At 70.4% G+C, this 115,343-nt stretch carries 94 protein-coding genes and 10 pseudogenes (1 of these 104 running past the window's edge); 55 read left to right on the top strand and 49 right to left on the bottom strand.

What is annotated here, in order from left to right; genetic code table 11:
• Positions 1 to 746: the 5' portion of an NAD-dependent epimerase/dehydratase family protein gene (locus tag ACZ4SW_RS29430; RefSeq protein ID WP_468251671.1), read on the bottom strand. Its footprint begins 184 nt before the window's first position; 746 of the gene's 930 nt are visible here — the first part of the coding sequence; the start codon lies at positions 744 to 746; the stop codon falls past the left edge of the window.
• Positions 747 to 859: 113 nt separating this feature from the next.
• Here ACZ4SW_RS29430 and ACZ4SW_RS29425 point away from each other — a divergent pair, with 113 nt between their 5' ends.
• Both ACZ4SW_RS29425 and ACZ4SW_RS29420 read left to right on the top strand, forming a co-directional pair.
• Positions 860 to 1,843, top strand: a complete 984-nt coding sequence (locus tag ACZ4SW_RS29425) for a GlxA family transcriptional regulator (protein ID WP_468251669.1) — start codon at positions 860 to 862, stop codon at positions 1,841 to 1,843.
• A 122-nt stretch (positions 1,844 to 1,965) separates the two neighbouring features.
• Positions 1,966 to 2,160, top strand: a complete 195-nt coding sequence (locus ACZ4SW_RS29420) for a recombinase family protein (protein WP_468251668.1) — start codon at positions 1,966 to 1,968, stop codon at positions 2,158 to 2,160.
• On the opposite strand, the gene ACZ4SW_RS29415 is transcribed toward ACZ4SW_RS29420, so the two are convergent.
• The gene (locus ACZ4SW_RS29415) at positions 2,144 to 3,394 is read right to left on the bottom strand and encodes an MFS transporter (protein WP_468251666.1); all 1,251 of its coding nucleotides are present in this window, start codon (positions 3,392 to 3,394) and stop codon (positions 2,144 to 2,146) included. The genes ACZ4SW_RS29420 and ACZ4SW_RS29415 overlap by 17 nt on opposite strands.
• A 117-nt stretch (positions 3,395 to 3,511) precedes the next feature.
• Between ACZ4SW_RS29415 and ACZ4SW_RS29410 the strand changes: the two genes are divergently transcribed.
• From ACZ4SW_RS29410 to ACZ4SW_RS29395, 4 genes are all read left to right on the top strand, one after another.
• The gene (locus ACZ4SW_RS29410; protein ID WP_468251665.1) at positions 3,512 to 4,063 is read left to right on the top strand and encodes a CGNR zinc finger domain-containing protein; all 552 of its coding nucleotides are present in this window, start codon (positions 3,512 to 3,514) and stop codon (positions 4,061 to 4,063) included.
• Between the two features lie 523 nt (positions 4,064 to 4,586).
• Positions 4,587 to 5,078, top strand: coding sequence for a hemerythrin domain-containing protein (locus tag ACZ4SW_RS29405; RefSeq protein WP_468251663.1), 492 nt, complete (start codon positions 4,587 to 4,589; stop codon positions 5,076 to 5,078).
• Positions 5,079 to 5,228: 150 nt separating this feature from the next.
• Positions 5,229 to 5,459, top strand: a complete 231-nt coding sequence (locus tag ACZ4SW_RS29400; RefSeq protein ID WP_468251662.1) for a helix-turn-helix domain-containing protein — start codon at positions 5,229 to 5,231, stop codon at positions 5,457 to 5,459.
• 208 nt (positions 5,460 to 5,667) lie between these two features.
• The gene (locus ACZ4SW_RS29395; protein WP_200423651.1) at positions 5,668 to 5,913 is read left to right on the top strand and encodes a DUF5133 domain-containing protein; all 246 of its coding nucleotides are present in this window, start codon (positions 5,668 to 5,670) and stop codon (positions 5,911 to 5,913) included.
• Here ACZ4SW_RS29395 and ACZ4SW_RS29390 read toward each other — a convergent pair.
• From ACZ4SW_RS29390 to ACZ4SW_RS29380, 3 genes and pseudogenes are all read right to left on the bottom strand, one after another.
• Positions 5,889 to 6,369: pseudogene (locus ACZ4SW_RS29390) on the bottom strand (hypothetical protein); the annotation flags it as partial. The gene ACZ4SW_RS29395 and the pseudogene ACZ4SW_RS29390 sit on opposite strands and share 25 nt — an antisense overlap.
• Positions 6,370 to 6,475: 106 nt before the next feature.
• Complete coding sequence (locus ACZ4SW_RS29385) at positions 6,476 to 8,404, bottom strand: B12-binding domain-containing radical SAM protein (protein WP_468251660.1); 1,929 nt, start codon at positions 8,402 to 8,404, stop codon at positions 6,476 to 6,478.
• Between the two features lie 199 nt (positions 8,405 to 8,603).
• Positions 8,604 to 9,803, bottom strand: a complete 1,200-nt coding sequence (locus tag ACZ4SW_RS29380) for a MalY/PatB family protein (RefSeq protein WP_468251659.1) — start codon at positions 9,801 to 9,803, stop codon at positions 8,604 to 8,606.
• A 250-nt stretch (positions 9,804 to 10,053) separates the two neighbouring features.
• Here ACZ4SW_RS29380 and ACZ4SW_RS29375 point away from each other — a divergent pair, with 250 nt between their 5' ends.
• A complete protein-coding gene (locus ACZ4SW_RS29375) occupies positions 10,054 to 12,543 on the top strand; it encodes a non-ribosomal peptide synthetase (protein ID WP_468251657.1) in 2,490 nt (829 codons plus the stop codon).
• A gap of 53 nt (positions 12,544 to 12,596) precedes the next feature.
• Here the strand turns inward: ACZ4SW_RS29375 and ACZ4SW_RS29370 are convergent, their stop codons facing one another.
• From ACZ4SW_RS29370 to ACZ4SW_RS29355, 4 genes are read right to left on the bottom strand one after another with little or no spacing between them, the layout of a single operon-like run.
• A complete protein-coding gene (locus ACZ4SW_RS29370; RefSeq protein WP_468251656.1) occupies positions 12,597 to 13,829 on the bottom strand; it encodes a cytochrome P450 in 1,233 nt (410 codons plus the stop codon).
• Positions 13,819 to 14,028, bottom strand: a complete 210-nt coding sequence (locus ACZ4SW_RS29365; RefSeq protein ID WP_468251654.1) for an MbtH family protein — start codon at positions 14,026 to 14,028, stop codon at positions 13,819 to 13,821. The genes ACZ4SW_RS29370 and ACZ4SW_RS29365 overlap by 11 nt, the downstream gene beginning before the upstream one ends.
• Before the next feature lie 42 nt (positions 14,029 to 14,070).
• Positions 14,071 to 21,087 carry an amino acid adenylation domain-containing protein gene (locus ACZ4SW_RS29360; protein WP_468251653.1) on the bottom strand — a complete coding sequence of 2,339 codons (7,017 nt, stop codon included), beginning with the start codon at positions 21,085 to 21,087 and terminating at the stop codon, positions 14,071 to 14,073.
• Positions 21,088 to 21,107: 20 nt separating this feature from the next.
• Positions 21,108 to 24,311, bottom strand: coding sequence for a non-ribosomal peptide synthetase (locus tag ACZ4SW_RS29355; RefSeq protein ID WP_468251651.1), 3,204 nt, complete (start codon positions 24,309 to 24,311; stop codon positions 21,108 to 21,110).
• A 305-nt stretch (positions 24,312 to 24,616) separates the two neighbouring features.
• On the opposite strand from ACZ4SW_RS29355, the gene ACZ4SW_RS29350 reads away from it, so the two are divergent.
• From ACZ4SW_RS29350 to ACZ4SW_RS29305, 10 genes are all read left to right on the top strand, one after another.
• A complete protein-coding gene (locus tag ACZ4SW_RS29350; RefSeq protein WP_468251650.1) occupies positions 24,617 to 24,922 on the top strand; it encodes a phosphopantetheine-binding protein in 306 nt (101 codons plus the stop codon).
• A 3-nt stretch (positions 24,923 to 24,925) separates the two neighbouring features.
• Complete coding sequence (locus ACZ4SW_RS29345; protein WP_468251649.1) at positions 24,926 to 28,003, top strand: non-ribosomal peptide synthetase; 3,078 nt, start codon at positions 24,926 to 24,928, stop codon at positions 28,001 to 28,003.
• Positions 28,004 to 28,090: 87 nt separating this feature from the next.
• Positions 28,091 to 31,123 (top strand): type I polyketide synthase, encoded by a 3,033-nt coding sequence (locus ACZ4SW_RS29340; RefSeq protein ID WP_468251647.1) that lies wholly within the window; start codon positions 28,091 to 28,093, stop codon positions 31,121 to 31,123.
• Positions 31,120 to 32,241 (top strand): MupA/Atu3671 family FMN-dependent luciferase-like monooxygenase, encoded by a 1,122-nt coding sequence (locus ACZ4SW_RS29335; protein WP_468251646.1) that lies wholly within the window; start codon positions 31,120 to 31,122, stop codon positions 32,239 to 32,241. The genes ACZ4SW_RS29340 and ACZ4SW_RS29335 overlap by 4 nt, the downstream gene beginning before the upstream one ends.
• Positions 32,238 to 34,049, top strand: a complete 1,812-nt coding sequence (locus ACZ4SW_RS29330; protein WP_468251644.1) for a condensation domain-containing protein — start codon at positions 32,238 to 32,240, stop codon at positions 34,047 to 34,049. The genes ACZ4SW_RS29335 and ACZ4SW_RS29330 overlap by 4 nt, the downstream gene beginning before the upstream one ends.
• Entirely contained in the window at positions 34,046 to 35,341 is a 1,296-nt protein-coding gene (locus tag ACZ4SW_RS29325) for an MFS transporter (protein WP_468251643.1), read from the top strand. The genes ACZ4SW_RS29330 and ACZ4SW_RS29325 overlap by 4 nt, the downstream gene beginning before the upstream one ends.
• Positions 35,334 to 36,632 carry a condensation domain-containing protein gene (locus ACZ4SW_RS29320; protein ID WP_468251642.1) on the top strand — a complete coding sequence of 433 codons (1,299 nt, stop codon included), beginning with the start codon at positions 35,334 to 35,336 and terminating at the stop codon, positions 36,630 to 36,632. Before ACZ4SW_RS29325 ends, ACZ4SW_RS29320 begins: the two co-directional genes overlap by 8 nt.
• On the top strand, positions 36,629 to 37,318 hold the full coding sequence (locus ACZ4SW_RS29315) for a thioesterase II family protein (RefSeq protein ID WP_468251640.1): 690 nt from the start codon (positions 36,629 to 36,631) through the stop codon (positions 37,316 to 37,318). The genes ACZ4SW_RS29320 and ACZ4SW_RS29315 overlap by 4 nt, the downstream gene beginning before the upstream one ends.
• A 188-nt stretch (positions 37,319 to 37,506) precedes the next feature.
• Positions 37,507 to 39,111 carry an amino acid adenylation domain-containing protein gene (locus tag ACZ4SW_RS29310; RefSeq protein ID WP_468251639.1) on the top strand — a complete coding sequence of 535 codons (1,605 nt, stop codon included), beginning with the start codon at positions 37,507 to 37,509 and terminating at the stop codon, positions 39,109 to 39,111.
• Between the two features lie 25 nt (positions 39,112 to 39,136).
• Entirely contained in the window at positions 39,137 to 40,927 is a 1,791-nt protein-coding gene (locus ACZ4SW_RS29305; protein ID WP_468251638.1) for a 2-isopropylmalate synthase, read from the top strand.
• A gap of 612 nt (positions 40,928 to 41,539) precedes the next feature.
• Here the strand turns inward: ACZ4SW_RS29305 and ACZ4SW_RS29300 are convergent.
• The gene (locus ACZ4SW_RS29300) at positions 41,540 to 42,385 is read right to left on the bottom strand and encodes a methyltransferase domain-containing protein (protein WP_468251694.1); all 846 of its coding nucleotides are present in this window, start codon (positions 42,383 to 42,385) and stop codon (positions 41,540 to 41,542) included.
• Positions 42,386 to 43,062: 677 nt separating this feature from the next.
• Between ACZ4SW_RS29300 and ACZ4SW_RS29295 the strand changes: the two are divergent.
• Positions 43,063 to 43,502: pseudogene (locus tag ACZ4SW_RS29295) on the top strand (VOC family protein).
• Between the two features lie 363 nt (positions 43,503 to 43,865).
• On the opposite strand, the gene ACZ4SW_RS29290 reads toward ACZ4SW_RS29295, so the two are convergent.
• Positions 43,866 to 45,200, bottom strand: coding sequence for an alpha/beta fold hydrolase (locus ACZ4SW_RS29290; RefSeq protein WP_468251636.1), 1,335 nt, complete (start codon positions 45,198 to 45,200; stop codon positions 43,866 to 43,868).
• Between the two features lie 68 nt (positions 45,201 to 45,268).
• On the opposite strand from ACZ4SW_RS29290, the gene ACZ4SW_RS29285 reads away from it, so the two are divergent.
• Entirely contained in the window at positions 45,269 to 45,886 is a 618-nt protein-coding gene (locus tag ACZ4SW_RS29285; protein WP_468251635.1) for a TetR/AcrR family transcriptional regulator, read from the top strand.
• Between the two features lie 58 nt (positions 45,887 to 45,944).
• Here the strand turns inward: ACZ4SW_RS29285 and ACZ4SW_RS29280 are convergent, their stop codons facing one another.
• From ACZ4SW_RS29280 to ACZ4SW_RS29265, 4 genes are all read right to left on the bottom strand, one after another.
• Positions 45,945 to 46,838: a hypothetical protein gene (locus tag ACZ4SW_RS29280; RefSeq protein ID WP_468251633.1), complete on the bottom strand. Its 894-nt coding sequence runs from the start codon at positions 46,836 to 46,838 to the stop codon at positions 45,945 to 45,947.
• A 24-nt stretch (positions 46,839 to 46,862) separates the two neighbouring features.
• Positions 46,863 to 47,429, bottom strand: coding sequence for an ester cyclase (locus tag ACZ4SW_RS29275; RefSeq protein WP_468251632.1), 567 nt, complete (start codon positions 47,427 to 47,429; stop codon positions 46,863 to 46,865).
• A gap of 83 nt (positions 47,430 to 47,512) precedes the next feature.
• Entirely contained in the window at positions 47,513 to 48,661 is a 1,149-nt protein-coding gene (locus tag ACZ4SW_RS29270) for an alpha/beta fold hydrolase (protein WP_468251630.1), read from the bottom strand.
• Between the two features lie 107 nt (positions 48,662 to 48,768).
• Entirely contained in the window at positions 48,769 to 49,800 is a 1,032-nt protein-coding gene (locus tag ACZ4SW_RS29265) for a medium chain dehydrogenase/reductase family protein (RefSeq protein ID WP_468251628.1), read from the bottom strand.
• Positions 49,801 to 49,975: 175 nt separating this feature from the next.
• Here ACZ4SW_RS29265 and ACZ4SW_RS29260 point away from each other — a divergent pair, with 175 nt between their 5' ends.
• On the top strand, positions 49,976 to 50,641 hold the full coding sequence (locus tag ACZ4SW_RS29260; protein ID WP_468251626.1) for a TetR/AcrR family transcriptional regulator: 666 nt from the start codon (positions 49,976 to 49,978) through the stop codon (positions 50,639 to 50,641).
• Between the two features lie 330 nt (positions 50,642 to 50,971).
• Here the strand turns inward: ACZ4SW_RS29260 and ACZ4SW_RS29255 are convergent, their stop codons facing one another.
• Positions 50,972 to 51,370 (bottom strand): DUF4238 domain-containing protein, encoded by a 399-nt coding sequence (locus ACZ4SW_RS29255; protein ID WP_468251693.1) that lies wholly within the window; start codon positions 51,368 to 51,370, stop codon positions 50,972 to 50,974.
• Here ACZ4SW_RS29255 and ACZ4SW_RS29250 point away from each other — a divergent pair.
• Positions 51,341 to 51,406, top strand: coding sequence for a hypothetical protein (locus ACZ4SW_RS29250; RefSeq protein ID WP_468251691.1), 66 nt, complete (start codon positions 51,341 to 51,343; stop codon positions 51,404 to 51,406). The genes ACZ4SW_RS29255 and ACZ4SW_RS29250 overlap by 30 nt on opposite strands.
• Positions 51,407 to 51,801: 395 nt before the next feature.
• Positions 51,802 to 52,282: pseudogene (locus ACZ4SW_RS29245) on the top strand (ATP-binding protein); the annotation flags it as partial.
• A 280-nt stretch (positions 52,283 to 52,562) separates the two neighbouring features.
• On the opposite strand, the gene ACZ4SW_RS29240 reads toward ACZ4SW_RS29245, so the two are convergent.
• Both ACZ4SW_RS29240 and ACZ4SW_RS29235 read right to left on the bottom strand, forming a co-directional pair.
• A complete protein-coding gene (locus ACZ4SW_RS29240) occupies positions 52,563 to 53,486 on the bottom strand; it encodes an NADP-dependent oxidoreductase (protein WP_468251624.1) in 924 nt (307 codons plus the stop codon).
• A 106-nt stretch (positions 53,487 to 53,592) separates the two neighbouring features.
• Positions 53,593 to 53,988: a MerR family transcriptional regulator gene (locus ACZ4SW_RS29235; RefSeq protein ID WP_468251621.1), complete on the bottom strand. Its 396-nt coding sequence runs from the start codon at positions 53,986 to 53,988 to the stop codon at positions 53,593 to 53,595.
• A gap of 289 nt (positions 53,989 to 54,277) precedes the next feature.
• On the opposite strand from ACZ4SW_RS29235, the gene ACZ4SW_RS29230 reads away from it, so the two are divergent.
• A complete protein-coding gene (locus ACZ4SW_RS29230; protein ID WP_468251619.1) occupies positions 54,278 to 54,547 on the top strand; it encodes a hypothetical protein in 270 nt (89 codons plus the stop codon).
• A gap of 573 nt (positions 54,548 to 55,120) precedes the next feature.
• Here the strand turns inward: ACZ4SW_RS29230 and ACZ4SW_RS29225 are convergent.
• Entirely contained in the window at positions 55,121 to 56,320 is a 1,200-nt protein-coding gene (locus ACZ4SW_RS29225) for an NAD(P)/FAD-dependent oxidoreductase (protein WP_468251617.1), read from the bottom strand.
• A 193-nt stretch (positions 56,321 to 56,513) separates the two neighbouring features.
• Between ACZ4SW_RS29225 and ACZ4SW_RS29220 the strand changes: the two are divergent.
• A pseudogene (locus tag ACZ4SW_RS29220) lies at positions 56,514 to 56,761 on the top strand (IS110 family transposase); the annotation flags it as partial.
• A 202-nt stretch (positions 56,762 to 56,963) separates the two neighbouring features.
• On the opposite strand, the gene ACZ4SW_RS29215 reads toward ACZ4SW_RS29220, so the two are convergent.
• Positions 56,964 to 57,782, bottom strand: a complete 819-nt coding sequence (locus ACZ4SW_RS29215) for a dienelactone hydrolase family protein (RefSeq protein ID WP_468251615.1) — start codon at positions 57,780 to 57,782, stop codon at positions 56,964 to 56,966.
• A 94-nt stretch (positions 57,783 to 57,876) separates the two neighbouring features.
• Here ACZ4SW_RS29215 and ACZ4SW_RS29210 point away from each other — a divergent pair, with 94 nt between their 5' ends.
• The gene (locus ACZ4SW_RS29210) at positions 57,877 to 58,887 is read left to right on the top strand and encodes a GlxA family transcriptional regulator (protein WP_468251613.1); all 1,011 of its coding nucleotides are present in this window, start codon (positions 57,877 to 57,879) and stop codon (positions 58,885 to 58,887) included.
• Positions 58,888 to 59,021: 134 nt separating this feature from the next.
• Here the strand turns inward: ACZ4SW_RS29210 and ACZ4SW_RS29205 are convergent, their stop codons facing one another.
• The 7 genes and pseudogenes from ACZ4SW_RS29205 to ACZ4SW_RS29175 all read right to left on the bottom strand — a co-directional run.
• On the bottom strand, positions 59,022 to 59,351 hold the full coding sequence (locus tag ACZ4SW_RS29205) for a DHCW motif cupin fold protein (protein ID WP_468251612.1): 330 nt from the start codon (positions 59,349 to 59,351) through the stop codon (positions 59,022 to 59,024).
• Positions 59,351 to 59,953: a DUF2867 domain-containing protein gene (locus tag ACZ4SW_RS29200; protein WP_468251610.1), complete on the bottom strand. Its 603-nt coding sequence runs from the start codon at positions 59,951 to 59,953 to the stop codon at positions 59,351 to 59,353. The genes ACZ4SW_RS29205 and ACZ4SW_RS29200 overlap by 1 nt, the downstream gene beginning before the upstream one ends.
• A 54-nt stretch (positions 59,954 to 60,007) precedes the next feature.
• Positions 60,008 to 60,457: a GNAT family N-acetyltransferase gene (locus tag ACZ4SW_RS29195; RefSeq protein WP_468251608.1), complete on the bottom strand. Its 450-nt coding sequence runs from the start codon at positions 60,455 to 60,457 to the stop codon at positions 60,008 to 60,010.
• Between the two features lie 111 nt (positions 60,458 to 60,568).
• Positions 60,569 to 61,543 (bottom strand): NAD(P)-dependent alcohol dehydrogenase, encoded by a 975-nt coding sequence (locus ACZ4SW_RS29190; RefSeq protein ID WP_468251606.1) that lies wholly within the window; start codon positions 61,541 to 61,543, stop codon positions 60,569 to 60,571.
• Complete coding sequence (locus tag ACZ4SW_RS29185) at positions 61,540 to 61,791, bottom strand: helix-turn-helix transcriptional regulator (RefSeq protein WP_468251604.1); 252 nt, start codon at positions 61,789 to 61,791, stop codon at positions 61,540 to 61,542. Before ACZ4SW_RS29185 ends, ACZ4SW_RS29190 begins: the two co-directional genes overlap by 4 nt.
• Positions 61,785 to 62,216, bottom strand: coding sequence for a hypothetical protein (locus ACZ4SW_RS29180; protein WP_468251602.1), 432 nt, complete (start codon positions 62,214 to 62,216; stop codon positions 61,785 to 61,787). The genes ACZ4SW_RS29185 and ACZ4SW_RS29180 overlap by 7 nt, the downstream gene beginning before the upstream one ends.
• Positions 62,217 to 62,489: 273 nt before the next feature.
• Positions 62,490 to 62,645: pseudogene (locus ACZ4SW_RS29175) on the bottom strand (IS1380 family transposase); the annotation flags it as partial.
• 323 nt (positions 62,646 to 62,968) lie between these two features.
• Between ACZ4SW_RS29175 and ACZ4SW_RS29170 the strand changes: the two are divergent.
• From ACZ4SW_RS29170 to ACZ4SW_RS29155, 4 genes are all read left to right on the top strand, one after another.
• The gene (locus ACZ4SW_RS29170) at positions 62,969 to 64,690 is read left to right on the top strand and encodes a sialidase family protein (protein ID WP_468251600.1); all 1,722 of its coding nucleotides are present in this window, start codon (positions 62,969 to 62,971) and stop codon (positions 64,688 to 64,690) included.
• Positions 64,687 to 65,154, top strand: a complete 468-nt coding sequence (locus tag ACZ4SW_RS29165; RefSeq protein ID WP_468251598.1) for a hypothetical protein — start codon at positions 64,687 to 64,689, stop codon at positions 65,152 to 65,154. Before ACZ4SW_RS29170 ends, ACZ4SW_RS29165 begins: the two co-directional genes overlap by 4 nt.
• A 187-nt stretch (positions 65,155 to 65,341) precedes the next feature.
• Positions 65,342 to 66,139, top strand: coding sequence for an 8-oxoguanine DNA glycosylase OGG fold protein (locus ACZ4SW_RS29160; RefSeq protein ID WP_468251596.1), 798 nt, complete (start codon positions 65,342 to 65,344; stop codon positions 66,137 to 66,139).
• Between the two features lie 242 nt (positions 66,140 to 66,381).
• On the top strand, positions 66,382 to 66,813 hold the full coding sequence (locus ACZ4SW_RS29155) for a hypothetical protein (RefSeq protein WP_468251594.1): 432 nt from the start codon (positions 66,382 to 66,384) through the stop codon (positions 66,811 to 66,813).
• Between the two features lie 382 nt (positions 66,814 to 67,195).
• On the opposite strand, the gene ACZ4SW_RS29150 is transcribed toward ACZ4SW_RS29155, so the two are convergent.
• Positions 67,196 to 67,765, bottom strand: coding sequence for a TetR/AcrR family transcriptional regulator (locus tag ACZ4SW_RS29150; RefSeq protein WP_468251592.1), 570 nt, complete (start codon positions 67,763 to 67,765; stop codon positions 67,196 to 67,198).
• A 291-nt stretch (positions 67,766 to 68,056) separates the two neighbouring features.
• On the opposite strand from ACZ4SW_RS29150, the gene ACZ4SW_RS29145 reads away from it, so the two are divergent.
• The 6 genes and pseudogenes from ACZ4SW_RS29145 (at position 68,057) to ACZ4SW_RS29120 (ending at position 72,864) form a co-directional block, all read left to right on the top strand.
• On the top strand, positions 68,057 to 69,433 hold the full coding sequence (locus ACZ4SW_RS29145; RefSeq protein ID WP_468251590.1) for a carboxypeptidase regulatory-like domain-containing protein: 1,377 nt from the start codon (positions 68,057 to 68,059) through the stop codon (positions 69,431 to 69,433).
• A gap of 224 nt (positions 69,434 to 69,657) precedes the next feature.
• Positions 69,658 to 70,569, top strand: a complete 912-nt coding sequence (locus ACZ4SW_RS29140) for an NAD(P)H-binding protein (protein WP_468251588.1) — start codon at positions 69,658 to 69,660, stop codon at positions 70,567 to 70,569.
• Between the two features lie 49 nt (positions 70,570 to 70,618).
• Positions 70,619 to 70,711, top strand: a pseudogene (locus ACZ4SW_RS29135) (IS5/IS1182 family transposase); the annotation flags it as partial.
• Between the two features lie 619 nt (positions 70,712 to 71,330).
• Positions 71,331 to 71,459 carry a hypothetical protein gene (locus ACZ4SW_RS29130; protein ID WP_468251586.1) on the top strand — a complete coding sequence of 43 codons (129 nt, stop codon included), beginning with the start codon at positions 71,331 to 71,333 and terminating at the stop codon, positions 71,457 to 71,459.
• Complete coding sequence (locus ACZ4SW_RS29125; RefSeq protein WP_468251584.1) at positions 71,456 to 72,211, top strand: SDR family NAD(P)-dependent oxidoreductase; 756 nt, start codon at positions 71,456 to 71,458, stop codon at positions 72,209 to 72,211. Before ACZ4SW_RS29130 ends, ACZ4SW_RS29125 begins: the two co-directional genes overlap by 4 nt.
• Positions 72,212 to 72,252: 41 nt before the next feature.
• Positions 72,253 to 72,864 carry an ABC transporter substrate-binding protein gene (locus tag ACZ4SW_RS29120; protein WP_468251690.1) on the top strand — a complete coding sequence of 204 codons (612 nt, stop codon included), beginning with the start codon at positions 72,253 to 72,255 and terminating at the stop codon, positions 72,862 to 72,864.
• 649 nt (positions 72,865 to 73,513) lie between these two features.
• On the opposite strand, the gene ACZ4SW_RS29115 is transcribed toward ACZ4SW_RS29120, so the two are convergent.
• Both ACZ4SW_RS29115 and ACZ4SW_RS29110 read right to left on the bottom strand, forming a co-directional pair.
• Positions 73,514 to 75,259, bottom strand: a complete 1,746-nt coding sequence (locus tag ACZ4SW_RS29115) for an MOSC domain-containing protein (protein ID WP_468251582.1) — start codon at positions 75,257 to 75,259, stop codon at positions 73,514 to 73,516.
• A 557-nt stretch (positions 75,260 to 75,816) separates the two neighbouring features.
• On the bottom strand, positions 75,817 to 76,233 hold the full coding sequence (locus tag ACZ4SW_RS29110; protein ID WP_468251580.1) for a MarR family winged helix-turn-helix transcriptional regulator: 417 nt from the start codon (positions 76,231 to 76,233) through the stop codon (positions 75,817 to 75,819).
• Between the two features lie 379 nt (positions 76,234 to 76,612).
• On the opposite strand from ACZ4SW_RS29110, the gene ACZ4SW_RS29105 reads away from it, so the two are divergent.
• From ACZ4SW_RS29105 to ACZ4SW_RS29090, 4 genes are all read left to right on the top strand, one after another.
• Positions 76,613 to 79,357, top strand: a complete 2,745-nt coding sequence (locus ACZ4SW_RS29105) for a multifunctional oxoglutarate decarboxylase/oxoglutarate dehydrogenase thiamine pyrophosphate-binding subunit/dihydrolipoyllysine-residue succinyltransferase subunit (protein WP_468251578.1) — start codon at positions 76,613 to 76,615, stop codon at positions 79,355 to 79,357.
• Positions 79,261 to 79,935, top strand: a complete 675-nt coding sequence (locus tag ACZ4SW_RS29100) for a transketolase C-terminal domain-containing protein (protein WP_468251576.1) — start codon at positions 79,261 to 79,263, stop codon at positions 79,933 to 79,935. The genes ACZ4SW_RS29105 and ACZ4SW_RS29100 overlap by 97 nt, the downstream gene beginning before the upstream one ends.
• 156 nt (positions 79,936 to 80,091) lie before the next feature.
• Complete coding sequence (locus tag ACZ4SW_RS29095) at positions 80,092 to 80,331, top strand: hypothetical protein (RefSeq protein WP_468251574.1); 240 nt, start codon at positions 80,092 to 80,094, stop codon at positions 80,329 to 80,331.
• A 130-nt stretch (positions 80,332 to 80,461) separates the two neighbouring features.
• Positions 80,462 to 81,013, top strand: coding sequence for an SLAC1 family transporter (locus ACZ4SW_RS29090; protein WP_468251572.1), 552 nt, complete (start codon positions 80,462 to 80,464; stop codon positions 81,011 to 81,013).
• 97 nt (positions 81,014 to 81,110) lie between these two features.
• Here the strand turns inward: ACZ4SW_RS29090 and ACZ4SW_RS29085 are convergent, their stop codons facing one another.
• The gene (locus ACZ4SW_RS29085; protein ID WP_468251570.1) at positions 81,111 to 82,190 is read right to left on the bottom strand and encodes a TDT family transporter; all 1,080 of its coding nucleotides are present in this window, start codon (positions 82,188 to 82,190) and stop codon (positions 81,111 to 81,113) included.
• A 567-nt stretch (positions 82,191 to 82,757) separates the two neighbouring features.
• Between ACZ4SW_RS29085 and ACZ4SW_RS29080 the strand changes: the two genes are divergently transcribed.
• Complete coding sequence (locus ACZ4SW_RS29080; protein WP_468251568.1) at positions 82,758 to 83,762, top strand: GlxA family transcriptional regulator; 1,005 nt, start codon at positions 82,758 to 82,760, stop codon at positions 83,760 to 83,762.
• Positions 83,763 to 83,952: 190 nt separating this feature from the next.
• Here the strand turns inward: ACZ4SW_RS29080 and ACZ4SW_RS29075 are convergent, their stop codons facing one another.
• The 4 genes and pseudogenes from ACZ4SW_RS29075 to ACZ4SW_RS29060 all read right to left on the bottom strand — a co-directional run bounded on the left by ACZ4SW_RS29075 (position 83,953) and on the right by ACZ4SW_RS29060 (position 87,150).
• Positions 83,953 to 84,612, bottom strand: coding sequence for an MSMEG_1061 family FMN-dependent PPOX-type flavoprotein (locus ACZ4SW_RS29075; RefSeq protein ID WP_468251566.1), 660 nt, complete (start codon positions 84,610 to 84,612; stop codon positions 83,953 to 83,955).
• Positions 84,613 to 84,804: 192 nt separating this feature from the next.
• Complete coding sequence (locus ACZ4SW_RS29070) at positions 84,805 to 85,470, bottom strand: nitroreductase (protein WP_468251564.1); 666 nt, start codon at positions 85,468 to 85,470, stop codon at positions 84,805 to 84,807.
• Between the two features lie 122 nt (positions 85,471 to 85,592).
• Positions 85,593 to 86,133, bottom strand: a pseudogene (locus tag ACZ4SW_RS29065) (IS5 family transposase); the annotation flags it as partial.
• A 273-nt stretch (positions 86,134 to 86,406) separates the two neighbouring features.
• Positions 86,407 to 87,150 (bottom strand): SDR family oxidoreductase, encoded by a 744-nt coding sequence (locus tag ACZ4SW_RS29060; protein ID WP_468251562.1) that lies wholly within the window; start codon positions 87,148 to 87,150, stop codon positions 86,407 to 86,409.
• Positions 87,151 to 87,254: 104 nt separating this feature from the next.
• On the opposite strand from ACZ4SW_RS29060, the gene ACZ4SW_RS29055 reads away from it, so the two are divergent.
• Positions 87,255 to 88,103, top strand: a complete 849-nt coding sequence (locus ACZ4SW_RS29055; RefSeq protein ID WP_468251560.1) for a LysR family transcriptional regulator — start codon at positions 87,255 to 87,257, stop codon at positions 88,101 to 88,103.
• A gap of 490 nt (positions 88,104 to 88,593) precedes the next feature.
• The gene (locus ACZ4SW_RS29050; RefSeq protein ID WP_468251558.1) at positions 88,594 to 88,947 is read left to right on the top strand and encodes a hypothetical protein; all 354 of its coding nucleotides are present in this window, start codon (positions 88,594 to 88,596) and stop codon (positions 88,945 to 88,947) included.
• Between the two features lie 300 nt (positions 88,948 to 89,247).
• Here ACZ4SW_RS29050 and ACZ4SW_RS29045 read toward each other — a convergent pair whose 3' ends face one another.
• From ACZ4SW_RS29045 to ACZ4SW_RS29030, 4 genes are all read right to left on the bottom strand, one after another.
• A complete protein-coding gene (locus ACZ4SW_RS29045; protein WP_468251556.1) occupies positions 89,248 to 89,382 on the bottom strand; it encodes a hypothetical protein in 135 nt (44 codons plus the stop codon).
• Between the two features lie 239 nt (positions 89,383 to 89,621).
• Positions 89,622 to 90,095, bottom strand: a complete 474-nt coding sequence (locus ACZ4SW_RS29040; protein ID WP_468251554.1) for a hypothetical protein — start codon at positions 90,093 to 90,095, stop codon at positions 89,622 to 89,624.
• A 63-nt stretch (positions 90,096 to 90,158) separates the two neighbouring features.
• Positions 90,159 to 90,371: a DUF4287 domain-containing protein gene (locus ACZ4SW_RS29035; protein ID WP_468251553.1), complete on the bottom strand. Its 213-nt coding sequence runs from the start codon at positions 90,369 to 90,371 to the stop codon at positions 90,159 to 90,161.
• Between the two features lie 69 nt (positions 90,372 to 90,440).
• The gene (locus ACZ4SW_RS29030; protein ID WP_468251551.1) at positions 90,441 to 91,112 is read right to left on the bottom strand and encodes a DUF998 domain-containing protein; all 672 of its coding nucleotides are present in this window, start codon (positions 91,110 to 91,112) and stop codon (positions 90,441 to 90,443) included.
• Between the two features lie 123 nt (positions 91,113 to 91,235).
• Here ACZ4SW_RS29030 and ACZ4SW_RS29025 point away from each other — a divergent pair, with 123 nt between their 5' ends.
• From ACZ4SW_RS29025 to ACZ4SW_RS29005, 5 genes are all read left to right on the top strand, one after another.
• On the top strand, positions 91,236 to 91,859 hold the full coding sequence (locus ACZ4SW_RS29025; RefSeq protein ID WP_468251549.1) for a TetR/AcrR family transcriptional regulator: 624 nt from the start codon (positions 91,236 to 91,238) through the stop codon (positions 91,857 to 91,859).
• A 29-nt stretch (positions 91,860 to 91,888) separates the two neighbouring features.
• On the top strand, positions 91,889 to 92,713 hold the full coding sequence (locus ACZ4SW_RS29020) for an alpha/beta fold hydrolase (RefSeq protein WP_468251547.1): 825 nt from the start codon (positions 91,889 to 91,891) through the stop codon (positions 92,711 to 92,713).
• A gap of 398 nt (positions 92,714 to 93,111) precedes the next feature.
• Positions 93,112 to 93,450, top strand: coding sequence for a putative quinol monooxygenase (locus ACZ4SW_RS29015; RefSeq protein ID WP_468251545.1), 339 nt, complete (start codon positions 93,112 to 93,114; stop codon positions 93,448 to 93,450).
• Complete coding sequence (locus ACZ4SW_RS29010; RefSeq protein ID WP_468251543.1) at positions 93,447 to 93,902, top strand: group II truncated hemoglobin; 456 nt, start codon at positions 93,447 to 93,449, stop codon at positions 93,900 to 93,902. Before ACZ4SW_RS29015 ends, ACZ4SW_RS29010 begins: the two co-directional genes overlap by 4 nt.
• Complete coding sequence (locus ACZ4SW_RS29005; protein WP_468251541.1) at positions 93,899 to 94,528, top strand: TMEM175 family protein; 630 nt, start codon at positions 93,899 to 93,901, stop codon at positions 94,526 to 94,528. Before ACZ4SW_RS29010 ends, ACZ4SW_RS29005 begins: the two co-directional genes overlap by 4 nt.
• 9 nt (positions 94,529 to 94,537) lie before the next feature.
• Here ACZ4SW_RS29005 and ACZ4SW_RS29000 read toward each other — a convergent pair whose 3' ends face one another.
• From ACZ4SW_RS29000 to ACZ4SW_RS28990, 3 genes are read right to left on the bottom strand one after another with little or no spacing between them, the layout of a single operon-like run.
• Positions 94,538 to 96,316, bottom strand: a complete 1,779-nt coding sequence (locus tag ACZ4SW_RS29000; RefSeq protein WP_468251539.1) for an ABC transporter ATP-binding protein — start codon at positions 96,314 to 96,316, stop codon at positions 94,538 to 94,540.
• The gene (locus ACZ4SW_RS28995) at positions 96,313 to 97,488 is read right to left on the bottom strand and encodes a hypothetical protein (RefSeq protein ID WP_468251537.1); all 1,176 of its coding nucleotides are present in this window, start codon (positions 97,486 to 97,488) and stop codon (positions 96,313 to 96,315) included. Before ACZ4SW_RS28995 ends, ACZ4SW_RS29000 begins: the two co-directional genes overlap by 4 nt.
• Positions 97,485 to 98,516 carry an HAD family hydrolase gene (locus tag ACZ4SW_RS28990; RefSeq protein ID WP_468251535.1) on the bottom strand — a complete coding sequence of 344 codons (1,032 nt, stop codon included), beginning with the start codon at positions 98,514 to 98,516 and terminating at the stop codon, positions 97,485 to 97,487. Before ACZ4SW_RS28990 ends, ACZ4SW_RS28995 begins: the two co-directional genes overlap by 4 nt.
• Positions 98,517 to 100,582: 2,066 nt before the next feature.
• On the opposite strand from ACZ4SW_RS28990, the gene ACZ4SW_RS28985 reads away from it, so the two are divergent.
• A complete protein-coding gene (locus ACZ4SW_RS28985; RefSeq protein WP_468251533.1) occupies positions 100,583 to 100,966 on the top strand; it encodes a hypothetical protein in 384 nt (127 codons plus the stop codon).
• A 212-nt stretch (positions 100,967 to 101,178) separates the two neighbouring features.
• On the opposite strand, the gene ACZ4SW_RS28980 is transcribed toward ACZ4SW_RS28985, so the two are convergent.
• Positions 101,179 to 102,042: a hypothetical protein gene (locus ACZ4SW_RS28980; RefSeq protein WP_468251531.1), complete on the bottom strand. Its 864-nt coding sequence runs from the start codon at positions 102,040 to 102,042 to the stop codon at positions 101,179 to 101,181.
• A gap of 192 nt (positions 102,043 to 102,234) precedes the next feature.
• On the opposite strand from ACZ4SW_RS28980, the gene ACZ4SW_RS28975 reads away from it, so the two are divergent.
• Positions 102,235 to 103,140 (top strand): oxidoreductase, encoded by a 906-nt coding sequence (locus ACZ4SW_RS28975; protein WP_468251529.1) that lies wholly within the window; start codon positions 102,235 to 102,237, stop codon positions 103,138 to 103,140.
• Between the two features lie 173 nt (positions 103,141 to 103,313).
• Here ACZ4SW_RS28975 and ACZ4SW_RS28970 read toward each other — a convergent pair whose 3' ends face one another.
• The 3 genes and pseudogenes from ACZ4SW_RS28970 to ACZ4SW_RS28960 form a co-directional block, all read right to left on the bottom strand.
• Complete coding sequence (locus ACZ4SW_RS28970) at positions 103,314 to 104,222, bottom strand: Vgb family protein (RefSeq protein WP_468251527.1); 909 nt, start codon at positions 104,220 to 104,222, stop codon at positions 103,314 to 103,316.
• Positions 104,219 to 104,877 (bottom strand): annotated as a pseudogene (locus ACZ4SW_RS28965) (CatB-related O-acetyltransferase). Before ACZ4SW_RS28965 ends, ACZ4SW_RS28970 begins: the two are co-directional and overlap by 4 nt.
• Positions 104,878 to 105,141: 264 nt before the next feature.
• On the bottom strand, positions 105,142 to 106,611 hold the full coding sequence (locus ACZ4SW_RS28960; RefSeq protein WP_468251525.1) for an MFS transporter: 1,470 nt from the start codon (positions 106,609 to 106,611) through the stop codon (positions 105,142 to 105,144).
• 151 nt (positions 106,612 to 106,762) lie between these two features.
• Between ACZ4SW_RS28960 and ACZ4SW_RS28955 the strand changes: the two genes are divergently transcribed.
• The 3 genes and pseudogenes from ACZ4SW_RS28955 to ACZ4SW_RS28945 all read left to right on the top strand — a co-directional run bounded on the left by ACZ4SW_RS28955 (position 106,763) and on the right by ACZ4SW_RS28945 (position 108,498).
• Positions 106,763 to 107,329, top strand: coding sequence for a TetR/AcrR family transcriptional regulator (locus ACZ4SW_RS28955; RefSeq protein ID WP_468251523.1), 567 nt, complete (start codon positions 106,763 to 106,765; stop codon positions 107,327 to 107,329).
• Positions 107,330 to 107,484: 155 nt separating this feature from the next.
• Positions 107,485 to 107,871, top strand: a pseudogene (locus ACZ4SW_RS28950) (transposase); the annotation flags it as partial.
• Between the two features lie 120 nt (positions 107,872 to 107,991).
• Positions 107,992 to 108,498: a DUF6624 domain-containing protein gene (locus tag ACZ4SW_RS28945; RefSeq protein WP_468251521.1), complete on the top strand. Its 507-nt coding sequence runs from the start codon at positions 107,992 to 107,994 to the stop codon at positions 108,496 to 108,498.
• Positions 108,499 to 108,526: 28 nt separating this feature from the next.
• Here ACZ4SW_RS28945 and ACZ4SW_RS28940 read toward each other — a convergent pair whose 3' ends face one another.
• Both ACZ4SW_RS28940 and ACZ4SW_RS28935 read right to left on the bottom strand, forming a co-directional pair.
• Positions 108,527 to 109,012 (bottom strand): GNAT family N-acetyltransferase, encoded by a 486-nt coding sequence (locus ACZ4SW_RS28940; RefSeq protein WP_468251519.1) that lies wholly within the window; start codon positions 109,010 to 109,012, stop codon positions 108,527 to 108,529.
• Between the two features lie 407 nt (positions 109,013 to 109,419).
• Complete coding sequence (locus ACZ4SW_RS28935; protein WP_468251517.1) at positions 109,420 to 110,013, bottom strand: hypothetical protein; 594 nt, start codon at positions 110,011 to 110,013, stop codon at positions 109,420 to 109,422.
• Between the two features lie 406 nt (positions 110,014 to 110,419).
• On the opposite strand from ACZ4SW_RS28935, the gene ACZ4SW_RS28930 reads away from it, so the two are divergent.
• Together ACZ4SW_RS28930 and ACZ4SW_RS28925 are read left to right on the top strand one after the other, a co-directional pair.
• Positions 110,420 to 111,295, top strand: coding sequence for an MBL fold metallo-hydrolase (locus ACZ4SW_RS28930; protein ID WP_468251515.1), 876 nt, complete (start codon positions 110,420 to 110,422; stop codon positions 111,293 to 111,295).
• Positions 111,296 to 111,527: 232 nt separating this feature from the next.
• Positions 111,528 to 111,863, top strand: a pseudogene (locus ACZ4SW_RS28925) (isocitrate/isopropylmalate family dehydrogenase); the annotation flags it as partial.
• A 191-nt stretch (positions 111,864 to 112,054) separates the two neighbouring features.
• Here the strand turns inward: ACZ4SW_RS28925 and ACZ4SW_RS28920 are convergent.
• Complete coding sequence (locus tag ACZ4SW_RS28920; protein WP_468251513.1) at positions 112,055 to 113,161, bottom strand: ricin-type beta-trefoil lectin domain protein; 1,107 nt, start codon at positions 113,159 to 113,161, stop codon at positions 112,055 to 112,057.
• Between the two features lie 1,134 nt (positions 113,162 to 114,295).
• Here ACZ4SW_RS28920 and ACZ4SW_RS28915 point away from each other — a divergent pair.
• A complete protein-coding gene (locus tag ACZ4SW_RS28915) occupies positions 114,296 to 115,213 on the top strand; it encodes an NADP-dependent oxidoreductase (protein ID WP_468251511.1) in 918 nt (305 codons plus the stop codon).
• Positions 115,214 to 115,343: the final 130 nt, after the last annotated feature.

The following is a 115,343-nucleotide window of genomic DNA, read 5'->3' as shown; positions in this document are numbered from 1 at the left end:
GCCCTGGTCATGTGTGCCAGCTCGGGGCCGGGTACGGCGGCTGCCAGTGCCAGGCGGGCGGCCAGCTCGCGGACCGGGGCTTGAGAGGTGGACGGCACGTGCCAGCCTCGACCCCAGGACTTCTCGTCCCGGGCGGCGGCGATCAGTGTCCGGGCCGCATCACCGGTATAGGTCCAGCTGTGTGGGGCGTCGAGATCTCCCGGGTAGGAGACGGGCGAGCCGGCCAGCACCTGTGCCCCCACCATGAGCGTGAACGGCGAGTAGGCGCCCACACCGAGGTAGTCGCTGGCCCGGACCTCGGTCACCCGCACCCGACCCGCCTCGTAGGCGGCGAGTGCGTCGTGCCACATCTGAGCCCGGACACGGCCCTTGACACTGGTGGGCGCCATGGGAAGGTCCTCGGTGACGGGTCCGTCCACGGGTCCGTAGCCGTAGGTGTTTCCGAGCATGACGTAGTCCGCTCCACTGCTTTCCGCCGCGGCTAGCAACGAGGCGGCCAGCGGCGGGAATTCGGTCGGCCAACGGTCGTAAGCGGGCATGGCGCAGTTGAAGAGCGCCGCTGCCCCGCGGGTCGCCTCGGTCAGCCGCGCGGTATCGGTGGCGTCGACGGCCACCCGCTCGATCCGATTGTGCGCCGGCCCGCCGCCACGGCGGGTAAGGAGCCGGACCTGCTCACCGGCGTCCGCCAACAGCCGTGCGGCGGCCGATCCCGTGGCTCCGGCTCCGACGATGACGTACAAGGACACGCGTGCACTCCCTGGTCGAAGAGCTGGGACCGTCCGCCCCAACGGCTCTACCCTCCGCCCCGGGTGATCCCTAAGGTAGTGGCCCGAATGCCAAACATCCGGAGGTTCGGGCCATGCGGGCCATTCATCGGGTTGCCGTCGTCGCCGTTCCCCCCGCCACCACCTTCGACCTCTCCATCCCGGAGCTCGTCCTCGGCGAGATGACCGTCAACGGCCGCCCCGGCTACCAGGTACGCATCTGCACCGCCCGCCCCGGACCCATCGCCACCAGCAGCAGCCTGGAGGTCGCCGTCCCCCACGGGCTGGAGGCCGTCGACGACGCCGACACCGTCATCGTGACCGGCACCGGTGCCCGCGACGACATCGAACCAAGCGTCCTGGCCGCACTGCGCCGCGCCTCAGCCGCGGGCAAGCGCGTCGCCTCGATCTGCACCGGCGCGTTCGTCCTCGCCCGGGCGGGACTGCTCGACGGCCGCAGCGCCACCACCTACTGGGCCAAGTCCGAGGAGTTCTCCGCCCGCTATCCCGAAGTCCTGCTGCGGCCTGACGTGCTGTACGTCGAGGACGGCAACGTCCTGACCTCTGCCGGGCTGTCCGCCGGCATCGACCTGTGCCTGCACCTGGTCCGTTCCGACTACGGCGCCGCGACGGCCAACGCCGTCGCCAGGCTGGTGGTGGCGGCACCGGTGCGACCCGGTGGGCAGGCACAGTTCATCGCGACGCCGCTGCCGCCCGAGACGGGCACCTCGCTGGCCGCGACCCGGGCATGGGCGCTCGATCGACTGCATGAACCGCTCACCCGTGTCGCCCTCGCTGCTCACGCGGCGACCAGCGTCCGCACGCTGACTCGCAGGTTCCACGACGAAACAGGCCTGAGCCCGCTGCAGTGGCTCCTCCACCAGCGCGTGATCCGGGCACAGGAGCTCCTGGAGACAACGGACCTGCCGATGGACCAGGTGGCCCGGCTCAGCGGCCTCGCCACCACGGACTCCCTGCGCCAGCACCTGTCGAGAAGGACCGGGCTCACTCCCAGCGCGTACCGCGCCGCGTTCACCCAGCACCCAGGATCAATAGGCCGAGGCACCACCACGGCTTGAGTGTCGGCAAACGATCGTCTGCCGACACTCAGGTTGGCAATCACGAACCCGCAGGTGAGCAGTGTCGGCAACTCGCGTCGGGAATCAACGTCGGAGAATGGTCCTTCGGGTAGTTTCCGACAATGCTCATCGGCTGCTGCCGCACCTCGACGGCCGACCAGAACCCCGATCATCGGATTGACGCCCTACTCCGCCACGGCGTCGACCGCGACAACATCCACGTCGATGTCGCCAGCGGCGCGAAGGCGTCCCGACCCAAGCTCGATCTCGTCAACTGCCGGTCGTCACGCGGAAAAGGACTCAGCGCTTCCCGTTAGTTCTGCGCGCTGGGCGGACGGTCCTGGTCCGGTGCCCGTTCATCAGCAGAACGCCTAGCGCGGCCGCCACGGCTTGGCATCCGGCTGCCGCAAGGATGAGGCCTCCGGGTCCGGCAGCCTGCCAGGCACCCGCGAGGGCGGCCCCGCCTGCGGCACATGTGCTCTTGATGCTTGCTCCCAGGGTGAACACCTGCGTGCGGGCACCGTCGGGCGCGTAGCGGTCGCGGCCGGACAGCAGCGCGGCGAAGAGCGGGCCGGTGCAGCACCCAGCCAGGAGAAAGCAGCCGGCTGCCGCGGTGGCGCTCTCCATCCAGGGCACAGCGGCCAGCGGCATTCCGCTCGCCAACAGCATGGTGACGACGGTCCGTTCGGGGCGCCGGATGCCCCACGGCCGCCAGGCGTACGCCAGGGAGCCGATCAGCGAGCCGAGCGCCATGGCGGTCATCAGGCCGCCCGCGGCCCAGGGCGCCCGGTAGCGGGCGGCGAGCAGCACGCAGATTACGGGCAGGCCGCCGATCCCGAGCTGGCCCACTGCGCTGGCCCACGTGAGCGAGCGTAGCGGCGGGTCGCGGACCAGCAGCACGGCGGCGGTGACCAGATCGGCGGGGCGCGGTGCGGGGTCCTGTCCGGGGCGGGGCCGCAGTGGCAGGGCGGAGACGAGAAGACCGCCTGCCGCGGCCCCGGCGCCCAGTGCCATGAGGGCGGGGGCGGGGCCGGTCTCCGCCGCGAGGACGGAGGCGAGGGCCGGTCCGGCGATCCCCGCCAGGTTATAGGAGACAGCGTCCAGGCTGAAGGCACGGCCCAGTGCCGCGGGCGGTAACAGGTCGCTCAGCAGGCTGGTCAGACCGCCGGTCAGCAGGGGCGTGCAGCAACCCGCCGCGCCCGCCACGGCCAGGACGACCGGAGCGGGTGCCCGTCCGGTCAGCCCCGCGACAGCGGTCAACACCGTCCCGTAGAACACCAGGCAGCCGCCGTGGAGCAGCCGACGGCGCCGGACCCGGTCTGCGAGGGCACCGGCGAGCGGGGCGGCGACCACGCCGGGCACCAGCAGAACCGCGACGAGGGCGCCCCCGAAGCCGGCGCTTCCAGTGCGGTCCACAGCGAGTACCACCAAGCCGACCCGTGCCCCTTCCGAGGCGAGGCGGACGAGCAGTGCCACCTGCATGTAACGGAAGAGCACCCACCTGTGCGTGGCCGAGCGCATTCCCGGTTCCACGGGCGTCCGCGTACGCATGGCGTGCCTCCAGACCGGGATTCCGCGGTTCGGCCGCCCCACACGGCCCTCCCTCCGTCATACCCTGAAGGTGTGACGTCATGTGCATCCCATGCCGGTGCTGCCCATACTCGGAGTGTGAGCTTCACCTACGTCAGTGATCACCTGGCCCTCGACTTCGCCGCGACCGTGGCCTGGCGCGACACCCGGCCCAAGGAACTTCTGGCCCAACCCGGGGACTTCGCCCGGTGGGCCGCCGGAGCAGGGGTGGTCGACCGGTTGGACGCGGTGAGCCAGACAGACCTGGACAGGGCCCGCACTTTGCGCGAGGCGATCTACCGGCTGGCACTCGCCGCAGTTCAGGGACACGCGGCCGACCCGCAGGACGTCGCCGAGATTCGACAGGCCGCCGCACACCCACCGGTCAGCCCCGCGCTGCAGGCCCTGGGCCGGGTGGAACGGCGCGGCGGGGTCCCCGAGGTGCTGGCCACGATCGCAGCGACCGCAAGCGATCTGCTCGGCGGCCCCGACCGCCTGCTCGTCCGGCGCTGCGCGGGCCGGCCGTGCACCCGTCTCTTCCTCGACCGCTCCCGGGCAGGCACCCGGCGCTGGTGCTCGAAACAGAGCTGTGGCAGCAGGATCAACGCCGCCGCCTACCGCCGCCGGACCCGCCGGGGCGAGCAGGCCTGACCCGCGCAGCGCTCGCCATCACCAGCGAGGACGCCCGTGTACAGCGGCCCTCCGTACCCGCACCGCCGTTGCGAGCAACCGGCGTACGCCCTCCTACGCGACGTTGAACAACTGCGAAGGCGCCGAATTCCGCCGGGGCACCCGGCTCCGACTCCTCTGTTCATCGGTCCCGGCGCCTGCCGGGGCGAGGTCGCCGCAGCACTGTCTCCCTGAGGACCGGCCATCGGCTCGGGCGACTCCGGGGATGCCGCCGTCGGCGGCCTGGCGACGGCCGAGGGCATCGGACTGATGGGCCGGGTACGCGGACTGACCATCGACCGCGTCACGGCGGTCGAGATGGTCGCCGCCGACGGCAACGCCCCAGAACGTTGGCACTCAGCCTCCGCGCGAGGACGATATGCAGCGAGGCCGGACGGGGGCACCGGAGGCGCGTCCTGGCCACGGCGCCGGGAAGTCATCAATGCAGGGCACGAGGGTAAGTGGTAGTGACCCCAACCGTTCGCAACGAAAGTGGAGCCCTGCCATGGCCGAGACACACGACGTCGTCGAGCTCATCCTTCAGGACCACCGGCGCATGGAGGACCTGTTCCGCCTGATGCGCAGCGTCGAAGCCGACCGGTCCGCCGCGCTGCAGGAGTTCGCGGACCTGCTGATCGCCCACGCGCTGGCCGAGGAGGCCAAGGTCTATCCCGCCTTGAAAAGGTACAAGCGCATCGACGACGAAGAGGTCGAGCACGGCGAGCACGAGCACGAGGAAGGCAACAAGGCCCTCCTCGACCTTCTGGAGGTGGAGGAGGTGGGCTCGGAGGAGTGGGACTCCAAGCTGGAGGAACTGGTGGAGGCCGTCACCCACCACGCCGACGAGGAGGAGCGCACCATCCTCAACGGCGCGCGCGAGAACGTGGCGATGGAGCGGCGTGCGGAACTGGGCGCGGCGTTCCTGGAGGAGCGCGAGCGTCAGCTGAAGGCCGGCTGCGGCTCGGTCGACAACGTGCGCCGCATCGTCAACTCCTGACCGTGCGCATTGCGGGCGTCCCACGCCGGTCAGGGCCCCGGCCGCGGGTCCTGCACCGTCCGGCCCCAGGGCGCTGCGCCCCAGGTGAGCAGCAGGTGCACATGGGTCGCGGCGTCACGGGCAATCGGTGATCAGTCACGACGCCTGGAGATGCGAGAGGAGATTTTCGTGCACAAGAGGAAGTGGATCACCGGTGGCGCGCGTGATGAGCTGGCCGAGGTCCTGGCCAGGGAGTACGGGGAAGGGCGGTCGATCCGGGCCATAGCCGAGGCCCACGGCCGGTCGTACGGCTTCGTGCATCGTGTGCTCACCGAAGCGGGCGTACCGCTGCGGTCCCGGGGAGGCGACGTGCGCCCCGGCACCACCCGCCCAGTGGGGTAGCAGCCCCCGGGCCTCCAGGGCAGCCGGCTCCGGGGCGGTGTCGTCTGCCGGGCGGGGCGGAAACTGTGCATGCGGTGATCTTGTGGGGGCACACGACGTACCCAAGGTGTCTTCTGCCGTCGAGTGCGGCGCCGTCTGGCGAGTGCCCCCCTTTCTGCGGGTGCTCGGGTCCGGCGTGACGGCCCGCCTTTTGAGAGAGGTTGTCCACGTGTTGCTCCCTGCTGAGAAGGAACTGCGCGCGCTGCTGGCCCGCTTCGCCGAGGCTCGGTTCCGTCACGACCTGCAGCCCACCGGCCGTTCGAGCCGGGAGTTGGAAGACACCTCGTACACCCTCTGTGTGATGACCGGCACCCGGTCGGTGAACGACGCCCTCGCTGCCGCCGACGCCCTCCTCGAACAGCTCCGGGCGGGCGGCTGTGAGACCGCCGAGGTGAGCCAGACCCTGGCTGCCTGAGCTGCCGTCCGGCTGTGGTCGGCGTCTGCGCGGCCTTGGTTGATGTACGTGTGCAGGAGGTTGAGGCAGTCCGTGAAGCCGAGAGCTTTGATCTCTTCGAAGAGGTGCTTGACGGGGACGGCGGGGTCTTCGGCCCCGCGTTCACGCGGGTGCTCGCGGTAGGGGTCGACGAGGGCGGCACGGTAACGCGTGCGTCCGGCCGGTGGGCAGGGCCGTGTGGCGAGACAGGCCCCCGGCGGATATTGCCGACAAACGTGATCCCGCGCGGCCCGCCAACCCCTTGACCACGACCTTGCCTTTCCTGGTCGGACGGGCCGTGCGTCGCTGGCGGCGGTGGGGCACCCCGGGCATCTGCTCACGGAAGGTCTGCTGGCAGCCGGGCGTGGGACACACCGGGCGCCGCACTCGCACGCGGACCGCCACCCGCCGTCCGTCGACCGGACGCCCGCGTACCGTGCCGATCTCTGGCAATATCAATCCGGTTCACGGCGACGACGGCGAGAAGACACGGGCGGTGCCCAGGGCCGTCCAAGGAGTCGATGTTGTACAGCAGGCTCAGGGATCACGGGACCGCCGCGGTCGGAGACGATCCGTTGCGGACGGTGCCCCAGTGGATGCGTGTCTCGTTGTGGATGTGCCAGATGTCGTCCTCTGAGAGAAGGACCGATACCACCCCGGGGAAGGCCTCCTCGAAGTAGATGTAGGGCTTCCGGTTGTCGATACGGGGCGAGTGGTAGTCGAGCCGGTCCTGCATGCCGTGCCGGGCGGTGACCGGCGTCGCGGGATGGTAGGTGAGGATGTTGGGGCTGGCGAGATCGATCAAACCGTCGTCGATCAGCCGCCCCACCTCGTGGATGGTCTCGTCGATACTGGCGCGCGTCTCTCCGTCGAGGCCGAAGAGCACCGAGGTGCCCAGTTGCAGCCCCTGTTCCTTCACCAGCCAGGCCGCTTCCCTGACCTTCGCCTTCCAGGGGCGCGTCTCGTCCCGGCGGAGGTTCTTGTGGATGTGGTCCATGACCTGCGTCGACATGCTCTCGATGCCCATGTAGACATAGGTGCACCCGGCGGCCTTCATCTTCCGCAGGATCTCGGCGGACTGCTCGGGCGAGTGCAGGGCCACGAGCGTGTCCACGGTGAGCTGGGCGCCCCACTGGAGCCGGCGCAGCCGTTCGAGGTCGTCGGGATCGCCGAGGCGCGCCCGGAAGCGGGCAGGGATCCGCTCGCCGTCCGCCGCCCGCAGTTCGGCCAGTGCGTCGCAGAACTCCGCGATGTCCCGGTAACGTCCGCTCCAGAACACCGAGTCGTCGAAGAAGAGCGACTCGGCGCCGTAGTGGACGTACTCGCAGACCCGCTCGGCCGCCGTGCCGACCGGGTCGTGTTTGAAGCGCTTCAGGGTGCCCGCCACCTGCACCGACTCCGAGCAGAAGTTGCAGCGGTACGGGCAGGCGTTGGACACCATGAAGTGGGCGGTGCGCAGGACCACGCCGGTGCCGGGTGCGGTGAAGATCGGGAAGTGCGAGCGGATCGCGAACGCCTCGTAGGGCGAGGGAAGTTCGGCGAGGTCGAGGGTGCGACCGCGCAGCGGTACGGCGTCGAAGCCGTCGTCCGCGGCGAGGACGGCCAGGGCCTGGCCCGGGCCGGGACCCTCCTCGGCGAGCAGTCCCTGGAGGAGTCCGAGGACGCGATCGCGGTCCACCCACTGCCGGTCGAGGTCGACGGCGAGGGCCACGGCTCGCATCAGCAGGTCCACCGCGTGATGGGCCTCGCCGGTCACGACGGCGTCGATGACCCGGGGTGCCCTGCCCTCCTGGATGACGGACAGGGGGCTGCTGGGCTTCAGGAGAAGCCTCAGGCCGTCCGGCGTACAGGTGATGGTCTCGTCCGCGTGCCGGCCGCCGAGGATGACGAAGGCCTCCGGGAGCTCGCTCTTGACGAGGGAGGCGATCTCCAGCGCGTAGCGGTGTGCGGGGGAGACCGCACTGATCAGAACCACCCGGGGGCGCACGTCGCGCAGCAGCCGGATCCAGCGCACTCTGGCCGCGTCGTCCCAGACCCGCGGGTCGAACACCGTCTGGTCGGTGTTGGGGTCGCTGCCGTACGGCCGGTAGCCGTCCGCCCCGGCGGCAAGCCGGTACTCCTTGGACGGTAACCGGGTCCACTCGGGGGCGAAGTCGGTGTAGTGCGTGGCCTCTGTGAGTGGGCCCGCGTCATCGACGGCGCGGTGCACGGCCACGGAGAGCGCCGTGTAGAGGCACATCGGATCACCGGGGTAGGTGATCTCCCCCTCGGCCTGGGTCATGACGGGTGCCAGGACCGACAGCACCGGGAAGTAGCGGCGTGCCGTGCGTCCCTGTGCCAGGTCGTCGAGCAGTCTCTCCCGGCGTATGCGGCGCAGTTGCCGGAAGGAAGCGAGGTCCGCCGCGTCTCCCGGCCGATGTACGCGTACATTTCCGCCGGTGAATTGCACGCTTTCGACAGTGTGAATGGTCATCAGCCCTCCGGATCGCTAGACGGAACTGATTGAGTTGGCCGTCTGATCCCGGTTGTGCGGGTCCGACACGGAGCGCCTGATAAATCGGTTCGACTGGCATGGTTTGTCGACCGTATGTGTAATCAAGAAAGCCCCCGTGATCTTTGTCGTCACCTTACTAGGCGGCGCCCGGTGCGAGTCAACAGGACAAAGAAGACAGTCACTTCGACAGACGCCGGACAGCGGTGTCCATACGGTCCAGTGTTTCGTCCAGCACCTTGAGGGAGGTGCCGAAATTGAGGCGCACGAATCCGTTTCCCGCCGCGCCGAAGGACGGTCCGGAGAACAGCAGGACCTTGGCCTCGTCGCGGAAGAAGGCCATGGGATCGTCGGCCACGTCCAGGCGGCGGCAGTCCAGCCAGGCGAGGAATCCGGCCTCGGGAACCCGGTAGGACAGTCCCGCGGGGAGCCGCTCGGCCACCCGATGGCGGTTGCGGTCGAGCAGTCCCATGACCTCCTCCAGCCAGGAATCGCCCGATGTCCAGGCGGCCTTGAGCGCCTCCACGGCGAGCACGCCCACCTGACCGAAGAGGAGGCCCCGCCGGGCGTCGACGGCCTCGCGCACGGCCTTGGGGCCCACATGGGCGACCGCGCAGCGGATCCCGGCCAGGTTGAACGCCTTGCTGCCCGAGGTCAGGGTGACGGTGCGGGCCGCCACCTCGGGGCCCAGTGAGGCGAACGGGACGTGCCGGTGCGGGGCGTGGGTCAGATCCGCGTGCACCTCGTCCGAGACGACCAGCAGGTCGTGGCGGAGCGCCAGCTCTGCGAGCGCCTCGAGCTCGTCACGCCTGAACACCCTGCCCGTGGGGTTGTGCGGATTCACCAGGAACAGGGCGCGGCAGCGCCCGGGTCCCGCACCCGCCACGGCGCGTTCCATCCGGTCCGGATCGAACCTCCAGCCCGTGCCGTCGTCCTCGATCGGCACTGTCAGCGGCCGGCGGCCGATCCGCTCGATGACCTCGACGAACGGGGGGCAGGCCGGGGTGTGCACCAGCACCGCCTCGCCGGGGGCGGTGGCCAGCTGGAGGATGGCCAGCATCGCCTGGTTGACGTCGGTGAACAGCCGCACGTGGGTGGGGTCCGGGAGGTGTCCGTAACGGCGCCGGGTGCGCTCGGCGAACACCTCGCCGAGCGGACCGCCCTCCGACTCGTCGAACCACGTCGGATAGCCGAGGTCCCCTGCGGCCCGGCGCGCCACCGCCTCACGGATCGCGGGTGCCGTGGGAAAGTCCATGTCCGCGACCCAGGAAGCCAGCACGTCCGCTCCGGCGTGCGCCCATTTCTCCCCGTCCCGGCTTGACAACTCGCCAATGTCGAGAGAATCCAGTGCCGACTGCGCGGCCAAGGCGGAGGAGTTCATGGTGCGACCTCCCGGCCGGTCGGGAAAATCCCGCTACGGAGCCGATACCCCGAAAGGCATTGCATCAGGTTGCGCTCCCAGTTCTCGAAGAAATACTGTGACGCTCGTCACCTTGTGACGGCCGAAGGTGATCGATAATCTGGCCAACCAGTCGTTGTGGCAATGTATTTGTCAATATGTCAGTCAGGGAACGGTTGCCTGCCGAATACGTGCATGCGCCGCCCGGAACTCCGAGACGGAAGGCGGGGAATTGACTTCCTATGCCGTTCAGCTCCCAGGCGACCGGACGAGCGGTGGTTCCCAGCCGCGCTGCGCAGGAACGGCGCGCCGGAATGTCCCCGCGATCCACGACGCCGCCCTCGGGACGCTGGCGAAGACCTGTGGCACCACCCGGGAACGGGTGGCCGTCGCCGCGTTCGCCGCCCTGCTGTACCGGTACACCGGCCGGAACCACGTCGAACTCGGGCTGAGCCGGGACCGCTCCGACGACACCGCCGTCCGTCTGACGGTCACCGGGGAGGCCACCTTCCGCGCGCTGGTGAAGGACGCCGGAGCGGCACAGGAGCACCCGGCGGGGAGCCGCGTCCCCACGGTCGTCGGCATCGGAGCGACGGTGCCGGCCGGCCTCCCGTACGAGGCACGGCTCGTACTGCCCGCCGTCGGCGAAGGTCCGCTGCCGGTCGAACTGCGCTACGACCAGTCGGTCTGCGACGCCGCCACGGCCGAGCGACTGCTCGCCCATTTCCACGCCCTGCTGGCCGAGGGGCTCGCCCGCCCGGACCTGCCCCTGGCGGAGCTGGAGTTCCTCGGTGAGAGCGAACTGCACCGGATCCTCGTCGAGTGGAACGCCACCGCGGCGGAACTGCCGCACCAGCGGTCGTGTCTGCACGAGGCGTTCGAGGCTCAGGCCGCGCGCGCCCCGGACGCCGTCGTCGTGGCCCAGGGCGACGAGCTGCTGACATTCCGCCAGGTCAACACGGCCGCCAACCGGCTGGCCCACCGGCTGCGGAGACTCGACGTCGGCCCGGACCGGCGTGTGGGCCTGTACCTCGACCAGTCGCCCGATCTCCTGGTCGCCATCCTCGGCGTGCTCAAGGCGGGCGGCGCCTACGTACCGCTCGACCCCGGCTACCCGAGCGCGCGCGTGGCCGCCATGATCACAGGCGTCTCCTGCGTGGCCGTGATCAGCCGAAGCGACCTCGCCGACGGGCTCCCGCAGGCCGAGGGGCCCGGAGCCCATCTGATCGTCCTCGACCGTGCGGCCGACGAGCTGGCCGCCGAGCCCGACCACGATCCGCATCCTCTGGCCGGTCCGGACAACCTCTGCTACGTCATGCACACGTCCGGCTCCACCGGCACGCCCAAGCCCATCGCCCTGTGCCATCGCGGTGTGATGAACAACATCGCGGACCTCAACACCCGCTTCGACGTGGGACCGGGCGACAGGGTCCTGGGCCTGTCGTCGCCGAGCTTCGACATGTCGGTGTACGAATTCCTCGGCGTGCCCGTCGGCGGAGGCACCCTGGTGCTGCCCTCGCCCGGCCGCACCAGGGACCCCGGGCACTGGGCCGAGCTGTCGGCCCGGCACCGGGTCACCCTCTGGAACACCGCGCCGGCGCTGCTGGAACTGGTCCTGGAACACCTCGACCATGCCGAGCGGTCTGCACCCGACGAGCAGTGCGCCGACCCGCAGCCGGCCGGCCGGGCGCTGCCCCTGCGCGACCTGCGGCTGGTGATGCTCGCCGGTGACTGGATCCCACTGCGGATGCCGGACCGGATCCGGTCCCGCGCACCCGAGTGCCGTTTCATCTCCCTCGGCGGCGCGACGGAGGCGTCCATCTACTCGACCCTCTTCGAGGTCGAGGCCACCGACCCGGCCTGGACGAGCATCCCGTACGGGCGCCCGATGGCCAACCAGCGGGTGTACATCCTCGACGACGCCCTGCGGCCCGTACCGCCCGGTGTCACGGGCGAGTTGTACCTGGCCGGCACCGGGCTCGCCCGCGGGTACCTGGGTCAGCCCGAGCGGACCGCGGAACGCTTCCTGTCGTGGTCGTACGGACCTGTGAGCGAGCGCCTCTACCGCACCGGAGACCTGGCCCGGTTCGACGCCGACGGACTGATCGAGCTGATCGGCCGGGTCGACCTGCAGGTGAAGATCCATGGCCTGCGCGTCGAACTCACCGAGGTCGAGGCGGCGTTGCGCGACCATCCGGCGGTCAAGGAGGCCGTGGTGACGGCACAGACCGATGCCGCCGGCGCCCCGGTCCTGGTCGGCTACGCCGTGCCGCACGAGAGCGTCGGCTTCCGGGCCGACGACGTACGGGAGCACCTGGCGTCCCGGCTCCCGCCGCACATGGTCCCCGGTGCCCTGCTCACGCTGCCGGCGCTGCCCCTCAGCCCCAACGGCAAAATCGACCGCAAGGCCCTTCCCGCCGCGTTCGCGCCCGGACCGGCCCGACCGGACCCCGCGGTGCCCGCCGAGGACCGGCCGCAGGGCCCCTGGGAGGCACGGCTCGGCACGGTCTGGCAGGAGGTCCTGGGCGTCGCGTCGGTGCGCCGGGACGACGACTTCTTCATGCTCGGCGGCGACTCGATGAAGGCCATGCGCACCATGGCGCTGATACCGGGCTTCACCCTGGCGGACCTGTACCGGCATCCGACCCTGCGGGAGCTCGCCGGGCATCTGGAGAACACCGCGGGCGACCCGGACGCCGAGCCGCCCGGCGACGTGGCCTGACCGGCCGGCCACACCGGCGGGCGGCACCGTGGCGTGCCGCCCGCCCCGGCCCGTCACGAACCCGCCGAACATCGCACCGGGAGCCGGCTGACGCCCGTCAGAAAGCTGGAGGCCATCCGCTCGACCGGCCCGGCCGGCTCCAGTTCACCGACCTGACGGCGCAACTCCTCCAGCATGACGCGCAGTTCCACCCGGGCCAGCGGTCCCCCCAGACAGAAGTGCGGGCCGTGACCCAGGGTCAGGTGCCTGTTAGGGGTGCGGGAGATGTCGAAGCGGTAGGGATCCTCGAAGATCTCCGCGTCTCGGTTCGCCGAGATGTTCCACAGCGTGACGATGCTGCCGGCGGTGATCCGCCGGTCCCTCAACTCGATGTCAGCCGTGGCGGTACGGCCGATGTGCGTCACCGGAGTCGTCCAGCGCAGCACCTCCTCCACCGCGGGATCGAGCAGCCCCTCGTCCTGGCGCATCCGCTCCCACTGCTCCGGGTGGTCCATCAGTGCCAGCGCCGCGCCCGCGGACGACAGCCGTGTCGTCTCGTCGCCGCCGATGATGATGTTGTAGCAGTTCAGCAGCACCTCGGCGTCGCTGAGCCGGGCACCGTCGGCCTCCTCGGTGGCCAGCAGGCTCACGATGTCCTCCCCGGGCGCCTTGCGGCGGCCGGGAAGCAGTCCGGCGTAGTAGAGCAGGATCTCCTGCTGGGCCTGCGCGGCCTCTTCCCGGGACTCCTGCGAACCGTCCGCGCCCAGCGCTGCCATGGTCATCTCCAGCATCGCGGCGCGGTCCGAGGGCGGCACGGCGAGCAGCTCGCAGATCGCGACGAGCGGGATCTGCGCCGCGACATCGGCGACGAAGTCGCCCCCGCCCGCCGCCACTAGGGCCGCCACCAGGCTGCGGGTAGCGGCCCTCACGCCGTCCACGACCGGGGCCATGGCCCGGGCCGAGAACGCGCCGCTCAGCATGCGGCGCACGGCGGTGTGCCGGGGCGGATCGGTGACGACCAGCATCTGGCCGCCCGCGGAGTCCCCGCCGGTGAGCAGGGTGCCGAGCATGTTGCCCTGCTCCGAACTGAGCCGCGCGGTGTCCCGGTAGACCGCGGCGATGTCACGGTAGCGCGTGACCGCCCAGAACCCCGGGCCGCCGTTGCCGGTCTCGCACCGGACGACCGGGTGATTCTCCCGCAGTTCGCGCCAGGTGTCGCAGGTGTCCGGGTCCGGATGCACGGCCGGGTCGATCATGTTGAAGGGAATCGTGGGCCCGCCGACGGTGCCGGTGAGGTCAGCGGTCATGCGACGCCCCGATGAGGTCGTCCGCCCAGGATCGTTCGATCAGCTCCAGGCAGTCCGCCCGGGCGGCCGGACCGTACGCGACCGACCAACCTGCCGGAACGTCCGCCGCCGCGGGCCACAGCGAGTACTCGTGCCGGTCGTTGACCAGAGCGAGGAAGCGGCCCACGGTGTCGGCCGGGGCGTCGAAGGGACTTCTCACAGGTGTCTCCTGACAGGTAGGGCAGGGTGCCGACGGGATCGCTCACGCGGTGTGGTCCGGGCCGTCCAGGCGCCGGGCGAGCACGGCGGCGATGTCGGCCAGGGGGCCGGGGGCGAGCATGTCACCGTGCCGGCAGGCGATCGGATGACTCTCGATCCGTCCGCTCGTGTACGGCGCCCAGTCGCCCGGCCCCTCGGGATCCGGCGCCTTGTCCCCCATCGCCTCGAAGAACAGCACGTCCACGTCGACGGGCCGGGAGTCGTGCCGCCGCTGTGCGTTGATGTTGTTGGTGAACACCTCGGCCACCGAGGCCAGCTGATCGCTCGACAGCGTGCCGAGCGGGCTGCCGTGCTCCGTCAGGACGCGCAGGGCCGCCGCCGGGTCGAGCGGCGGTGCGCCGTCCGGGTGCCGGATCCCGAGCGAGTGCAGCACCTCCGCGAGGGCCTCGGGCTGGTCGTAGTCGACCGGGCGGGCGTCCGGGCGCCGGGGATAGGAGTCGAGCAGCGCCAGCAGCGCGACCTCCTCGCCCTCGGTGCGCAGCAGCCGGGCCGCCTCGTGGGCGAGGATGCCGCCCATGGACCAGCCCAACAGGTGGTAGGGACCGTGGGGTTGGACGGAGCGCAGCTGTGCCACATGGTCCCTGGCCATCGCGGCCAGGTCCGGGATCAGGGCGGCGGGGTCGTCCAGGCCGCGGGACTGGAGGCCGTAGACCGGGCGCTCGGCGTCCAGGTGGCGCAGCAGCCCCGAGTACACCCAGCCGAGCCCGACGCCGGGGTGGAAGCAGAACAGCGGCTCCCGGCCGCCATGCGGCCGCAGTGGGATCAGCACGTCCAGCGCACCGTCCGGGTCGACCTGCGGCGCCGGACCGTCGAGGAGGGCGGCCAGACCGGCGACGGTCGGGATGCGGAACAGCGTGTCGATGCCGAACCGGGCCCCGAAACGGGAGCGCAGCAGCCCCAGCAACCGGAAGGCGAGGAGCGAGTGACCGCCGAGGTCGAAGAAGCTGTCGTGCGCACCGGGCCGGCCGGCCGGCCCCTCCGTGCCCAGGACCTCGCCGAAGAGGGCGGCCAGCTCCTTCTCCAGGGCGGTGCCCGGCGGCCGCTCCTCGCGGCCCGCCGCGCTGCCGGCATCCGGCGCGGGCAGCGCCCGCCGGTCCAGCTTGCCGTTGGGCGTGCGGGGCAGGGCCGCCAGGGTGACGACCATCGGCACCATGTGCCGGGGCAGTGTGCCCTCGACGTGGCGGCGCAGCGCCAGGCCGTCGGTCGCGGCTCCGGGTTCGAGGACGACATAGCCGACCAGCCTCCGGTCACCGGGCCGGTCCTCGCGGACCGTGACGGCCGCCTGGGCGACGTGGGGGTGGCGGACGAGGGCCGCCTCCACCTCGCCCAGCTCGATCCGGAAGCCGTTGATCTTGACCTGGTCGTCCAGCCGTCCGAGGAACTCCAGGTTGCCGTCCGGCAGCCAGCGCACAAGGTCCCCCGTGCGGTACATCCGGGCTCCCGGCTCGCCGTACGGGTCGGCGACGAAGCGCTCCGCGGTCAGCGAAGGCCGGCCGAGATAACCGGTGGCGAGGCCCGGGCCGCCCAGATGGAGCTCGCCCGGCACGCCCACGGGGACCGGGCACAGTCCCTGGTCGAGAACGTAGGCGCGCGTGTTCCAGGACGGGCGGCCCACCGGGGGTGCCTGGTCGAAGGGGCCGTCGCCGAGCCAGCCGGTGGCGTAGACGGGAGCCTCGCTGGGGCCGTAGATGTTGACGACGCGTGCGCCGGGGAACGCCGCCGCGATGTCGTTCGCCACCGCGGCGCCCAACTGTTCGCCGGCCAGCACCACCGTTCCCGCGGTGACCGCCGGGTCCAGGCGCCGGATCAGGTCGGCGAAGACCGAGGGCACCCCACTGACCAGGGCCGGCGCGGTGACCGGGCCGGCCGCCAGGGTCTCCTCCTCCGCCAGGGCGAGCAGATCCCGGTGGATCCGGACGGTGCCGCCCGTGGCGAGCGGGCCGAAGACCTCGAAGACGGAGACGTCGAAGCTGACCGAGGTCGTGGCCTGCACCTGGGTGAGCCCCTCCGTGCCGAGGAAGCCGGCCAGCCAGGCCAGCAGGTCGGCCATGTTGGCGTGGGAGACGACCACGCCCTTGGGCCGCCCGGTGGACCCGGACGTGTAGATGATGTACGCCGGGTCCGCCGGGCTCAGCGGACGCGGACGCTCGGCGTCGGTGACATCGCCGTCGGGCCGGCAGGCCCGGTCGACCGCGGGGTCGTCCAGGACGAGCCGCGGGACGTCGGCCGCGGGCAGGGCAGGGTCCGTCCCGGCGGTGGTCACCAGGAGCGTCGGCCGGGCGTCCGTCAACAGCAGGGCGATCCGTTCCCGCGGGTACTGCGGGTCGACGGGCAGATAGGCGGCGCCGGTCTTCAGCACCGCCACCAGGGCCACGAGCAGCTCGGCGGAGCGGGGCAGGGCGAGCGCGACGATGCGGCCGGGGCCGGCGCCGCGGGCGAGCAGTTCCCGGGCCAGCCGGTTGGCCCGGGAGTTCAGCTCGGCGTAGCCGAGTGTGACGCGGCCGTCGACGACGGCCGGTGCGTGCGGCCGCTCCCGCGCCCGGGTCTCGAACAGCGCCGGGAAGAGGCGGTTGCCGTCCCGGGGGACGGGATCGCCGTGCCACCGGTCGAGTCGGCGCAGCTCCGCCTCGGAGAGCAGCACGGTGTGTTCGTACCGGTTCCCGGGGGCGGTGGCCAGTGCGGTGAGCGTCCGCCGGTAGTAGCCGCCGATCTCGGCCACCTGCTCGTCGGTGAACCGGTCGGCGTCGTAGCGCAGATGCAGTCGTACCGCGGCCGAGGTGAGGTCCTGGGAGAACTCGGCGCCGAACGGGATGCTGGTGTTGGTGACGCGCCGCTCGTCGAGCACCTCGAGTTCGGCCGCCCGGTCCAGGACCGAGCGGTAGACGTGGAAGCGGGTGAAGTTGAAGAAGCTCTCGAACAGCTCCCGGCCGCCGACGGCCCGCTTGATCTCCGGCATGGGGAAGCGCCGGTGCGGCTGTACGGCGATGTCGGTGCGGTTGACGGCGGTCACCAGGTCGTCCCAGGTGCCTCCGGTCAGCCGGGTCCGGAAAGGCAGGGTGTTGAGGAACATGCCCAGTACCCGGTCGCCGTCGCGGTCCTCGGTACGGCCGTTGTAGACGACGCCGGTGACGACGTCCGGGCTTCCGGTGAGCAGGGACACCACGCGCAGGTGGGCGGCGAGCAGAAGGGTGCGCACGGGCACCCCGAGCCGTTCGGCGCACTCGGTCAGTGCCGACGCCTCGTCCTGCGGCAACTCCACGGGGACGATGCGCATGTCGGGCCGCCCCGTCGCGGGCCGCAGCCGGGGCAGCGCCGTGAACTCGCAGTCGGCCAAGTGCTCCGCCCAGAAGGCGCGATGCTCCTCGTCGGCCACGGCGGCGCGTTCCTCGGCGACGAACGCGCCGAACCGGGCTGCGGGGGGTTCGGGGAACACGATCGTGGATGTCCCGGAGCCGTCCACGCACCGCAGATAGCGGTCGAACAGCTCGGTGATCAGCGAGCGCTCGCTCCAGCCGTCGAGGATCGCGTGGTGCTCCGTGACCCACAGCTGGAAGGTGTGGTCGGTCAGCCGCTGCGCGTGGAACCGGATCAGCGGGGCCTGTTCCCAGGAGAACGGGGTCTGCTTCTCGGCCGTGAACCGCTCGTCCAGGGCGGTTCGTCGACCGGCCTCGTCCAGATGGCGCAGGTCCTCGAAGGAGACCGGGGCCGTGACGCGGCGGTGCACCAGCTGGAGCGGTTCACCGAAACCCTCCAGGTGGAAGGAGACCCGCAGGATCTGGTGGTCGGCCACCATCGAGTCCACGGCGGTGCGCCAGGCGTCCTCGGACCAGGCGGCCCGGATGTGGTACCCGCAGACGTTGTGGTACATCCGCTCGGCCGCGTCCAGCCCGCTGTGGTAGAGCATGCCGGCCTGCAACTGGGAGAGCGGGAAGGCGTCCTCGACGTCGGCGGGCAGCGCAGCCCGGTCATCGGCGGTCAGCAGCGACAGCGGCCGGTACCGGGTGCCCCCGCTGCCGGGCGCGACGAGGGAGGTGTGCGGGGCCAGCTCCCGGATGGTCTGGTACTTCAGGAGGTCCTGGAGCCGGAAGTCCAGCCCTTGTTCCCGGGCCCGGCTGAGCAGGGCGATGGTGCGGATCGAGTCGCCGCCCAGCAGGAAGTAGTTCTCGTCGGTGCCCACCCGCTCATGGCCGAGCACCTCGCTCCAGACCCGGACGAGGATTTCTTCCGCCCGGTTGGCCGAGGCGGTGACCGGCGCGTCGGCCGCGCGGGACGGAGCGGGCAGCCGGCGCCTGTCGACCTTGCCGTTGACGGTGAGCGGGAAGCGGTCGAGCACCACGAAGGCTGCCGGAACCATGTGGGGAGGCAGCGCGTCGAGGAGGTGGTCCCGCAGCTCTGCCGCGCCCAGGCCGGCCCGCTCGGAGACGACGTGGGCCACGAGCCGCGGGCCGCCGTCCCGGCCGTCGTCGACGGCCGACACCAGGGCCTCCCGTACGTCCGGATGCCCGACGAGTGCCGCCTCCACCTCCCCCGGCTCGATCCGGAAGCCCCGGATCTTCATCTGGTCGTCGGCCCGGCCGCAGTACTCCAGCTCTCCGCCGGGCAGCCGCCGTACCAGGTCGCCGGTGCGGTAGGCCCGGCCGCCGGGCAGCGTGACGAAGCGGGCCGCGGTCAGCTCCGGGCGCCCGAGGTAGCCATGGGCGAGCCCGGCACCACGCACGTACAGCTCGCCGGTGACCCCGTCGGGTACGGGGCGGCCCCGGTGGTCGAGGACGTCCAGCGCGAGGTCCGGGATGGCGACGCCGATGACGCTGCCGGTTCCCTCCTCGGCATCCTGCGGCAAGATCGGCCGGTAGGTGACATGGACGGTCGTCTCGGTGATGCCGTACATGTTCACCAGGCGCGGTCCGTCGGGGTGCCGTGCGAACCACGGGCGCAGCGTTCGCGGCTCCAGCGCCTCGCCGCCGAACACCACGTACCTGAGGGCCGGTACGGCGACGTCCGCGCGGTCCTCCTCGCGCATCAGCACGGCGAACGCCGACGGGGTCTGGTTGAGGACGGTGACACCTTCGGCGGCCAGGAGCCGCAGAAGCGCACCGGGGTCCCGGCTGATCTCGTACGGGACGACGACGATCCGGCCGCCGTGGGCCAGCGCACCCCACAGCTCCCACACCGAGAAGTCGAAGGCGTAGGAGTGGAACAGGGTCCAGACGTCGTCGGGGCCGAACCCGAACCAGTGCCCGGTCGAGGTGAACAGCCGGGCGACGTTGCGGTGCGGGATGAGAGTGCCCTTGGGTTCTCCCGTGGAACCCGAGGTGTGGATGACGTACGCCAGGTCGTCCGGGCGGACCCGGTGGGCCGGTGCCTCGGCCGGGTGCGCGGCGATGACGGCCGCGTCGTCCCGGAGCGAGACCACGGTGCCGGTGAAGCCGTCCAGCCAGGCGCCCGGCCGCCCGTCGACCAGTACATGGGTCAGCGCGGTGTCCCTCACGATGAAGGACAGCCGGGCGTCCGGGTACGCCGGGTCCAGCGGGACGTAGGCACCACCGGCCTTCTGGATGCCCAGGATCGCCACGACCAGGTCCGGGGACCGTTCGGCGCTCAGGCCGACCAGGACCTCGGGGCCCACGCCGAGCTGCCGCAGGTGCCGGGCGAGCCGGTTGGAGCGCCGGTCGAGCTCGGCGTAGGTGAGCTGTTCCCGGCCGTGGCGGACCGCGACGGCGTCGGGCCGGTCGGCGGCATGACGGGCGAACCGGTCGAGGACGGTCTCCTCGCTCGCCTCCGGCGCCGCGTGGGCCGTTTGCCCGGTGGCCGGCACCGCGAGCGTGTGCACCGGGGCGCCCGGGCTCCGTACGACCTCGGTGAGGAGCCCGGCGTAGTGCCGGGCGAACTGCTCGGTCAGCCAGTCGGGCCAGGCGGCGTCGAAGCGGGCCTCCCCGTCCGGCGTGACGGTCAGCCGCAGCGCATGGGGGTGCGGCGCGGGAGTGTCCTGGCGGGTGACGACGATCCCGTCCGGCAGCTCCCACGCGCCGGTGTGCCCCGCGCGTAACTCGAAGGCGACGGGGAGCGGCGGCTGTTCGTCCGGCCAGTCGGCCCCGGCGCCGCGAGGGGCAAGGTGCCGGAGTCGTCCGAGTACGGTGCGGAAGTCCGGGTCCCCGGTCAGGTCCGCGTGGACGGTCAAGGCAGTGGTGAACGGGCCGACGGCGGAGGCGAACGCGGTCCCGCGCTCGTCGCGGGCCGTGGCGAGAAGGACGTCGTCGGTGTCCGCGTACCGGGCGACCAGCAGGGCCAGCAGGGCGGTCAGCCCGTCGTCGAGGCCGGCGCCGGCCGCCGCGCACAGGTCGCGCAGACCCGTGACGGCTTCCGCCGGAAGGCGCAACCGATGGGTGGCGGCCCGGTCGGGAAGGACGCTCGGAAGCCGCGGCGCTGTGAGGTCCTCGGCGTCCGCGGCCGCGGTGAGGGGGCCGTCCGCGGCGGCCGCGGCGTACTCGGTGAACTGCGGTGCGGGTGAGGCGGCCCGGTGTGTCGCCTGCGGTGCGTCCTGGGCCTGCCAGGCGGCCAGGAGGTCGTCGAGGAGAAGATCCAGGGAGCGTTCGTCGGCGACCATGCGGTGCAGGGTCAGCGTCAGCCGGAGACCGGTGCGGCCGGCGGGTTCCACGGCGGCCCGCAGCAGTGGTCCCCGCTCCGGGTCGAAGGCGGCGTCCGGCTGCGCCCACAACGACGGCGGTTCGCTGTGCACCGACTGCACCAGGGTGGTGCCCTCGAAGGTGAAGCGGGTGCGCAGCGCGTCGTGGCGCCGGACGCACTCGGCCACGGCGGACCACAGCCGCGTGGTGTCGGTGGTGCCCTCGAGGGTGACGGTCAACCGCAGCTCGTGGACTGTGTGATCCGGTGTCAGCTCATGGGCGACGTAGAGCTGCTGCTGGTGCGGTGTGGCCGCGACGGCGGTCTGCGGCAGGGCGGCCATCGGTGCCTGCGCATGGCCCGCCTGATGGGTGCTCACTGATCATCGACCCTTCGTCGTCACGGGTGTCGCTGCTGGGATCGTTCGGTCCGTCGGCGCCATTCGCCCAGTGCCCTGGCCCGGGAGGCGCCCCGAGCGGGCGTCCGGGCCGGGCGGGCGTCCGGGGCGTCCGCGCCGCCCGGTGGGGCGTCGAGCCGCCGCGCCAGGCCGCGGACGGTGGTGTGACGGAAGAGTTCGGCGGCGGTCAGCTCCGGATACCGGTCTGCCAGCAGCACGAGCACCCGCAGCAGTCCGGCGGAGGTGCCGCCGAGATCGAAGAAGGTGGTGTCCAGGTCGGCGACCGGAGCACCGAGGACGCGTTCCCAGGCCCGGCGAACCGCGTCGAGGGCCCGCCCGGCGGGCTCCGCGTCCGGCGGACCGGGCCGCGACGACATCGCCTGCGCCGCCCAGCCGCCCGCGGTGGACCGGTCCACCTTGCCGTTGGGCAGCTGGGGCAGTTCCCCGACGAACAGCCACACGGCGGGCACCATCGCCGGCGCCAGAGAGGCGGCCGCGTACCGCCGTATCTCCTCCGCCTGCTCCGGTGGCACCGGCACGGGCGCGCCGGGGTCCGGGGCGCCGCTCGCGGGAACGAGACACGCGGTGACCGTGGCGCCGTCCGAGGCGACGGTGACGAGGGCGTCGCGGACCGCCGGGTGGGCGCGCAGCACGCTCTCGATCTCAGCGAGTTCGATCCGTTGGCCGAGGATCTTCACCTGGCCGTCGGCACGACCGAGGAACCGCAGGCCGTGCTCGGGGTCGAGAACCGCGAGATCGCCGGTGTCGTACCCGGCGCGGCCCTCGTACCGACGGAACCGGTCGGCGGTGAGGTCGGGCCGCCGCCAGTAGCCGGAGCCGACGCCCGCTCCGAGGACCAGCAGCCGGCCTGGCACACCGGGCGGCAGCGGCCGATCGTGGGGATCGACCACCAGGCACTCCTCGCCCTGCAGGGGACGGCCGATGTGCACGGGTACGTGCGGCCTTACCCGCCAGACGGTCGACCACACCGTGGTCTCGGTCGGGCCGTAGCAGTTGAGCACCTCGCCGGGCACCAGTGCGTCCAGCCGGTCGGCCAGGTCGCGCGGAAGCTGTTCACCGCCTACCAGCAGGGTGCCCAGCCGGCCCAGCAGGCGGCGCCCGTTCGGGTCGTCGGCCAGGATCCGCGCCACCGTGGGGGTGCACTGGTAGAGGGCACCCGTGGGTACGTCCTGCCCTGCGACCTCGCGGTGCCCGGTCAGCAGGACGGCACGGCCGGCGGTGAGCGGCCAGTACAGCTCCAGTGCGCTGATGTCGAAGGAGACGCTGGTGGCCGCGACGGTGACCGCGGGCGGGCCGGACAACTCCCGGTCGAAGGCGGCGAAGAGCGCGGACAGGTTCTCGTGGCGGACGATCACGCCCTTGGGCCTGCCGGTCGACCCTGACGTGTAGATGACGTAGGCGGGGTCCTCGGGGCGGATCCGCGGCCATCGCTCGGGTACCGGGGCTGCCGCGTCCGGTGCGAGGACCACCGTCCCCGCGGCCCCGGGGTCGGTGCCGGGTACCGGTGCGCCGACGATCGCGGACGGCTGGGCGTCCTCGATCATCAGCCGGAGCCGGCCGGCGGGGTAGTCGGGGTCGAGCGGCACATAGGCGGCACCCGCCCGCCAGACCGCGAGCAGAGCCACCAGCAGATCGGGGGTGCGCGCCAGCCGCACGGCCACCCGGTCACCGGGCCGTACCCCCGCCTCGATCAGGGCGGCGGCCAGTTTCCCGACCCGGTGGTCCAGTTCGGCGTAGCCGACCTGCGCGCCGCCGTACACCAACGCGGTCGCCTCGGGGGTGCGCCGGGCGTGCTCGGCGACGTGGTCGGGTACGGCCCGGCGGGTCTTCGGGTGCGGTTCCGCGCCGGCCTTCGTAACGGCTGCGGGGTCGCTCTCCCCCACGCCGGTGCCGGCTCCCGGGTGGCCACCGTCGGCGTCTGTGCCGGCCCCCGGGCCGCCCTCGCCGGTCAGCCGCAGCCGGGTGAGCGGGACGGCCGGTTCGGTGGTGAGAGCGCTGAGGGCGCGTAACAGGTGCTCGGCGAACGATTCGGCGGCGCTCGTGGGTAGTTGGGAGCGGTCGTACTCGACACTCAGACCGGCGCCGCCGTCGGCGGCCCGGTGCAGGGTCACTGCGAGCGGGTACTCGCCCGCCGCCACGGAAGGCGGAGTGAGCTGCCAGACCAGGCCGCTTGCGGTGACCTGGGCGGGCGCGGACGCCTGGGTGCAGATGATGCCGGTCAGGGGTTTGCGTCCCGGACTGCGCTCGGCCCGGCTCACCCGCAGGATGTCCTCCACAGGCAGTTCGGCGTGGTCCAGCGCGTCGAAGAGGGCGTCGGCGGCGAGGTCGCACACGGACGCGGTGTCGGCCCCGGTCAGCCGGAGGCGGACCGGCAGGGTGTTCTGGAGACAGCCGATGACGTCCTGGTCGGCCTTGTTGCGGGTGGTGGCGACGGTGGCGAGCACGACGTCGTCGCTGCCGCTGTACCACCCGGCCACCACCCCTACGGCGGCGAGGAGTTGGGCGAACACGGTCGCCCCCGTCGCCCGGGCGCGCCGGTGCAGCGCCGCGGTCAGCGCCGCCGGAATGGGCAGGATCACCGTGGCATGGCCGGGCGGTTCGGCGGACGCGATCCGGGGCAGCGCGGTGTGTGCGGGGCAGTCGTCGAGTTCCCGGGACCAGAAGGCCTCCAGTGCCGCCACGCGGTGGGCGGCCGGTGCCGGTCTGCGGTCGTCGGCCCTCCGCGGCGGTGTGCCGGCGTAGGCGTCGGCGAGCAGCCGCAGCAGGACGGCGGCCGACTCCTCGTCGAACACCGCGTGATGGATCCCCACCAGGCAGTGTGCGCCGTCCCCGGTGACGACGACACGGATCCGGCACAGCGGCCCCTGCCCGTGGACGAAAGGGGCACCGGTCTCGGCGATGCGCGCCGTCAGCACCGTGTCGTCCGCGGACCGTTCGGTCGCGATGTCGACCTGCGCGGTGGTGTGCAGGCGCCGCAACAGGCCGTCGGCGGTGGGGTGCAGGGATGTCCGCAGCGCCGGCTGTGAGGCGACGACCGACCGGACCGCCGCCGTCAAACGGTCGGGGTCGACCGGTCCGTCGACGCGGATGTGGTGGAGAAGGGTCGCCCGGCCGCCCTGTTGGTCGAGCAGGAAGAATCGCGTCTGTTCGGCACTGGCCGGACCGATCTCATTCTCTAAACCCACGTCGTCAGACATTCAGAGAGCCCCCGCCTCAAATCCGCGTGAGGAATTAACAGAGCCACCCTAGGAAGATCCGTTTTCCGGTGTCAAGGAAGAAGATCGATTGACCGTTCCCGGGGCGCACCGGCGGATTTCCGCGTGTAATGGGACATTGACAGTGTGACGTGCGTCACGTTGATCACCGATGGGTGGCACTGTAGCGTGACCCGGGTATTCAATCTGCAGGTCCTTGAGATCATGGGCAGTTGAGGCGGCGACCCGGCGACGGGCGCCCGGCCGGCCCGGGGAAATTCCGTCACCGCGCAGGCGTGGCGAAGAATTCGGACCAATGGAATTCGGGGGACTTTTTAGTGGAATCGAATTTACATCCACCCGGTGCCTCCGCCGGTGAGGCCGCGGTCCTGGCGGAGAATCTTTGGAGCGAGATTCTGGGCCCTGACGCCGATACCGGCACCGGATTCCTGGAGAACGGTGGCGATTCATTCCGCGCGGTCCTGCTGACCACCCGTCTGTACGAACTGACGGGGCGTGAGATCGAGTACCTCGACGTGCTCGAGGCGGACGGGGCCGGGGCGATCGCCCGTCTGCTCACCACCGACACCCCGGGGAGCTGACCCATGGGCTGGCAACTGGCACCCAACCAGATCGACCTCTACACCGCCGACCACGCCACCGACGACCCCGCCACGTATCTCGTGAACGCGGTCTACCGGATCACCGGTCCCGTCGACCCCGACCGCCTGGCCCGGAGACTGGAGCAACTCTCCGCCGACCACCCCGTGCTCGCCTCAAGGGTGGTCCGGGACGGAGCCTCCTGGTTACTGGAGGACGTGCCCGACCGCCCGCAACTGCGGTGCGTCACACTCGACACCGACCCGGACGGCACGGCGGCCCGGCGACGGGTGCACGACGAACTGCGGGTCCCGCTGGACCTGACCGAGGGCCCGCTGCTGCGGGTCGTCCTGCTCCGCTACCGGCCGGACACCGCCGACCTCCTGCTCGTAGCGCACCACTTGGTCGTCGACGGGCACTCCCTGGCACTGATCGCCCGCCGGCTGCTGACCGACGAGCCCCGCACGTCCGGTCCCGCCTTCGCCGACTGGGCCGCGACCGCCCGCGATCGGCAGAGCGCCCGCACCGCCGACGCGGCCGCGATCCGTGCCGAACTCGCCGCCGCAGACAGCGCGCCCTCCCTCGACTGGGCCGCGCCGGACGGCCCGCCGCCCCAGAACGAGCCGACCGGCGGAGTCGCCGAGGCCCTCATCCCCGCCGCGCTGCACGAGGGCATCCGGCGGCTGAGCGCCGGCCTCGGCATCACAACCCACTCGGTGGTGCTGGCCGCCGCGGGGTTCGTCATCGGCCGCAACTCCGGCTGCTCCCGGCCGGTCGTCGGTACCACCGTCTCCCGCCGCCCGGCCGCCCATGCCACCACGGTCGGGTACTTCAACACCACCACACCGGTGCCCATCGGCCTCGACGACGCGACCACCGTGTCGGACTTCCTGCGCGCCGTGCACCGGCGCGGAATGCGGGCGTACCGCGAGGCAGACGTGCCCCTGTCCGCCGTCTGGCCCTCCTCCGCCGGCACCACACCACAGGTGGTGCTGGCCGCCATCGACGCCCTGCCGCACCTGTCCGACGGTGAGCTGACCGCGGTACCGCAGCAGGACCAGGGGCTCGGCACGGCCCACTTCCCGCTCACGGTCGGCCTCTACCAGCAGCCCGACCGGCAGGGCGGGATCCGGATGCTGCTGCGGCACCAGCGCGCCCTGGTCGACGACTCGGCCGCCGCCCTGTTCTTCCGGCAACTGCTCCACGTGCTCGGCGAGTTCACGCAGAGGCCGGAGCGGCTGCTCGGTGCCGTGGACACTCTGCCCGACCCGGAGGTGCTCGCAGGGCTCGACACCGGGCGCGGCGCGCAGCTCGACGTACCCGCCCGTACTCTGACCGAGCTGTTCGAACAGCAGGCCGCCACCGTCGCCGACAACATCGCCGTCGTCTGCGGCGCGGACCGACTCACCTACCGCGAACTCGATGCGCGCTCCAGGGCGCTGGCCGTCGCGCTCGGCGAGGCCGGAGTACGGCCCGGCGACCGGGTCGGCGTCTGCCTGGACCGCGGCACCGGCCAGGTCACGGCCGTCCTCGCCGTGCTGCGCGCCGGAGCGGCCTACGTGCCCCTCGACCCGGACTATCCGCCGCAGCGTCTCGCCTTCGTCGTCGAGGACACCGGCCTGCGCACCGTCGTCACCCAGGAAGGACTGCTGTCCGGGACGCAGGGGCTGCGCGTGGTCCCGGTGGACGCCGAGCCCGAGAATCCGAACCGGCCGCTGCCCTCAGTGACCCCCGACACCACGGCCTACGTGATCCACACCTCGGGGTCCACCGGCCGGCCCAAGGGCGTCCTGGTCAGCCACCGCAACGTGGTCGCGCTGCTCGCCGCCACGCAGCAGGAGTACGCACCCGGACCGGACGACGTCTGGTCGTACTTCCATTCCCTTGCCTTCGACTTCTCCGTCTGGGAGATCTGGGGCTGCCTGCTGAGCGGCGGCCGGCTCGTCGTCGTCCCCTACGACGTCTCACGTGATGCCGAGACGTTCCACGCCCTGCTGTGCGCCGAGGGCGTGACCGTCCTCAACCAGACGCCGTCCGCGTTCGCCCAACTCGTGAACACCCGCGCCTTCCAGGACGGCGGCCTCGCGGTACGGCTGCTCATCTTCGGCGGCGAGGCCCTGGACCGCGGCATCCTGCTGCCCTGGATGGACCGCTATCCCGAGGACGTCTGCCGCGCCGTCAACATGTACGGGATCACGGAGACCACCGTCTTCTGCACCTGGCACACCGTCGACCGCGCCGAGGCACGGCGCGGCAGCCGCTCCATCGGACGGCCCGTCCCCGGCTGGGACATCCACGTCCTGGACGGTCGCGGACGCCCGGTCCCCCCGGGTGTGCCCGGGGAGATCTACGTCGGCGGTGCCGGCGTCGCCCAGGGGTACCTGGACCGGCCGGAGCTGAACGCCGAGCGGTTCCTGGACGGCCTGCCGGTCCTGCCCGGCCGGCGCCTCTACCGCAGCGGCGACCTGGGCCGCTTCCTGCCCGACGGCCGGCTGGAGTACCTGGGCCGACTCGACGAACAGGTCAAGATCCGCGGACACCGCATCGAGCTCGGCGAGATCCGGCACTCCCTCCTGGAGGATCCGCGCGTGCGGGCCGCCGCCTGTGTGGTGCGCACCCCCGGCGGACCAGAGACCGCGCGCGTGGACGCGTATGTCGTCACCGACCATCCGGACGCGCTCGACGACATCCGCCACCGTCTTGCCGAGCGGCTCCCCGGCCATGCGCTGCCCGCCACCCTCACGCCGGTGCCCGAACTGCCCCTGACCCCGAACGGCAAGCTGGACACCGCCCGGCTGCCCGACCCCGCGCCGGCCGTGCCCACCGCCGACCGGGACGCGCGGCCGGCGGAAGCCGACGGCCCCTGGGCGGCCATGGCCGCGACCTGGCAGGAGGTCCTCGGTGTGCCCGTCGGCGCGGACGACAACTTCTTCGACCTCGGCGGCACATCGGTGCAGGCGGTCCTGCTCATCAGCGCCCTGCGCGAGGCGAACTTCCCCGACGTCCGTCTGCGGGACGTCTTCCGCAACTCCACCCCCAGGCGGCTGGCCGCCGCGCTCGACCAGCGCCCGGCGCAGTCATGACCCGACGAGTCCGGTCCGGGGGAACGGACCGTCCTCGACCGGTCATTCGTTCCCGGCCTGGTCGCACGCACCTGAAGGAGCACCGGCATGACTGAGTCGGACCGTCCGGACAACGCCGTGGCCGTCGTCGGACTGGCGCTGCGGGTCCCCGGGGCGTCGGACCCCGGCACCTTCTGGGCGAACATCGTCGCGGGCCGGGTCTGCCTGCCCGCCGCCCGGGAGGACGGCGCGGCCCCGGCCGACGGGCCGCTGATCGCGGGCCAGATCGACCGCTACGAGCGGTTCGACGCCGAACTGTTCGGCATGACACACGCCCAGGCGGCGACCACCGACCCCCAGCACCGCGTGCTCACCGAACTGACGTGGGAGGCCCTGGAGGACGCCGGGCTCGACACCCAGCGGGATGACGGCCGGGTCGGTGTCTTCGTCGGCTGCGGACCCGACGACTACCTGCACCACCACGTGCTGCGCAACGACCGCGTGGTGCGCACCCAGGGCACCGAGCAGATCCTGTTCGGCAACTCCCGCGACTACCTCGCCACGGCGCTGTCGTACCGGCTCGGCCTGACCGGCCCCAGCATGACGGTGCAGACGGCGTGCTCCACCTCTCTGGTCGCCGTCCACCAGGCGGTGCGCAGTCTGCTGACCTACGAGTGCGACATCGCCGTCGCGGGTGGCGTGACCGTCTTTCCCGTGGAGCGGCCCGAGTACCGGTGGTCCGAGGGCGGCATCTACGCACCGGACGGCCGCTGTCGCGCCTTCACCCGGGGCAGCGGCGGAACCGTTCCCTCCGGTGGGGCCGGCGTGGTGGTGCTGCGGCGATCCGCCGATCTGCCGGAGCCGGGCCGGGCCGCGCGGGCGCACATCGTGGGCAGCGCCGTCAACAACGACGGCGCCGACCGGATGGCCATGTCCGCGCCGAGCCCGCGTGGGCAGGCCGAGGTGATCCGCGAGGCCCTGGAGGTCGCCGGACTCGCCGCCGAGGACATCGGCTACGTAGAGGCGCACGGCACCGGCACCGTCCTGGGCGACCAGGTCGAACTGGCCGCGCTGGCCGAGGTGTACGGCGTCGCGACGCCGGGCTGTGCGATCGGCGCGGTCAAGCCGAACATCGGCCACACGGACACCGCCGCCGGAGTGGTGGGGCTGATCAAGACGGTCCTGGCCCTCCAGCACGACACCGTGCCGCCGGTCCCCGCCCAGCCGGGCGACGGCCCGGACGCCGAGTTGGGCGCGGCCAGGTTCTTCATCCCCCGCCAGGCCCGGCCGTGGAGCGGGACGGTGCCGCGTCACGCCGCCGTCAGCTCCTTCGGGCTGGGCGGCACCAACGCGCACGTGATCCTCGCCCCCGGTGCCGCCGGACCCGCCGCCGACGGCCCCCGGGCGGCCGGCGGCCCGGAAGCCCGCGACGAGCCGCGTGTGGCCGTGTTGACGGCCGCCACACCCCAAGCCCTGCGCGACCGCGCCCGGGACCTCGCCACCTGGCTGGACGGCCCCGGAGCGGACACCGGCCTCGGCGACGTTCTCGGTACCCTCTGGCACGGGCGGCGCCACCTGGCGCACCGGGCCGCGATCGCCCTGCCCCCGGAGCCCGAGCAGGCGCACGCGGCACTGCGAAAGGGCCTGCAGGAGGTGGCCGAGGGCGCGGACGTGCCACCCGCCCGGTCCGAGCCCACCGTGGCCGTCCTGCTCCCCGGGCAGGGCGTGCGGCTGTCGGCGTCGGACGCACCGGCCGACCGGGATCCGGCGTTCGCGGCCGACCTGACCCGGTTGCAGGACGCCGTGCTGCGCGCGGGCGGACCCGACCTGCGGGACTTCAGGACCTGGGACGGCGACGACCCGCGGCTGCTGGACACCGCGGTCGTACAGCCGCTGCTGTTCACCCTCGGCCTGGCCCACCTGTGGTGGCTGGAGCGCCGGGGCATACGACCCGACACCCTCCTCGGACACAGCATCGGCGAGCTGACCGCCGCCGCGTACGCCGGGGTGTTCGACGTCGAGGACGCCGCGGCGGCCGTGGTCCGGCGCGGGGCACTGATGGGCGAGGCCCCGCCCGGAGCGATGCTCGCCGTGCCGCTCGACGAGGCGGCCGCACGCGGGATCGTCGCCGGGCTCCCCGCCGACCTGTGCGGTGTCAACGGCCCCGACGCCGTGGTCCTCGGAGGCGACCACGCCACTGTCGCCGAAATCGAACGGCGATGCGCCGAGCGCGGGCTCGCCACCACCCGGCTCGCCACCTCCCGTGCCTTCCACACCCGCTCGATGGAACAGGCCGCCGCCCGTTTCGAGGATTTCCTGCGCCCGCTGCGGCTGTCCGCACCGCGCACCAGGGTGATCTCCAACGTCTCCGGTGCGGAGCTGACGCCCGAACAAGCCATCGACCCCGGCTACTGGGCGGCCCAGCTCCGCGGAACGGTACGGCTGGCCGACGGAGTCCGCACGCTGCTCGCCGGGCCCTGCGACGTGGTCGTCGGTGTGGGCGGCAGCCGGTCGCTGACCAACCCGGTGCGCCGCGCGGCCCGCGCCCTGGGCACGGCACGGCCGCCCCGGATCGTCGAAATGCTCGGCGGCTCCGGCCAGGACGTGACGCTCGCCCGCCACACCGCCCTGGCCCGGATGTGGGCGGCCGGCTGCGCCGTCGACCTCGCGCCGCCCCGCCCGGACCGGCCCGCGCCGCTGCCGCGCTACCCGTTCGCGGACACCCGGCACTGGATCGATGCGCCCGACACGCCGTCCGACGACGTGGGCGTGGGCGACATCCCGCACGGCGTCCAGGAGACCGACCCTCCCGCCACCGACGACGGGCCGGCCGCTCCCGCCGCGCAGCCGGCCCCCGAGGCGAGCGAGATCGCCACCGCGATCACCGAGATCTGGCAGGACGCCTTCGGTGGTGCGCCCCTCGCCCCCGAGGACAACTTCTTCACCCTCGGCGGCACCTCGCTTCAGGCCGCTCAGCTCATCAGCGTCATCAACGACACGCTGCTCCTCGCCCTGGTGCTCGGGGACCTGTACGAGCACTCCGACCTGGCCGCGTTCATCCGCCGGGCCGAGGAACTGGCCGGCGAACGCGACGACGAGGAACTCCTACGGCTGCTGAACGAGATCGAGGAAGTGCCGTGACCGACCTGTCCCGCCGCCTGGCCGCCCTCACCCCCGAACAGCGCAGGCTCCTCGGGCGCAGGCTCCAGCACCGCACGGCCCGCGAACCCGCCGAGGCCGCGGCCGCCGGCGCTCCCGGGCGGCAGAGCCTCTACTTCTTCGCGAGCGCAGACGCCGTCTCCGCACCGGAGTACTACCGCTTCGTCCTCGACGCGGCACGCCAGGCCGACACCGCCGGACTGCACGCCGTCTGGCTGCCGGAGCGCCACTTCGTGGACTTCGGCGGGCACTCGCCCAACCCGGCCGTCCTCGCCGCGGCCGTCGCCGTGCAGACCGAACAGGTGCAGATCCGGGCCGGCAGCGTCGCCGCCCCCCTGCACCACCCCGCGCGCATCGCCGAGGACTGGTCCGTCGTCGACAACCTCAGCGGCGGCCGGGCCGGTATCTCCTTCGCCAGCGGCTGGCATCCCGACGACTTCGTCCTCGCCCGGACCGACTACGCGCAGCGGCGCGAGACCACCCTGGGGATCATCGACCAGGTACGGGCCCACTGGCGGGGCGAGAAAGTGAGCCACCCCACGACCGCGGGCGGCACCGCCGCCGTCCGCACCGGCCCCGCGCCCGTACGACGTGACATGCCCGTCTGGCTCACCTCGGCGGGCAATTCAGCCACCTTCGCATCGGCCGCCCGCGCCGGGCTCGGCGTGATGACCGCGCTGCTCGGCCAGACGATGCCGCAACTGCGGGAGAACATCGCCCACTACCGGGAGGAGTGGCACCGCGCCGGCCACCCGGGGGACGGCGACGTGGTGGTCATGGTGCACGCCTATGTCAGCGAACGCACCGACCTGGAGGACTTTTTGCGCCCCGCGATGCACGGCTACCTGAGGGCGTACCGGAGCCAGACCACCGCGCCCGGCGAGGACGAGACGCTGCTGCTGGAGAGCGCCTACCTCAACTACCTGGCCGGTCCCTCCCTGCTGGGACCGGCCGCCAAGGCGGCCGCCGTCCTCGGACAGCTACGGGAGGCGGGCGCCGACGAGGTCGGCTACCTGGTCGACTTCGGCCTGCCCACCGCCGAGGTGCTGGCCGCCCTGCCCGCCCTGTTCTCCTGTGTCCCCGCGGAGCGTGACCGATGACCGCAGCCGCCGACAAAGCCGCCCTCACGGCCCGGCTCGCGGGCCTCACCCCGCAGCAACGGGCCGCTCTGGCGGCACGGTTGTCCCGCAAGCGCCAGGGGCCGCCGCCACTCGTGCCGCGGACCGGGCCGCGCGACACCGCGCCCCTGGGCATGGACCAGGAACGCCTGTGGATCCTCGACCAGCTCTACCCCGGCACCGTCACCTACACCCTCGGCTTCGGACTGCGCTTCATCGGGGAGTTCCACCGCGATGTGTTCGACGAGGCCGTGTCCACCGTGGTGCGCCGGCACGAACTGCTGCGCAGCACCGTCGAGGTGGACGGCGCGCAGCCACGGCTGCGCCTGCACCCGGACCGCGGCGCGGACCTCACCTTCGTCGACCTGTCGGGAGGTCCGGCCGAGGAGAAGGAGCTGCGCCGCAGGGAGTTCGTACGGCAACAGGTGCGGCGCCCGTTCGACCTGTCCCGGGACCCGGTGCTGCGCATCGGCGTGGCCGACCTCGGCGGCGGCGACCACCAGGTCGTGCAGACCATGCCGCACTCCTTCACCGACCAGTGGTCGTACGTGCGGCTCAACCGCGAACTGCTGGAGGCCTACCAGGCCGGGCTGGAGGGCCGGGAGCCCCAACTGCCGGACCTGCCCGTGCAGTTCGGCGACTACGCGCAGTGGCAGCGCGCGTACTTCGAGACCGAGTACGGCGAACGCCACCGCGCGTTCTGGCGCGACTACCTCGCGGACGTACCGGACGTGCCCCTGCTGCCGTACGACCACCCGGTCGAGACCGAGGACCGGCTCGGCCGCCAGCACAACTTCGTGCTGGACAAGGGCACCGCTGCCGCGTTCATCAGCCGCGCCAAGGCCGCCCGCAGCACTGTCGCCAACGCCATGGCGGCCGCGTACGCGGCCCTGCTGTACGAGGAGAGCGGCGTACGCGACATCCTGGTCGGAGTGCCCAGCGTGACCCGCGGCCAGGCCGCGGTGCAGGATCTGGTCGGCTTCCTGCTCACCAACGTGCCGCTGCGGATCCGGCTGCCCGAGAACCCCACCCCGAACGACTTCCTGGCCGCGGCCCAGGCGGCGGGCGCGGCCGTTGCGGCCCACCACGAGACGCCGTTCGGCGAGATCGTCCGGGCCGCCGCTCCCGAGCGGACCGCACACGGCTATCCGCTGCTGCGCACCATGCTGGTCCACCTGGACCTCGCCGAGACGGTCTCCTACGAGGTGCCCGGCGCCACCGTCTACGCCAACGCCGTGCCCGAGGGCATCTCCTCGATGGACGTGACCGTCGCCTGGTGGCACCTCGGCGACCTGGTCTACGGCCGGTTCGAGTACCGCACCGCCCTGTTCGAGCCGGAGACGATCGACCGGCTCGCCCGGCGGCTGCTGCAACTGGTCGAGCTCTTCGCCACCTCCCCGGACACCCCGCTCGTGAGCCCCGCCGCCCGGGCCCGTGACACGGTCGCCGCCGCCTGGCGCGAGGCGCTCGACCGGGACACCGCCGGACCGGACGACGCCTTCGCCGCGAGCGGAGGCACCCCGCTGCTGTCCGCGCGGCTGGCCCGACTGCTGCGCGGGGCGGGCTTCGACGCCGGACCCCGGGACATCGCGCCCGGCACTACGCCCGCCGAACTGACCGCACGGCTCCTGGCGGGCGGGAACCCGCTGCGGCCGGGCACCCTGCCGGACACCGCGGTACCCGGTGTGGTCGGGGTCTCGGAGGATTACCTGGAGCGCCTCTTCGCCGACGCGAGCGGCGCCCCGGTCCGCGACGCCCTGCCTCCCCCCCGTCAGGAGGACACCCCATGACCACTGCCGAGGAACCCGGGCGAGCGGTGCCACGCCGTCGGCCGCTGTTCGTACTGCTGCTGGCGCACTACCTGTCGTCGTTCGGCAACGCCATCACGGTGATCACGGTCCCGCTGTACGTCCTCCACGCCACCGGCAGCTCCGTCTCCACCGGACTGGCCGGCTTCGCCAACACCCTTCCGCTGATCTTCGCGGGAGCCGTGGGCGGGGTCTGGATCGACCGCGTCGGTGGCAAACGGATGAGCGTGCTGTGCGACGTCGTCGCGGGCGTCTCCATCGGAGCGGTCCCGCTGCTCGGCAACACCGTGGGGCTGCCGCTGCCCGTCCTGATGGGACTGCTCTTCGGCCGCAGCCTGGGCTCCACGCCGACCGGCGCCGCACGGCAGAGCCTGATCAAGCCGCTCGCGGAGCAGGGCGGGGTCCGGCTGGCGAGCGCGAACTCCTGGATGCAGGGCGCTCCCAGGCTCGGCCTGCTGGTCGGCGCACCACTGGCCGGCCTGCTGATCGCCGTGTCCGGGCCGGTGACCGGCATGTACGTCGACTCCGCCTCCTTCCTGCTCTCAGCCCTGCTCGTCGCGGTCGGCGTGCCCCACGGTTCCGGTCACGCCACCGCCGCGCAGCGCCGGGAGGGCTTCCTGCGGCAGCTCGCCGAGGGCGCCAAACTGGTCCGCGGGATACCCGTGGTCGGCGCCATGACGGCGTTCGTCTTCGTCACCAACTTCCTCGACGACGCCTTCAACCCGGTCATCCTGCCGGTCTACTCGGACCAGGTGCTCCACAACGGCCAGTACCTGGGCTGGCTGGTGGCCGCCTCCGGCTGCGGCGCCGTCGTCGGCACGTTCGGCTACGATCCCCTCAGCGCCCGCTGGCTCACCAGCCGCCGCTGGACCCTGCTCGGCTGCTTCCTGGTCATCGGTGCCCTGCGGCTGACCCTCGCGGGCATGCCGGGCGTGGTGCTGAGCATCGTGATCTCCTTCCTGCTCGGCCTCGCGGCCGGACCGCTCAACCCGGCGCTGTCCACGGTGATGCTGGAGAAGGTCCCGGCAGCCGTCTTCGGCCGGGTCTTCGCCCTCACCTCCGCCGTCGGGATGAGTGCCGCGCCGATCGGCATCCTCGTGGCCGGCTGGTCGATCCACGGCATCGGGCTGCGCGGAACCCTCCTGTGCTTCGGCGCCACGTACATCGTCCTGGTGCTCGTCTCGCTGCGCAGCCGCGCGCTGCGCGACATGGACGCCCCGCCGGCGCCGGCCGGAGAGTCCTCGGACACCGACAAGGAGATGGTTCGTGAGTGACGACGCACCGGTCCGGGTGCAGCGGGCCTCCGCGCTGGAACGGCAGTTCTGGGTCGGCGAGCAGATCGCGCCGTCGACCCGGGCCAACCGGGCCCTCGCCCGGATCCGCGCCGACGGCCCGGTCGAAGACGGTGCGCTCGGGGCGGCGCTGAGCGCGGTCGCCGCCCGCCACGAGGCGCTGCGCACCGCCTTCGTCATCGAGCGGGGGGAGTTGGTGCGCAAGGTGCTCCCTCCCCGGGACGTCCCGCCCCCGCTGTACCTCCCCGCGGGAACCGGCAGCCACGAGGCGACCGCCGCCCTGCTGGCGGACGACTCCCTGGACCTTGGCGCGGGACGGCTCTTCCGGGCCGCCGTGGCACCGGACGACACGGGGGCCACGGTCTACCTGGCGGTGCATCACATCGCCTTCGACGGGATGTCCCAGGAGATCTTCGCCGCCGACCTGTCCCGCGCCTACGCCCTGGCCGTCACGGGCGAGGACCCCGTGCTGCCCGTCCGCGAACGGGCGGAGCCCGCCGCCCTGACTCCCGCCCGGCACGCCGAACTCGCCACTCACTGGCGGACGATGCTCGACGGAGCGGCCGATCTGCCGCTCCCGGGTTCCGCCGTCGGCCCCGGCCCCAGCCAGCGGCAGCTTGCACAGGCCGAACTGGCCGAGGACAGCCGCGAGTTACCGGCCAGCAGCTGGCGGGCGGTGCGTACCCGCGCCCGGCACAGCGGCTGCTCGCCGTACGCGGTGCTGCTGGCGGCCTTCGGCCGGGCACTGGCCGAACTCACCGGCGGCGCCGGCTTCTGCGTCGGAACGCCGGTGGCCGCGCGTACGCCCGGCCAGAGCGACGAGATCGGCTATCTGACGAACACACTGCCCGTGCGCATGCCCGAACTGTCCGGGCCCAAAGTCGTCGAACGGGTCTGGGGGTCCCTGCGCGAGAGCGTCATCGGTTCCGCGCTGCCCTGCGACGAGATCATCCGTGCCGCCCGGACGGCGCCCGGCCGGCGGATGCCCGTCTACCAGGCACTGTTCGCCTTCGAGAACTGGGAGCGGGCGGAACACGCCGCGGGCCCGGTGCGCATCCGCGCCCTCCCCGTGCCACCCGTCGGTGGGCACGCGGAGATCCAGCTCCAGGTGACCGAGCTGCCCGCAGGCACCCTGCACTGCGTCGCCCAGGCCCCGCTCAGCAGCCCCTGGCAGGGCCGGTCGGCCGCCCTGCTGCGCGCCTTCGACGACCAGCTCGGCCTGCTGTGCGCCGACGCCGCCACCCGATCCCTCGGCCAGGAGAACACCGTATGACCACCTCAGTGATGTGCCTGCCCTACGCGGGCGCGGGCGCGGGCGTCTACCGCCCCTGGCAGCTGCAGGAGTCCGCCGCACTGCGCGCCGTACCCATCCAGGTCCCAGGCCGGGAGCGGGAGTTCGGCAAGCCGTTCTACCGTGACTTCTCCGAGGCCGCCGCCGGAACCGCGCGGCGCATCCGGGAAGCCGCGGCGGACGGACAGCCGTTCATCGTCTTCGGGCACAGCTTCGGCGCGCTGCTCGCCTACGAGGCCGTCCGGCACCTGGTCGACACCGGCGGCCCGCTGCCCCGGCACCTGGTGGTCAGCGGCTCCGTCAGCCCCTCCCACCGGCAGGCCGAACGGCTCGACGGTGACGACGAGGAGGTCGTCGCGCGGGCCAGGGCCATCGCGTGCCGGGACATACCGGAGTACGCCGACCCCCGGCTGCGGGAGATCCTGCTGCCGGTCATGAGGGCGGACGTGAACCTGCTGGCCGATTACGTGCCGCCCGCCCGCGATCCGCTGCCCGTCCCGATCACGGCGATCCGCGGCGACCAGGACCACCTGGTGCCCGAGCAGGGGTGGCTGGACTGGAAGGCCTTCACCTCCGCCGGCTTCGACGCCGTCGAGTTCGCCGGGGGCCACATGTACGTGACGGACTGGTGGCCGGAGCTGTGGAAGACGCTGGAGCAACTGGTGTGAGCTCCCGAGAGCGAGGCGTGCCTCCCCGGGAGCGACCTGTGCGCACGCCCGGTGCCCGAGGCGTGCCGACTGCCCGCGGCTGAGCGGACGCCCCGTGCTCGAGGTGCGAGTTCGCCCCGAGTCCTGCTGCCACTGCCCTCCGCGCCTCGCCGCACCGCCCGGAAACCGCGAAGAACAGGACGTGCCCGATGGAACCCGCCACCCTCGTCGACCTTTTCGCCGCCAGCGCCGAACGCCACCCCGAGCGCATCGCGCTGGAAGTGCGGGACACCGCGCTCACCTACCGGCAACTGGACACCGCGGCAGCCCGGATGGCCGCCGTCATGGCCCGGCAGCTACCGGACCGCCCGGCCAGGATCGGACTGCTCGCGGCCCGCAGCCTCACCACCTACACCGGCTATCTGGCCGCGCTCCGCCTCGGCGCGGCCGTCGTCCCGCTCAACCCGTCCTTCCCGGCGGGCCGGCTCCGCGCCATCGCGGACATGACGGATCTGGACCTGATCGTGGTCGACGAGCACGCCACGGCACGGGCCGGGGAACTGGCCGCTGCCAAGAGCGCGGACGGGACGGACGGCCGGAAGCTGCCTCCCCTGGTCACCTTCACCGACGTCGAGGCGGCCGGCGCAGCAGCGGACGGCGAGGACGACGTGCAGCCGGCTCCCGCCGTGCGGGTGTCGCCGGAGGACGTCGCGTACATCCTCTACACCTCCGGTTCCACGGGCCGGCCCCGGGGTGTGCCGATCCGGCATGCGCGCGTGGTGCCGACGCTGCGCTGGCTGGTCGAGTACAACGCCTTCACACCCGAGTCCCGGGTCTCGCAGAACGTGGAGATCTCCTTCGACGTCGCGGTCTTCGAACTCTTCGCCACCTGGGCGGGCGGCGGCGCCCTGGTGGTGCCCCGGCCCAACGACGTCGTGCGGCCGGCGCCGTACGTGAACGCCAAGCGGGTCACGCACTGGTTCTGCGTTCCGTCGGTGGGCGGCATCGCCGCCCGCACCGGAGCGCTGGCACCGAATTCGATGCCGTCGATGAAGGTCGTCCTGTTCGGTGGCGAGCGGCTGCTCGCCGAACAGGCCGAGCAGTGGGCCGCGGCGGCGCCCGGGGCACGGCTGTGGAACCTGTACGGGCCGACCGAGGTCGCGATCGTCTGCTCGGGGCAGGAACTCGGCGGGAAGGGGTCGCTGCTCGCGCCGGGCGCCAACGGGACCCTGCCGATCGGCGAGGTGCCGCCGCACCTGGACCATGTGATCCTCGACGACAGGGGTGAGCCCGCCGAGACGGGTGAGCTGTGCGTCCGGGGCGTGCAGCGCTTCGACGGCTACCTCGACCCGGCCGACGACGTGGGCCGTTTCGTGGAGTGGAGCCCGGGGCGGGCGGCGGTGGTCCACGACGGCACGGCGCCGCTGACCCGGGACCTGTGGTACCGCACCGGCGACCGGGTGCGCCGGGAGAACGGCGCCCTGGTCCACCTGGGCCGCCTCGACCACCAGGTCAAACTGCGCGGCCACCGCATCGAGCTGGGCGAGGTCGACGCGGCCCTGGCCGGGCACCCCGCCGTGCGCGACGCGGTCGCGGTGGTCCAGGAGCACGAGAGCGATGCCGAGTTGGTCGCCTATTACACGGGCGAGGCGATCTCGCAGAGCGACCTCACCGCGTTCCTGCGCGCCCGGCTGCCCGTCTACATGATTCCTAGGCGGTTCACGCATCTGCAGAAGCTGCCGCTCAACGCCAACGGCAAGGTGGACCGCACCGCCTTCGCGGCCGGACCGCACTCCGCGGCGCAGGCCGGCTGAGACCCGGATTCCAGGGAGACATGACATGACCGCAACCCCGTCGCCCCTCCCCGTCCCACCCCGGCTGACCACGCCCGCAGGACCGCGCGGAGCGGATCAGCCGTGGTGGAACGCCCAGCTCGGCTCCGCCATGCCCTTTTCCCGCTACGAGCGGTCCGGCGCCCGGCTTCCGCTTCCGCTGACGGACCGCACCTGGCCGTCGAAGTCCTTGGTCAGGGCCCCGCTGTGGGCGTCGGTCGACCTCCGGGACGGCAACCAGGCGCTGCGCGACCCGATGGACATCAGGCGGAAAAGAGCGATGTTCGACCTGCTCGTCCGCATGGGCTTCAAGGACATCGAGGTCGGATACCCCTCGGCCAGCGCAGCGGACTTCTCGTTCGTCCGCACGCTGATCGAGGAGGACCTCATCCCGGACGACGTGACGATATCCGTCTTCACCCCGGCCCGGCCCGAACTGATTGACCGAACCTTCGAGGCCATCGACGGGGCGGACCGGGCGGTGGTGCATCTGTGCCACGCCACCGCCTGCCTGTGGCGCGAGGTCGTCTTCGCGATGACCACACGCGAGGTCGAGGAGATGGCGGTCCGGGCAGCAGGGCACGTCGCCCGGCGCGCGGACGCCACCAAGGGAACGCGGCTGCGTTTCCAGTACTCACCGGAGACGTTCAACGTGACCGAGCCGGAGTTCGTCCTGCGACTGTCGAACACCGTCGCCGCGCTGTGGGACGCGAGTCCGGACCGCCCGGTCACCCTCAATCTGCCGACCACGGTGGAGACCGACTCCCCCAACGTGTTCGCCGACCAGGTCGAGTGGATGCACCGCAACCTGGACAACCGGCGGTCGGTCATCCTCTCCGTCCATCCGCACAACGACCGCGGCACCGCGGTCGCCTCCGCGGAGCTGGCCGTCATGGCGGGCGCCGAGCGGATCGAGGGCACGCTCTTCGGCAACGGGGAACGCACCGGCAACGTCTGTCTCGCGACGCTGGCGCTGAACCTCTTCAGCCAGGGAGTCGATCCCCAGCTGGACTTCTCGGACATCGACGGGATCCGCCGCACGGTTGAGTTCGCCAACCAGCTGCCGGTGCCGCCCCGTCACCCTTACGTCGGCGACCTCGTCCACACGGCCTTTTCCGGCACGCACCAGGACGCCATAGCCAAGGGCCTGGCCGCGATCGGGCGCCGTGCCGCCGAAGCGGGTACGCCTGCCACCGCGGTGCACTGGGACGTCCCTTACCTGCCCATCGATCCGCAGGACGTGGGCCGGACGTACGAGTCCGTCGTGCGGGTCAACAGCCAGTCCGGCAAGGGCGGGGTGGCACATGTGCTCAACACCGCGTACGGGCTGCAGCTGCCGCGCACGATGCGGGCGGAGTTCGGCCGCCGTGTGCAGCGTGCCGCGGACCACGACGGCGGCGAGCTCACCTCGCGCGAGCTGCACGCCCTGTTCACCGAGGAGTACCTGGAGTTCGACCGGCCGCGGCTCCTGCTCAAGGAGTTCCGAACGACGCCCGGCGCCGTCGGCGTCACCCTCGCCGCCCTGGTCGTCCTCGGGAACGGCGAGGAGCGGCGCCTGACCGCCGACGGAGCCGACGCGGCCACCGCCTTCGCCGCCGCCCTGGCGGGCATCGGCATCACCGTGCAACGGCCGGAACTGACCTGCCACCCGCTGCCCGACACCGTCGGTACCCGCTTCGCCGCCTACGCTCGGGTCACCGTCGACGGCACGGTCCACCACGGCGCCGGCATCACCGACGACGCGGAACTGGCCCGGTTGACGGCGGTGGCCTCCGCGGTCAACCGGGCCCACGGATGACTCCTCCTCCGGCCTGCCATGGACGTGCAGGCCGGCATGTACGGCAACAACTCATGAGGGAACTCGAGGTCGGCGGGGCCGGCTTCGAACACTCGAACCTGAGGGCCTCCTGGTGGCGTCCGGCCGCATCGCCCCGTCGCCGCGAGGCCGGGGCATGCCCGGCCTCGCGGCCGTCGGCGCCGAGGCCCACGGCGGAGCGGATGGGAGGGATCCCACGCACGAGAGGCATCAGCCCGAGGCCGTAGTCGGTCGGCGTGGCGGGGAGACCTCCGGGGATCTTCTTGCCGGCCCGCTTCGGGATGGTGGTCTCCGGACGGTTCGGGGCGTCCGAGATGTGCTGCGCGGTCTCCTTGACATCGGCGTTGCCGAGGTCGGCCACGCGGGTCGGGCGTTCGGGCTGCTCGCGGACTCGGTCAAGAACAGCGGGAGATGATGCGTCGTCAGGCACGGTGTTCCACTCGGAATCACGGGCCTCGAGAACTCCATGATCTTCGAACTCGTGCGAGGGCCGGCCCCGGCTCCGGCGACACGCGGCGCGCATCTGCGCGAAGCTGCCTGGCCTCTCTCGACGAACAGGGCTGTGGGAAGGTCGGACGACGCCTGGAGCCGCACCTACCCGAGTGCCGGAGGGTGCTCGGCTGGACGGCGTCCCCAGGCCGAGATCAGGGGCGCGAGCGTCAGGTCGAGTGTGCCCGCGTGGATGGCGGCCAGGTGCGCGTCGATCTCGGCGTCGTCGGCCAGGCCGGCCGCAAGCAGCTCGCCGCGCACGTGCCGGATGGTCGCCGCCTCCAGCCGGTCGCAGGCCGGCCCGCCGACCGGGAAACAGCCCGCCGCGGCGACATCTACCAAGCCGGCCTCACGCAATGCCCGCGGCAGCGTCCGGCCGTAGCGCAGGTCCGCGCCGCGGCGCGCCAGCAGTTCCCGGACCGCGTCGCGCAGCCGGTTGGCCCGCCGCTGCGCAGGACCGCTGTCGTCCAGGCATGCCAGTGGCTGCAGAGCGGTATCGGCGTCCTCGACCAGCAGCCAGCCACCGGGCCGTAGCGCTGCCGCCATCGTGGCCAACGCGCGAGCCCGGTCGGGTACATCGACCAGCACGAGCCGGGCGTGCACCAGATCGAACGTTCCCGGCTCCGGGGGCGGATCAGCGGCGACGTCGTGCCGGCGCACCTCGTACCCTTCTCCTGCCTTCAGCCATGACGGGTCGACGTCCGTGGCCAGTACGTGCCCGGTCGGACCGACGGCCGCCGCGAGCGCCTCCGGGATACCGGGGCCACCGGCCCCCACTTCCCAGCAGCGCGAGCCGGCCCTGACCCCCAGTCGATCGAAGTGCCCGCGCGTCACACCGTCGAACAACTCGGCCAGCCAAACGAATCGCTCGCCCGCCTCGGCGCGCGCGTTGTCCAGCAGGTACCCGCGGGCGGGAGCGGACTCTCCACCCAGCACGGTAGTCCCGCCCATCGGATCCGGTCGGTCACCGACGTGCGGCGGACGGGGCGAGGAGGTCATGACTACATGGTCGACCTTCCCAGGCCACCAGCGCCACGGCGACGGGAGAGGGATGTCTCACACAGCCGGAGTTCAGCGCCGTGGCGGTCGAGTTCCATACACCGAGTGGGTGCGCTCTGCCCGTTTTCGTGTGACTACGGGTGAGGACGTTCATGGCCGAAGGGTTCGGGCCGGCACGACGCGAGAGACCGGTGGGGAGCAGGTCGCACGGCCCGTGCCGCCGCGTGCCGCGCGACGCATGAAGTCGACGACCCGGTCGTTCACCGTCGGCGTCGCGCGGGCATTTCCGTGGCGTCGGCCGGCAGGTAGCAGCCGAGCAGGAGAACTGGACGGGAGGGTCAGGGCGGATTCGGAGCTGCGGCCGGGCTGGGCAGGCGAGCCGCAGCGGGACGGCTCTCCGGGCTCTCCGGGGTGTCTCATTCGAGCGCCCGACAGAGGGCTTCCACTTCCTCGACTGTCTGTGTCGGGTACGGGCGGGTTCTCGTTCGGCGATCGGGGCACCCCGGGGCGGGGCCGGAAACGGGCCTCAGGAACTCGGCCCGTTCACGGGTGTCGAGAATGGGCCGCCGGCTCGGTCCTGGGTATACCGGTGGCCTCAAAGGGCCGCGCAACACAGAGGGAGAACCGCCATGACGCTTCAGCGGATGGACAACGTCGGCATCGTTGTCGAAAACCTGGACGCCGCCGTCGCCTTCTTCACCGAACTGGGCATGGAGGTCGAGGGCACGGCGCAGATCGAGGGCCTCTTCGCGGATCAGGCCGTCGGACTCGACGGAGTCCGCAGGACATCGCGATGATGCGGACCCCGGACGGCCACGGCAAGTTCGAGCTCGCGCAGTACCACACCCCCGCGGCGATCGGCGACGGATCGCACAACCCGCCGCCGAACACGCTGGGCCTGCACCGGGTCATGTTCGCCGTCGACGACATCGACAACACCATCACCCGCCTGCACTGCCATGGCGCCGAACTGATCGGCGAGGTAGCGCAGTCCAAGGACATCTACCGCCTCTGCTACCTCCGCGGCCCCTCATGCATCATCCTCGCCCTGGCCGAACAGATCAGCTAACGGCCCTTCGTGGCCGACCTGTGGGCCATCAGAACAATCCGCCGGATGCATGAACCACCCCACGGAGGCTGCGAAACGGCCCCGGGTGACTGCCGTACCGCCCGCACCCGCGCTCCGGCTCGCTATGACGACGTTCGGCCCCTTCGCCCGTTGAGCCACATGTTCCGTTGGACCGCAGAGTGTGTGTTGCGTTCACGGAAATTCACGAGGACAGCCCGGAGCGAGCTTCTCGGTTCACCGGCGCGTCTCCTCGGCGAAAGACTTCGCCGCCTTCCGCAGTATCTCGCCCCGGCTGTACCTGGCGCAGGGCCTCGTGCGGCCTGGAGGATTCGCCCGCCGTGGCCGGTGACGCGCTGCAACGCTTCATTCGTGGTCGCGCAGGAAGGTGGGGATCTCGTCGCGGGTCGGATGGTCCGGCAGGGGTGCCGGCTTGTCCTGAAGGAACGCAGTGATGACGGCGGCGGCTCGGTCGTTGTTGTCGTCCAGGCCGTTCCACATGTGGTGTCCGACTCCGGGCATGTACTGCGTGCGCTGGATGGCGGGGTCGTCGGCGAGGACGGTGGTCTCCCATTGACGGACCTGGGAGGAGCACTCGGCGATCATCAGCATCGCGGGGGTCCGGGACTGCCTCAGCAGCGGTGCAATAGAGGGCGAGTCCTTGACCGTCTGCTCGACGCGAAGGCTGGCGGCGGGGCTGAAGGAGAAGTTCTGTGCGGTGTTCTCGGCGGGGATGCGGTGCGCGTCGCGCGCGCAGTACGCGGATGCGGTGTCGCTGCCGAGGTCTGCGGCGGTGAAGGCGTTGTCGCCTTCGGCCTGTCCGATCAGTCCGGTGTCGGGGGTGAGGAGTCCCAGTCGCATGAGTCCGAACGCCACGGCGTACCGGGGGACGTGCGTCGATCGCGGTCCGGTCATGGCCGGCGCGAGGCCCCGTGCGGATTTCCGGCCCCCGTGCCCGGTGATGTGCGCGGTGGGGCCGTCCATGGGGCCCGGCTCGGCGATGATCGCTCGGTGCAGGCGTGCGGCGACGTTCGGGTCGGCCAGGGCTCGGGTGAGCACGGTCCCGCCCGAGGAGAAGCCGAGGATGTCGACCTTGCCCTTGTTCAGGTGGTCGACGAAGGCGGCGAGGTCGCGGACCGACCTGGAGATCGTGTACTGGCCCATGGGGAGGAGGTCGCTTCGTCCGCCACCGGCCTGCTCGTAGGCGTAGACGTCGTAGCCCTGGCGTGCCAGGAGTTGCAGAAACCGGTGGTCGAGCACCGAGATGCCGCGGACCGGTCCGCCGTTGAGGTACACCAACGGGACGGGATACCGGGGGCCGGGGTTCGCCGGCGGGTAGTGGTATACGGCGACCCGGCTGCCTGTGGTCAGGCTCCAGTGCTGCGTGGTCACGAACGGCAGGGCGGGCGGGTACCGCCGGGCCGTCGGCACGGTCGGGATGCAGACCGCCGCCGTCATCGCTGCCGCGACGACCACCGGCAGGAACGGCACGAGCCGCGCCGGCCAGGTGCGTCGCCGTCCCCGCCACGTGGCGAGGACAGTCCCGGCTCCAAAGGTCGTCGACCATGCGGCGAGCCCCGAGCCTGCCCCGTTCGTAAGGGCGATCAGCGCGAGAAAGACGACGACCAGCGTCACGACGACGGCCACGGCCAGGAGTAAGCGTCCGGTGTAGCGGACGAGACGTATGGCGGACGTGGACAAGGCGGGCCTCCAGCGGTTTTAAAACACTGTTTCAAAACGACGTTATCAGAGAGGGTAGGCTGCGGGTCGTGGGTAGGCCGAGAACAAACGACGAGGTCGTCAAAGAGCGGCTTGTGGTGTGCGCGACCGAGATGCTCGCCACCCGTCCGCGAGAGTCGGTCACGGTCCGCGCCGTGGCCGCTGCCGCCGAGACGTCTACGACGGCGGTGTACTCCTTGTTCGGCGGCAAGGACGGGCTGATCGGTGCGGTGCGCGACAGAGCCGTCGCCGGCCTGTTCCGGGAACTGTCGGCGGTGCAGGCCTCCGCGGACCCTCTCGCCGACCTCTACGCGCTCGCCGTCGCCTACCGTCGCTGGGGGCGCGAACACAGCCACCTGTACACGGTGCTGTTCGGTGGCGTGCAGTCCTTCGACCCGTCGGGGGAGGTCGGTGCCGGTGACCCGATCCGTCCGCTCCTCGCGGCGATCGACCGCGCCTTGACGGCGTCCGTCCTCGCTGGCAGCGCAACGTCGATCGCCCTGTCGATCTGGGGAACTCTGCATGGGCTCGTGACTCTCGAACTGGCCGGAGCGCTCGACACCGCGACAGCCGAGGCCGCATTCCGATCGGCGATTCACGCCACGCTGCGCGGCTGGACGACCCCGGCGGTGTTCCGCAGCCTTCGCCAAGCAGAACTCGCTCCTTGACAGGATCAGGGCCGGTATCCCGGCTTGCTGGTACCTGCTGGGGTGCGGGTGCGTGGTCTCATCGCTTCTCTCCCGAGATGATTGGCATGCCCAGGGAGACTGGAGTGCGGTTGCGGTTCCTGGTGAGGCGGTCGAGGGAGGCGAGTTCGTTGCGGGCGGCTTCGAGGCTGATGTGGAGTCCTTGGATTGCGAGAAGGCCGTTGACGCGGGCCTCCTCGATGCGGTCACCGAGGTTGCGGATGATCTCTTCCAGACGTCGCCGCTGCTGCGGGTCGACGCGGAGCATCGGACACCGGACGCAGGCATGTTCGTGTGCGCATGGGGTGCCGTATGGGCGCCCGCAGGTGCCCACTCGACTTTGGGATTCTGCCGTAGCCGCGCGGTGTTCGCCCTCCGTCCGTGTCGCAGGGCCGTCGATGTCCCGAGTCCGACGAGCCGGTGACGGAGGGGGTGGCGCAGCCTCAGGTTGTTCGCGGTGCGGGCGGCCAGGGCGAGCGAGTTCGGCGAACTGCGCACCCCGTTCGCGCAGGAAGGCAATGGCCTGCGCGCAGCCCATCGGGGGGTAGTACTCGATCTCGGTGCCGTCGTCCTCAAAGCCCCGGTCGAGGGACTCCCGGCCGATGCTGACCATCAGCGCGACGACGGCGGCCCGCTCGGGCGTGGCGCTGTCGGCGGCCATCTCGAACAGGAAGGGGAGGCCGGCTGCCGTGGGCGGGTACACGCTGCCCTGGTGGCGGACCGCGCCGTAGAAACGGTCGAGGGCCTTGTGGCGTTCCTCCGCGTCCGGGGAGCGCAGCGCCCACAGCAGCGCCGGTACCTCCTCAGCCGAGCCGTAGGCGTGTTCCATCGACGCCCAGTCGATGTCATGAAGTCCGTCGAACATGATCAGAACCATGACAGGCGGCACTGACAACAAGGCGTCCGGGGACGAGCGTACGACACTCGTCGGCACGGGCCAGGACCAACGGAGCGTGCGTCACAGTGCCCGGAGCTGGGTGAGCAGTTGGAGGGTGTCGGAGTTGAGCCAGTACTCCACGAACTTGCCGTCCTGTATCCGCAGTGTGTCGGTGCCGGTGAAGGTGACGACGGTGCCGGGTGCGGCTTTCGTCCCGGGGAAGCCGCCGGCGTAGGTGCCGGTGGCCGTCCAGCGCACCGAGGCGCGGTCCCGGGCGATCAGAGGATCGGTCTGCAGGGAGAAGCGCAGGTCGGGGAAGGCTGCGCGGGTCTGGGCGATCCAGGTGACCAGGCCGTCCGTGCCGCGGATGCTGCTGCCGTCACCGCCGTCGAGGAGGGCGGCGTGGACGGTGAAGTCCGGGGAGATGAAGGTCTGCGCCTGGGTGTAGTCGCCGTTCCACAGGCGCAGCCACGCGTCGAGCATCGCCTTCGGGTTCTTGACGGCCGCCCGGTGGCCCGGGGAGGTGACCGAATGAGCTGCCGGGGCGGAGGACGAGGTGGATGCTGCGGCCGTTGTCGCGCTGACGGCCAGGGCGGCCACGGCGGCGGGGACAAGCAGGCGGATCCGGGGGCGGGCGGTGGTGGTCATGAAGGTTCCTCGCATATCTGTGTGGTGGAGAGCGGTGGTGCCGGCGGGCTGTGGTGTCAGTCGGTGCCGGTCGGGCTGTGGTGTCAGTCGGTGCAGGTGGTGCCGGGCGCGGGCAGGGCGCGGGTGGTCAGGTAGCGGTTGGTGGCGTCGCGCACGCACTGGGAGAGCAGGAACATGCTGTAGTCGTCGCCTTCGCGGCTGAGGACGACGCTGCCGGGCGGTTGGGCCGCCATGGCGAAGCCCGCGCTGTGCGGGGCGAGCGCCTGGTGGGTGGACTGCACGACGAGCGCGGGAGGCGCGCCGTGGATGGGAGACCCGGCCGCGACGGGGTGGGCGGGGATCGGCCAGCCGAGGCAGCCGGTGAGGGCGGTCCAGGAGCGCACGGCGCCGCCGAGGTGCGGGGAGATCCGGGCCAGGTCGTTGCGCAGGCGGGTTAGCTGGTCGAACGTGGTCACCGGGCGTGCGGTGTCCAGGCAGGCGGAGACCTGCACCTGCACGGGGTCGAGGGTGTCGTCGGGTTCGTAGGTGAAGTCGCTCGCGTCGCCTGCCTGGGCTTTGACAACGGCCTGGGCGAGGGCGGGCCAGGTGACGCCGGAGAGGGTCAGGTAGTCCTGGGTGGCGGTGCGGATGTCTTCGCCGGTCAGGGTCCGGCTGCCGTCGGCGGTGGGGATCGGGGTGCGGTCGGCGCGGGCGACGAGGGCGTCGTACTCGGCCGCTGTGTCCTTGCCGTGCAGGGCGCAGTCGGTCGATGCCGAGCACCAGGCGGTGAAGCGGTTGAACGCCTCTTCCGCCGTGGCTGCTTCCCGGCGGATCCGCTCGGCGGGTGTGGTGGTGTCGTCCAGCGCCGTGTCCAGGACCATGGTGCGCAGCCGGCCGCGGTAGAGGTGGGCGTAGGTGCGTCCGAGCAGGGTGCTGTAGTGGATGCCGTACCAGTTCAGCTGCTTCTCGCCGAGCCCGGTGCGTACGGCTTCGAAGTCCCGTGCGGTGCTGGTCAGGTCGGTGTGGGCGACCAGGGGGCCGTTCTCGCGCGGACAGTTGGCGGCGAAGGCGCGGTTGTGGGCCACGAGTGCGTCGAACTCCGCCTTGTTGTGCGGGAAGTGGGTGACGCCGACCGGTTCGAGGGGCGTGGTGCAGCGGATCGGGGTGCTGTGGCCCACTCCGCGCGGGTCGACGGCGACCAGGTCGAAGTTGCGGCTCATGGCGCCGGCGAACGAGGGGAAGCCGATGCGCATCGCCAGTCGCAGCTGTTCGATCGATGATCCGCCGGCTCCGTCGTTGAGCAGCAGCGTGCCCTGGCGTTGGGCCTGGTCTTCGGCGGGGCCGGTTTCTGCGTGCCGCGTCAGGCGTGCAGGACGATCTTTCCGGCGACGGTGCCGGACTCGGCCAGCCGCATCGCCTCGGCGGCCTGGGTCAGGGGCAGTTCGGCGGCGATCTGGGCGGTGATCTCGCCGCGCTTCAGCGCAGCGAACACCTCGGTGAGGTCGGCGTGCAGCCGGGCCCGGAACCGGCCGCGGCTCAGGGCCCGGCCGGCCCAGACGTTGAAGAAGTACGCGTTACGGCCATTGGGCAGTGCGTTCCACAGCCAGACCCGGCCGAGCAGCTTGAGGACAGGCCACTGCTTGGAACCCTCGTCGTCGCGGGTGGCGGCGCTGCCGTAGGAGACGAGCGTGCCGCCGGGCGCGAGAAGGCGCCAGGAGTCGACGACGCTGCGGCCGCCGACGTGGTCGAAGACCGCGTCCACACCGCCCGCGGCCAGCTCACGGACGCGGGCCGGGATGTTCTCGGTGCGGTAGTCGATCGGGATCACCCCTCGTTCCCGCAGGGCCGCGTGGTGGCGCGCTGAAGCGGTGCCGATCACCTTCGCGCCCACGGCCTGGGCGAGCTGGACCAAGACCGAACCGACTCCCCCGTTGGCGCCGTGCACCAGGACGGTCTGCCCGGCGCGGACGCGGGCCTTGCGGTGCAGCATCTGCCACGCCGTGATGCCGTTGACCACCACGGTCTCCGCCTCCGCCGCACCGACCCCGTCCGGGACCGGCACCACGTCGGCGGCGTCGACGACCACATGGCTGGCCCAGCCGCCGACCTTGAGCAGCGCGGCCACCCGCGTGCCCACCAGGCCGGGACCGACCCCGTCCCCGGCCGCCTGAACGGTGCCGACCAGGTCGTAACCGGGGACGAACGGGAACGGCGGCTGGTCGTAGTAGCGACCGCGGCGCATCTGCTGCTCGGCGAACGAGACACCGGTCGCCTCCATACGGACCACGACCTGACCCGGACCGGCAGTGGGGACGTCCCCCTGCCGCACCTGCAGTCCCTCCGGCTCGACCTTCCCCGGCAGCACGACCTTGGTCATTTCACCAGCGTTCATCACGGCCTCCATCGACTTTGCACGCGCCGTTATCGGCTAGCGCGTTCGTTAGAAGTTATAACGGGTTGGTAGGTGAGGGTCAAGAGCTTTCGTAATAGGGTCTAACCCAGAGCGCACGTCGAGCAGCTCACCCGGCTCCCGGACGGCCAGTGATCCAAGAGGGAAGGACGATCACATGACAGTCGCCAGCAAGGACACCCCCCGCGAGCGCTACCGCGCCCAGGTCAGGGCCGAGATCAAGGAACGCGCGTGGGAGCAGATCGCCGCCGCCGGGGCGCCAGGACTCTCCCTGAACGCCATCGCCAAGCAGATGGGCATGAGCGGCCCCGCGCTCTACCGGTACTTCGCCAGCCGGGACGAGCTGATCACCGAACTGATCCGCGACGCCTACCGCAGCCTCGCCGACACCATCCGCACCGCCGCCGCGTCAGGCGCCGATGTGGCCGGCCTCGGGCACGCACTGCGTAGCTGGGCACTGGACGACCCCCAGCGCTACTTCCTCATCTACGGCACACCCGTCCCCGGCTACCACGCACCCGACGACATCACCGCGATCGCATCCGAGATCATGAAAACCCTCCTCGACACCGCCCAGCCGACCGGCAACGCCGTGGTCACCGTGGACGACGGCCACCCCGACACCCATCTGGAAGCCCACCTCGCCCAGCACCGGCAATGGGCGGCCGACCACCCAGCACCCCCGGCCGCCCTGCGCCGCGCCCTGCACTTCTGGACCCGCCTGCACGGCATCCTCTCCCTTGAACTGGCAGGCCACTTCACCGGCATGGAACTCGACCCGGCCGAACTCTACGAAAACGAACTGCAGCACCTGACGCGATAAGCAGCCTTCTTCGGGCGGCCGCCCGAGCGCGACCTGCTGGACGGCGCCCAGGACATGACCGGAGCGCTCAAGGAGGCAGGCGGAGAACGCCGAGCGCCAGGCCGCCGTCGCCGCAACCTCCGAGGCACCCGCGGCAAGACCGGCAGACACCGCCGCAGGCGTGGAAGCGGCGGGCGTCGACCTGGGCTTCGCTGCCGGTGGTGAGTGACCGAGATGCTTACGCGTGAGGTACTCGATCGTCAGCGCTGGTCGACATCCCGGCCGCCCGCGTAGGCAGTGACGACGCCTGCGTGCCTGTGCGCTTCAGCGGTGTCCTGGCCAGCTGCACAGTCACCGCAGAGGCACAGCAGCTCGCGTTCGTTGGTGCCGACTGCCGGCGGCATTCCCCGTCTCGTCTATTCTGCGCAGGGCGGCAAGAGCTCGCCCTTCCAGGCCGCTGAGTTCATGCTCGATGGCCGTGGAGGGTATGCCGTTGGCGTCCGTGATCGTGTAGAAGCCGATCTCGGCAGCGACGTTCTTGGCGTTGGCGAGGTGCGTCTTGAGCAGGCACCGGCGCCTCACCCTGACCATGTCGCCTTGCCCGAATCGTGCCAGGTGGCTCTGAGGCACGTATGTGGACGCGGTGCACGCCAAGGACTCTGGGCGGCGGCCAAGAGCGGCCGCTGCCGTCCGGCCACCCGGCAGCAGGCGGTCGATGCCCTGCGCCAGCAGGTACCGCCATGCGTCCATTGCCGGCCCGACACAGCCCTCGGCATCCTCGACTGAGACGAGAAAGCCCCGGCCAGCGTGCTGGCCGGGGCTGACCCGCACAGGGGTGTGATCGTGAAGGGCGGTCGCCTACGCGGCGAAAGGCTCTGCAGGGCTTCAGCCGAACGATCGTCCCTGCAGGCAACAGATGAGGCCCGGGGACACGCGACGAGATCGAGCGGCGCATCCGTGGCCTACTCGGCGAGCTCGGTATCGCGGCCCGGACATGACCGGCGCCGCGATGGGCGTGCGCATCGCATGCGCACCGCAACGGGCATTCCGTCACCTCAGGAGCGTCATACGTCGGTTCCCCATGGAAGGGGCGTGGTGGCAGCCATTCCTCCGTCACCGCGCCCTTGATGCCGTTGAGCGCTCAGCACGCACTGTCGCCGTGCTCAGCGCCAACCGGCCGCGAGTGGGTCAGGAAGGGCGAGCCGCTCTGCCTGATCGGCGACTCCGGCACCGGCAAGTCTCACCTCCTGATCGCCCTGGGCACCGAGAGCCGCCATGCAGGGCTTCAGGGTCCGCTACGCGTTGGCGACCAAGCTCGTCAACGAGCTGGTCGAGGCCGCCGACGAGAAGCGGTTGGCGAAGACGATCGCCCGCTACGGCCGCGTCGACCTGCTTTGCATCGATGAACTGGGCTACATGGAACTCGACCGCCGCGGAGCTGAGTTGCTGTTCCAGGTCCTGGCCGAACGCGAAGAGAAGAACAGCGTCGCCATCGCCTCCAACGAGTCCTTCACCGGCTGGACGAAGACGTTCACCGACCCACGTCTTTGCGCGGCCACCGTCGATCGGCTCACCTTCAACGGCGCGATCATCCAGACCGGCACCGAATCCCACCGGCGCGCCCGCACCAGGGCTCTCGCCGAGCAGGCCGCCACCGGCTGATCCGGGCCCCACACGGGAGCCGCCCGACAGCCAGCCGAAACTCAGAGCCGGCATGGCCCGTCAGGGGTGACCGGAGGTCATCGCCGCAGGCGAGGCCGAAGGCGCCCTTGACGGGGCAGGCCGGCTCTCATCATGACCGGGCGGGCGGCCCCGGAAGTTCCCACATGCACGTGTCGGCGCACGCCTGAACATGCTCAACCCGGTACTTGATGATGCGCTCACCACGGGTTCTAGTCAGTCCGCAATGGACGGTCGGCAGCGTCAGACGGCCGGGCACTTCTCATGCCACCTTGATGACGACCTTGCCCGAGGTGTGACCGTTCTCGACGGTGGCGAGGGCGGCCGGGGCGTCGGAGAGCGGATGGACCGCGGTGATTACGGGTGCGAGGAGTCCGTCGAGGGCCAGCCGGGCCGACCGCTCCAGGTTCTCGCGGTCGACACGACGCTCGACGAAACGCCCACCGAGATCGAGCACAGACATATCACCCACAGCGATGACGTTGCGGGGATCCTGCGCCAGCGGAGCGACCGTCCGCAGCGAGGTGCCTCCGGCCAGGTCGACGATCCCGTCGAAGCCGTCCGGAACCAGCTCGCGTGCCGCGGCGGCGATGTCCTCGGCGGTGTAGTCGATGAACCGCACCCCGATGGCCTCGGCGTGCTCGCGTTTGGCGGTACTCCCGGTGCCGATCACACGCAGCTCGCGCCCGACAGCCAGCCGGGCGACGGCGAGGCCGACCCCGCCCCCGACTCCGTTGACCAGGACCGTGGCACCGGCCGGGAGGCTGAGCTGGTCGAGCACGTCCACCGCGGTCGTCCCGGCTACTGGCAGCGTTGCCGCCACGGTCACGGACAGACCCTCCGGGATGCGCGCCGTGTTCGGCGCGGACAGCACCGTCGTCTCGGCGTAAGTGCCGCCACCGGTGAGTGCGAAGCCGAAGACCGCGTCACCCACCTCGAGCCCGTTGACGTCCTCGCCCCGGGCGAGAACGGTTCCGGCTGCCTCCATGCCCAGCACGCGGGGAAACGGACGCCCGCCGTCGAGCCCGTCGACCAGACCCGAGCGCAGAAGGTGGTCGAGGGGATTCACGCCGGCGACGTCGACCTGGATCAGCACCTCGCCGCGACCGGGGACGGGGTCGGGACGATCGAAGAACTCCTGCACCTCGGGCCCGCCATACCTGCCGAAACCCCACGCCTGCCCCATCTTCCGCCGCCTCTCGTATGACCGACCCGGTGATTCCGGGTGTTGTCGCCATCCTCACCTCTGACATTGATGTGAGGGGCAACCGGCTGAGATGCAGATCACAGCATCAGGCCGACTGCGTCACCGGTTCCGGGGCCGTGGACAGCTCCGCCCGGTGTCGGCTGTTGGCCCTGATCAGCACGTCGAGTGCATCCCGTGTCTCGATCAGGTGCGCGATGTCGGCGTCGATCCGGTCGCGCTCGCGCATCATCGCCGTGAAGGTCTCCTCGGCGACGCCCAGGTCACCCGGGACGTCCACACACGGCAGCACAGTCGCGATCACCCTGCTGGACATACCCGCGTCGAACAATTGTCGGATGAGTGACACGCGCTGGACCGCGGTATCGGAATAGTGACGCTGCCCCGAGTCGGAGCGTGAGCTGGTCAGCAGGCCCTGCTCTTCGTAGTACCGCAGTGAGCGCGGACTCACGCCCGTGCGCTTGGACAACTCGCCTATCCGCATCCCTGAGAGCCTACGCCCGCGTGCTCCAGGTTCAGACCGCCGTCGCTTCATGGACGCTCGCGGACACCCCCACGGCCGCAGGGTTGTCCTCCCGGTCCCACGACTGAGCACGTTCGTCTGTATACGCCTGAACACTTTCCTCAGTACGCCAACAGCACGTCACCCGTCGCGCTGCGGCAGCCCTGGCAGGCTGCCGCAGCGGCCAAGTGACATAAAACTCACTGACATTGATCACGGGAAAGCGGTGCCACCGACTTCCAAAACCGCCTCGAAACGACATCCCCGGAGAGTGACACAGCCAGCCGACCTCGCCGAAGCCCTCGACCAGCTCATGCGCCGCGTCCACAGCGGCCACGCCACCAAGACCGAACAGGCCCTCCTGGCCCGCACCGTCACCGTCCCCGCTCCCCCGGCCCGCCATCCGGAAGACGACAGGGGCCCAAGCGCCGACAGGCAGGCGCGGCAAGACACCGAAAGCGAAGACGACAGCATCGACGATCTCGACGACCTTCCCGACGACGGCACCCCCCGCAGCGGCCACCGGATTCGGGCTCCATGACGCACACGAGGAAGCCGACCAGTGGTAAATCCGCGCCCACCCCAGCAAATCCAGAGCACCACACCGGCCGAATCCGCCGACAGGGAACACGGCGATACGGCCGAGCCGTCCTGAGCCTCTGACCACCTGGCAGGGCCGGCACCGCTTCGCCACCCCCGACCCACCCGCCCCGCCCCAGACCGACACCCCACCACGCAGCCGCGACGAACGCCTCGCGTACCACTGCGCGTTCGTCACCATCCGCACCCCCACCATCAGCACCCTCGCCACCCAGGTCCGCACCCTGATGATCCTTGGCCGCCACCAACAGGCCACCGCACGGCCCTCACTGATCGTCACCGGACCCGCCGCAGCCGGGAAACCCACCGCCCTCCCTCCACGTCGGCCGCGCCTGCCACCTCGCCCACACCCGCAAAAACCCCGCACCGCCCGAACTCGCCCGCTACCTCGGCATCCCTACCACCACCCGCATGACCCAGACCCAGATCACCGACGCCGTCTGCTTTCGACCTACCCATCTTCACACCACGAAGATGCCCACCATCAGGAAAGATTACCCAAGGTAACGAAGCACTACTGGACCGATCGTTCAGCGGTCGCCGACGCCTCGCCACGTTTGGCCTGCAGAAACTGCTGGCGCTTGTCATCCTTGGCCCAGCTGTGCGAGCCGGGCTTGCGTGTTTCGTCCGCCAGTTGCTTGACGGTGTGCTTGCAAACGAACTCCTTGAGCTTCGCGCCCGGGCGGCCGCTGAGGAAGAACCTCTTCGCGGTGTCGTCCTTGTAGGCGAACTGGAAGATGCCGGCCCGACGCCCCAGGCTGATGCACTGACCGATGAACCCCAGGTTGATGGGCGCGGGTTGCTCACCCGCGATCCGGCTGAGCACCGTGTCGGCGGCATGCGCGCCCAGAGGAACCGCGGCCTGGCAGCTCATCCGAAACGGCAGGTCCGACGGTGCTGCCGAATCACCGGCCGCGACGATGCGCACGTCATCCACGCTCGTCAACGTCTCGTCGGTAAGCAGACGGCCCAAGGGATCGGTGCTCAGCCCGCTGCGGCCGGCCAGGTCCGGCACGCCGAATCCGGCGGTCCAGATGGTCACCTTGCTCGGCAGTTCGCGACCGCCGCTAAGCTGCACGACATCGCGAGTCACAGCCGCCGCCTTGGCGTCGGGGCCTTCGAGCACGGTCACACCGAGTTTGCCCAGCCGCTTGGCAACCGAGCGCCGACCTCGAGGGTGAAGGTAGGGGCCGAGCACTTCGCCGCAGACCAGGGTCACGGGGTGGCCCTCCTCGGCCAGTTCGGCGGCGGTCTCGATGCCGGTCGGACCGGCTCCGATAACCGTCATCGCGGCCGTTGTCGGCGCGGCGTCGACCACTGACCGTAGCCGCTCCGCCTCCTCCAGGCTGGCAATCGGGTAGGCGAACTCGGCCGCTCCCCGCACGCGCGGGTCGGCGCTGCCACTGCCCACGGCGTAGACCAGGTAGTCGTAGCCGACCGTGCCCCCGGTCACCAACGTCACGCTGCGCTGGGTCGCGTCGATCCGTGTCACTGTGTCGACCACCAGTCGGATGCCGCTGCCCAGGACTTGTGTGTAGTCGACCAGCGCGTCGTGGGATCCGGCCACCAGTTGGTGCAGGCGGATGCGCTCGACGAAGACCGGGCGGGGGTTGATCAGAGTCACTGTCACGTCGTCGCGCTGAGTGAGGCGATTGGCCGCCATGACGCCAGCGTATCCGCCACCGATCACGACCACATTGGTGCTCTCAGTCATGGTGTCTCCGTAAGTTAGGCGGCCTGGGAGGGCCGGATGTGGCTGATAGTGGCTTGCCCGATGTGGCTCCGAAGGAGTGGCCGTTCGGCTCTCGAGCGCGCCGCTGCTGATGCGAGATGTCCCGCCTTGTGCGGTCTGCTGTCCACTGAAATGACGGCGGGTGGTCCAGGTCTGGGCTCACGCCGACCCTGGCATGTGCCACCACTGGGCGGCGGTGGTCGACGAGAGGGGTGACCCTCTGGGTGAAGGAGATCGACAACGACGACTCGGCAATCCTGACGGCGCTCGCATCCTGGGCCCGGCCGTGAGTTCCACTGGGCCGTAGACGTGGCCCGTACGTTCTCCGCGCTGCCCGGCCGCACGGTCAGCCGCATGGCCGGGGCCTGCCGCGGCGAGGACAAGACCGACGCAGGTGACTCCCGCGTCATCGCCGAAACCGCCCCGGCAGCGCCCTCGCCGGGAGAACCGGGCCAGCGGACGCGCTCATACGCTGATGGTCAGCCGTGCGGCGTCGGTGTGGGAGAAGTCCAGGTCGGCCATGTCGGCGGGGACGTCGGTGCAGTGCATGGGTGAGGGAGGCCGACGCATGGCCTGCGGGCTTGCCGGGCCGGCCCGGGCAGGGTGTTCCGGCGAGGCTCGCGCGTCATCTTCTGAGCTGCTCCGTGAGGAAGGCGATGATCTCGTCACGGGCACGTACCGTCGGGTGACCCTGCTCGTCCACGAGATGTGCCGTGACGACGCTGTGGGCGCACCCGACGACGTCGCGGAAGAAGGGCGGAGGGTTCGTGTTCGCTGCGTCGGCGGGAAGCACGCGTCCGTCGAACGCTTCGCCGAGTAGTGCTTGGTAGGCCGCGAACCGCTGGCCCGTGCACCACCGGTCGTTGTCGAAGCGGTAGGCGAGTACCTTCAGTCCATCGCGTTCGACGCGTTCGGCCAGGGCAGCAGCGTCTTCGTCTGCGATCTCCAGACCCCCGGGGGCGTCGAGCGGCAGTGAGGGATGATTGACGACCGGGGCGATGACGGCCGGTTCCAGTGCCATGGTCAGCGCGAAGTTGCCCGTGAAGCACAGTCCGACCGCACCGACGCCCGGCCCACCGCAATCTGTGTGCGCGATACGCGCGAGGCCGCGCAGCCACGCCACGACCGGACTGGTGCCGCCCCCGGCGAACGCACGGAACTCGGCGCTGACGCAGGCGCGCCGCACGACGGCCTCGCCGGCCTCGGTGGTGGGGTAGGCGCCGTCGACGCCGAAGAGCGAGGGCAGATACACGGAGAAGCCGGCGTCGCGTATCCAGCGTGCCAACCGCGCAACATCGGGGCTGATGCCGGGCATCTCCGGCATCAGGATCACGCCCGGTCCTGTCCCCGACACGTACACGGTCTTGCTGACGTCATCGGCGCTGATGACTCTCCGGGAGAAGTCGTCCAAGGGGTCGTCGCGTCGCGTTCGCATCGTTGTCATGATCGAGAGTGTGGTGAGACAGTGGCCTACGAGGAAGCGGCGACATCGCCACATGGTGCGGTGATGTCGCCACCCGCGCGGAAGCAGGAGGACCATGGAACCGCTGCGCCTGGGTGTACTTGCGTATCCCGGCTGCTTCGCGTCGGAGGTGTTCGGGATCCCCGACCTGCTGGCCATGGCCGATCACGTCGCGGCGGCGCAAGGGTCGGACCGACCGCCGTACAAGGTGTCCGTCGTCTCGCCCCGGCGGCGGGTGGTCGCGTCCGGCGGTTCGGCGATCGAGGTCTCGGCGTTGCGTCCCGTCGACGTCCTGATCGTGCCGGGTTTCGAGCTTTCGCCCGGCGCCGATCTCGACGCAACGCTGGCGAACCTGGGGCCCGAAGTGGCGTCAATCCGGTCGCAGGCCGCGTCAGGTGTCGCCGTCGTGTCGATCTGTGTCGGCGCTTTCCTCGTCGCTGAGGCCGGCCTGCTCGACGGGCGCGAGGCGACGACGTCCTGGCTGTTCGCGGATCGGTTCGCCCGTCGATACGCCGGCGTGAAGGTGTGCCCCGAGCACCTGGTGGTGACCGACCGTGGTGTGACGACGACCGCCGCCTTCAGCGCCATGTACGACTTCGCCCTCCACTTGATCCGTGAGCACGACGGCCCCCGCGTCGCCCGCAGCACCGCACGCATTGCCCTCGTCGACGACGCGCGCTCCAGCCAGACTCCCTACGTGGACACCGAGTTGCTGCCCGCCGTCGGTCGCGAGTTCTCACTCGCTGTGAAGCGGTGGCTCGACCAGAATCTCGGGGCTCGCTACGACTTGTCCGCCCTCGCAGAAGCGTTTCACGTGAGCACGCGGACCATGCTCCGCCGCTTCGGTCGGGAGGCCGGTCAGACTCCGCTCGGGTACTTGCAATCCGCTCGGGTTCGCCGCGCTCGTCATTTGTTGGAGACGACCGACAAGACCGTCGTGCGCATCGCCGCCGAACTCGGGTATGCGGACACGAGCACTTTCAGCGCCGTCTTCGCCCGGCACACGGGCCACCGGCCTCGGGACTACCGCGCCATGTTCCGCCGGCCTGTTCACGAAGCGGGCCGCAATTGCCGCGCACGGCCCTGATCTCCCGGCGCGGGAAGGGGCCCGGATCGGCGCTGACCCCCAGATCCGCTAGCAGGACCGGTTACTGCAGCGGAGATACGCTGATCGGCCGGATGCGGGACGAGATCCGGATACCGCGCGGCGCATCCGGCGCATCAGTCGACAACGAATAGACGGACGCCTTCTTGCGTGCTTGAGCGGTGTGGCTGCGTGTCGTTTCCGACCTGATAGCTGTCGCCGGCCTTGATGGTGACGATTTCACCGTTTGCCAGTTCGGTGGTGAGTGTTCCTTCCAGGAGCAGCAGGACATGGCCCCGACGGCACCAGTGATCGGCCACGTAGCCGGGGCTGTACTCCACCATGCGAACGCACACGGAACCGGATTCGCGTGTGCGCAAGGTCGAGCTCGCCGAGTCACCCGCATGCACTGCAGGGGTGACGGCTGACCAGTCAATGATTCCGAAGGGTGTGTCAGCCAAATCCATTATCCTGCGCTCCTTTTGTCGGTACTCGCCTGCCACGTGCGTCCCATTGCTCGAAGCAGCGCCGGATACACCGCCAGGTACCGGAAGGGCTTGATAGCGGCCATGTATGCGGTGCCGAACAGCCCGTTCGGCTTCACCAGGATGGCCATTTGACCGCGGTAGCCACCGGCCTCGTCCGGGACCCAGCCGATGTGCATCACGGCGTGCACGGTCCGGTTCGCCGTCTCGGCCGCCCACTCGTCGTGCAGTTGGTAGAGGGAGGTGAACGGATCCGAACGGACATCGGGCCCCCGCGGCCCCTCGCGGAGGTCCGCCGGCAACCGGTCGCGCAGCGTCGGCACCCGGGTGCCAATGCCGGAGCCGGCTGTGTCCCAGCCGAGCAGCCTCCCGAGCTTCCAGCGAACCGCGAAGAGCAGGCGGTACACGGGGGAGGAGGAGGTGGCCCCGTCTCCCGCCCCGTTCGCGATCTGGCGCACCAGGTGCGGGAAGTCGTCGGGACCGCCCGGTGTCGGCAGCGCCCAGACATCCTCGACGCGAAAGTCACCGGCGATCTCGTGGATCCGCCAGGGGCGGGACGTGTGCGCCGTTGTGGGGAGTCTCATCAGTTGCCTCCATCTATACGTCGCTGCATCGTGTGGCGAAGTGGTGATCGCGCATCAGAGGGCCAACTTCCTGTAGAAGCACACCCGGTCGTGCCCAGGGCGGTCGTAGTCCCTGTGCAGGGGCAGACCATCGACCTCTCGGTCCCCACTTTCGAGGGTGAATCCCATAGCGCGGTGAAAGGCGATGGAACCAGTGTTTCCCGGCGAGGTAATCGCACGCACCTCCGTGCGGCCGGCTTCAGCGACATGCTGGAAGAAGGTCGTGTACAGACGCCGAGCAGCCCCCTGCCCACGAAGCTCGGGATCCACTCCCACGAAGTGGATGTACGCCTCTTCGTCGTTGTCTGCGGCGTGAAAACCGATGAGGAACGCCCTGATGCCGGCTTCGTCCTCCAGGACCAGGCTGGTGCCGGAGAAAAACTGCAAGAACAGCTTGGGGAGAAGCAGCGACAGCTCGCGGGCCTGCGCGGGGGTACGTGAGCCCCCCCCACCACTGCTGCACACATGCGACGATCGCACCGTGGTCGGAGACGCGGGCCTGTCGCAACACTGGCGTGTCGTTCCCTCTCGGAGTCATGGCATTGGTCGGGCACCCACTTCGAGCGAAACTCTCCGTCAGACGCTGACGGCTATTTTCCCGCGTGCACGGCCACTCCTCAGGTAGCCGATCGCCTCGGGGACGTCGGCCAGCGAGTAGGTCCGGTCGATGACGGGGGCCAGAGCGTCCGCCTCGATGAGCTCCGCGAGGAGCCGCAGGTCGTCGTGGCTCTGCGTGGAGAAGAAGCCGCGAAGGCGCTGGCCGGTGAACGGAGACAGCAGCAGCGCTCGCACGAGCCGGCCCATGCCGCCGAACCACTTCCCGCCGTCCTCACCGCCGACCATGACCAGCGTCCCGCCGGGGCTCAGGACGCGGCGGAGCCGGGCCAGGGGGCGGTTGCCAGCGATGTCGAGGACGAGATCGTAGCGGCGGGTGCCGTCGGTGGGGTCCTGACGAGAGTAGTCGATCACCTCGTCGGCGCCGAGGGAGCGGACCAGCTCCGCTGTGGCGTCGCTGCAGACACCGGTGACATGGCCGGCCCCGAGGACTTTGGCCAGTTGCACCGCGAAGGTGCCCACGCCGCCCCCGGCGCCGATGACGAGGACGCTCTGCCCGGACCGCAGCCGCCCGACATCGCGCAGCGCCTGGAGGGCGGTGCAGCCGGAAACCGGGACGACGGCCGCCTGCTCGAAGCCGGCGTTGCCGGGCTTGCGGGCGAGCCTGTCCTGCTTGGCGCAGGCGTACTCGGCGAACGACCCGTCACAGGTGCCGTACACCTCGTCGCCCGGCTGGAAGCGGGTGACGTCCGGGCCGACGGCCTTCACTCGTCCCGCGACGTCCATGCCCCGGACGCGTCCCTTGGGCGCCCGCAGCCCGAAACCGAGGGCGCGCAGCAGATACGGCCGGCCCGTGGTGAGGTGCCAGACACCCGGGTCGACGGATGCCGCCCGGACCTGAACGAGCACCTCTCCGCGACCGGGCTGCGGCTGTGCGATCTCTTCGAGACGCAGGTCCTCGGGCGGTCCGTAGGCGTCTTGGACGATGGCCTTCACTTGCTATCTCCCTCGACTTCCCCGGCTTCATCGGTTCCGGGGTACTGGAAAACCTCTTCGAGCGGGACGCCGAACACTCGGGCGATCTGGAAGGCCATCTCCAGGGTGGGCGAATAGCGGCCCTGCTCGATGGCGATGACGGTCTGGCGGGTCACGCCGATGCGGCGGGCGAGCTCGGCCTGGGTCATCTCGCCGTGGGCGAAGCGCAGCGCCCGGATCGCATTGGTGACCCTCGTCGGCCTCACCACGGGTGGAAGCCCAGCCGGTAGGCGACGATCTTCGCCGCGGAAGACAGGATCGCCGACAGGACGAACGCCAGGTAGATGGCGTTGGCGATCCAGAACTGATCGGCGCGGACGATCGCCAGGACGAGTCCGGCCACGCCGCCGATCACGATGAACGACTGCCCGATGTACATGCCGAAGCGGTGGATCTCCCGGTCGCGCTGGTCCTTGGTGTTCGCGCCCTCGGGAGACGCGATCGCCACCGTGATGTTCAGTGCGATCTGCGTGACGATCGCCGCACCGAGGGTCCACAGCAGCGGGGACGTGTAGGACGTCTGCGCCAGCGGCGCCGCTCCTTCGTGCCGCCCGAGGACGACGCCCAGGTACGCCGCGTATGACACGACCGTGACCAGGACCATGATCCAGGCACGTTTCTCTTCGAATGCCACTGCCGCTCCCGATGTAAAGAAAGCTTGACATGGGCAGTGTCAAATAACCGCGACATGATGTCAAGTTTTCTGTACATCGCGCACTGGCGGCAGCAATTGGGTCGGCAAGCGCCGACCAACCAGGCCTCCACCCATCGCCGCTGAGGGCGCCTGAGCCGGACTGGAAGCCGGGACCGTCGATAGCCGCTGCCGCACCCCCGACCCCACACAACGGCCGTCGCAGCCGAGCGGTGGGGCACCGGCCAGGCGGACGGACGCCGAGCCCTGCTGGTCCGCGCGGAGGCGGTCCTCGGCCCAGGCCCGCAGCCGGTGACGGAGCCAGAGCTCGGCGATCGGCCGGTCAGGGGTATCGGTCGCGAAGCACGTGATCCGCGTCCCGTCCGCGTCCGTGATCCTCAACTGAGCACCAAGGTGGAGCCGTTCCTCCCGGTGATCAGTTGGTACATCATCCACAGGAACGACGGCTTGATCCATGTCAAGCCTTGTTCACAGTCCTTTCTGGTGCACCCCTTGCGCAGTGTCCGGTCCGTTTCGAAGAGAGTTCGGTTTCTCGCGACGGACGCCGCCTGCCTCCTCGTAGAGCAGACGAAGGCACCACCCGTACCGCTACGCACCACCCCCCTTGCTCCGACTCGCGAACCTACGAGGTACCTGTGGCTTACCTTTCGACACTCCGTCTTCACCACCCCCTGCGGTCGCAGGGGCGTCTCGCCGTCGGGTTGCTGGCACTCATCGCCGGAACCCTGCCGACTGTGCCGGCCGACGCCGCCACCCCGCCCTCCGGATCGGTCAGCGACACCGCGCCCACGACCACGTGGAGCGCCGGTCCCTTCGCCGTCCCGAACGTCTCCGGCACTACTGGGACGGTGAGCTGCGGGACTGCGCAACCCTGCGACGACTACGCCCTGAAGGTGTCGGTGCCCGTGGGCTACGACACCGGTCACAGCCTGCGCGTCGACGTCAAGTGGCCGGACTCCGCCGCCGACTTCGACCTGTACGTCCTCGACGCGGACGGCCGCGAGGTGGCCGCCTCCGCGTCGTCCAGCGACCCGGAGACCGTGCTGCTGCCGGCGGTGACGGCGTCGTACACCGTGCGCGTGGTGCCGTACGCCCCGCTCGGCGACAGCTTCACCGGCACCGCGAGCCTGGTCGCCGATCCGGCCGATCCGCCGCCGAGTACGGCGACCCCGCCGACGTACGCGAACTCCTCGGCGCCCGATGGCATCAAGGACGCGCACAACGCCGGCGAACCCTCGATCGGCGTCGACCGCGCGACCGGTGCCGCGATGTTCCAGGCGTACACCTCGACGCTGAAGGTCACCTACGCCGACGCGGGCGGCGCCACCTGGCAGGACAAGAGCGCCGACGCGGCCAGCGGCTGTCCCCAGGGCAGCACCACCAGCCTCGACCCGATCCTGTTCACCGACCCGGCCACCCACCGGACCTTCGAATCGCAGCTCGCCGGCAAGACGGCCCTGACCTGCTACACCGACGACGACGGCGACACGTGGACACCGACGGGCGGCTCGGGCATCAACTCCGGCGTCGACCACCAGACCATCGGCGGCGGCCCCTTCGCCCAGGGCGGGCCGGGCGCCATCACGTCGTACCCCGACGCCGTGTACTACTGCTCCCAGGACATCGCCGACGCCTCCTGCGCGGTCAGCCGGGACGGCGGCCTGACGTACGGGCCCGCCGTTCCGATGTACTCGCTGCTGGACTGCGGCGGCCTGCACGGGCACGTGAAGGTCGCCCCGGACGGCACGGTGTACGTGCCCAACAAGGGCTGCGGCGGCAACCAGGCCGTGGCCGTCTCCGAGGACAACGGGCTCACGTGGACCGTCCGCAAGAACCCGTCCAGCACCCCCGGTGACTCCGACCCGAGCGTGGGAATCGGCGCCGGCGGGACGGTGTACATGGGCTACCAGAACAGCGACGGCACCGCGCGGATCGCCGTCAGCCACGACAAGGGCAAGACGTGGCTGTACGACCAGAACGTCGGCGCGTCCCTCGGCATCAAGAACATCGTCTTCCCGGCCGTGACCGCGGGCGACGACAACCGCGCCGCCTTCGCCTTCCTGGGCACCACCACCGGGGGCGACTACCAGGACACGGCCAACTTCAAGGGCGTCTGGCACCTGTACGTGGCCACCACCTACGACGGCGGCCAGTCCTGGGTCACCGTCGACGCCACCCCCACCGACCCGGTACAGAAGGGGTCCATCTGCACGGGCGGCACCACCTGCGGCCAGGACCGCAACCTCCTGGACTTCATCGACGTCACCCTCGACGCCCAGGGCCGCGTGCTCGCTGCCTACGCCGACGGCTGCACCGGCACCTGTGCCACCGGCGGCGCGCAGAACTACGACGCATTGGCTTCCATCGCCCGCCAGTCCTCCGGCAACACGCTGTACGGCGCGTACGACGCCGTGGTCGCCGGCAAGCACAAGAAGTCCACGGGAGGCCGTAGGTGAAGCCGTTCGCCCCGGCTGCCGTACTGCTCGGCGCCGTCCTCGGCCTGGCGGCCGTCACCGGATGCTCGCCCACGCCCCGGAGCGCCGGGCCCGTGCCAGCGACGCCGTACCCGGCCGCCTCCGCGCCCGGCGGCTGCCCCACCGCTGCCTCACTGCCCTTGCCCAAGGACTTCCCGGCGGATCTGCCGGTGCCCGAGGGCGCGGTCGTGACCTCGGTGGAGCACCGCACCGGCGGCCGGCTGATCGTCGCCACGGTCGTACGGAGCGGCTTCGACGCCACCCTGGCCTTTCTGCACAAGCGGCTCCCCAAGGCCGGATACACGCCGAAGGACGGTGAGGTGGAGAAGGACGACGCCGAGTCGAACTTCTCCACCACGACCGTCCGGGGCCGCTGGACGCTGCGGAAGATGCCCGACTGCGAGGGAGGGGTTTACCTGACGTACCTGACGTCTGCGGTCTCCTGAACTCGGCCCGGCCTGTGGACCATCCGTGGACGAAGAAGCTGTAGCTGGTCAGTCAGAAGCGCATGACCTTGGAGAATCGCCGAGACTGCAGCGCCCTCCGGAGCCGTTGTCCCAGACCGGACCACTCGTGCAGTGTCACCGCTGGATGCCAGGATGACCTGTCACACATTGAGGGGGCGGCATTGCCATGAGATTCGACCAAAGGCTGGCGGACAAGCTCGACGCAGCGATGCTCGAACTGCTGCTGCCGGAAGACGCAGTGGAGTCACTGGGGAGGTGGCTGGCCGACCCGGAGGGTGGCAAACGCTACGCGAACGGAACCGGTCCTCACACCATCCCGTACTCGCCTTTGAACTGGATGGCCGCGGCTCCCTGGCCTGCCACCTTTGCCGACCGGAAGGCGATCCAATCGGCAAAGGTGAGCCGAGCCGACGTCGTGGCCGCAGTCAGGGCCGCCAGTCGGTCGGAGAACTGGAGAGAAGCGTTCGTAGCTACCCAGGTGTGGGGCTACGGTGATAGAGGCTACGGCCCGTTCCGTACGGGACGGGTACTCGCTCAACCCGACGCTGACGTCGTCATCGCAGATGCAGTGTCTCTACTCCGGTATCAGGGCCCGGTCGCAGCATACGAAAAGCTGAACACGGTGGGCGGCCTTGGGCCGGCGTTCTTCACCAAGTACCTCTACTTCGCTGCTCTGGCACTGCCGAGGGTGACAGGACTTCGTCCATTGATCCTCGACAGCGTTCTCGCTGAAATTCTCCGCAGGCACGCCACGAGGATCGGGCGCGGGGTTGGTTACGAGTGGTCCGAGGCGATCGCCAAGCGAATCTGGAGCGACGGTGGTTGGACTTCTCACCGCTACGACGTCTACCTCCGGTGGATGCACGCAGCCAACGACCAACTGGCAGCCAGGTCGGTGGGCTGGCCCGCGGCTCCGGACGTCCTGGAACTAGCCCTCTTCAGTGGCGCCTGGAACCCTGCATGACCGCGTCGCTGAGCCTTCCCAGCGTGCTGATCTGCTCCGATGGCCAGACCTAGCCGTTCCAGACGCGTGCCAGATCGTGCGGGAAACCACGGGGAATAGCGGGGACCGAACCGTCGGCCTGCTCGACCTAATACTCGCTCCGCCCCAGGTCGGCCCATCAACCACTCATAGAAGACCCGAGCTTCCCAAACCGAGAGCTTCGCCGACTCCCCACGTCTGACGCGCTGGGTAGGGTTTGCAGGGTGCGCTACCTGACAAAGGACTTCATCGTCGGGGCCCTGAAGCGAGGTCGGCCGGTGGAGCAGTTTCTTGGTCCGATCGGTGCTCCAGGTCGGCTCGGCGTCAGCTACGTCGAGATCCGCCCGGCGAAGGCGTCATACGAGGTCTACGTCCATGCTGTCGAGGACGTTGGGCATGAGGAGTTCCTCGACCTGGGCGAGTTTCCACCGCTCGACGCCGACCCGGACGCGGAAGATTTCGGCCGACTTGTCGCCATGGCCGAGGACCCGTCGAACGCACTGGCCGCTGCCGAGGAGGCCACGGGTGCAGTACGGGGGCGGTGGGTCAACGAGAACATCGTCCAAGACGAATATGGCGACTTCGTTCGGGCGGGCCGGCCTTCGGACCGGCCCCCCGATGGACGCCCCTGGCCAAGTCGTGGAGCATGCCGCTGAGGACCCAGTCGCCGAACCGCGGGCATCGGGACCCGAGCCGCAGGGAGAGCAGCAGTGAGTGTCTACTGTAGTAGCCACGTACAGGTCACTCGCCTGCATTCGGCCGCTGGCAGCGTGGGCGCCGGCCCCTGCGGACAGGATGAGCAAGCCGGTCAGGAGGCCGGAGGGGGTCGCAGAGGAGGCGGGGGTGGCCGGGGCTTGTCGCATTCCCTTAACTCAGGTCAGCCAAGGCGGTCGTCTGCAGGTCGTACGCCCTGGTCGTGATCGGCTGCGCCACCAAGCGGGGCGCCATCAATGGACTAACCCGCAGGACCGGACTACCAGCCCTGCTTCGCGAGTGCCGGGGTGATACCGAGACCCCGAAGTGGTCGGGGGCGCAGGCTCAGTCGGCCGTCGTGACCGCGTCCCTGATGAGGCGGCGGGCGGCCGCGTCGGTACGGGCGACGTCATGGGTCACCAAGCGGTCCTGGCACAGACCGCGCAGGCCGGAGACGAGGAGTGTGGCCGCTGTCCGCGCCTCCTGTGGCGGGTGACCCAGCCGGACGTAAGCCGCGGCGATGGGGCTGATCATGACCTCGACGGTCTCGGCCGCGATGTCGCCGTACTGCTCGGGATCGGTGGCGGCCAGGCTGAGCAGCTGCAGCAGCATGCGGACCGGCCCGGACTGCTCCCCGACGGTCATCGCCTCCCACAGGGTATGAGCCGCCTTGCGCAGCCCCGCGCTGTCGCGGACGTCGTCGAACATCGCGTGCGCGTCGGGACGGCAAGCGGCCAGCGCCTGGGCCAGCAGGTTCTCACGGCTGCCGAAGTAGTACAGAAGCATGCGCTTGGTGGTGCCGATCGACTCGGCGAGCGGACTCAGCGACATCTGCGCGACGCCGTGCTGCTGGAGGTGGTTCACCACCTGCTTCAGCAGCTCGGCGCGCTTCTCGGCGTTGACGGGGCGAGGCACGCTTTGACTGTACCGACCGGTACGCGTAAGGTCCAGCAGACGTAAATGTGCCGATCGGTACGTTAATCGAGGTGGCGCCATGGCGACGGTCAGGCGCGGCACAGCCGAGGGAGGCGCCGTGAAACCGGTTGGATCGCGAACAGTGAGGGACCACCGGTACCGGAGAGGCGGCCACGTGGTGACCGGGGATCCGGTCGGCCGAGTGTGCCGCGGTCTCTGCGGCATGGCTCGCCGTGGCGGCCAGGGGGTGGTCCTGTGAAACACCGGATCGCGCGTCCCCGGGGCATATCCGTGGCCAGAGTCCTCGTCGAGACCCTCACGATCCCGGCAGTGCTCTTCCTCGGCCTGCTGTTCAGCTTCCCCATGGCCTTCCACCGGCCTCAGCCCCACCACGCCAAGCTCGTGATCGCCGATCCCGCGGTGGAATACAGAGTCGAGACCGCACTGCAGCGGCAGCATCCCGGCGGGTTCGACGTCACCGCCGTCCCGGACGCCCGGGCAGCCCGCCGGGCGGTGCTGGACCGGGACGCCGCGGCAGGCTTCGCCGCCACGGGCAGACATGCCGCCGTGCTCTACGTGGCCAAGGCCAACGGCGCGTCCCTCGAGCAGGCGCTGACCAAGGGCTTCACCCAGCTTGCGGCGCACAACCACCAGAAGCTCACCGTCACGGACGTAGCCCCCACGGTCAGCAAGGACGGGTCCGGCGTGACCCTGGTCTACTTCGGGATCGCCTGGAACGTCCCCGGCTACATACTCGCCACGACCCTGCTGCGGGCGGTGACCTTCAACCGGCGCAACAAGCTCATCACGGTCGTGGGCGCCGCCGGCCTCTTCAGCGCCGTGGGTTTCCTCGTCGGCGTGGGACTGGGCTTCTTCCCCAACGACCCCGCGGCCCTGGCGATCGCCTTCCTGCTCACCACAGCCGTGGCCACGTTCTCCCTCGGCATGGCGCCCTTCGTCAAGCACTTCTTCCCCCTGGCGGGTCTGGGCCTGTACGTCGTGCTGAGCGTTCCCTCCAGCGGCCTGGTCCCCGTCCAGCTGCTGCCGGGGTTCTTCCAGGCCCTGCACGCCGTCATGCCGCTGGGCAACGCGGTCGACGCCCTGAGAGGAGTGCTGTACTTCGACGGCGCCGGGGTGCTGAAGCCGGTACTCGTCCTGTGCGGGTGGATCACCGCGGGTACGGCGCTGCTGGGCCTCGACGCCTGGCACCACCACCGCATGGCCGTACGACGGGGAGCGCAGGACGAGCCGCAGGACATTCCCGAACCGCCGGTGGAGGACCCCTCCCTGGAGACGCCCACACCCACCGCGCTACCGGTCCACCCCCACCACTTCGGCGAGCCGTTGCCGATGCTGGAGGGCACCGTCTACGACGGCGAACAGCAGCCCGTCCGCCATGCCGCGGTGACCGTCATGGACACCGGCGGCCGGCAGTTGGTGCGGACCACGACGAACGCACGCGGCGAGTACGCCGTGACCGGACTGCCCGAGGGATACATCAGCGTGGTCGTCTCGCACCCCGGCCGAGACCCCCTGGTCCACCAGAAGCTGCTGCACTCCGGGGTGGCCGTCCGGGCCGACTTCACCCTGCACGACCGGCGCAACGGCACATCAGTCCGCGCGGGCGCTCAACGCCTCGACCTCGGACACGCGAGACACGGATCCTGAGACCACACGGATGGCGCCAGCCGGGGCCGACGAGGTCGATGCGCCCTGCTCGATGCACACCGCGACGATCTTGGTTTCCCGGGAAGCCGCCGCGCCGCGTGGCGGTGGCTCCCGGCGCCATCGCACGGCTGGAGGATGCGGCCGAAACCATCGCTCTCTTCGCTGGACGTAAGCGGAAAACAAGAACGCCGGGATCGGCAGCGGCCCGCGCTGGAGGGAAACACATGTCTGACAAGAATCACGCCACGGTGGCGGTCACCGGGGTGACCGGTGCGCTCGGCAGCCGGATCGCGGCCCGACTCGCCGACCACGGCGTCCCGCAACTCCTCGTCGGACGTAGTCCCGACCGCATGCCCGAACTGCCAGGCGCCCAGCGACGCGGTCCGGCCGCCTACGCCTACGCCGCAGACATGCGCAGGGCGCTCGAGGGCGCGTCGACCCTCATCCTGGTCTCCGGACACCGTACGGGTCGCCGGCTGGAAGAACACGCCACCGCGGTCGAGGCCGCGATCGCGGTCGGCGTGGGCCGGGTCCTGTATGTGTCCCTCGTCGGCGCGGCGCCCACCGCCACCTACCTCAACGCCCGTGACCAGTGGCTGACCGAACAGTTCCTGGCAGGGACCGGGATCCGCCACACAGTGCTCCGGGCGGGCTTCTACGCGGCGACGCCTGCCGCCCTCGCCAACGAGGAACTTGTCGTAAGCGGCCCTGCGCCGACAGGCCGGGCCACCTTCGTCACCCACGAGGACATCGCCGACGTGATCACGGCCGTCGCCATCGAGGACGGTCCCCGCTCCGAGCACGACGGCGCGACCCTGGAGATGACCGGGCCCGAGGCCCTGACTCTCGACGAAGCTGTCACCCGGATCGCCGCAGCCACCGGTCGGCCCTACCGCTACGAACCCGAGACCCTCGAGGAAGCCTTCGCACGGAGGTGGCGACTGGGCATGAGCGGGGAACAGATCGAGACCTGGATCTCGTGGTATCAGGCGATCGAGAGGGGCGAGGTTTCCGTGGTCACCGACGTGGTTCCTCGGCTCACCGGCTCACCGGCGACCCCGATCTCGAACGCAGCCTGGTGGCCCGCGCCGAACACCGCCCGGGGTACCGCTGAGTTGAGGCGGAAGCGAAGCTAAGGCGGTGCCCTGTGTGGTGAGGCGGTCGTTGGGCTGTGCATGGAGCGGGGTGAAATGGGTTGTGCCGGACGGTCTGTCGGGGATCGCAAAGCCGCTGATCCCGCGGTCGAAAGTGCGGCCTCAGGGTGGCGGGACGCACGACAATCGACGGTGCCGCGAAGTGCTCACGCAGGTGGTCGGCGGCGCGCACGAGATCGTCGGAGCTGAACCTGCTGCCGACGAAGTCGCCCCGGGCGGCTTCCCGATGCCGGCGAGATTCGCATGGAGGACCGCGATTCCGTGTCCGGCCGGCTCCCGGCGGATCCGGGCGGCCGCCGACCAGTCCCTGCCGCACGTAAAAAGGGGCGAATACGGCGTACGCCCAGGGTGTCCCCTCAGGAAGGCCCGGGCGAGCCTCGGGAGCGCTGTCCATCAGTGCGTGTAGGCATGCTGCAGTACGAGAACAAGGCTGACACCGAGGACGAGTGCGATCACTCCCAGGACCATCACTTTCGTCTGATCGCTCATCTGCGGCCGTTCATTCGTGCGGAGGGCTCGGTTCCTACCGGCGACTCGAAGTCCTTGACGCCCCGGACAGCGAGCCGGCCGTCGCCCGCACTGCAGGCCCGCAAGAGCTGCCGGACACACCCGACATCCGCGCGGGCGAGGGGAACGTGGCTACAGTCGCCACAGGTGCTCTCTTCGCTCCCAGCGGTTCGGCTAGTGCGGCCGCTTTCCCGGCGGACACGCCCACCCCCGCCCAATCAGGTGTGGTTGCGGGGATGGGAGCCACCGGCTGGAACCACGGCGGGTACGGCGGAGTCAGGAGTGAGGGCTACCGCCACGACGACGAACAGCCCCGGGCGGTCATCCCGACGGCCCGCGAGGACGGCCAGGAGGTGAGCCCATGAGCGGGACAACCGGCAGGGTGGCATTGGTGACGGGGGCCAGCAGCGGAATCGGCGCGGCCACGGCGCGACTTCTGGCCGCGCGAGGAATGCGCGTGGTGGTCAACTACCTCCGCAACACCAAGGCGGCCGAGGAAGTCGCGGCCGACATCGAGGCCGCAGGCGGCCAGGCCATGGCCATGCAGGCCGACGTGCGCGAGGAGGCGGCCGTCGAGAGCATGGTCGGACAGGTCCAGGCGGCTTGGGGCGGCGTCGACGTGCTCGTGCACAACGCGCTCATCCCGTATGCAGTCAAGCCGTTCCAGGACATGACCTGGGAAGAACTGGGCGGCAAGATCGACGCCGAGATGCACGCGGCGTTCGCGGTCACCAAAGCCGTACTGCCCACGATGACCGAACGGAGGTGGGGTCGCCTCATCTACATCGGCACCGGACTCAGCCGCCTGCCTCGGGTGGGCATGATCGCGCTGGGCGTTTCCAAGGCCGCACTCGAGCAGTTCGCCCGGTATCTCGCCCAGGAACTCGGCCCGCAGGGCATCACGGTCAACGTCGTCTCGCCCGGCCCGGTGGAGTCCCGCACCGCCGATGTCGTGCTCGACGACGCGACGAGGCAGCGGCAGGTGGCCGCCACCCCCTTGGGCCGCCTGGCCTACCCGGCCGATGTCGCCCAGGCGGTCGCCTTCTACGCCGCCGAGGACAACTCCTTCATGACCGGTACCACGGCCGCGGTCAACGGCGGCATGACCATGTACTGACGCCCCGCTGACCTGCGCACACGCGGCCGAGCCCTTGAACGATCAAGAAAAGACGGGCCGACCTGGCCGGGCGACGGCTGGCGGTCCACGCCCCGCACACCCCGCCCGGCGCATTCGCCCGGATCGTGCTGCGAAAGGCCGGCCTTGACCCGGACCGTGACGTGAAGACCATCGTCCGCTCGCCCGGCGACTACGGCATGGATCTGCGCCGGCTCAACGACGGCAGCATCGACGCCGCCTACGTCGGCAGCACCATGGCACCGGAGGCGGTGGCCGCCGAGCACGGCTGGCAGGTGCTGGCCTGGGTCGGCGACCACTTTCAGATCCCCACCGTGGGCGTGGCCGTCGCCCCCGCCTCCATCTCACCGGACGACCCTGCGGTCCAGGCCGTCGTACGAGCCCACCGGCGCGCCCTTCAGGTGATCCACGACGACCCCGACACCACGGTGCGCCACATGCAGACGTTCCTCGGCGGACAGACCGCGGAAGAGGCCCGAGCCCACTACGACACGTTCATCGCGCCGTACTTCACCACGGACGGCCAGGCCGACCTCGCTGTCGGCGACAAGGCGATCACCGCGGTCGCCGCCGAACTCGGCGTCCGGGCCACCGTCACCGCGGCCGAGTTCTACCGCACCGCGGCCACAGCCTAGGCATGACGAGTCGAGTCGTAGGCTGCGAAGCGCTGGGCCCGCGGGTCGATGGTGTCACTCCGGTGACCGCGACCGCGGCGTGGTTCTTCGCAGGTATGGGTTTCCTCCCTCCGGGCCGCCGTCGATCAGGGCCCTCCCGTCTCCGCGGGGTCTTCCACCGGCGATCACGCGCTGCACACGACCGCCCGCCATATGCACACCCTGACTCCACCGCCCTCCTCCCCGGTGGAGGAGACAGCCGACCTGCTCTGGCACTGGTTCGGCCTCACCGGCTGGCGCGCCCTGGTGGTCGTGAGCGGCTGGTCCTGGGACCGTGCGGAGGACGTCTCTATCGCACGGCGGTCGCCGCACTGCGCTGACACCGCTTGCGGGGCGGCGGCAAGACGGGGGCGACACGTCGTCTGTCCGCCGCCAGGTCGACATCGTCTGGCGTTGGCCGGGTGTCGGCTCCGCGTCGCCCGCGCTTACAACGGCGGAGCTCATCAGAGAGGTGCGGCCGAGGCTCATGCGGTCCTGGACGCCGGCCCTGCGCGGTTTCGGTGCTCGGCGGGCCGACGGCCGCCATGGGTATCGAGGGTCTGCGTCCGGCGTGCGATCCACCACGGCTACGTGGCTGGTCAGCCGGCTCCTCACCCGCTTTGTCGGCCGATCACAGATCGAGGACGACCTCAGTGGTCGGCTTGCTGCAGCAGACCAGGACGGTCCCGGGCTCGGGGAGTTCGAGGGGTGGGGTGATGTAGGTGATGTCGCCTGCGACGAGGTGGGTGATGCAGGTGTGGCACACGCCGGTGCGGCAGGACCAGCGTGTGGGGATGTCACAGGCTTCGGCAAGATCGAGGAGGGTCGCGTGAGCGGGTGACCACGGGGTGGATATGCCGCTACGGGCGAAGGTGACGAGGGGCCCGGTTGCGGTGGGACCGGGAGGCTGGTGCGGCCGGATCCCAGCGGTGACGGTCACACCTGGGTTGATGGCGGGGAGAGCGGTGAACTGTTCCGTATGGATCTGCTGGGGGCGCAGACCCAGATCGCGCAGGAAGCCGGCGAGGTCGTCCATGAAGGCGGGTGGGCCGCACAGGTAGGCGTTGGCCTCGGCGGGGATGCCCATGGCCATGAGGGATGCAGCGGTCGGGCGGCCGTGAGTGATGTGGGGCTCGTCGGGAGGTGGGGTTTCGCCGGTGTAGTAGATGTACTCGCGGGCGCCCGGAAGTTGGGCCAGAAGGGTATGAGTCTCGTCCGCGAAAGCGTGGTGCGCGCGGTCGTGGGCGGTGTGGATCCACCAGACGGCGCGCGGGTCTCGCGTGGCGGCGAGTCGGTGGAGCATGGCGAGCACGGGTGTGGCACCGATCCCCGCGGAGATCAGCACGATCGGGCCGGGGTGTTCTTCCAGTACGAAGGTTCCGCGGGGGCTGGCGATGTCCACGAGGTCGCCGGGGTGGAGCCTCGCATGAATGTAGCCGCTGGCTTTCCCATGGGGTTCGCGCTTGACGCTGATGCGGTAGGTGTCGGCTGTGGGCGCGCAGGACAGGGAGTAGCTGCGCACTTCGGGGGCGGCATGGCCGATGGCCAGGCGGATGGAGAGGTACTGGCCGGGGCGGGCCTCGGGCAGGGGTGTGCCGTCGGTGGTGGTGAGGTAGAGGGACGAGACGGTGGGGGTCTCGGGGACGATGCGGGTGACGCGCATGGGCTTGAAGCCCGGCCATCCCGGTTCTTTGCCAGGCTGCTCGCCCGGCTGTCCCGGCTTCTGTGCAGGCTGCTCGGGCGCGGCGAGTTCGCGGAAGGACTGCTGCCATCCGGGACTGAGGGCAGGGATGTTCAGTGCTTTGCGCAGCTTCGCGGGGTCGCGGTCCGTGAGGTAGAGCAGCGCGTCGGCGTCGGCGACGCTGAGTTGTTCCGGTCCCTTGCGGGTGAGGGTGACGGCGTCACCGGCCTGGACGCGGCCTTCGGTGATCACTCGGAGGTAGAAGCCCGGCCGGTGGTGGGCGACGAGCAAGGAAGCCATGGTGGGTTCGCCCAGGCGCATGCCGACCCGGTAGCAGGTGACGCGGGGCTGGGAGACTTCGAATTCCGCTTCGCCGATGCGGTACCGGTCACCGATGCATACTTCGTCGTCGGGCAGGCCGTCGACCGTGAAGTTCTCCCCGAAGATCCCGAAGGTCAGGTCGTCGCGTCCGAGCTGTTTTCGCCAGTACTGGTAGGACTGCAGCTGGTAGACGAGGACGGCTCGCATTTCGCCGCCGTGCCCGGCCAGATCTCCTTGACCGTCTCCGTCGACGTTCAGCCGCCGGACCATGCGGGAGCCCTGGACAGGGGACTTCCAGGCTCCGGTGTGCACGGTCCTTCCCTGCCAGGGCACATCCTTGGGCAGTCCTACGTTGACGGACAACAGCGTCGCCATGGTGGACCTCCTGCGCGTTGGTAGCCGGGAACAGCCCCCTCATGACGCTGTGCCTCGCAGAGAAGCGCGCTCAGCCGCACATCGGTCCCATCGTATGCATGCCTTCTGACGGCAGGCCTTCAGAAGGCGGACCTGTCACTCCGTGTCGATGCATGCGGCTCGCCCTGCGAACGCTCAATCGCGCCTGACGCCCGTCCAAGTGGCGGACTGGGAGCCCTTGCCTCTCAGCAGGGAGTAAACAGGTCGTAGTCTCGGTACGACTCGACGGCGCACGATGAGCCCAGGCAAATCCCACGGTGCGCGGCCCGACCCCTGCTACGACCGGCTCGCCGACCGCTTCGGAGCATTCACCGACCAGCGCTCAACGGGGTACTGGCCTTTGCGCCGCGCACGGCCCGGAACCACCCGATGAACTCCCGGGGGTCCAGAATGGGAAATGCTGATCAAGGACGTCGCAGTCGATCTCGCCCGCTGTAGGCCACGGGCTGGATTCGCCGCAGAAGCCGCGCCCAGGTGCCGTCCGCCGACCACAGCCGGTGGCGTGGAAAACGAGCAGATCAAGTGACGTCACACGATCGGCCGGACGACTCCTGGGTGTCCAGTCCCGGACCGAGGTGCTGGCGCATCAGCGCCTGCGCGGTCGTCTCGGCGGCGGCGAACCTGGAGCGTCCTGCGTCGGTCAGGGTCGCCTCGACCGTCCTGCGGTCTCCGGCACGACGATGGCGATCAATCAGTCCGGCAGCCTGCAGACCCCTGAGGAGGTAGGACATCCGGTCCCCGGATTCCTGCAGGAACGCCGCCAGCTTGGCAACGGGCACAGATCCGCTCGCGGCCTCGGCGAGCGCGCCGAGAATGAGGTAGTCATGGAGCGACAGTCCGTACCGCACCCGCAACTCACCGTGTACGAGACCCAAAGTCCGCAGGATCCCTGGAAACTCCCACCGCGTGGTGTCCGGCAAATCGTAGTCGATCATGTTCCTTCCCAGGGGGGCGGTTCTCCGACCGCAAGCCCGCGGCCGCAGCATCACAACCAGATTCCCTACGACGTCGATCCCGGGCCGGACGGACACGAAGCCCTCGGATCAGGACGGCGTCACCCGCCCGCACTTGCGAATATGCGAGGACGGCAGGCAGCAGGCCTTCACCCGTCCGTCCTGATGTGAGGCCGTCGTGGCGCGCCCGGCCATCCGTCTCCGCACTCCCGGCGTCCTAGCGTCGTCAGTGCGACGCGGTCGAACGGGTCGGTCTCCGCAACGGTTGCGAAATCCTCGAACACCTGACACGCAGGCGGACGACCGCCATAGCCGCGTCCGCCATCCCAAGGCTTCACAGAGGAAAGAAGGCGTTCGCGCCATGGCGTCGCAATCAGACACCGCTCGAGCAGCGTCTCACGGGCTGGACTTCGGGCTCAACGAATGGGTCGTGGACGAGCAGCGACGGCGTTACCTCCACGACCCCGGCTCGGTCGACCAGACGTGGAGGAACTTCTTCGCCACTCTGGTGTCCCCGGCCGCCGCGGCCTCCCTGACCGCCTCAGCCCAACACCACAAGGGCACCGACGAGGCGGCGCTCAAGGCGGTCCGGGTCGCGGCGCTCATCCACGCGTATCGTGTGCGCGGGCATCTGATGGCCGGAACGGACCCGCTCATGGCCCGGCCGGCCGCAGCACATCCGGAGCTCGACATCGCCGCGTTCGGACTTGACGACGCGGACCGGGCGGAGGACTTCGCCGTGGACGGGTTCGCCGGGCGCGCCACGATGACACTCGACGAAGTGCTGGGCGCATTGCGGGAGTTCTACTGTCGCACCGCCGGGTTCGAGTACATGCACATCCAGGACGCCGGGGAACGCCGCTGGATCCAGCAGCGTGTCGAGGGCCCGCAGCGCCGCCCGGACCGTGCCGGACAGCTGCGGATCCTCTACCGGTTGGGGGCCGCGGAGGCCTTCGAGACGTTCCTGCAGACCAAGTACGTGGGCCAGAAGCGGTACTCGCTCGAAGGCGGCGAGTCGGCCATCGTGCTGCTCGACGCCCTGTTGCTCCGCGCCGTCGAAGACGGTGTCCAAGAAGCCGTCATCGGGATGGCGCACCGCGGCCGGCTGAACGTCCTGGCCAACATCATCGGCAAGTCCTACGGCCAGATATTCGACGAGTTCGAGGACGCGGTGGACATCCGGTCGGCCCAGGGCTCGGGGGACGTGAAGTACCACCTCGGCGCGGAGGGCACCTACCGTGCCCTGGACGGCGGCACCATCGCCGTCTCGGTCGTGGCGAACCCCTCGCACCTGGAGATCGTGGGGCCGGTGGCCCAGGGCGTGGTGCGGGCCAAGCAGGACCTGGCCGGGGACCAGGGCGGGCCCTTCCGCGTACTGCCGGTCGTCCTCCACGGCGACGCGGCCTTCGCCGGCCAGGGCGTGGTCGCCGAGACCCTGAACATGTCGCAACTGCCGGGCTACCGCACGGGCGGGACGGTCCACGTGGTCGTCAACAACCAGGTCGGCTTCACCACCCTGCCCCCCAACGGCCGTTCGAGCGCGTACGCCACCCATGTGGCACGGATGGTGGAGGCCCCGATCTTCCACGTCAACGGCGACGACCCGGAAGCCGTCGACCGCGTCGCACGGATGGCCTTCGACTACCGCCAGACGTTCCACAAGGACGTCGTGGTCGATCTGGTCTGCTACCGGCGCCACGGGCACAGCGAGGTCGACGACCCGTCCATCACGCAGCCGATGATGTACGAACGCATCGACGCCAAGGCTTCGGTGCGCACGCTGTACGCCGCGGCCCTCATACGCCGCGGGGACATCGGCGAGCGGCAGGCGGACAGTGCCCGCCGCCACTACCGGGATCACCTCGAACGGGCCTTCGCCGAGACCCGGGCGCTGCCCGCTCCCGCACCGGCCGAAGACCTTCCTTGCGCCGACGCCGGACAGGCGGCCACCCAGCGCACGGCGACCGCGATCGACGAGGCGACAGCCCGTCAGGTCATCGCATCGCAGACCGACCTGCCGCAGGGCTTCACCGTGCACCCGCGTGTCCTGCCGCAGCTCCACCGGCGTACGGCGACGCTCGACACCGGCACCGTCGACTGGGCCACCGCGGAGACACTGGCGATCGGTTCGCTGCTGCTGGACGGCATCCCGGTACGGCTGGCCGGGCAGGACTCCCGGCGCGGCACCTTCGGCCAGCGCCACGCCGTACTGACCGACCGGCGCACCGGCGCGGAGCACACGCCGCTGAACGCCCTCGGCCCGCAGGCCGCGCGCTTCGCACCGTACGACTCGATGCTGTCCGAACTGGCGGCGCTGGCCTTCGAGTACGGCTATGCGCAGGCCCGTCCGGAAGCCCTGGTGCTGTGGGAGGCCCAGTTCGGCGACTTCGCCAACGGCGCGCAGACGGTCGTCGACGAGTACATCGCCTCGTCCGAGCAGAAGTGGGGCCAGCGCTCAGCCGTGACCATGCTGCTGCCCCACGGCCTGGAGGGCCAGGGCCCCGACCACTCCTCCGCCCGGATCGAACGCTTCCTGCAACTGTGCGCGCAGGACAACATGACCGTGGCCATGCCCTCCCTGCCGGGCAACTACTTCCATCTGCTCAGGCAGCAGGCGCTGGACGGCCGCAGGCCACTGGTGGTCTTCACCCCGAAGTCGATGCTGCGGTCGAAGGCCGCCGTCTCCGCCCTGGCCGAGTTCACCCAGGGCGGCTTCCGCCCGGTCCTGCCGGACGACACGACGGACCCGGCCCGTGTCTCGCGCGTAATGCTGTGCTCGGGCAAGGTCTTCTACGACCTCGACGCCCACCGGCACGCCGCGGGCTCGACCGACACGGCGATCGTCCGTGTGGAGCGCCTCTACCCGTTCCCCGACGAGGAACTCGCGGCGGAACTCGCCCGCTTCCCTGCGGCCGCGGACGTGCGGTGGGTGCAGGAGGAGCCGGAGAACCAGGGTGCGTGGTCGTTCGTCGCGCCGCGTCTGCACCGGCTGACCCGGCGCGCCGTGGAGTGCGTGAGCCGGCCCGAAGCGCCCGCGCCCGCGGTCGGCTCGGCCCGCCGGCACGGCGTGGAGCAGAAGGCTCTCGTGACATCGGCCTTCCAGTGATCAGCGGCTCGCGCGGTGCGCATCGGCTGCCCACAGCGCGTATCCGTCGACACCACGGCAGCATCGAGGAGGAGCAGCGGCATGAGCCTGCCGGCGCGCATCACCAGCCCGCGGACTTGAGCGGTCTGAGCCATCCAGAGCTGGTCCGGCCGGCCGGGGAGATCCGCGACTTCCCGGTCCGCCACGTCGCGGCCACGGGAGGCCATCTTCAGTGTTCGCCGCGCCGGTGCGGTCGACGTCCTGCGCGAGGCCCCGGCCGCGGCGTCCTGCTGGTCGCTGTCGGAACGACGGCCTCGGTCGCTCTCGAAGCGGCGGAGCTCTGCGCCGAGCAGGGGGTGGAGGTCACCGTAGTGAACCCACTGGGGGTCAAGCCGCTCCCCCGCGATCTGCCCGCGCTCGCCGCCGAGCACGCCCTGGTCGTCACGGTCGAGGACGGCCTGCGCGCCGGAGGAATGGGCACAGCGGTGGCCCAGGGCCTGCAGGAGGCCGGCATCCGCACCCCTGTACGTGCCGTGGGCGTGGCGGACGGGTTTCCCCGGCAGCCCAGCCGGGCCGGGATCCTCGCCGAAGCGGCCTGACCGCTCAGGCGATCGCGCACACCGTCACCCAGACCCTGGCCCGCGCGGCCGTCACCGCGGTACCCACCGGTCCCCGCACCATCCCCGCACCCAAAAGGCAATGAATTCGCATACAAGTAAAACGCCTCTGCTGCGAAAGCGGCCGGAGGATGCGTCATGGCCGAGATCATCTGCCGCAGAATCGACGAGCAGACGCCGAGCAAGGACGGCGAGGTCGGCGAGCGCGTGCTGGTCGGGTCCGGCCGGAAGGTCTGCGCCGGCACGGCGCACCGCTCGGCTCTCACGATGAGCGGCGCCCGGATGCCGCCCTTCCCGAGCACGGACGTACCGCTCCCGGTTCCCGGCCGCCCGGACACCGCGCGGCCGTCTCCGCCGCGGTGTCGCTCGACCAGGTGAAACGGCACCTGGTTCCTGTGGTCGGTGGGATCGGAGTCGGTGGCGGTCGCGGCGGCATCGCTGGCCCGGGTGACCCCGGGACACGCACTGGCCGTCCTGACAGTGGTGTGCCGGGCCGGCCGTCGGCCTGATGCAGTACCTGCTGACCGCCGCGCTGCTCCTGGCCCGGCTGCCGGCCCGGCCGGCGCAGCCGGAAGGCCTCATGACGTCCGTCTGGATCTTCATGGGGGCGGCGGCGATCGCCGTACTCGCCCGAGTCCGGCTGATCGCACTCCATCCAGGCACCACGATGGTGTCGCGCCCGCTCGTCATCGGGACGTCCGTCGTCCTGTGGGCGTTCTCAAGCTGGCTGATTCCGCTCCTGCTGGCTCTGGGCGTTTGGCGGCACGCGCTGCGCCGTATCCCGCTGCGCTACGAGCTCGGCTGGTGGAACCTCGTCTTCCCGGTCGGCATGTATGCGGTCACCACGCATGAGCTGGGACGCGCGACCGCAACTTCGTGGATGACGAGCGTGGGCCGCTGGGAGGTCTGGATCGCCGTGGTGTTCTGGGCTGTCGTGTTCGCCGCCATGGTGGCAGCCAGACTCCGGGGCCGCCCCACGACCGCGCACGGATCCGCCGGTGCGGGGCAGACGGCCCGCCCGCAGGGCCGGGCCTCGACGGCAACCGGGGCGCTGCCATAGGCACGCGTTGCGGTGCGGCGCGAACCCGGCTGCCCGTCGGCAGACAGCCGGGTTGGCGCGACGCGTCCGTGTCATGCGGAGCGTTACACGGGCCCTGTCAGCGGCGGGCGCGCTCACGCTGCCGGACAGCATGGCGCAGGGAGTGCCAGGCGACCACCGCCCAGGCGGGGACGAGCAGGGCGTACAGGACGACGGCGATCCAGACGAACAGCTGCGAGCCGGTACGAGCAGCGAGCGCGCTCGTGCCGGTGACGCACGCGCCGAGGGGGAAGATGAAGGACCACCAGGTGGCTGCGAAGGGCAGCCCTCTGCGGATTTCCCGTACGGTCAGCGCCGTGGCCAGTACCAGCCACAGCAGGGCGAAGCCCCAGATCCCGAGCCCACCCAGGAGCGCTACGACACCACTCCCGCGCGCGTACGGGGCGGGCAGCGCGCTCGGCGACGCGGTGGCCAGCGTCCCCAGCGCCGTCACCGCCTGGTCCAGCGCCCCCACGCCGATCCACATCGTGGGCACCACCGCACCGCCGGGCGCGTCATGATGCACCAGGCGGCTGTACACCATGGCCAGCACCAGCAGGACCGCGACCAACCCGAGCCCGAGCATCGAGTAGCAGCACAGCAGCAGGGCCAGCCGCACCTGCCCGGCCGGCGCCCGCGGGACGAGCAGCGCGCCCGTCGCGGCGGAGACCAGCGGCGGCACCACCGGTAGCAGCCAGCCGCCGAACGCCGCGTCCGGCGTGAAACGGTGCCGCGTGACCATGAGATACGGCACCGCGCAGGCGGTGGCAAGACCCAGCACCGTACCGGCCGACCACAGCACCCAGTCCGCGTCCACCGCCGCACGCTCCCCGATCAGCCGCCGGCCGAGCAGCAGCGTCCCGGCCCCGACGGTGAGCAGAGCCATCGGCGGCGCCCCGAAGAACTGGGCCAGTACCGGATCACCGGCATGCACCCGCAGCGCCCGCTGCCCGGTATAGCTGACGGCGAGCACGATCAGCAGCAGCGCGGTCCCCGCCCAGACCACCGTGGCGGCCTCGCCGAGCCCGGGGAAACCGCGCGGCAGGGTGGCGGCCGCGACGGCGACGATCCCGCTTCCCATGACGGCGGCGAACCAGCCGGGACCGAGCCGGCCACGCTCCCTGCGGTTCGCCTCGTCCGGCTGGTCACGTACAAGCACGGATGATCTAGGGGCCGAGCCGACCGCGGACGCTCTCGGGGCCCGGCCGACCTGGGACGGGACCGCTCGGCTGGTACTGGGGTGGGGTGTCACGGCGCGGAGTGCCTTCTCTTGGGGTGTCGGATTCGTCACCGGCATGACCAGCCACGGTGACGGGCCGGCCGACTGGCCGGGCCACACCCAGCAGCTCAGGGACGCGGCCGAGACCGTCGGCCCGTTGGCGCCCTCGACGCTATGGCCAAGCGCGGCTCCCGCCACAGAACAGCACGCGCCATGACGCCCTCACACCAGGACATCGAGCACCGTGCAGGCCCGTTGCCGGGTGCCGGCCCGATGCCCCGATGTCCCGATCCGAGCGTGTTGTGGCCACACCTGTGGCCATGAGGAGACGACGAGCGACCGCTGAACACGGGCGAGGCGCCGAAGCTCGATGCCTCGTTCCACACCACGGAAGGCAGCAGCATGCCGCAGGGACGCGGACGACAATCGGCACGGGAGCGGCAGAGCATCGCCGGGCGGATGATGGTGTCCTCCGATGTGGGCCCCAGTCCGACCGGGAGGCGCACGATGAAGGACAGGCCGTCAGGCAGGAAGCCGCTCCTGGTGACCGTGCTGGTCTTCCCCGGCGTACGGCTGCTCGACGTCACCGGCCCGATCGAGGTGTTCACGACAGCCAACGAATTCGGCGGCCGCTACCGCGTACGCACGGTCTCCCCTGACGGCGCCGACGTGGTCACCGCAGCCGGCACCGGAATGTGCGTCGACCTCGCTGCCGCGCAGGTACAGGCGGCCAGTGATGTGGTCGTCATCCCCGGCGGCCCGGAGTGGCCCTCCCTCATCAAGGACGACGCGCTGCTGGACGCCATGAGGGGGCTCGACGCACACGGCGGCCGCACGGCGTCCATCTGCACCGGCGCCTTCCTCCTCGCCGCGGCCGGACTGCTCGACGGACGCAAGGCGACAACGCACTGGCGCTTCGCCGACCAGCTCGCCCTGCGCTACCCGAAGGTGACCGTGGAAGCGGACGCCTTGTTCGTACGCGACGGCCACATCATGACCTCCGCAGGCGTCACCTCGGGCATCGATCTCTCGCTCGCCCTGGTCGAGGAGCACCTCGGCGCCGACGTCGCCCGCGCCGTGGCCAAGGACATGGTCGTGTTCATGCAGCGGCCGGGCGGCCAGTCCCAGTTCAGTGTTCGCACCCACACCCCGCGCGCGAGACAGGAGATGCTGCGCCGGGTCCTGGACGCGGTCGCCGAGGACCCGTCCGCCCCGCACACCCTTGCCGCCATGGCGCGCCGGGCAGGTGTGAGCACCCGCCACATGACACGCCTGTTCCACGACGAGATGCACACGACCCCGGCCCGCTACGTCGAGCAGGTCCGCATGGAGGCCGCCCAGGCGATGCTGGAAGACAGCGACGCCCCCATGGCCACGGTGGCCCGGCGCACCGGCTTCGGGTCACCGGAGTCCCTGCGTCGGGCCTTCACGCGCAACCTCGGCATCACGCCGGGAGCCTACCGGGCACGCTTCCGCACCACGCACACCGCAGTCGACGGCAAGGGCGCCTGAGCCCTGGAGGTATCCGGCGGGCACAGACAATCGCCGAAATCCGACAGGCCGGCCGTGCCGGACGAGGCCAGTCAGGCCTCCTCGACAGTCCGTCCCAAGCACCGGCTCGGCGAGCGCGGCCCGCCACGCGGGCGCGCCGAAAGGACCGGCGAAGTACTGGCCGGTGGTTCAGTAAGCGCAGGTCGGCCCGTTACTCGTACCGGTACTTCAGCGAATCCGCCTCCGCCTGCTCGATGTCAGCGATCGTCAGCTCTGGCATCCGGAGCTGGGCCAGCGTCACCTCGGCCGAGGTCGGCTGGGCGTCCGCCGGTAGCCACTGCTCCGGCTTCCAGGCCCCGCTGCGCAGGAGCGACTTGGGGCAGTGCGGGTAGACCTCCTCGATCCCCAGCACCAGCGCACTGGCCGGAGGTTTGCCCACGGCGGTCAGCTGCGACAGCAGCTCCGGGCGGGTGGAGACGCAGGCCCGACCGTTCACCCTGAGCGTCGTGGTGCGTCCCGGGATGACGAACAGCAGCCCGGCCCGTCCGGTGGCGATGACGTTCTGCAGGGTGTCCAGACGCTTGTTGCCGGTCGCGTCCGGTATCGCCACCGTCCGTGCGTCCAGGACGGCAACGAACCCGGCGGGGCCGCCGCGCGGGGAAACGTCACAGTTGCCCTCGGCGTCCGCGCTGGCGACCAGGACCAGCGATGAGCAGCCGATCAACCGCCGGGTCTGCTCGGTGAGTTCGGTCATTTGCTTGCGTATGGCTGTGTCCTTGGGTAGTTCGTAGACCCGGCGCAACGCGTCCTGATCGGGCACGGCGTCGAGGCGGAGCGAATCGAAGGCACTGCTGGCAAGGGATGTCGTCATGCCAGCGACCCTAATGGGCCGCCCTGCGACTGATCTTGGTCGGTGGGTGCGGGGACAAGGAGTCGGTCGCTCCTGCTGTTCCACCACCCAGCCGAACCCGCGGGCCGACACGCCCTGAGATCGATCGCGGGTCAGCCCGTTAGAGGGCCGGGCGGCTCATAGGCTGTCCTTCGGATCTTGACTGCCTGACGGTCACACTCCGATAAAGCTCACTGTTTCCGTCATATCCGCTCGCCCGGTACGCAGCCGGGGCACGCCCTCCTTCTCGAATCCCACCGAGACACCGCAGAACAGCGCGAGCCCGTCATCGGCTCCGACTATCTGGCTGACGGTCTTGCGATACATCGTCCACATCACCTGGGGACAGCTGTGCACTCCTTCCGCCCTCAGCAACAGCATGACCGTCTGCAAGTACATCCCCGCATCCCCCCACTGCCCGGGACCCATCGTCCGGTCGAGGTAGCAGAACAGCACGACGGGCGCTCCGAACGCCCCCGAGTTCAAGGCGGCGATCTTCATGGGCCTGTCGGGGTCGTCGCGATCGATTCCCAGCGCTTCGTACCGCTGGGCAGCCGCGGCGGAAAAGCGGTCCAGATAAGGCGAAGGCAGCTCGGCCGGATACATCGGATACTCCCGCTCATCGCCCGGGTCTCCCGCAAGCGCCCTGGCCGTCGCGCGCTTCTTCAGTTCGGCCAAGGGCTCGCCGGCCACGACATAAACATGCCACGGCTGGAGATTTCCACTCGACGGAGCCCGCGTGGCAGCGGTCAGCACTCGTTCGAGAACCTCTTTGGGTACCGGCTCATCGCTGAACGCCCGCACGGCCCGGCGACTGTCCACAGCTTCATACACGTCCACGTGGTTCTCGTCCTCTCACTTGACGACAACCACCTCTCTACCCTCTCGAGTACGCGCTGGAGGAGTTCATCGGCGGGGCAGAGGGACGACGCCTGCGGTGGGGCTGAGAACGCCCGACACAATGAGTTGATCTGGCGGTGGGTGATCAGGCAGCAGGCGAGCTTGAGGAAGGCTTCGTGGATGTCGGCCCGTCGTTCCCAGCGGACGCGCGGTCGTTTGAAGCCGTGCAGCCAGGCGAAGGTACGCTCGACCACCCACCGGTGGACGCCAAGGCCGCTGCCGTGGGGGGTGCCGCGGCGGGCGATGACGGGAAGGATCCGGCGGGCCCGGACCTGGTCGCGGTGGATGTCGTGGTCGTAGCCGCGGTCGGCAAAGACCGACTGAGGCTTGCGGCGGGTCCGTCCGGGCCTGCCACGGACGGGCGGGACGGCGTCGAGCAAGGGCATGAGCTGGGTGACGTCCTTGCGGTTGCCACCGGTGAGGACGACCGCGAGCGGGGTGCCGTGGCCGCCGGTGATCAGGTGGTGCTGGGAGCCGGCCCGTCCCCGGTCAACTGGCGACGGGCCCGTCTGGACCCCCTTTCAACGCTCTGACGTGGCCGGAGCCCACGTCCGCCCGCGACCGGTCGAGGCGGGCGGCGGCATTCAGCTCGGCCACCAGCACACCGAACTCGCCGACCGGACACGGCCACCTGTGCCGAGGCTCGACAGTTGTCACCGGCGGAGCCGGAAAGGCCGGCAGAAGGGCCCGGCCGAAGCAGCCTGGTTGTCACCTGGAAGGCAGGCTACTTGTCACAGACGCTCGGTGCCTTTCGATCCCTCACCTCGTGGTCCGCCGGCGGATCCGGCTCGACGGCCGTACCGACATGGCGTGACGGCGCCGGTCACGAGGACGCGCATGTGCCATCTACCCGGGGTGGCGCGAACCGGAAGCTCGTTACCAGGGCACCTCTCCCTCGTCGTCGAAGAAGCGGCCCGTCGGCCCGTCGGCCGATACGGTGGCCAGCCGGATCGCGACGGCTGCGCCCTGCTGGGGGGTGCGCACTCCCCGGAAGCCGTTGAGGTCGGTCGCCGTGTAGCCGGGGCAGACGGCGTTGATCAGGATGTGGGTGCCGGCCAGTTCCTTGGCGTACTGCACGGTGACGGCGTTGAGGAACGTCTTCGACGGCGCGTAGGCGATGGAGATGGGGCCCGTCTCGGTGCCAGGCGTGGTCTGGAGTGTGAGGGAGCCGACGCTGCTGGAGACGTTCACAATCCGCGGCGACGGCGAGCGGCGCAGCAGAGGGAGCAGGGCGTTGGTGACGCGGATGACGCCGATCACGTTGGTCTCCACGGCCGCCCGTACCCGGTTCACGTCGACCGTGGTGGGCTCCTGCGGTCCGCCGCCGGTGATCCCCGCATTGTTGACGAGCGCGTCGAGCCGCCCGGCCCGCTCCTCCATCAGCCGAGCCGCCGCCGTCACGCTGGCGTCGTCGGTCACATCCAGCGGCACGCCGAACGCGTCGGCTCCGGCCGCGCGCAGCTTGTCCACAGCGGCCTCGCGCCGCTCCTCGTTCCGGGCGCCGATTCCTACGGACCAGCCGAGGGCGCCGAGCCCGGCGGCGATCTCGTACCCGATGCCCTTGTTGGCCCCGGTCACCAGCGCGACCTTGTGGTGGTTCACGGTGTTCGTCTCACTCATGACATCGATACTTCTCCCCCGCCGGGCAAGGCGTCCAAGACCGACTGGGTGGGCGGCGATACCGTCCGGGTATCGCTCCTGGCCGTCCCGCTTAGGCTGGCAGGGTGGAGACACGTGAGCTGCGGTACTTCGTCGCGGTCGCCGAAGAGCTGCACTTCGGCCGGGCCGCGCAGCGGCTCGGGATCGCCCAACCCCCGCTGTCGCGCGCGATCGGCGGGCTCGAACGGCGCCTGGGCACCCTCCTGCTGGAGCGCGGCAGCCGGGGTGTCACCCTGACCGGGGCAGGGGCGGTGCTGCTGCGGGAGGCGCGGGCGGCGCTGGACGCCGTCGAGGCCGCCGAACGGCGCACCCGCCGGGCCGCCCTCGCGGCGACCGGCCGCCCCGCCGTGGTCCTGGCCGCGAAGGCGGGCGCCTCCGGTGAACTGCTGGCGAAACTCCTCGATGCCTACGCCGCCGAGCCCGGCGCCGTCGCCGTGGACGTCGTGCTGTGCGGACCGGGCGAGCAGGCACGGTTGCTGCACGACGGCCGGGCCGACGTAGCCCTGCTGCATCGGCCATTCGACGACACGGCCGGCTTCGACACCGAGGATCTGCACTCCGAGGGTCAGGTCGCGATCCTCCCGGCGGGCCACCCTCTCAGCGCCCGCCCCCACGTGCGGCTCGCCGAGGTCACCGACCTTCCCGACCTGCCCCTGCCCCGCTGGCCTCGCCCTGACGGCACCTTCCCGGACGGCCCCGGACCGCAGGTGCGCGACCACACGCAACTCACCCAGCTCATCGCCCTCGGCCGCGCCTGCGCGGTCGTGCCGGAGTCGGGCCGCACCGGCCTGCGCGAGGACCTCACCGCCGTACCGGTCCCCGACGCCCCCCACGTCACCACGGTCATCGCCTGGCCCCCACACAGCCGCTCAACGGCGGTCGCGGGGCTGGTCCGCGCCGCCACTGCCCTGTGACCGACGGCGGCGAACGCCGGTACACCGTGCTGGATTTCGGGGACGGCGTCCGGTCTGCCATCAGCTCCCGGCACATCGTGCGGTACGAGGTGACCGGCCTGCACCGGCGTTGCCGGAACCACAGCCAGGCTCCGACGCGAAGCGACAACAAGCCTGCCCTGTGACACCTATCGCGCCTCGGCTCACCACCAGGACCGATCGCCTCATTGTGTTAGGCGTTCTTGGTCACGAATCGTGCACACGCCGGGCACCGGAAGCCGTGACGGCACCCGTCCAACCCCCTCGATTCCGTCCGGAAAGTTCCCTGGGGGCATAGACATTTCAGCAAGTGCGCGAATAGGCAGCCATATTTGGTGCATCGCGGACGTCGGTGTAACACGGCAGCGCAAACGGAACGCAGAAGCAGGAAGAAGCGGGGCGACGCCCCGGGCCGAATTTCGGCACCTGGTGCAAGCGCGCCAACACGGCACTACGTCAGATCGGATTTTTCATGAGCAGCATCGACCCGGGTCCCGGATATCAGGCATACACCGAGCCCCCGAGCCCGGACCGCTCCGTGCGCCGTCAGGCCGCCACACGGCGCACGGCTCTCATCGTCTGCACCATCGCCGACATTGCGGCAGGGCTGCTCGGCCTGTGGATCCTGTTGTTCCTGCTCGACGCGAACCGGTCGAACGTGTTCGTCGATTTCGTACGGGGAACGGCGGACTGGCTGGCCTGGTGGTCGCAGGACATTTTCACGATGGACACAGAAGGTCTACGCGTGGTCCTCAATTATGGTCTCCCGGCAGTCATGTATCTGTTGATCGGCCACGGGATCGCTGCCCGCGTCAACCGCGCCTGACAGCGGACCCGCTTCTTACCGATCGCCACAAACCGCAGCCGCCGGCGCCCTCCCACTCCGCCAGATCAGCGCAGCGGAACAGGCACGGCAGCCGAAAGGGCCGACTGTGACACACACTTCCACCGAAATGAATCACCTGCCCATCTACGAGGACTTGGTACGCGAACGCGGTGACGCCGTCGCCGAAGCCCAACTGGCGGCCGAACGCACGCAGCACCGGGCAGCGGAACTGCTGACCGGACATAACCCGCCCCAGCAAGCCCATCGCCGGGACGACAACACCACACCCGCTGCGGCTGGTCAGCCGCAGCGGCGCGAGTCGTTGCCGAAGAGCAGATCGGCGGTATAGGCCCGGCTGCCTCGTGGCTCACCCTGGAGTCGAAGTCGTGCCCGTTCGCCGCGGCCGCGCAGCCACGCGGCGGCCGCGGACTTCACGTACACATGGTCAGCGCTGGCCACGCCCCGCGAGCGGCGCCGTCACACGTGCGGCTGACCGTCCGGGGCGCGGGCTACTGTTCGGAGGCTCCGGCGGCCAACCGGCGAGCAGGTGGGCGGCCAGCGGGTCTTCCCCGCCGGCGGCGAACCGCCACCAGTACTGGGCGCGTCTTCGTCGTCGGCGTCCCATCCGATGTCGCGGTCGTCGCTGCTGAGCAAGTCGGTTCCCTCGTCCTCGGTCAGGATGTCCCGGCGGCGGGCTGGGCGTCACACACGCCCCGTACTGCCTCGCTGATATCGAGGACCATCACGCCGTCGATCTTGTCGATGCGGCCGGTGCCGAAACGGACCCACAACGGGAAGGCGCCAACGTCGCGGGCGAAGGCGAGCTTCTGCGCGGACGCTGGGTTGGGGGCCGGATCGATCTCCACCACGACATCGGGGCCTCCGGGCAGCCAGATCACCACGTTCAGCCGCCCGTACCGGCTTTTGCCATTCGGCACCACAGGCAGCCGCAGCTCACGGTAAGCGCGCAGGAACGGGGCGAGCGGTTCGAACTCGCTCTCCTCGCACCTGGAGAGCACCGCCCGGGTCAGGCTCCGGGTCAGTTCGGCGGTGGTGGGCGGGCGATGGCCGTTTGCCCGGTTGCGGGCGACGGCCTCGGCGGCGCTCTGTGACCAGTCAGCCAGCACCTCCCCGAGCAGGAAGGCCACGTTCTCCAGGTCCGGGGCCGGGCGCGGGTTCCGCAGCCCGCAGGATTCACGCCCGGCCCCTGTTCAGTTGCTGCCGCGCTCGGCGAGGGTGTGGGCGACAAGGGCGTTGGCGTGCCCGTGACCGAGGCCGTGCTCGGACTTGAGCCACGCAACGAGTTCCATGTGCCTGGTCAGTGGCGAGGTGCGGATCAACTCCTTCCACTCCTCGATCGGGCGGCCGTACTTCTTCTCAATCGACGGGAAGTAGCTGGCGGGGCCTTTCACCGGTGCGGTCATGACGAGGCATCCTGTCTGTCTGGGTGCTTGGTTCTCGGGTTCTTGCTTCGTGGGCGGAAGCTGGAGCCGCTACCGCTGGGCGGTCGGAGCGGAGCCGGCCAGCCGGACGATGGCTGCGGTGAGTGCGAGCAGGCCGAGGCCCGCTGCGGCGGTGAAGGCCGCGACCGTGGTGGCGGAACCGGCGAAACCGGCGATGACTCCCACCGGCACGAGGCGGTAGGCCAGGGCCCAGCCGCGCTGGCCGTGGGCGGTGAAGTGCCGGGCCAGCATGAAGAAGGTGGCGCACAGCGCGAGATAGCCCACCGTGCCGCTGAGCATGTGGACCGTCCCGTGCCCGCTCAGTGTGGCCGGACCGTCCGGCGTACCGGCCGGGAATCCTGCACCAGGATCCGCCGTGAACACCCCGGCGAGCAGGAAGGACGCGCCGAAGACGCCGACCAGGCGCGGCGCCCAGGTGCCGCCGGCGGTGTGGCCGATCGCCCGCCGCAGTCCCACCGCGCCGGCGGTGACCAGCGCACCGGTGACCAGGAAGCTGGCGACCTGGATCCAGCCCAGCGAGCCGAGGCTGAGCTGGCTGATGGCGTTTCGGGTGAAGTCGAAGCCGGTGCGGGTCAGGCCCTCCGTCACCCCCACCCCCAGGAACAGCGGGCCGGCCACCGCCCCGCAGGCGAGCAGCGCGCGGGTGGCGAGCGACGTCGAAGCAGCGCGGCCGGGGTATGGCGCGCGGATGGCCTGGGTCATGCGATATCCCCCTAAGGCGAGGCTACACCTCGGAACTGGACGGTCCAGTACTGACGAACTGGACGGTACAGTACTCGGAGAGGAACTGGACTGTCCAGTACTCTTGGCTCGGAGGAGAAGGCATTGGAAGCGAACGAACCCGGCGGCCGCTCGGCACGCAAGCACCAAGCGATCACGGAGGCCGCGACAGCGGCGTTCATGGCGAAGGGTTACGCCGGCACGAGCATGGACGACATCGCCAAGCTGGCCGCCGTGTCCAAGCAGACCGTGTACAAGCACTTCGCCGACAAGGAGAAGCTGTTCGCCGAGACCGTCCTGGCCACCACCGACCGGATCGAATCCATGATCGACCTGGTGGCCGACATCCCCGCCGACACCGACTCACTGGAGGAGAACCTGCTCCAGCTGGCCCGCCAATTCCTGGCCGCACTCACCCAGCCCCAGGTCCTTCAGCTGCGGCGCCTGGTCATCGCGAACGCGGACGCCTTCCCCGAACTGGGCGCCACCTGGTACGAGCAGGGCTTCGAACGGGTCCTGGCCACACTCGCGGCCACCTTCCAGCGCCTGGCCGACCACGGCCTGCTCCACGTCGACGAACCGCTCCTGGCCGCCCACCACTTCTCCGGCCTGCTGCTGTGGATCCCCGTGAACAAGGCCATGTTCCACGGCAGCCCGCAGCACACCGAGGCCGAGCTCGACCACTACGCCACCGCCGGCGTGCGGGCCTTCCTCGCCGCCTACCGCTGACTGCCGCCGACACACCCTTGAGAGGCCACATGACCTGGTCCGAGCGCACCGTTGTGCGCGACGGCGTGCGTATCTCCTGTCGCGACTGGGGCGGGTCGCAGCCACCCGTCGTCCTGCTGCACGGACTGGCCGGCCATGCGGGCGAATGGGACCCGATCGCCCGGCGCCTGAGCCCCCGATACCGTGTCGTCGCAGTCGACCAGCGCGGCCACGGCTCCAGCGAGCGGCACCCTCAAGACCGCTCGCGCGCCGCGTACGTCGCCGACGTCGTCGCGGTCCTCGACCGACTGGACCTCCGACAGCCTGTCCTGATCGGCCAATCGCTCGGCGGCCACACGGCCATGCTCACCGCCGCCGCGCATCCCGACCTCGTCCACGCGCTCGTACTCGTCGAGGCCGGACCCGGCAAGCCGAGTCCGGATGTGCCCGCCGAGATCGGCAGATGGCTCGACTCGTGGCCAACCCCGTTCCCGTCGAGAGAGGCTGCCGTGGCGTTCCTCGGCGGCGGCCCGGTCGGCGAGGGCTGGGCCGCCGGACTGGAAGAACGTGACGGCGCATGGTGGCCGCGCTTCGACCGCGACGTGATGGTCGACTCCCTGGCCGAGAACGCCCAGCGTTCCTACTGGGACGAGTGGGCAAGCATCACCTGCCCGACGCTGGCCGTGCTCGGCCAATCCGGCATCATAGCTCCGGAGGAGTGCGGCAGGATGCTCCAGCAGCGACCCGAGACGGTGGCCATGAGCGTCCCCGGGGCGGGGCACGACCTCCACCTGGAACAACCCGGCATCCTGCTAGAGGCGCTTGAACGGTTCCTTCGAGACACCGCCGAACCTCCCAGCGCGAAGCAGGCCTGACTCCCGGGGCACAGAAGCGGCATGTCCGGTGGTCAGTGTGTGCTTCGGGCACCTGCTCCATCGTCTGCAACGCGGGGAACTGCTATTCCCGCGGCGAGTTCTGCCGCAACGGCGACCACGGAGCATCCACCACAGACGCCGGCGGTACGAGCATCACCTGCGCACCCGGGTCTGTTGATGGGACAGCAGTCCGGCGACGGCCTGGACGGTATCGCTCATGTGCTCGCGGCGGCCGAGGTGGCGGATGGCGGATCCACTCCGCCCCCGGCCTCGTCCTCGGTGCCTGGCCGCATCCGCAGAATCCTGATCTCCGCTTCATGTGCTGGGAGCGAACATCCTCGCTTTCCCGGTAGGCATCTCTGAATCATTGCCGAGAACCGATCCCACGGAGGACCGACGTGATCGTGGAGTACATCCGGTACCGCATCGGCGATCCGGAACGCCGAGCCGAGTTCGAGAAGTCATATGCGACCGCTGCCGAGCAGCTGGACATGGCTCCGCAGTGCCTCGGGTACGAGCTCTCGCACGGCCTCGAGGAGCCCGACCGGTACATCCTGCGGATCGAGTGGACCTCCGTGACGGACCACGAACAGGGCTTCCGCGGCGGCCCGCACTTTGCACCCTTCCTCGCCGCCATCCATCCGTACATCGGGGACATCGAGGAGATGAAGCACTACGCCCGGACACCGGTCGTGTCCGCGGCCGCCGGGGACACGGCGGGTGGGCAGACGCCGTGACTGAACGTGCCGCCACCCTGTACGAGGCAGTGGGCGGCATGAACGCCCTCCGCCGGCTGAGCAACACCTTCTACGACGGTGTGCTCGCGGACCCGCTGCTCGCCCCGGTCTTCGCGGACTTCACCCGGGCCCACATCGAGCACGTTGCCGTCTGGCTCGCCGAGGTCTTCGGCGGGCCCGCAAAGTTCACCGCCGAACACGGCGGCCACCAGGCCCTGCTCCGGACCCACCTCGGCCTGTCGATCACCGAGGAGCAGCGGACCCGGTGGATGGAGCTGATGACCGACGCCGTCGGCAAGGAACTCCCCAACGACGAGAGGCTGCGCCGCCGGGTGTTGGAGTACTTCGACTGGGGCACCCGGATCGCCCGTGACGTCTCGGCCGGCCCAGTCGGCCAGGACCTCGGCCAACCGGGACCGACACCCCGTTGGGGCTGGGACGGGCTGGTGTGAGCGAGACCGGACGCGTCGAGGCTTTCAGCGACGGCGTCTTCGCCATCGCCATCACCCTGCTCGTCCTGGAGATCCACGTTCCCTCCTCGCACGGCCACGAACTGACCAAGGCGCTCACCCACCAGTGGCCGTCCTACGCCGCCTACGTGGTCAGCTTCCTGGTCATCGGGGTGATGTGGGTCAACCATCACGCGCTCTTCGGCCACTTGGCCCGGGTCGACCGGACGCTGGTTTTCCTCAACCTGCTACTGCTGATGGTGGTGGCGGTGCTGCCCTGGCCGACGGCGCTGCTCGCCGAGCACCTGCGGGACACCGACGACGCTCGGGTGGCCGGGGTGATCTACAGCGGCGTGATGGTGGTGCACGCCGTGTGCTACGCGGCTATCTGGTGGTACGTCACCCACCGCGGTCACCTCCTGCGTCCGGAGATTGACCGGGAGGCGGCGCGTGCCACCCGGATCCGGTTCAGCCTCGGCGGGGTGGCGTATCCGGTGACCGTCGCCCTGGCCCTGGTTTCGCCGACGGCCATGCTCGCCGTACACGGACTGATGGCCGTGTACTACGCGTTCAATCACCTGGCCGTGCCCAGCCGAGAGCGGCTCCACCCGCCGGCGAAGCCCGGGTGACAACGGACGCTACATCAGTAAAGTGCGGATGGCCGTCCGGCGCGGTACCTGATCCCGACCTCCTGACGTGGGCGGCGTCGCAGTGAGCCGGACGGTTCGGGTCGCCAAGGCCAGCAGTGCAGGGCGGTGCGTGGTCATGACCACCGTGCGGCCGACGACCAGCCGCCGCAGGGCACCGATCACCAGCCGCTCGGCGTCCGCGTCGAGGCCGGACGTCGGTTCGTCCAGCAGGACTATGGGCGCGTCGGCAAGCAGCGCGCGGGCGATCCCCACCCGCTGGCGCTGGCCACCCGACAGGCCGGTCCCGCGGTCACCGATCCGGGTGGCGAGACCGTCCGGAAGGTGCTGCGCGAAGTCGGTGACGAGCGCGGCCCGGGCCGCCATGGCCACATCGGCGTCGTCAGCGTCCGGTCGCCCGTAGCGGATGTTCTCGGCCAGCGTGCCGGGGAACAGGTAGGTGTCCTGGAGTACGACCGAGACCTGCCGGTGCAGCCACGACTCCGGGAGTTCGGTGGTCGCACGGCCGTCGATCGCCACCGAACCGAGGGTGGGCGGATACAGGCCCGCGATCAGAGCGAGTGAGGTGGATTTGCCGGCGCCGTTCGGGCCGGTCAGCGCGACGCGTTCGCCGGGAAGGACGGTCAGGTCCAGGTCGCGCAGCGCCTGCCGGGGCCCGTAGGCCATCGACACACGCCGGAAGTCGATCCGCCCGGCCGTTCGAACGGGCAGCCCGGCCTCGCTCCGCGCCGGGCTGCGCGGCTCGTCCAGGATGGCCAGGATGCGCTCACCGGAGGCCTGACCCTGGGCGAAGGTGACGGACAGACGGGAGAGCGACTTGATCGGCGAGACCATGCTGTTGAGGTAGCTGATCGCGACCACCAGCTGGCCGACGCTCCACCAGTGGTTCAGCACCCCCGTTCCGCCGATCCACACCAGCAGCGCGGTGCCGCCGGCTGTCGCCAGCTCCAGCAATGGCACCCGGAGCGCCTGTACCCGGGTCGTTGCCAGCCCGGCCTGTAGCGCACTCTCGCTCTCCACCGCGAAGTGGTGGTCGTGCAGATCCTGGCGGCCGAAGGAGTGCACCGTGCGAATGCCGTGCAGGGTCTCGGTGACCTGTGCGGCAAGCCGGCCCTCGGCCTCGCGTTCACGGCGTGCCGTCTGGTGGCCGAGCCTGCGGTTGCGTGCCCCGATCACGTAGACGAGCGGGATACAGCCGATGCCGATCAGGCCGAACCGCCAGTCCAGCCACAGGAGTGCGATGGCGAAGCTGCCGACCGAGAGCATGGCGGGGAGGAGCGTCGCGAACAGGGCGACGAGGCTGTCCTTGATGCGGGCACAGTCGGTGATGATCCGGCTGGTCGACTCGCCAACGGCCTGCCGGTCGTGATAGCTCATCGGTAGCCGCTGCAGATGCCCGTAGGCGTCCGTGCGGATCGCCACGCTCATTCGTTCGCCGACGCCGTTCATCACTCGGTCGCCGACGTAGTCGAATACGCCGGAGACGGCGGCGATCAGTATGACCGCCCCGGCCGCGGTGGCGAGCATCGTCGCTTTTCCGGCGCCGAAGATGCCGATCAGGTGGGCGAGCGGGTTGTGCGCAGAGGCCATGCCGAGGACCCGGTCGACCACGGCCGCGATCGGCCACGGCGCGGCGAGGTCGGCGGCCATCTCGCAGATCCGCAGGCCCAGGCCGAGGCAGAGCGTGCCCAGGTACGGCAGGCCGTAGCCGCGGAACCGCCACAGGACCTGTCGCTGTTCCGCGCGCCGTGCGCCCCTGGTGCCGGTCACGGCCGGACCGCCGCCGTCCCCGGCCACTGTCCGGCTTCCGACGTCCCGTGCGCCGGGGTCTGCGCGTCCGGTGATCCGGCTCGGGCCTGCATGTGCCACCGCAGCTCCCGGTTGCGGCCGTAGGGGAGGATGCCGTGGTCGGCCATCGCGCCGGCAACGACCGGGGCGATGGCCGGATCGGCGACGAGCAGCTCGCGCAGCAACTCGGAGAATCGGTTCCGCCGTTGCTCTTCCTCGGCCACATCGGCGCCGCGGCTTCCGAATCGGGTCATCGCGGTGAGCAGGGTGCCGACGATGCCGGTACCGCCGGCTTGTCGTACGCGCTCGTGCGCGGTCCACAAGGCGGACCCCCATACGGTGCCGTTGGTGTGTGCCCGGCCGCTGCCCGGGCACAGGCAGGCGGTGGTCCAGCGAGCATCGAGCCGTCGGCGACGCGGGTCCCACGGTGGGATGTGGCCGCGGTGCCAGCCGTAGATGTCAGGGGTGCCGAGGAGGACGGCGGTGAGGAAATCAGCCGTACCCTCGTCGAGGGCGACCTTGCCGTTGTGCTGGTCGAGCGGCGAGCGCAGCCGGTTCGCCCGGAAGTCGGCGGTGTGGTGGCAGATGTGGTGGCCGACCTCGTGGCAGATGATCGCCGGGTTGTGGGCGGGCGCGTGGAAGTAGCGGGAGCACCCGGGATCTGAACGCTCGATGAAGCTGCGACCGGTGCCCAGATGGATCTCGCCCGACCGGGCCGGCGGGTCGGGCTCCGGCGGTGATGCCTTGCCGGGGAGCCGGTAGTGCCCTCCGCCCCAGCCCCGGCCCGGTACGGAGTGCGGGCCGATCCGGATCACCAGGTGCGGCAGCGGCCGGTCGAGCAGCCGCGCGGCGAGGTTCAGGACGCGAGCGGCGTGGTACGCAGTGTTGGTCACCCCGAAGCCGCGGGCCTGGTACTGGTCCTCCGGTCCGGCAAGCGGACCGCCGCCCGCCGCCGGGTCGAAGAGGTACGCGTGCTCACCAGCAGCACGGAACAGGTCGCCGCCGCGCTCGTCCCGTACCGTCAGTCCGGCCAACCTCAGCTCGGCCGGTCCGGCCACGGTGGCGTCGAGATCGACTTCGGCCAGCTGTCCCGGTCCGGCAGGACGGTCCGAATCGATATGGTGACCCGTCAGATAGGCGGTGACCCTCATCATGTCGCGGGTATCCTCTCGGCGAGCAGGTCCACAGCCGCGCCGTCGGCCAGCCGGCCGGGCGAGAGCACCGGCAGACCGGTGGCGGCCGCCGCCTCCCGGGACGCCAGCGGGCTTGCCGTGATCAGCCCGCTGACCGCCAGCACCGGCACCGCGACCGCGTCAAGCAGGTCGACCCCGGCGCGTGCGGCGAGCGCATCACCCACCGCGAGTACCGCCCCACGGCAGATGGCCGGGAGTTGACCGACCAGTCGGCGCGACTCCTCCTGCAGCAGGCCGTCGGCGATCTCCAGCACGATCGCTTCGGCACCGTCGCGGCCGAGCGCGTCCCGCATCGCCCCCATGGTCCTCAGCAGCCGTTCGGGCGGATAGCCGAAGGTGGAGGACATCCCGAAGTCCAGAAAGTCCACGACATGCCGGGCACCGGCGTCGATGTAGGCCCAGCGGTCCTTGCCACTGCCGGAGCCGGTGACCTTCGCCGCTCCGGCGACCAGGCCTGCGCGCGTCCAACCGCTGATCAACCCGGCCGCTGTGGTGGTCTTCCCCGAGTTCATCGACGAGCCGACGACCGCTACCGTCGGCGGTTGCGGGGGCGGCTGCGACTGCGGCTTGGACGGCGGCCGCGGCCGTGCGAAGTGCTCCAGTGACAAGGGACGCCCGTGGCCATCCGTCAGTGGTCCGAGGACATCGAGCTCGGTCGGCGGCGGGCAGCCGGTGTGCCAGGAGACGGCGACGCCGATCACCCCGCCCGCGGTGAGCAGGTGCGCCTTCGGGCCGTGCCGGTGGTAGCCCTCGTAGACGTCGGTTGCATAGCGGTTGCCGCAAGCGCCCACCAGTAGGTCGCCCCTGTGGAGCTTCAGTCTGCGGCCGTGTGCGTCCTCCAGATGCTCGTGGGCCCCGACCTTGGTGACCTGAGTCACCACCAGGTCGCCGAGGCGTTGCGGCACGGACGGTACGCCGAGTCGGCACTGCCCCGCATCGGGCACTGTGCGCGTGACGTGGCTCCACTTCGCGGTGAACAGCTCTTTCATGGGTACTCCTGACAGGCCCTCAGTCTCGACGGGCGAGGGGCCCTTCGCTGGATCTACGGGACGTTGGGACTCTGGGACGACGGGCCGTCGTGGCTGCCTGCCGGACTGCAACAAGCAGCACGGTTCCGGACTCCAACGCGAAGCAGGCCTGGGGGCGGGCTGCAGACCGTGTTCGGTGAACCCGAACACACCGATCGTGCGGGAGGCCGCGAACCCGGCGAGAGCACCGAACGGCACACCGGCAGCCGTGGCCCGCGCAGCACCGGCGCCGCGAACAGCATCAGGGCGGCGACCACGAAGGTGGCGCTCGCCTGGAGCAGGACCAGGGCGCCGACGACGTGGATGCAGCGATACCCGCCCAGGTGGAGCCGGGCGTGGACGTAGCCGCTCCCGGCGAGAGTGCGCGGTGGTGGCGGCGTAGAAGGTGACGTTGCCCGGTGCGCCTGATGACTTGACGCTTCGTCACGCCACGTTGCGCTGACTGATCGAGTGCGGCGCCCGGCGACTCGCCGTGCCTGTCCCGGCGTTGCTTCATGAGGTCACCTCCACGGTCGCGGCCATGAAGGGAGGAATAGTGCAAAAGCAAGCATAGGCGCTGGTTTCGGTGAACGCGTAACGGTAGGTGGCGCCGGTCGCCCGTGGCGCTGGGTGCAAGGGCCCACCCGATTCGGAACCGGTTACGGTATGGGGGCCGGTGTCCTTGTGGGCCCAGGTCACCGTCGCACCCGTCTTGGCCTTCAGGCCGGTCGGCGGGAACGCGAAGTTCCGGGTCGCCACCGCGGTCCCGGTCACCGGTACCCTTGCGGCCGGAGAGCTTGCCTGCACGCTCATGCAGGGCATCGCCGGGGCGCTCGAGGCACTGCCGGAACCGGCAGAGGAGGAAGGCGGTGATCCGGTCGGTGTTCCGGCCGTGACCGGGGGCGATGACTTCCATGGCTCCAGGCCCGCACGGCCACACCGCTCCCGTGCGCGGACGGCCCGGATGGGGGGCCGACTGAGCGGCACGCCGACGCCATAGCTGAGCACGACGGACGTGGCGTGCGCCGGTAGCTGGATGCCGACGCGTCGGTTGCGACGGCGTAGCCGCCGGCGTGACGACAAGGGGGCCGGCCCGACAGGCCGCGGGCGGCGAATCCGCCGTCTCCGCGGAGCGCGTCGTGGAGCCGCAGCATGAGGTCGTGCCGCGTGCGCATGGGCCGCACGGGGCGGGAGGCCCGGAACGGCGGCGGAATCCACTCGGTCATCTCGGCTCACTCCTTGTGGGACGGGAGGGGGATCCCGGGGATCAGTCCCTATCGGGTTCCACGAATGCCGGGGATCGCACGGTTCAATGCGTGAGCACCTTTTGTGTGACTTTTGAGATTTGCGCAGTATGCAACGATTATCGTGTCGCAGATGGGGGAACCATTTTCCACGCGGACGACGAACTGCTCCGCACGCTTGCCGTACACGGCCACGCCCAGGCGGGACCGCGCTCGGAGTCGAGCGCCGCGAGGTGCTGCCAGGTCCATAGAAGCGTCTCCTGCGGCGAGTGCGAGCCGAGACTCGCCGAGCTGAGTCAGGACGGCGGGCGGCAGTGCCGGCAGGAACTGCGCGCGGTACCAGGCCGCCTCACGGACTCCTGCGTCCAGCGCTAGCCAGTCACCGGGGTCTGCGACATCAAGCGTGCTCCGCGGCGGCGCACCTGCCGCCAGCCGCATCGCTGCCGCAGCGCATCCTCGATGTCCTCAAGCTTTCCCGCCCACTCCGACAGCTGTACCGGGTGATCGTAGGGCGCGAGGTTCGCGCAGGGCGCGCGGAATATGGCCAGTGGTCGCCGTGGGCGGGACACCTTCACGGTTACTGGTGCAGCAGCCCGCACGCCGGCTCCAAACGGGCAGACTCCCGGCTGCTCCCGCTTCCGGTGGACATGAACAGGAGCACGGACATACTGGTTTACAGAGGGAGAGGTGGCGATAGGCCTGCTCAAACGCCTGGATGTGACGGCTCCGTCTTTCGCTCTCCTGGCGGATGCGCAACAGGGGCAGGTGCACCGCCCCGGTGCTGGGCGCGGGCAGACTACGAACATGCAGCTCCCCGCCGAAGCCGTAGCCACCGCTGTGTTGCTGGAGGTCGTAAGGATCTCCGAACTCCCGACAAAGCGGGGCGCCCCGTATCCCGGCAGGGCGGGTGCCCACTGGATCGGGAGCGAGGCAGCCGGCGTCCTGACCTTGATCGAGAGCTTGCCCGGCAGCGAGCAGCACCGCTGCGGCTTCTCGCCGGGCTGGAGCGTCCGGGCGTACGCGGACACTCTCGACCTGGCGCTGTTCGAGGCGGCGTTCTGCTTCAGCTGCCATGAAGTCCGCATGCAGGGAACCGCCGTGCCACCCGCACTGGAGACGCAGTTCTTCGACGCGGGCGCCCCGCAAGCGCACGCCCTCCTGGCCCTCTTCCGCGAGGCAGCCCCGTAGCCGGTCGGCCACAGTCACAAGACCTGCTCAGCCTCTGAGAAAACCTCACTGGGCTACTCTTCTAGAGGCATTCCGGCCGTCGACACCTGACGAGAAAGAAGCGAACGACCGCATCCCAGGACTTCGAGAACTGCTGGCGGCCGCTTCGAAGAATCTGGGTGCGTGGGAAATCAGCGAAGAACGGAGAGTCACCCACGGTCGCTCTGCGGCGCTCATCGTGGGGGACGACGAAGGGTGCCGACGAGCCGGAAGGGTTCTCCTTCCAGGTCCGCGACCAGGACTCCTGACTGCCCGTTGCACAACCAGTGCACCTCGACACGCCATGTGACGTCTTCTGGCGTATCAAGGGTCGAGTGAAGGATGAACCGTTCGGGGTCAAGATGCGAGATGGTGTACGGGAAGTCAGGTACGTCGGCGGCCGGCCTCGGCACGGGCGTCGGTTCGCTCAGATCCACCTCGAACGTGCGCAATCTCTGCGGCGCCATAGGTTGCGGCAGTGGTGGTGGCACGATCGAGCCGATGTCGGGTGGAGCTGACCGTGAATCCACTCGCACGCGTAACTCACGGAGGATCACGGCGCGATCAACAGTGGCCTCGACCAACAGGTGCACAGTCGTGTCTGACAGATGTACCCAGTTGCGGGAGCCCGAACGTGCTGCGGAGGATTCGGGTAGTGGACCGATGTGCCCTCTCAAAAAAGCGGCCTGTGTGACCTTCACGGTGACAGGGGCTGATGGTTTCGGAGCGAACAGCGCATTACGGCCGCTGGCAATGACTTTGTCGGCGCCGCGGGTCACAAGCCCGCTGAGAGTGGACGCAAGCCCGGCGAGGACCGCTGCCAGAACCCACATCCCCACGTCTGGCATGGCGAAGGCGGCGATGACAGCAGCGAGCAGCAGGGCTGTCGCTCCAGCCCGCACGATGAGTCGGCGAGACCGCACCGTATCCCCTCCAGAGCCGCCTCCGATGCCCCATGAGCCGGACCTTCGCAGCACAGTCTTGCAAAGGCCGTCGACCGCCGGGGTGGTGATCGTCTTGTCCGGCACCGCGCCGACCGCAACCCCCTCGTCCGCCACCTCAGCAGGACAGCAGCAGAAGGTCTGAAACTTCGTCCTGCCCAGCGCTTCCTCGTCAAGCCCAACGGCTTTGAGCTGATGCTTGGTTCCCGATAGGGACGTGATGTTTCGCCCAGCCCGTTGACCTGTCGCAGCACACCGAGACGGCCCCATACTCCAGGACCTGACGAAGCCGAGGGGCGGAGGAGCACGGTGAGCGCAGTGGCGGCAGCAGGGACCTGGAAGCTCGGGGACCTGGAGGTGAATCGCATCGGCTACGGCGCGATGCGGCTGACGGGCAACGGCATGATGGGCAACTCCGACGCCACGCCGATCGACCGCGATGCCGCCGTCGACCTGCTGCACAGTGCGTTCAAGCAGGGGGTCAACCACATCGACACGGCCGCCTTCTACTTCTCACCACTGCGGTCCGCAAACGAAATCATCAACCGCGCCCTCTCGTCCTGGCACGGCGACGTGGTCGTGGCGACCAAGGTCGGCCCGGCACGCGATCCCTCCGGCGAGTGGCTCTACGCGGTCCGCCCCGATCAGCTGCGTGGCCAGGTCGAGGAGAACCTGCGCCAGCTCGGCCGTGACTGCCTGGACGTGGTGAACCTGCGCGCCGGCGGTTCCCGCACAGCCTCGATCGCCGAGCACTTCGGCGCCCTCGCCGAACTACGCGATGCCGGCCTGGTCCGGCATCTCGGGCTCTCCGCTGTCCTGCCGGAGCACGTGGTCGAGGCCCAAACGATCGCGCCCGTGGTCTGCGTGCAGAACTCCTACGGCCTGGACTGGCGCCGCGCCGACGAGAGTGGGCTGGTGGACCTGTGCGGGGAGCAGGGCATCGCCTTCGTCCCGTTCTTCGCGGTCTCGGGCCTGCGGCGCGAGGCAGCCGCAGGCCCGGAGCACGACGCGCGCGTCCGCTCCGTCGCCCGCGCCCACAATGCGACGCCGGCCCAGATACGGCTCGCCTGGACCCTCCACCGCGGTCCACACGTGCTGGCCATTCCCGGCACCACAAACCCGGCGCACCTCGCCGAGAACATCGCAGCAGGAGCCCTGCGCCTGACCGAGGAGGAGTTGGCCCTCCTCGACAAGCCGGACGAGAGCACCGCCTGAGCCTCCCCCCGCGACGGTGAACTTCCCCCGATCTCTTGAGAACCGGATCGAGTGGGGCGAGGAGTGTCCCTGGTCGCGTCGCATTCAGGAATGATCACGAATGCGTATTTCGGGGGGCTTCCTCTCCGGCCGCCGTACTGGCGGCTACTGCTGACGGTGTGGGAGTGGTTTGTTCAGGCGGTGCCGTCCGGCGGGGCGATGCGGGCGAGTGAGCCGATCTCCAGCGCGGTCCACAGGGCGCCGTCGGGGCCGACGGTGATGCCGTGCGGTTCGGAGCGGGGGGTGGGCAGGTCATGGACGGTGACGGAGCCGTCGGGGGTGATCGTGCCGACCCGGTTGCGGCCCCATTCGGTGAACCACGCGGTGCCCTGTCCGTCGACGGTGACGGCGTGTGGTCGGGCGGCGCGGTCGGGCAACGGGAACTCGGCGATCCGCCCGTCGGGAGTGACCCGGCCGATCTGACCGGCGGCGATCTCGACGAACCAGAGCGCTCCGTCGTGGCCTGCGGCGATTCCGACCGGCGCCGCCGCCTCGGTCGGCAGGGGGTGGAGAGTGACCGCACCGTCCATGCCGATCCGCCCGATGGCGTTGGCCTGGTTGAGTGTGAACCACATGCCGCCGTCGCGACCGGCGGTGATTGCCGAGGGAAACGCGCCGGTGACGGGCAGCGGAAACTGGGTGAGGTGACCTTCGACGGTGATGCGGCCGATGCGGTCGGCGGCGGTCTCGGTGAACCACAGCGCGCCGTCGGGTCCCGCCGCGATACCGAACGGCCCGCAGCCGGTGCCGGGCACGCCGAACTCGTCGATCACGCCGTCGGTGGTGATGCGCCCGATCCGGTCCGCTCGGTACTCGGTGAACCACAGCGCGCCGTCCGGGCCGGGGGTGATGAGGGTCGGCCCGCTGTCGGGGTCGAGCCGGTGGCTCGTCGGCTCCTCTCCCGGGACGAGGCGGCCGATCCGGCCGCTGTGGACGAGGGTGAACCACAGTGCGCCGTCCGGTCCCGTGGTGAGGGCGTAGGGTCCGGCCCCGTGGTCGGCCACTGTGTGCTCTTCGATGGATATCTGGGGCGCGTGGTTCAAAGGGACTTCCCCTGTCCGTGCTCGGTGGCGATGCGCGCGATGTCGGCCGGAGTTCCGGCCATGATGGTACGGGCGTGTTCGGTGACCAGGTCGGCGGGCCAGTCCCACCAGGCCGCTCGCAGCAGCCGCTTGACGTCTTCGTCGTCGAAGCGCTGCCGGATCGGTTTGGCCGGGTTGCCGCCGACGATCGTGTAGGGCGGGACGTCGGCGGTGACTACGGCGCCGGCCGCGATGATGGCGCCGTCGCCGATCCGTACGCCGGGCATGACGGTCGCCCGGTACCCGAACCAGACGTCGTTGCCGACGACTGTGTCACCGCGGCTGGGCATGGCGGTGACGATGTCCGGCGTCTGCTCCGCCCACCGGCCGCCGAACATGGTGAACGGGTACGTCGAGACGCCCATCGTCGGGTGCTCGGCACCGGCCATCAGGAAGGTGGTTTCGGAGGCGATCGAGCGCAGTACTTGCCGATGGTGAGGAGCTCCGGCCCGTAGGCGTAGAGGACGTTGCGGTGCTGGAAGTCCGTGGCGCCATCCGGGTCGTCGTGGTAGGTGTACTCCCCCACGGTGATGTTCGGTGAGGTGACCAGCGGATTGAGGAACACCACGCGGTCCTGAGCGGGCAGCGGGTGCACCGTGGTCGGGTCAGGGGACAAGGTCGGGGGTCCTTGGCGTGGTTGCGGGATGTCGCACACGGCCCTGGCGGGGCGTCGCCGGGCCAGGGCCGGATCACCCTGGCCCGGTGGAGCTTCAGGTGTTCTCGGGGCTGGGCGGGGTGACCCGCTCGATGAACTGGACGATCACGCGGGTGGGGTCGGTGACCTGGAAGGAGCGTTCGCCCAGAGGGCCTCGGCAGCGGCATGGTGATGTCGACGCCCTCGGCGCGCAGCCGCTTCTCCCGGCCAAGGCGGTTGTTAGTGTCAACGGCTGTTCGCGGCTGCCTCGTTCGAGGTGGTGACCGCACCTGGATCAGTGGAACGACGCGGCGCCGCGGAGCCTTCCGCGGGCTTGGACCTCGCCAGCCACAGGCCGGTGAACACGGCGGTGGCCGAAGTGATGGCGCCGGCAGCGAGGAAGGCGCTGTCGAGGCCGCTCTCGAAGGAGGCGCCGCCGGATTGCCGGGTCCGGACGACGGCTCCGAGTACCGCCACGCCGAGCACCGCGCCGATCTGCCGGGTCGTGCTGCTGATGCCTGATGCGAGGCCGCCTTCTTGCGGGCTGACTGCTTGGATGGCGGCGCCTGTCAGCGGGGACATGGTCAGGGCGAAGCCCGTGCCGGCGAGTCCCAGTCGCCACCACACGTTCCCGTAGCCGGTGTCGGCGTGCACCATGCCGAGCGCCAGCAGTCCCAGGCCGGCCAGGGCCAGGCCGGTGGTGACCACGATTCGGAAGCCGTGCCGGGCGGCGAGCCGGCCCGCGTACGGACTGACGATCACCATGGCGAGGGAGACGGGGAGCGTCTGCAGGCCGGCGCGCAGGATCGAGCTGCCCTGGACGTACACGAAGAACTGGGAGAAGAAGAACGACGATCCCATGAGCGCGAACCCCACCACGACCATCGCGGTGTTGGACACGGTGAACAGCCGCTGCCCGAACAGCCGCAGCGGCAGCATCGGAGCGGAACGACGCGCTTCGACGGCGACGAAGGCGGCGAGGAGGATCACCGCGGCGGCGAAGCTGCCCAGGATGACCGGTGAGGTCCAGCCGCGAGCACCCCCCTCGATCAGCCCGTAGGTCAGTACCCCCACCGCCAGAACGGACAGCACCGTGCCCGGAATGTCGATCGCGGGGGCACTCGGGTTGCGGGACTCGCCGAGGTGGCGCAGGCCGACCAGCAGCAGGACCACGCCGATGGGCAGATTGACCAGGAAGATGGCGGGCCAGCCGAAGGCTTGTGCCAGCACGCCGCCGGCCACGGGGCCTGCGGCCAGACCGATTCCGCTGAATCCGGCCCACAGCCCGATCGCCTTGATTCGTTCTTGCGGCACGGGATAGGCGGCGGCGAGCAGGGCGAGCGAGGCAGGGCTCAGCGCCGCGGCCCCGATGCCCTGCAGCACCCGACCGGCGACCAGCCAGCCGAGCGAGGGCGCGAGGCTGCACAGCAGCGACGCGGCGGTGAACACCGCCACGCCGGCCAGGTACACCCGCTTGCGGCCGAACCGGTCGGCGAAGACACCGCCGGACAGCAGCAGCATGGCGACCAGCAGTACGTACGCGTCGACGATCCATTGCAGTCCGGTCAGCTGAGCGTGCAGCCGGTGCTGCATATCGGGCAGTGCCGCTCCAACGATCGTGTTGTCGAGCAGGACCATGAATTGGCCCAGACAGGTCACCGTGAGCAGCACGGCCCGGTCTGATCGACCGCCTGCGGTCACATGCGATGGAGCCATGGGATCCCCCTCAATCGTTGGTTGCGCCCGGTCGCGGTCGACGCCGATGGCGATACACCTGAGCACCTTAAAGCAGTCGACGACTGCGTTAGGCGACTATAGGGAGGATCGCGTCACAAACGCAAGTAGCGACTGCGTTAAGGTGAGATGCATGAACGAGCGACAGCGAGCCCGGCGGCCCGGCGGGCGCAGCGCCCGCGTCGGCGCACAGGTGCACCAGGCCGTCACCGACCTGATCAGTGAGCGCGGCTACGGCAACTTCACCGTCGGCGACGTCGCAGCCCGCGCAGGCGTAGCCGACAGCAGCATCTACCGCCGGTGGGGCAACCTGGAAAACCTGCTCACCGACGTCGCGCTCACCCGCCTCAACGCGCAGTCGCCGATGCCCGACACCGGGAGCCTCGCCGGCGACCTGCGCACTTACGCGGCCCAAGTCGCCCGCGAGATCACCGGACCCGACGGCCCGGCGGTACTGCACCTGGCCGTCGCCCTGTCCAGCAGCGGACAGCAAGGCCTGCAGGCCGGTGCAGCCCTCCGCGCCGAACGCACCCGACAACTGCAGTCCTTGCTCGATCGCGCCCGAGACCGTGGCGAGCACGCACCCGACGCGTACGACGTGTTGGACCACATCCTGGCCCCGATGTACATCCGCGTCCTGTTCGGCATGGTTCCGCTCACCCCCGACTACATCGACGGGCTGGTCGACCGACTGCTGTGACCCCAACCCGGACGCCACGATCAGCCCTCGGACGCGGTGGCAGCGCTCCGCGAGGTGCTTGCCGACACGCACCCGGCCAGCTCGGGAATCCGGCCCTTGGCCGGCTCACGGGGCTTGGCTGGATCCGTCGGTCGGCGGGCCGTCGCCGCGGATTGGGCGACGCCCCGCAGCTCATCCCCGTCATGGAACGCATCCGCGTCGGCCGGCTCAGCGGCGGACGACGCCCCCGCACCCGGCCTGACCCCCTCGGCGGCGACAAGGCCTATTCCTCACGGGGTAACCGCCGATACCTGCGCAGACGGCAGATCAAGCACACTATCCCCGAGCCGAAGAACCAGCAGGCCAACCGCCAACGCCGCGGCAGCAAGGGCGGACGGCCCACCGGCTTCGACAAAACGATCTACAAGCGCAGAAACGAAGTCGAGGGCACGATCAACGCCCTCAAGAACTTCCGAGACGTTGCCACGAGGTTCGACAAGCGTGTCTACGTCTTCCAGGGCACCGTGACCGTTGCAGCGGTCCGGCTCTGGCTTTGGGGGTAGATCCATTATCCCGGTGCGGGAAGGCGCCTGTCACCGTTCTCCGGAATGATCTTTACATCCGTTGTGCACCTTTAGGCTTGCGGGCGGACACAAAGCACGCATCTCACCTGGGAGTTGAGAGTGGCGCACGACGTTGCCGCGCTGACAGCGGAACTCACGGACATGGCTGCGGCCGATCACCAGTTGGCGGTCCGCGCGAACAGCGACGACCCCGCCGAGCAGCTGGCCTGGCGGCGGCTGACCGCCCGGCACGGTGACCGGCTCAACGAGATCATGGACGAGTACGGCTGGCCGACGGCGGAACTGGTCGGCGAGGAGGCCGCACGCGCGGCGTGGCTCATCGCTCAGCACGCCGACCGGCAGCTCGACGTTCAGCGTCGCGCTCTCCATCTGATGCAGCAGGCGGTGTCGGCAGGCTCGGCCAGCCCGCGCGAGCTGGCCTTCCTGCGCGACCGCACGCTGGTCAATGAGGGCCGCAAGCAGGTCTACGGAACTCAGATCGCCGGCGTGAAGGACGGCGCGCCGGTTCCGTGGCCCTGTGAAGAGCCCGAGCGCATGGACGAACTTCGTGCGGAAGTCGGCATCGAGCCCTTCGACGAGTACGTCGCCCAGTTCTCTATGGCCTGACGCCCCCTTCCCGGTCGCGTCCGGTGGATCACTGCCCGGACTCACCTGCCGCGGGCAATGATCCGCCGGACAGGCCCCAGCCAAGAGGACGGCGGTAGCGCAACTTGTTGAGAGAGGCCCCGCCGGTGGTGTCCTCCACGGCTGCGCCGTCTGGGCGCCAGCCGGCTGCTTCGTAGAAGCGCCGGGCACGCTCATTGTCTTCCAGGACCCACAGGGTGGCTTGCGTGTACTCGGCCTGTCCGAGCGTCGTCAACGTGGCCAGCATCAACTGCTTCCCGATGCCGGTGCCCCAGACCTCAGGTAGCGCGTTGAGCGTGCCGATTTCTGCGATGGCAGGGGTCTCCTGACACGGGCCGAAACCTGTGAATCCGATGATTCCCGCTTCGGTTTCGGCTACGAGTACCCCCGATGACGGCCAGCGTGTCTCCGCGATACGTGTCTTCCACTCGGACTCTTCAAGGGCTGGGTCCATGGCGTCGAGGTGGTGCTGCGGAACAAGACCGGCGAAGGCCACCCGTCAGGAGCGCACGTAGACACCAGCAACCGCTGAAGCGTCATCAGGCCACGCCTGTCGAATCCGCATGGTCGTCATTGTCCAAGGCCCCTCAAGCCGGGCCAAGTTGTTTTCCGGGGGCGACGTCGAGAGCTCAGCAGTCTGTGCCGGCAGCGCCCGCGCGGAGTCCGCGTAGCGGATCGCGGTCTCGCACCGGGGCGGGCGGCGTGGACGGCCGCGAGGGCGAGAATCAGCCGGTCCGCCGGCCGGGTCACGACGGTGACCGCGGACTGGACGGGCCCGGGGCCTACGGGCTGGATGACACCGCAGACCACGGACTGTTCCAGGCTGGTCCCTGCCTGACCTGGGTCTACGGAAAGCCTCTGACGTCCGATGCCGTCTGACCTGCTGCGGCGGCACGTCCTGCGTCACTCTTGGTCACCGTAGTACGTGTGCGTGTACGTGGTGGTGTACTCCTCGACGGGCCTGGCCCTGTCCGCGGCGTACTCGGCACGCGCCCGGCGGTCCGCCTCGGTGATACCGGGATGGACCGGGGGCATCCGGGGTGCGCGCCAGAGTTGGACCAGGTGGCGCTCTCCGTGGTCGCCGATGCCGGGTTCGGGATCGTCGACGTGGCAGTACAGGCGCATCCGCACCCAGTCGCCGCCGTCGGGGGCAGACGGGACCTGGAGAGACGGTTCCCCCTCCGGCCATGCGTCCAGGATGTCACCGGGTTCGAGAATCTCGAGGCAGAGCTCGGGAGTTTCAGCGAGCAGGCTCATTTCCTCCGCCGCCTCCCATCCGTTGTCGGTGTCCGGTGCCGGCGGGGCGTCGTGGACCTGGATGGTCATGTGGAGGGGGCCGGTGTCGGTGGTGGTGAGGACGACGGCGCTGGAAGGACCGGCAGGGCCGCACCGCCAGCCGTAGGGCATCTCGGCGGGGTAGTCGTCGTGCTCGGTGAAGCCGATGAGATAGCCGCCTTCTCCGACCTCGATGGTGAACGCGGTCTCATGGACCAGCATGGGATGGCTCCTTCTACGTCTCCCGCCTGGCGTCGGCGCCGCAGTGACGGCGGCACGGGCGCGGTGGTCCCGCCGACCCGCAGCCGACTGAGCGCGCGCCCTGATCCCCGGCCGCGGCCACGCCGCCCATTCCGGCCCTCCCTTGTCCGTGCCGGATCGTGCCCACTGCAGCGGCGATGGGATGGGACTGGCGCGGTTCGGAGATGCCCTTGGCGTAGTCTCCCGCGCCAGATCCAGTCTCCCGGGCAACTCGGCGAGCTCGGCTTCGAGCTCCTCGACACGCATCCGCTCCCCCTCCTCCGCCACCACGACAGAGACGAGCAGTCCCGAGCACAGCCCCGCTCAGCTTTCCTTCAGCTCAACGCGCCTGCGGGGATGGTCCCGAACTCGGCCGTAGCCTCGGAGCATGCAGACACACCCCGCAGTCCGGTGGCAGATCGGTCGGACGACCGTCCACCGGGTGGACGAGATCCAGGTGACCGGCCTCGCGCACATGCTGCTCCCCGACGCCACACCCGCCGTGGTCGCCGAGGTGCCCTGGCTGCCACCGTCCAGCGTCGACGACGAGGGGGAACTGATCGCGTCAGTGCACACCTTCGCCATCGAGGTGGACGGACAGCGCATCCTGGTCGACACGGGCGTCGGCAACGACAAGACGCGCCCCAACCCGGCCTGGGACCACCTCGCGACACCGTTCCCCGACCGGCTGACGGCCGCCGGATTCCCGCCCGAGAGCGTCGACCTGGTGATCAACACCCACCTCCACATGGACCACGTCGGCTGGAACACCCGGCTCGACAACGACACATGGCGCCCCACTTTCCCCAACGCCCGCTACCTGACGGCTCGCACGGAGTACGCGTACTGGGACGGTGCCGACCTGCCGGCCGACCGGCGCCAACTCCTCGTCGACTCCGTCCACCCGGTGCGCGACGCGGGCCTGCTCGACCTGGTGGACGTGCCGGACGACGGTGTCGAGGTGGCCGCCGGACTGCGGCTGCTTCCCGCGCCCGGCCACACGCCCGGCCAGTTGACGGTGCGCATCGACAGCGCCGGAAGCTCGGCGCTGATCACGGCCGACTGCCTGCACCACCCCGTGCAACTCGCCCGGCCCGACATCGGCTGCACCGCCGACACCGATCCGGCCATGGCAGCCCGCACCCGCGCCGCCCTGCTCGCTTCCGTAGCGGACACCGGCGCGCTGCTGCTCGGCAGCCACTTCACCCACCCGACGGGCGGGCATGTGCGACGCGACGGCACGGCATTCCGCCTCGACGGGTGACCTGGTCACGGCACCGGGACCGGCGGGTTGCCGGGGATTGCGCGCAGCGCCCACTGCGCGGCTTCGGCCGACTTCTCGTTGTTGCTTTCGTGAGCGGTTGCGCCTGCTGAAGACAGAAGGCTTACGGGCTGCCCCGCGATTGATCGGGGGCAGCCCGTAAGACGTCACGGAAGAACGGTCACCCGGACCTGGATGGGCAATCTTTTCCTGGCCGGTGGACAAGCACAGGGGAAGCCCAGTGCGGGGCGCGCGCCCCGGTGAGGTGGACTTCGTCGTCGTCCGGGAGAACGTGGAAGGCGAGTACAGCCAGGTCGGCGGGCGGCTCAACAGCGGGTTCCCGGACGAGATGGCCGTACAGGAAGCCGTGTTCACCCGGGCCGGTGTCACGCGTGTGCTGGACCACGCGCTCAAGCCGGCCGGGAAGCGCAAGGGCCGGCAGACGTCCGCGACGAAGTCGAACGGCATCGTGCACACCGTGCCGCTCTGGGACCGGCTCGTCACCGAACGGGCCGCCGCCTTCCCAAAGGTCAGCTGGGACCAGGAGCAGATCGACGCGCTCGCGGCGAGGCGTCGATCCGCCACTCCCGGGAGGTGGAGGAGGTGTCGGTCTGCTGTTCAGCGAGGGCCGCCTGCAGGGTGTCGCCGTCAGGCGACCGGGCCACTACCCCGGCCACGGCGGGCGTCGCACCCGCCGGTGCCCGCCACCGATGTTCTTCCGGGACAGGAGCCCGGAAAGGGCTCCTGTCCCGGAAGCGGGGGTCATCCGGCGGTCAGAGTGGTCCACTGCTGGTTGGAGCCGCCGTTGCAGTCCCACAGCTGGAGCTGCGTTCCGTCGGCCGTGGAGAAGCCCGGATCGTCGAGGCAGCGGCCGGAGACGGGGTTGCGGTAGCCGCCGTTGTAGGGCTGCCAGACCTGGTTGGGACTGCCGTGGCAGGCCCATATCTGCACCTTGGTGCCATTGGCGGTGCCCCCGCCGGCGGCGTCGAGGCACTTGCCCAGGGAGCGCAGGGTGCCGTCCGTGTAGGCGGACCAGACCTGGTTGGCGCCGCCGTGGCAGCCCCAGATCTGGACGGCGGTCCCGTCGGCGGTGCCGGCGCCGTTGACATCCAGGCACTTGCCGGTGATCCCGGACTGTACGGGCGCGGGTGCGGGGGCGGGGTTCTTCAGCCATCCGGCGCTGTCCGCGGCCTTAATGCCGCGGTGGAAGGCGTCGGCCATCTTCTGGTAGCCCGCGTCGTTGGGATGCAGGGGGTCGGACAGGTCGGCCGTGGTCAGGCTGCTCATGTCGACGTATGCGACGTGTTTGCCCGCGGCCTGTGCGTCGCTGACGATTCGGGGGATGGCCTGGTTGTACGTGCCCCGGTGCTGCTCCTCCGAGCTGTTGTCGGACACGATCAGGGAGGCGACGAGGACGGTTGCGTCGGGGACGTCGGCGGTGATCTGGTTGACCAGCGACTTCAGCCCGGCGATGGCGGCGTCGGCCCCGGAGGCCCCTATGAGGTCGTTGGTGCCGATATGCAGCGTCACGACGTTGGGCCGGTAGCGGGTCAGCGAGGCGTCGGCGAGTGCGGCGATCTCGTCGATGTGGTACCCGGGGTGGCCTTCGTTGTCGGGGTCGGACATCGAGCCGTTCCGCACCGTGCCGACGAAGTCCAGCGGATGGCCGTCCGCCGCAAGCTCGTTCCACAACGGCCCCCGATAGCCGTTGCCGTTGCTGCTTCCCATACCCCAGGTGATCGAGTCGCCCAACGGCATGACCCGCAGGGGCGTGTCTGAGGCGGCGGAAGCAGGGGTGACACCTGTCGCCGTCACCGCAAGCGCGGCAGTGACAAGCGTGACCAGGGGTAATATCCAAGACCTTCTCATGCACGCGTCCTCTTCTGCGAGTGAGTGCTGCGTCAACGGGGGCTGACCGCCGTTCGTGTCAGCAGCCCGGCCGTCGTGCCGTCCCGTCGGCGTCGGCGGCCGCCTGACGTACTGGCAGAACGGCGCGGGTCGGGGCCCCTTGCGCTGTGAGCGTTGACAACACCGAGCTTGTCCGGCGTCCCGTCTGCCCCGGCCCTCCCGTACCGATCGGGTCGGCCAGAACCGGCCCCACAAACGCACTCGTACAGATATCACGCTGATCCCCGCCTGGGACATCCCATGAATGATAGAAATTTGGGAAGGGCGGCCCAGGGGCGAATTCTGCGCCGTTTCGTCCTAGCTCCCCTTCCACTAGGCGTGTTGGACACTCTCCCCCTCTCCGGCACCACCCATGAACATCCCATGTCTGATGGCTGGTGCTCGACCCGCCCATCGTGCCCGGGCCAGGGTCGGCTCCCCCTCGTGCTGGATCAGCACACTGTCCCCCACCCACCTGCGCGGCAGCACCACGCGCCCGGTGGTGTCGTCGGCGGGCCACCACCACGTGCCGGTTGCAGTTTCCAACTTCTTCCCGGCGTCCCAGCCGGAAGTCGGGCGGGGGTCTTCGCCGCGGACCCCGGGCGCTGCGAGTCCTCGATCGCCGCCGTCGGGCCCACCGTCCGGCACTCCTTGTGGCGCACGTTGTCACGCAGCCGGGCGTGGAGCTTGGCGAGCAAGCCCGTCACCTGCCAGCGGGCGGGTGACGGCGTGCACCCGCCGATACGGCGGGAAGCCCTTCGGGGGGCCGGCCCACTCGACGCCGTTGCCGACTGCGCAGCGGATCGCGGTGGCCAGGGCCGGATTGGGCACCAGCTCCATCGCCCGGACGGCCCGCGGTTTCCCTTGTCGGCGGCCGTTGAGAATTCCCCACGTACGACCACCTTCGCCGTCACCCTCCGTCCATGTCCCGGGGTGCGTGTTGCGCGGCGAGTCGGGCCACAGGCGGCTCCTGGGCGCGGCCGGCATCGCCGTCGCAGTGCTGTTGGGAATACCGGTCCGCGCTTGATCTTTGAACGCGGTGGCACGGTCGGCGTCGGCCCTCCGGCGCGCGGCCGGCCGAGCCTTGTCCGAACGAGAAAGCGCGGTGATCACGTAATGCAGGCGGTGCGGTTTCACGAGTACGGCGGGATCGAAGTGCTGCGGGTGGAAGAGGTGGAGCGGCCGGTGCCCGGTCCAGGGCAGGTGCTGGTCGAGGTCCGTGCAGCCGGGATCCAGCCCGGCGAGGCGCACATCCGCACGGGCGCGCTGCACGAACGCTGGCCGGCGGTGTTTCCCTCCGGGCAGGGCAGCGATCTGGCCGGCGTCGTGGTGGAGGCCGGCCCGCACGTCCGGGGCTTCGCGGTGGGTGATGAGGTATTGGGTTTCACCCATAGGCGGGCCAGCCATGCGCAGTTCGTCGTGGTCGACGACGTGAATCTGGTCTTCCGTCCGGCGGGGCTGGCCTGGGATGTGGCCGGGGCGCTGTACGTGGCCGGCACGACCGCCTACGCCACCGTGTTCGCAGTGGACCCCGGCCCGGACGACACGGTCGTCGTCTCCGGTGCGGCGGGCGGAGTCGGGTCGCTCGCCGTGCAGCTCGCGCGGCGGCGCGGCGCCACGGTGATCGGGCTGGCGAGCGGGCGGAACCACGCCTGGTTGAAGGATCACGGTGTCCTCCCGGTCGAGTACGGGCCAGGTGTGGTCGAGCGGATCCGTCAGGCGTCCGGCGGCAGGGTCGACGCGTTCATCGACACCTTCGGCGACGGCTACGTGGCACTCGCAGTGGAGCTGGGCGTGCGGCCCGAGCGCATCAACACGATCTGCGACTGGCAGGCGGCGGCCAAGGTCGGCGCGCGGACCTACGGAGAAGGCGCGGCGGCGAGCGCGGTCGTACTCGGCGAGCTGGCCCGGCTTGCCGCACGCGGGCAGTTGGAGGTGCCGATCGCCCGCACCTACCCGCTGGAGCAGGTGCGAGACGCCTTCCGCGAGCTGGAACAGCGGCACACCCACGGCAAGATCGTGCTCCGGCCCTAGTGCTGTGACCGGAAAGGTTCACCGGCTCGCGGCGTCCGGCACGGCACCTCGCCGCGTTGTCGCATCACCCGAGTACATCCAGTACGCGGGCGATGCTCCGCCTTGCGATGTACCGCACCGGACGCCGCGA

It is taken from the genome of Streptomyces sp. NPDC028331, assembly GCF_055565775.1.
This window is presented reverse-complemented; position numbering and strand designations above follow the sequence as displayed.

Coding starts and splice junctions, on each gene's coding strand:
- ACZ4SW_RS28960 (WP_468251525.1), bottom strand. CDS start 106,611: ATGGCTCCATCGCATGTGACCGCAGGCGGTCGATCAGACCGGGCCGTG.
- ACZ4SW_RS29225 (WP_468251617.1), bottom strand. CDS start 56,320: ATGACTGAGAGCACCAATGTGGTCGTGATCGGTGGCGGATACGCTGGC.
- ACZ4SW_RS29090 (WP_468251572.1), top strand. CDS start 80,462: ATGCAGTACCTGCTGACCGCCGCGCTGCTCCTGGCCCGGCTGCCGGCC.
- ACZ4SW_RS29020 (WP_468251547.1), top strand. CDS start 91,889: ATGACCTGGTCCGAGCGCACCGTTGTGCGCGACGGCGTGCGTATCTCC.
- ACZ4SW_RS28930 (WP_468251515.1), top strand. CDS start 110,420: ATGCAGACACACCCCGCAGTCCGGTGGCAGATCGGTCGGACGACCGTC.
- ACZ4SW_RS29115 (WP_468251582.1), bottom strand. CDS start 75,259: ATGGCGACGCTGTTGTCCGTCAACGTAGGACTGCCCAAGGATGTGCCC.
- ACZ4SW_RS29270 (WP_468251630.1), bottom strand. CDS start 48,661: ATGCGCATCGGCTTCCCCTCGTTCGCCGGCGCCATGAGCCGCAACTTC.
- ACZ4SW_RS29105 (WP_468251578.1), top strand. CDS start 76,613: ATGGCGTCGCAATCAGACACCGCTCGAGCAGCGTCTCACGGGCTGGAC.
- ACZ4SW_RS29210 (WP_468251613.1), top strand. CDS start 57,877: ATGGAACCGCTGCGCCTGGGTGTACTTGCGTATCCCGGCTGCTTCGCG.
- ACZ4SW_RS29330 (WP_468251644.1), top strand. CDS start 32,238: ATGACCGCAGCCGCCGACAAAGCCGCCCTCACGGCCCGGCTCGCGGGC.
- ACZ4SW_RS29050 (WP_468251558.1), top strand. CDS start 88,594: ATGAGCAGCATCGACCCGGGTCCCGGATATCAGGCATACACCGAGCCC.
- ACZ4SW_RS29275 (WP_468251632.1), bottom strand. CDS start 47,429: ATGACCACCACCGCCCGCCCCCGGATCCGCCTGCTTGTCCCCGCCGCC.
- ACZ4SW_RS29345 (WP_468251649.1), top strand. CDS start 24,926: ATGGGCTGGCAACTGGCACCCAACCAGATCGACCTCTACACCGCCGAC.
- ACZ4SW_RS29425 (WP_468251669.1), top strand. CDS start 860: ATGCGGGCCATTCATCGGGTTGCCGTCGTCGCCGTTCCCCCCGCCACC.
- ACZ4SW_RS29315 (WP_468251640.1), top strand. CDS start 36,629: ATGACCACCTCAGTGATGTGCCTGCCCTACGCGGGCGCGGGCGCGGGC.
- ACZ4SW_RS29215 (WP_468251615.1), bottom strand. CDS start 57,782: ATGACAACGATGCGAACGCGACGCGACGACCCCTTGGACGACTTCTCC.
- ACZ4SW_RS29385 (WP_468251660.1), bottom strand. CDS start 8,404: ATGACCATTCACACTGTCGAAAGCGTGCAATTCACCGGCGGAAATGTA.
- ACZ4SW_RS29140 (WP_468251588.1), top strand. CDS start 69,658: ATGTCTGACAAGAATCACGCCACGGTGGCGGTCACCGGGGTGACCGGT.
- ACZ4SW_RS28985 (WP_468251533.1), top strand. CDS start 100,583: ATGCAGCTCCCCGCCGAAGCCGTAGCCACCGCTGTGTTGCTGGAGGTC.
- ACZ4SW_RS29380 (WP_468251659.1), bottom strand. CDS start 9,803: ATGAACTCCTCCGCCTTGGCCGCGCAGTCGGCACTGGATTCTCTCGAC.
- ACZ4SW_RS29060 (WP_468251562.1), bottom strand. CDS start 87,150: ATGAGTGAGACGAACACCGTGAACCACCACAAGGTCGCGCTGGTGACC.
- ACZ4SW_RS29130 (WP_468251586.1), top strand. CDS start 71,331: ATGGGAGCCACCGGCTGGAACCACGGCGGGTACGGCGGAGTCAGGAGT.
- ACZ4SW_RS29340 (WP_468251647.1), top strand. CDS start 28,091: ATGACTGAGTCGGACCGTCCGGACAACGCCGTGGCCGTCGTCGGACTG.
- ACZ4SW_RS28955 (WP_468251523.1), top strand. CDS start 106,763: ATGAACGAGCGACAGCGAGCCCGGCGGCCCGGCGGGCGCAGCGCCCGC.
- ACZ4SW_RS29205 (WP_468251612.1), bottom strand. CDS start 59,351: ATGGATTTGGCTGACACACCCTTCGGAATCATTGACTGGTCAGCCGTC.
- ACZ4SW_RS29095 (WP_468251574.1), top strand. CDS start 80,092: ATGGCCGAGATCATCTGCCGCAGAATCGACGAGCAGACGCCGAGCAAG.
- ACZ4SW_RS29415 (WP_468251666.1), bottom strand. CDS start 3,394: ATGCGTACGCGGACGCCCGTGGAACCGGGAATGCGCTCGGCCACGCAC.
- ACZ4SW_RS29035 (WP_468251553.1), bottom strand. CDS start 90,371: ATGACCGCACCGGTGAAAGGCCCCGCCAGCTACTTCCCGTCGATTGAG.
- ACZ4SW_RS29030 (WP_468251551.1), bottom strand. CDS start 91,112: ATGACCCAGGCCATCCGCGCGCCATACCCCGGCCGCGCTGCTTCGACG.
- ACZ4SW_RS29255 (WP_468251693.1), bottom strand. CDS start 51,370: ATGGACGCATGGCGGTACCTGCTGGCGCAGGGCATCGACCGCCTGCTG.
- ACZ4SW_RS28990 (WP_468251535.1), bottom strand. CDS start 98,516: ATGAAAGAGCTGTTCACCGCGAAGTGGAGCCACGTCACGCGCACAGTG.
- ACZ4SW_RS29305 (WP_468251638.1), top strand. CDS start 39,137: ATGACCGCAACCCCGTCGCCCCTCCCCGTCCCACCCCGGCTGACCACG.
- ACZ4SW_RS29200 (WP_468251610.1), bottom strand. CDS start 59,953: ATGAGACTCCCCACAACGGCGCACACGTCCCGCCCCTGGCGGATCCAC.
- ACZ4SW_RS29110 (WP_468251580.1), bottom strand. CDS start 76,233: ATGATCGACTACGATTTGCCGGACACCACGCGGTGGGAGTTTCCAGGG.
- ACZ4SW_RS28920 (WP_468251513.1), bottom strand. CDS start 113,161: ATGAGAAGGTCTTGGATATTACCCCTGGTCACGCTTGTCACTGCCGCG.
- ACZ4SW_RS28915 (WP_468251511.1), top strand. CDS start 114,296: ATGCAGGCGGTGCGGTTTCACGAGTACGGCGGGATCGAAGTGCTGCGG.
- ACZ4SW_RS29160 (WP_468251596.1), top strand. CDS start 65,342: ATGAGATTCGACCAAAGGCTGGCGGACAAGCTCGACGCAGCGATGCTC.
- ACZ4SW_RS29075 (WP_468251566.1), bottom strand. CDS start 84,612: ATGACGACATCCCTTGCCAGCAGTGCCTTCGATTCGCTCCGCCTCGAC.
- ACZ4SW_RS29405 (WP_468251663.1), top strand. CDS start 4,587: ATGGCCGAGACACACGACGTCGTCGAGCTCATCCTTCAGGACCACCGG.
- ACZ4SW_RS29125 (WP_468251584.1), top strand. CDS start 71,456: ATGAGCGGGACAACCGGCAGGGTGGCATTGGTGACGGGGGCCAGCAGC.
- ACZ4SW_RS29300 (WP_468251694.1), bottom strand. CDS start 42,385: ATGGGCGGGACTACCGTGCTGGGTGGAGAGTCCGCTCCCGCCCGCGGG.
- ACZ4SW_RS29235 (WP_468251621.1), bottom strand. CDS start 53,988: ATGCGGATAGGCGAGTTGTCCAAGCGCACGGGCGTGAGTCCGCGCTCA.
- ACZ4SW_RS29265 (WP_468251628.1), bottom strand. CDS start 49,800: ATGAACGCTGGTGAAATGACCAAGGTCGTGCTGCCGGGGAAGGTCGAG.
- ACZ4SW_RS29400 (WP_468251662.1), top strand. CDS start 5,229: ATGCGAGAGGAGATTTTCGTGCACAAGAGGAAGTGGATCACCGGTGGC.
- ACZ4SW_RS29080 (WP_468251568.1), top strand. CDS start 82,758: ATGAAGGACAGGCCGTCAGGCAGGAAGCCGCTCCTGGTGACCGTGCTG.
- ACZ4SW_RS29240 (WP_468251624.1), bottom strand. CDS start 53,486: ATGGGGCAGGCGTGGGGTTTCGGCAGGTATGGCGGGCCCGAGGTGCAG.
- ACZ4SW_RS29370 (WP_468251656.1), bottom strand. CDS start 13,829: ATGACCGCTGACCTCACCGGCACCGTCGGCGGGCCCACGATTCCCTTC.
- ACZ4SW_RS29260 (WP_468251626.1), top strand. CDS start 49,976: ATGACAGTCGCCAGCAAGGACACCCCCCGCGAGCGCTACCGCGCCCAG.
- ACZ4SW_RS28935 (WP_468251517.1), bottom strand. CDS start 110,013: ATGCTGGTCCATGAGACCGCGTTCACCATCGAGGTCGGAGAAGGCGGC.
- ACZ4SW_RS29325 (WP_468251643.1), top strand. CDS start 34,046: ATGACCACTGCCGAGGAACCCGGGCGAGCGGTGCCACGCCGTCGGCCG.
- ACZ4SW_RS28995 (WP_468251537.1), bottom strand. CDS start 97,488: ATGATGAGGGTCACCGCCTATCTGACGGGTCACCATATCGATTCGGAC.
- ACZ4SW_RS29420 (WP_468251668.1), top strand. CDS start 1,966: ATGCTCATCGGCTGCTGCCGCACCTCGACGGCCGACCAGAACCCCGAT.
- ACZ4SW_RS29310 (WP_468251639.1), top strand. CDS start 37,507: ATGGAACCCGCCACCCTCGTCGACCTTTTCGCCGCCAGCGCCGAACGC.